Origin of the sequence: Promicromonospora sp. NPDC050262 (assembly GCF_040655935.1) — a bacterium.
GTDB lineage: Bacteria > Actinomycetota > Actinomycetes > Actinomycetales > Cellulomonadaceae > Promicromonospora.
Genome location: NZ_JBFAKX010000012.1, coordinates 1 through 114103 on the forward strand (window position 1 = coordinate 1; position 114103 = coordinate 114103).

Sequence of the window (114103 nt, forward strand, 5' to 3'; positions counted from 1 at the left end):
CGCGTCATGCCATCAACATATGGCACACCCGTTCGCACCGCTCGCTGAACCAGCCCACTCTGCCAACAGCAGAATCGGCTGCGAATCTCGTGGACTGAACGTCAGCCCCGAACGGGCAGTCGTCTCGTCGATGCGAGCAGACGCTCGTCGCAGGCCCGGAACATCAGGAGCGCCCGGAGCCGTCAGCCGCGCGACGCGAGCACCTCCGCCCGGCCCTCCGCGCGGGCCCGCTCGATGAGCCGGTCCAGCCGCGACCGGCGCGCGCGGAGCGCCCGGCGCACCGCCCAGCCGACCAGCACCAGCGCGAGCAGCACCAGGGCGTGCAGCAGCGGCAGCGCCCAGGCGGTGTCCGTCAGGACGACATCGGCGGGCGCGGGCACGTCGCCGCCGACGGCACCCTCGGCCACGGTGGCGCCGACGACGGCCTCGACGCCGAACGGCCCGAGCGGCCAGACCCCCGGCACCTCGACGCTGATCTCACGCCGTCCGCCGGGCAGCACCTCCAGCGCCTCGCCGCGCGGCGCGGACGCGTGGGGCCCGCCCAGCGCGCTGTCCGCGCCGACCAGCGCTGTGGTGTTCAGCGCGACCGTCCCGTCGTTCACGACGGCGTACCGCACCACGAGCGACCCGGGCTCGAACAGGCTCGGCTCGTGCATGAAGGAGACCCCGAGCAGGTCGGCGTCCAGGGCGGCGACCGCGTCCCCCGGTACCCGCAGGTTCACGCGGACGCCGACCCTCGACTCCACCTGCATCTCCCCGCCCGAGCGCACCGACGCCGCGACGCCGGCCGGGTGGTCGCCGGGCAGCGCGTCGGCCGGCGCCGCCACCTCGACGGGCACCACCTCGGTCTCCCCCGGCCCCACCACGACCTCGTCGGGGACGGCGATCCACGCGCCGCCGTCGACCGGCTCGACCGCGGAGGGCCGCATGTCGAAGCTCCCGCGCTCGGTCAGGTAGCCGTCGTTGGCCGACAGCGCGAACGTCACCTCCTCCGCCGAGTGGTTGCTCACGGCCACATGCTCGGTCGCCCGCTCCCCGGGGGCGAGCTCCAGGTCGAGAACGCGGCGCCCGTCCGGCCCCGCGGCGTCGGCGGGCACGACGGACCAGGTGACCCGGCCGTCATCGGCGGCGGGGAGAACGGGCGCGGCCGTGGCAGGGGCCGGCCAGGCGGCGAGCGCGAGCGTGGTGAGGGTGACGATCGCCGCGACCTTCGTGGGGATGCGCATGCACGGATCTTCCTGGCTCGGTCGGTTCGGGCGACGTGCCGGACGCACAGATCACCCGGGTGACCTGCGCGTCCGACACGTCGGGGATCAGCCCTCGAAGAGGGACAGGGTCAGCACGGAGGAGTAGTCGCCCGGGGCCACGTCCGCCGGGGTGCGCAGCGTGAGGTCCGCCGTGACGTCCCAGGGGCCGGCCTCGGAGCCCGCGGCCCACGTGGACAGCAGCAGCTCCTGCCCCTCCAGGCCGACGGCGGCGCCGCCCGACCCGTCCGGGAGCACGCTGGACACGGGCTCGCCCGCGGCCACGTCCCCCGACGGCGACGGCGTCAGCAGGCGCGGCGCCCACCCGAGGTACTCGGGCCCGATCGGGTCCCGGCCCTCCGCGGTGAACTCGCTCGCCTGGCCCACGACGGCCCAGTACGAGCCCTCGGGCACGTCCTCGGCGTCCCGGGTGTCGGCGACCGTGACCGTGGGCAGGGTGCCCAGGAACTGGCGCGCCTCGGCGTCGGAGCCCTCCTCGGCCAGGACGACGCCGTCGTTCGGCGCCACCGAGAGCGTCAGCGCGCCCGGGGTGTTGTCCACGATGGACACGGACAGGTCGACGCCGGCCTCGTCGCCGTCGGCGGCCGTGGCCGTGCCGGCGGTGGCCGCGAGCGCGCCGACCGTCGCGACGGCCAGGCCCGCGGCGGCCGCCGCGATCCGCTGGGTGGTGCGGTGGTTCTTCATGTCGTCTCTTCTCTTTCGTGGCGGTTCCAGGTCAGGTGCGGTCAGGAGCAGGAGATGGCCGGGACGGTGAGGTCGTGGCGCACGGTGACCTCCTCGCCGTCGACCGTGCCGGTGGCGGTCACCGAGGCGGTGCCCTCGGGCACCGACGCGGCACGCGTGGCGAACGACTGGTACGCGGCATCGCCGGGCTCGACGCCTGCCATGGACCGCGTGCCGTGCTCGGTGGTGAGCACGACGTCGACCGGGACGTCCGAGCCGTTGACGGCTCGGACGGCGACGTGCGCTTTGCCCGCCACGCAGCGGGCGGACGCCTCCGCCGTGACGGGCAGGTCCGCCCCGGCGGCCGGGAGCGTCAGCGAGCGGCGCTCCTCGGCGTTGCCCGCCGTGTCGGTGGCCGCGAACTCGATGACCTGCTCGGTCTCCGTCAGCGCGCGGGTGAACGGCCCGGTGTAGGTGCCCCAGAAGGTGCCGGGGCCCTCCCACTGGATGCGGTCGACGCCGGAGCCGGAGCCGTCGGTGGCTGCCAGCGTGATCTCGACGCTCGCGCCGAGGTTCTCCACGGACGCCGTGGTCACGGGCGCGGCCGAGTCGACGCGCAGCTCGCGCTCCGCCTCGCCGGTGTTGCCCGCCGCGTCGGTCGCCGTCGCGCGCACCGTGTGCGTGCCGTCCTCCAGCGTGAACGGCCCGGTGTACGGCTCCGGGTCGCCGCCGTCGAGCGCCACCTCGACGCGCGGGTCCGGGTCGCGGTTGTCGGTCGCCCGCACGGTGACCGTGACGGGCTCCAGGAACCAGCCCGACGGCGCGGCGGCCGGCGCGGTGGTCACCGTGACCGACGGCGGCGCCGTGTCCTCGGCCTCGTCGGGCTCCAGCACGAAGACCACGGCCTCGGCGGGCACGTCCGTGCCCTCGACCGCGCCCGCCACCAGGAACAGGCCGCCGGCCTCCGCGTAGTCGGCGGGGTCGACGTCGGCCCAGGCGACCGGGATGCGGCTGTCGCGCGACCCGTCCTCGTACTCCGCCGTGACGGCGGTCGGCAGCACGGGTGCGACGCCGGCAAGGGTCACCACGGCGACGTTGTCGACCCCGACCACGGCGCCGGGCGCGCCGTCGCGCACGTACACCGTGCCGGTCACGGGCTCCACCAGGTCGGGCGAGGTACCCGTGACCTCGAACGAGCCGGGCTCGGCCACGGCGTCGGCCGTCACGTCCGCCCAGGTCACCGGAACGCGGACGACCCGGCCGTCCTCGTAGACCGCGTCGAGCCGGTCCGGCAGCTCGGGCAGCTCGCCCACCTGCGTGGGGATGTGCACCGGGGTGTGGTCGATCGGGCCGAACGGGTCCTCCGGCTCCGGCTCGACGGTGCCGCCGGTACCCCAGACCTCCCACTCGGAGACACCGACGGCCGAGTAGGAGTTCTCGGCCCCGCCCCGCAGGGCCTGGAACGTCGCCCGCAGCCGGGTGGTCTCCACGGGTTCGAAGGTGGTCTCGTTGACGCCGAGGCGGTCGGTCGGGAACCCGCTGGGTGCGGGCAGGTCGGCGAACTCCCCGGCGTCCTCGTCCCAGTACTGGATGGTCCAGGAGGCGGGGACGCGCACGTTGTCACCGTTGGCGTCCGCGCCGTCGGACCAGAACCGCAGGGCCGACCGGTCGACGCGGACCGGTGCCTCCCACGTGTACTCGAGCCACTGGCTCGCCGGGCGCGGGTCCTCTCCCCAGGTCGCCCACGTGGCGTCGTGGGCGCCGCCCGTGCTGACACCCGCGCCGTCGTTCACCGCGGTGACGCGGTTCCAGGAGGCGGTGTAGCTGGCGGTGGGTACCGCCAGCGGTGCGACGTTGGCGGGTTCCGCGTCCGCGGCCGCGGCGGGCACCAGGCCCGCGGAGGCCGGTACGAGGCCCGCCAGGGCCAGGACGAGCACCCCGACGACGGCGGCGGCACGGCGCGCCCGTGCCCGGCGCCCCAGTGCCCAGCGCCCGGGGGCTGTGCGTGTGGTCGTCATGCCATGTCCGCCTTTCCCGCGGTGAGCAGGACGCGCTGGGCGTCCCGGCGGCTGAGCAGGCCGTCGGCGACGAACCGCTCCGTCGTGCGCTGCACCTGGGCGAGGAAGGCCGCCCGGGTGGCGAACCCGCCGTCGGCCCAGACCGCGTCGAGCAGGGTGGTGCCGTCGGGGCGCGCCGCGTTGGCGACCCCGCTGTCGAGGCCGGCGAACACGACGCGGGGCTCCGCGCGGCGCACGTACATGTGGTAGTTCGTGTGGTCGCCGGACCACGCGGGCTCGAGGACGCGGTCCCCGAGCCGGAAGTAGCCGTCGCCGGTCGCCTCGAACGCGCTGTCGAGCGTGCCGTCCAGGCCCATGTGCCCGTAGAGGGAGATGTCCAGGTAGCTCGTGGCGGGGTCGCGCACGAGCAGCACGGTGGGTCCCCACTCGATGCTCTGCACCGCCGGGTCGTCGACGGTCGGCACGGCCCGGACGCTGAACGGCATGTCGACGTCGACCACGTCGCCGGACGCCCAGGTGCGGGCGACGCTCACGTACGTGCCGGGGACGGCGTCCACGTCCTGGGCTACGCCGTTGACCTTGACGGCGAAGCCCTGGCGCACCCAGCCGGGCACGCGCAGGCGCAGGTCGAGCTCGCCCGTGCCCTCGATGGTCAGGCGGGTCGAACCCGCCTTCGGGTACTGCGTCTCCTGGACCACGCGCAGCCCGCGCTCGGGCCAGTCCAGCGTCGAGGCGAGGTAGAGGTTGACGTGCAGGGCGGCGCCGTCGGCGGACCGCAGGTACACGGTGTCGGCGTACTTGACGTGGTTCTCCAGCCCGGTGCCGCCGCAGCAGGTGCCGGTGTTCCCGTACTCGCGGCGGGTGCCGGGGTTCACGCCGTACATGTAGGTGACGTCGGGGCTGGTGTCCGACCGGGTGTTCCGCTTGGAGCCCACGATGTGGTTGAGCAGGCCGCGCTCGTAGAACTCCATGTACCTGGGGTCGAGCGTGTGCAGGTACAGCAGCCGCGACAGCTTGAGCATGTTGTACGTGCCGCACGTCTCGGCGTTGCGCGCGCCGATGTCGCCCGCGACGGTGCCGGGCGGGCCGAACAGCTCGCCCTCCCCGTGGCCGCCGTGGGCGTAGGTACGACCGGGCACGACCATGCCCCAGAAGCCCGTGACGGCGTCCAGGTACCGCTCCTCGCCGGTGTGCTCGTAGGCCTTGAGGTAGCCGGGGAACTGCGGGATGTGCTGGTTGGCGTGCTTGCCGTTGAGCGTGTCCCGCCCCTCGGCGCAGGCGTCGACGAGCGGGGTCAGGTCGAACTTCCTGGCCGTGGCGAGGTACTTGTCCTCCCCCGTGATCGACGTGAGGTCGCAGAGCACCTCGTTCATGCCGCCGTACTCGCCGGCGATGTAGATGCCCCACATCCGTTCGAGCTGGTCGGCGGGCAGCGGGTCGAGGCGGCCGGAGACCCAGTCCGCCATGGCGGCCCAGATCTCCAGCGCCTGGTCGCTGGCGGCGAGCTGGTAGGCGTCCCGCAGGCCCGCCATGATCTTGTGGCACGTGTAGTACGGCGCCCAGATCTCGCCGTACGGCGCGTAACCCTCCAGCCGGCTGAACTGCCACTCCCCGTACGCGGCGAGGAAGCCCGGGTGGGTGAACCGGCCCATGGCGGCGAGCGCGGCCTGGACCTCGCCCAGGCCGGCGACGACCTGGTCCACCTTGTCCTGGAACACCTGCTCCCCGGTGGACGCCCACGCGAGCGAGAGGGCGGACAGGAAGTGGCCGCCGTAGTGGCCCCGCAGCAGGTTGGCGGTCTGCACGTTGGCCCGGCCGGGGTAGTCGTCCGGACCCCAGGGCTGCTCGTTGGCGTGGCCGAAGCCCTCCCAGCCGCCCGGCGGGTTGGCGCCCCGGGTGTCCAGGCCCGCGTTGCGGCGGAAGACCGCCAGCACCCGGTCCACGGGATAGACCCGCAACAGGTGCAGCAGCTGGTCCTGCGACCGGGTGGCCACGCTGGGCGCGAGGCTCACGTCGGCCAGCGGGAACGGCGCGGCCAGCCAGCGGTCGGACGCCGGCGACCGATCCAGCAGGCGCAGGTACCGGCGCGGCAGCCGGGCGGCGGCCGCGGCCAGGCCGGTCCCGGCGGGGCCGGCCCCCAGCGGGGCGGCCGCGGCCGCCCCGCCGGCGAGCCCGAGGGCGGCGACGCCCCCGGCGAGGCCGGCCGCCCCGAGACGGAGCAGGGACCGGCGGGAGACGGCCGACGTGCCTGGTGCGGCCCCCGCCGTGCCCGGCGCGGCGTCCGGCGTGCTCTTCGGTTCGCTGTGCATGGTGCTCCCTTCCGTCAGCCGCACGTGAGCGCGGGGTACTCGACGCTGATCTCGGAGGTGCGGCCGGCGCCGTCCGACGCCGTGACCGTGACCGTGCCCGCCGTGACCGACCCGGCCCGCGTGGCGAGCGACTGGTAGGCCGCGGCGCCCGGGGCGACGCCGGAGAACGACTTGTCGCCGAACGCGGTGGCGAACGCGATGTCGAGCGGGCCGTCCTCGTCGTTCACCGCCCGGACCGCGAGCGTCGCGCGGCCCGCCAGGCAGCGCGGCTCGGCCGTGGCGGTGACCACGGGCCCCTCGGCGGGGTCGCCGAGCACGGTGAGCGTGAGCGTGGTCTGCGTGGTGCCGGCCTCGCTCACGTAGTCGGGCAGGATCAGCCGCCCGGTGACCACGTGCACGCCCGGCCGCTCGACGAGGGACTCGTCGAAGTCCCACTCGACGCCGATCGCCTGGTTGTCGCGCGAGCCGTCGTTGTAGGACACGGCCACGCGGGTGGGCAGGTGCGGCAGCTCGCCCACCTCCACGGTCCGCTCGAACTGCTCCGCGCCCTGGATGGCGATGCCGTCCTGCGCCGTCTCGGGCCGCACGTACACCTGCGCCTGGGCGATCAGCCCGTGCTCGGCGTTGGTGCCGTAGACGGTGAACGGCTCGACGTTGGTCTCGGCGACCATCGCCGGGGTGATCTCCTGCCAGGTGAACGGCAGGGTGCCGCGCGTGCCGCCCGAGTAGACGACGTCCAGCGCGCCGGGCAGGTCGGGCACGACGCCGACAGTGGTCCGCATGACCACCGGGCTCGCGACCGTGTCCACCGTGTCGCCGTTGACCCGCCAGCGCAGCACACCCGTGCCCGCGCCGCCGGACTGCACGCCCGAGATCCGGATGCGCAGCGCGCTGGCCTCCACCGGCTCGAAGGCCAGGTGGTTGTAGGCGTTCCGGGCCAGGGCGCCGGCGTAGGCGGAGCCGTCTGCGAGCGTGACCGGCGTCCACGTGGTGCCGTCCGTCGTGTACTCGACCACGTAGGTGTCGGCCCGCGGGGTGCGGGTGCCGCCGTTGTCGTCGTACCAGTAGATGTCCGTCGAGCTGACCAGCACCGGGGCGCTCCACGAGTACCGGATCCAGGCCGCCTGCGCGGGGCTGGTCCCGTTCTGCGCCTGGCCCCAGGTGCCCCAGCCGTTGCCCGCGCCGGGGTTGGAGCTCGCCGGCGTGGACTCCGTGTTGACCCGGGTCGGGTTCTCCCACGACGCCGAACCGCTCGTCGTGATGGTGGCCAGGCGCCCGAACTCGGCGGTCGTCTCGCGCTCGGCCAGCGTCACCGTGACGTCGCGCGACGTGCTGAGCGCCCCGTCGGTCGCGGTGAAGCGGAACACGTACTCGCCCTCGGCGGTGCCGGTCACCCGGGTGGTGAGGGCGGCGTCGTCGGCGAAGATCACGCCCGCGCCCTCGGGCGCCGACACGGTCTCCCAGCCGTAGGACAGCTCGCCGTCCTCCGGCACGCCGTCGTCGGTGGCGGTGGCCACCAGCACGGTGGACAGGTTGCCGTCCGCGCCCTCGTCCGACGTCGCGGTGACCGTCGGCGGGTCGTTCTCCACCGGCGGCACGGGCCGTCCGGAGTCGAACACCTGGATCTCCGAGATCGCCGTCCAGCGGCCGGGGGCGTTGGTGAACGCGACCCGGACCTTGTCGGTGGTCGTCTCCGGGAACAGCGCCTCGTTGGCCTTGGGGCCGGGCACCTTGGGTGCCTTGGCCTGCTCGGGCACCGCCGTCCAGCCGCCGTCGCCGTCCGGCACCTGGATCGAGTAGCGGCGCGGCGGGGCGTAGCCGCCGGTCTGCCGGTCGTCGACGAACCAGACCTTCACGTTGTCGACCGCCACCGGGTCGCCCAGGTCGAGCTCCACGTACCCGGTGTCACCGTCGGTGCCGTAGTTGCCCCAGTAGGGCTCGTTCACCGTGACGCCGTCGGTCACCGCGTCCAGGGACACGGGCCGCTCGGTGGTCGCGATGGCTCCCGGCGTGTAGTTCATCGAGCTGGTCGAGAACCCGGGGGTGTGGAAGGTGCGCCACGCGGCCGGGCGCGCGCCGTCCTGGGTCGCGGACGAGCTCAGGGTCGCGCCCTGGGCGAGGTTCTCGGCGTCCTGCGTGAGGTCGATGCCCGCGGTCCTCAGGTAGGAGACCACCCGCTCGTCCTCGATCGGGGTGTCGACGGCGGACGGCAGGTCGGTGCCCTCGTCGGCGACCACCGTGACGTCCAGGCCCTCGTCGGCCTCGACCACCTCGTTGGCGGCCGGGTCGTAGACGAAGCCGCCGATCCGGTCGGCCGCGGCCTTGCGCTCCCCGTCGACGAACAGCGAGTAGCCGGCGCCGAGCCCGTAGTGCGTGCCGTCCGGGTCCCAGACGATCGTGACGTCGTGCCCGTGGTAGCGCAGGTTGTTCACCATGAAGTGCTCGTAGCCGAGGTCGATCGGCGCGAGCTCGATCAGGTCGTCGGACCGGGGCTGGATGCCGCCCATGTCCTCGACGAAGATGTAGCTCATGTTGCCGAGCATCACGTGGTTCGGGTTGTTGCGGTTGAAGGTCTGCGTGGCCGGGTTCCAGCCCGAGTAGTACTCGGCCTGGTTGGCCACCCGCGCGTCACCGTTCGGGTAGATGCTCCATGCCATCCAGTCGAGCAGCTTGGCCGCGTACTCGGGCGTGACGTACCGCTGCTCCGGGTCGTAGTCGCGCAGCGCGGCGCGCACGCCGCGGTACTGCACCGTGAAGTTGATGTTCGAGAAGTTGTTGGAGCCGCCGATCGCGAACTTCGACCGGTCGTACTGGTTGGCCGTGTAGAACGGGAAGACCGGGAAGTTGTCGCCGTAGCGCAGGAACCGGAACCCGTCGACGTAGGTCTCCCACTCGTCCGCGGGGATCAGGTTCTCCGCGTAGACGTCGTACAGGTTGGACTCCTTGGCCGGGATCAGGTCCCGCTCGCCCGCGGGCAGCGGGTTGGCGCTGCCGCCGGACGACGCCGCCGACGTCGCACCGTGCGACGTGCCCGCGAGGAACATCTGCGTCTCCTCGCTCCACAGGCGGTCGAGCACGGCCTCCTGGATGCGGTCGGCCTCGGCGGCCGTGCTGCTCACTCGCTCGGGGTCCGCCCCGGCGATCTCGTAGAGCTTGCTCGCGGCGTCGAAGGCGCCCCAGACGTACGCCGACTCGGGCCGCTCGATGGTGCGTGCACCCGGCGCCCCGCCGTTCGCCTTCGGATAGCCGAAGCTGATCGCGTCGGCGTCGTTGCCCGGCATGTAGTTGGTGTCGTAGGCGATCAGCCCGTCGTCGTTGCCGTCGTAGTGCTCGAGCTGGCCCACGCCGTCCTGCTCGAAGTAGTAGGCGAACCGTTCGGCGACGTCGGCCCCGCCGCCGTGCACGTTGTAGGCCTCCAGCCCGGCCGTGCCGAGGTACTGGGAGTAGTGGTTGTTCCAGCTCGTGTGGCCCGGGCTGTCCAGGAACGCCGACGAGCCGGACAGCTCACCGACGTTCAGCACCTGGCCGTAGGCGAGGTACGGGTTGCGGATCCACTTGGTGTCCTGCAGGTGCATCGGCTGCGTGAGCACCACCGAGTTCTGGTAGAGGTTCACGCCCTCAATGGTGGTCGGGTACTGGTAGACGTACCCCGGCTCGTTCGCGTCCAGGCTGTTGTACCGCTCGCCCCACCAGCGGTACACGATCGCCTTCTCGATGGCCGGGTCCGGCACGTCGATGTACGGGATGTCGGCGGCCCAGCGCTCGTTGAACGCCGTCACGCCGGTCCGGAACGCCTCGTCCGGGGTCAGGGCCGCGTACTCGCGCAGCTGCTCCTGCCCTGCGGGCAGGCTCGCCGAGTACAGGGACCCGACGACGGAGAGGTCCACCGTGCCGCCGGCCGGCACCGTGACCTCGCGGTCCAGGTTGGTGCCGTTACGCGCGAAGCCGTCGGCCTTGAGGCCCACGGTCACGGACGACCACGGGGTGTCGACCAGCCCGTTGTTGGCGCCGCTGGTCAGGGTGCGCGTGCCGGTCAGCTCGTCGTCGGCGTCCGCGGCGCCCCGGGCGGTCGGGGAGGCGGCCCGCACCGTGAAGGTGACGTCGGTGGCGCCCGGGTTGGTGAAGGTGAGCGCGGAGAGCGCGGTGTTGTCGTAGGTGATCAGCTTGCGCAGGTCCGCCGTCACGCCCGTGGACCCGATCGTGTACCGGGCCTTCGCGTGGCTCGGCGCGTTGAACCGGGCGCTGCCCACCTCGGCGACGGTCTGCCCGGGCACGGTGATCGTGTAGAAGGCGCCCAGGTCGTTGGGGCCGCCCGCGAAGGCGTTGCCGCCGAAGCCTATCGTGCTCCAGCTCGCACCGCCGGCGCCGCGCAGGTAGAGGGTGCGCCCGCGGGTCTGGAGCACGTTGTTGCCCGACGCGCCGGTCACGCCCAGCACCCGGTCGAGGTAGAAGTCGGTGCCGCCGGCCGCCACGTCGGCGTCGAAGATCGAGCGGTACATGCTGTCCGCGGTGTACGGGACACCGGGTTCCAGCGCGTCCTGCACCGTGTCCAGGTTGCGGTAGACCGGGTCGCCGATGTCCAGGGAGTCCGTCAGGCCGTCGGTGTAGACGCCGACGTCGTCCTCGTTCCCGGGGAGCACCGGGGACGCCGCGTGGACGGGTCCTGCGTGCGCGGGCAGCGCCGCCACGCTCCCGCAGACGACCATCGCGGCCACGGCGGCGGCCGCGACCGCCCCTCTTCGTGTTCGTGCCGACATCACATGTCCTCTCCGTCGACTGCCAGGCACTCGGACGGACGAGGTGTGCCGCACGGGCGGAGGCCGCGCATCGCTGCGCTCCCCACCCTGGCTCGCGACGTGTCCGCCAGGTGGTGGTTCCCGCCGGCCCGCTCACCATCGAGGGGCCCGGCGCCGACCAGTGAAGCATCACCCCTCCGACTCCGGCAATGGTTTTCGGTGTTTTCGGTATGAGATCACCCATTGCGGCCTCATCCATACCGAAAAACACCGAAACCCATTGTTGGGCGCACGGCCGTGTGGCAGGGTCGGCGCGTCAGTGCGCCACGACGAAGTGCCACGACTGGAGGACGACATGAGACAGGTCCGAGCAGGACGGCCGGCCACGGCCGGCACGCTGGTGGCGGTGCTCGCCGCCGCGCTCTCCGTACCGGCGGCGCCGGCTTCCGCCGCCGACTCGTACGAGTTCACGAGCACGCAGAACCCGATCCTGGCCGACGGGAGCTACTACTCCGCCGACCCCGCCCCGCTGGTCGTCCCGGCCGGCGCCCCCGGCAACGACACCGGGGCCGACAAGCTCTACGTCTACACGGGCCACGACGAGGCCGGCGAGACGCGCAACGACTTCATCATGAACGAGTGGGGCGCCTTCGTGACGGCCGACCCCGACGCGGGGCGGTGGACGCACCACCCGTCCCTGATGCGCCCCGAGGACGTCTTCGACTGGGCGAGCCCCGGCCGCGCGTACGCGGGCGAGGTGCAGGAGGGTCTCGACGGCCGCTACTACTGGTACGTCCCGGTCCACGAGGCGGCCAGCCCGTCGAGCGACAAGTTCGGCATCGGCGTCGCCGTGTCCGACTCCCCCACCGGCCCCTGGACCGACCATGCGGGCGGGCCGATCGTCTCGCAGCGCCTGCCCACGCCCAACACCATCCACAACATCGACCCGACCGTGCTGGTGGACGGCGCCGGCGCCGACGCCCGCGTGCTCATGTACTGGGGCAGCTTCGGCAACCTGCGGCGGGTCGAGCTGGCGCAGGACATGAGGACCCCCGTGGGCGACGTCCGGACCGTCACGGGCCTGACCGGGTTCTTCGAGGCGCCCTGGCTCTTCGAGCGGAACGGCACCTACTACCTGGCCTACGCGGGCAACAACGCCGGACCCACCAGCGCGTGCACCCCGGCGAACTACCACGCCTGCATCGCGTACGCGACGGCGCCGTCGGCCGAGGGGCCGTGGACCTACCGGGGCACCATCCTGCGGCCGGTCTCGTCCACGACGAGCCACCCGGGCATCGTGGAGCTCGACGGCCAGTGGTGGATCGCGTACCACACGGCCGACGCCGAGGGCGGCAACCACTTCCGCCGGTCGGTCGCGATCGACGAGGTCGAGTGGGACGACACGCAGGACCCGCCGCGGATGCTCCCGGTGACGACCACGCCGGTGCGGCAGCCGGACCGCACGCCGCGGGCGAACATCGCGCAGGAGGCCCGCGTCACCGTGTCCAACGACCCCGTGCCGACGCAGTACTGGGTCAAGGCCCTCAACGACGAGATCGTGCGCCCCAACCCGCTGCCGCCGGACATGTGGGGCACGTGGACCGGCAACAACCCGCCGCAGCAGTGGGTGCAGTACACCTGGGACCAGCCGGTGCGCGTGTTCGGGTCGCGGATCGACTTCTGGAACGACCAGCCGCGGGGCTCGGGCGTCGGCGTGGCCGCGCCGGACGCGTGGCGCATCCAGTTCTGGGACGCCGACGACGGCTCCTGGGCGGACGTGTCCGGCGCCGACGGGTACCCGGCCGGCACCGCGGGCTTCCAGCCCACGTCGTTCGACCCGGTGACCACCACGCAGCTCCGGGCGGTGTTCGACGCGTCGACCAACGGTTCGACGTACTCCGCCGTCGCCGTCGAGGAGTGGGAGGTGCTCGCCGAGCAGGCCGAGACCGTGACGCCGCCGCGGCTGACCGTGGAGGTCGGCGAGACCGACCTGCCCGGCACGGTGCGCGCGGCCTACCCGGGTGGGGAGTTCCTGCAGGTTCCGGCCTACTGGGACGCGCTCACCGCCGACGACGTCGCCGAGCCCGGCTCGTTGACCGTCGAGGGTTCGGTGCTCGGTTACGCCGCGGGCCGCGTGACGGCGACCGTGACCGTCGTCGACCCCGGGGACACCTCGGGGGACGAGACCGCGCCCGAGGTGACCCTCACCCCGAGCGGCAGCGCGGGCACGGGCGGCTGGTTCCGCTCGGCGGTGCGCGTCCGGGTCGCGGGCACCGACGACGGCGGCGGCCGGGTCACGCTCGCGACCTCGGTCGACGACGGCGAGCCCGTCGTCACCGACCCCGTCCGGTACACCGACGTCGAGGTCGGGGGCGACGGCGAGCACACGGTCACCGCGACGGCCACGGACCGCGCGGGCAACACGTCGGCCGAGGCCGCGCTGGACGTGCGGATCGACGCGACCGCGCCGCGGAGCACGGCGACCGTCGACGAGCAGGCCCGTTCCGTGGCGGTCACCGCCGCGGACGCCACGTCCGCCGTCGCGCGGATCGAGGTGGCGGTGGACGGCGGCGGGTTCGAGCCGTACTCCGGCGCGGTATCCGCTCCGGACGGGGACCGGCACGACGTGCGGTACCGGGCCGTGGACCGGGCCGGCAACGTCGAGACCGCCCGGACGGTCACGATCCCCGCGGACCTCAGCGGCCCACTCACCGGCAACGTCGCGGCGCTGGCCACGCCGACGGCGTCGTACACGGCGGGCTGGAACTCGGTGCTCGCGCTCAACGACGGGCTCGACCCCGCGAGCCCGCCGCAGGCGCAGATCTGGGGCACGTGGTCGGGCGACCACCCGGCGACCCAGTGGGTGCAGTACACGTGGCCCCGGCCGATCCGGCTGACCGCCGCGGAGATCAAGTTCTGGGCCGACCAGCCGCAGGGCACCGGCGCGGGCGTGGGCGAGCCCGACTCCTGGGAGCTGTCCTACTGGGACGCGGCCGCACAGGACTGGGCGCCGGTGCCCGAACCGTCGGCGGCCGGCACGAGCACCGCGGCGTTCAACCGCATGACGTTCGGGCCGGTCACGACGTCACGCCTGCGGGCGACGGTCCACGCGAACGGCGACGGTACGCAGTACGCCGCCGTGGCCGCCACCGAGTGGCGGGTGCTCGCCGACGACCCGGGCACGGGCTCGCCCGCGTCTCCCGCCGTGACCGTCACGGCCGAGGTCCGCTGCCTCGCGGGTAGCGCGACCCTCGCCGTGCGCGCCGTGAACGACCACGACGGCCCGGTGGACGTCACGCTCACCACCCCGTACGGCACGCGCTCGTTCACGGACGTCGCGCCGGGGCGGGTCGCGTACCAGTCGTTCGCGGTCCGCGCGGCGCGAGCCGACGCGGGCGCCGCGGTGGTGCGGGTGACGGGCGAGGTCGACGGCGAGCGGGTGACCCGCGAGGTCGAGACGGAGTACCCGGCGGTGAGCTGCCTGCCCTGAGCGGCGCACAGGGCAGCACACGAGGCGGTGGGAACTTTGAGGGTTCCCACCGCCCTCGTGCCCGACACCGACTCGCCCAGGTCACCCGGAGCTTGCGTCCTGCAGATGCTGCCGGCAGAAGTCCGTGGTCCGCTGGTCGACGGTGGTGCAGAGCCGGATCGCCCATTGGACGTCGAACTCGCCGGTGCTTCCATCGGTTTCCCAATGGACGGTCAGGTGGTCTGCTCTCGCCGACCGGTCTTCCTGGGCGACCACCTCGATCAGCAGGGTGGCAACCTGCACCGAACCTGCTTCTCCGTCCTTGACGCACTCCCGTTCGATCGTGTGGCGCGTCGTGTCCGCGCCCAGGTCTTCGAGCGGCTCCCGGAAGCCGCCGATATCGCTGGGCCCGTTGGCCACGGAGTAGGCCACGACCTCGACTCCCGAGTCCGGCGGAGTCGTGACGGCCGTGACCTCACCTCCAGCGGCGCCCTCGACGCAGAGCGTCATCGTGCCTATCGAATTGTGCTCGCCGGGCGCAACATCGACGACACCTGACTCGACGCGAGACGTGTCCTCCGCCGCAGGTCTCACCTGGGCGTCGACATCGGCCGTACATCCTGACACCACCGTGAGCAGCACCAAGAGCGGTACTGCCCACCGCGCCACTGAGCCGTGCACCATCAAGGCTTCGTGATCCCCCGCGCTGACCCGTTGGGTCCGCCGGCCGCGCTGCTCCGACAGAGCTTCGCCGTCCCCGTCCACTCGCGCTGTTCCTCCAGCCAGGAGACTCGCTCCTTCGAAGCATTCGTGCGGTCCGGCCCAGGGTGACTGTAGTTCTCCGAGACGTGTTGCGCTGTGTCGACAACGTCTACGCAGCGCAACACAGTCAGCTCGCGAAGACGCTCCCCGCCGCGGTGCCGGACAGCAGCCGCGACGGGCGGGGCGCGGTCGGGTGCTGTCAGAGAGTCGGGAGCCAGACGCGCATCGTGGCTGGGCCGCGGTTGGCCCAGTCGTGGTACGCGACCAGCGGCACGTCGTGCAGCTCGGGGCGGGGCCGCGGTGCGACGTCGTCCGCCGCCGTGTAGGGCCAGCCGGCACCGTTGCTGTCACCAGCACCAGCACCAGCACCCAGCACGCCCGCGCGGACGTACACCGTGCCGTCCACCTCCCATGGCGGGACCGAGGTGTCGACCACGACGTCGTCCACGCCGCGACCGGCGCCGCCACCAGCACCAGCACCCAGCCCGACCGCCTCCAGGTCCACCGACTCCAGGCACAGCACCTCCGGGCCGCGCTGCACCGCGACGCAGCCGCGGACCGCGTCGATGTGCGGGTCGGGCACGACGAACCGCGGGGCGGCGTCGATGTCGAGCACCACCGCGCCGCCCGTCCGCGGGCCGGGCACCGCGACGAGCCCGGGACCCACCTCGCGGACGGGCCCGCCGTCCACCCGCACCCGGGCCGACGCCGACCACGCGGGCACCCGCAGGGTGAGCGTCCAGTCCCCCGCGGGCGCGGCCACGACGCGCACCTCGACGCGCCCGTCGGCCGGGTAGTCCGTGACGACGTCGAGCTCTACCCGCTCCCCCGACGGCAGCTCGGCCCGGATCTCGGCGGGGGCGTACTGGTGGAGCTGGACCCCACCGTCGTCCACCGTGGCGACGTACGCCGCGAGGCTCGCGAACGTGCGCGCCACGTTGGGCGGGCAGCACGAGACCTCGAACCACGGGGCGCGCAGCGACGCCTCGGCGCGCTTGCTCACCACGTCCGTGTCGACGTGCTCGGCCGGGACGCGCTGGTGCAGGGTGTTCGCGTAGAAGAACGACTGACCGTCGTGGGCCGGCGAGGTCGCGACCACGTTGGTCAGGGCACGCTCGATCGCGTCGGCGTACTCCACACCACCGCGGGCCAGCAGCAGGCGCCACGACACCATGACCGAGCCGACGCTCGCGCACGTCTCCGAGTACGCGCGGTCCGGGGGCAGCACCCAGTCGTCGCCGAACGCCTCGTCCTGGTGGTGCGAGCCCTGCCCGCCGGTCACGTACGTGCGGCGGGCCTGGGCGCGCGCCCACTGGCCGGCGACGGCGTCGAGCAGCTCGGTGTCGCCGGTCTCGACCGCCACGTCGACCGCGCCGGCGGCCAGGTAGTTGGCGCGGACGGCGTGCCCGTGCAGCACCTCGGACTGCCGCACCGGCACGACGTCCTGGTAGTAGGAGCGGCCGAACTCGATGTCGGCGAGCACGCCGTGCCCGTGCCGCTCGACGAACAGCGCCGCCTGCGCGAGGTACCGCGGCTCGCCGAGCGCCCGGCCGAGCTCGGCCAGGCCCACCTCGACCTCGGAGTGCCCGCAGATCCCCTGGCTGCCGTCCGCTCCGAACGTCGCGCACACGTGGTCGGCGCTTCGCCGGGCGACGTCGACCAGGAGGTCGTCGGCCCGGCCGGTGCGCGCCCGCGCGGCCGCAGCCTGGAAGAGGTGGCCCTGGCAGTAGAGCTCGTGGCCCCACTCCAGGTCCGTGTAGCGCGGCTGCTGCCCAGGGCGGCCGAACCGCGTGCCGAGGTAGCCGTCCGGCTCCTGGGCGGCGGACACCCGGAGCACGATCGCGTCGAACCGGCTCTGCAGGTCCTCGTCCGGCCGTCGCCCGAGCTCCCAGGCCATGGCCTCCAGCAGCTTGTACACCTCGGAGTCGCTGAACTCCCGGCCGCGCCGCTTCTCGGCCAGGCCGCCGGAGACCGCCAGGTCGAAGTTGCCCAGCCAGCCCTCGCGCTCGAGCCAGTGCTCGATGTGCGCCAGGGTGGCGGTCGCGTTCACCTCCTGGCGGCGGGCCCAGGGACCCCCGGTGATGCGCACCTGGTCGAGGCCGAGGGGGGTCAGGCGCCCGGTCGAGGGCACGACGGGCGCGGGCGTGGCGGCGCCACGGTGTCCGGTCGGGAAGAGCATGCGGAGACCTCCGGGAAGTGGTGGACGGGCTGAGCGGCGCACGGGCGGTCAGCCCTTGAGCGCGCCGGACATGAACCCGCGGACGTAGTGCCGCTGGAGCAGGAGGAACAGGACGACGCACGGCAGGGCCATGACGACGACGCCGGCCTCGGTGGCGCCGTAGTCGACAATGCCCATGACCTGCGCCCGGAGGTTCGCCACGGCGAGCGGGAGCGGGATCTTGGTGGAGTCCGAGATGAGGATGAGCGGCGCCACGAAGTCGTTCCACGCCGCCAGGAAGGCGAACAGGCCGACCGTGATGATCCCGGGCTTGACCGCCGGGAGCAGCACGGTGCGCAGCGCGCGGAACGACGAGCAGCCGTCCACGAGCGCGGCCTCGTCCAGCTCGCGTGGGACGGCGTCGAACGAGATGCGCATCATGAACGTCGCGAACGGGAGCTGGAACACCGTGAGCACGAGTGCCAGGCCGACCAGCGTGTTCTGCAGCCCGATCGCGTTGAGCATCACGTACAGCGGGATGAGCAGCGTGGCGTACGGGACCATGAGGATCGCGAGGGTGAGCAGGAACAGCACGTCGCGGCCCGGGAACTTGAACCGGGAGAACGCGTAGCCGCCCAGCACGGACGAGACGAGCGTGAACAGCACCGTCATCCCGGACACCAGCGTGGAGTTGAGGAGGTACTGGGGCAGCCCGGCCTGGTACTCCATGAGGGTGGCGTAGTTGCCCAGCCCCCAGCCGTCGACCTGGCTGCTGCCGGGCTGGGGCGCGACGGACGCGACCCCGGCCCAGATCAGCGGGAAGACGAAGACGAGCGCGAGGGCGCCGGTCAGCACCCAGTACGGGGTGCGCATGGCGATCCCCGCGAGCCGGGCCCGGGGCGCGCGCGGCCGGCGCCGCACCTGCGGCCGGGGCGGGCTGGCGGGGAGTGCGGTCGTTGTCATGTCAGTCCTCCTGGCCTGCGCGCATGGCGCGCATCTGGGCCACGTTCACGACGACGAGCACGACCAGGACGACGATCGACAGCGCGGCGGCGACGCCGAGGTCGTTCTGGCCCTGGAAGGCCACGTTGTAGATGAGCTGGACGACCGTGAGCGTGCTGTTGTCCGGCCCGCCCTTGGTCAGGATGTAGAACTGGTCGAACGCCAGCAGCGAGCCGGTGACGCACAGCACCGTGCACAGCGCCAGCGACGGGCGCAGCAGCGGCAGGGTCACGCTCACGAAGGTCTGCCAGCGGTTGGCGCCGTCCATGCGAGCGGCCTCGATCACGTCGTGCGGGATGCCCTGCAGCCCCACCATGAGCAGCAGCATGTAGAAGCCGGCGAACCGCCAGACCACCAGGAACACGGTGGACCAGAGCGCGCTCTCGGGGGTGCCGAGGAACGACACCGGCCCGTCGGCCAGCCCCAGGCGCTGCAGCAGCGGGGACAACGGGCCCACCTGGGGCGAGTACAGCGCGTAGAAGAGCAGCGACGCGGACGCGAGGCCGAGGGCGCTGGGCACCAGGATCGACGTGCGCAGCACCGCGGACCAGCGGCTCGACTCCTGCACCAGGAGCGCGAGCCCCAGGCCGAGCCCGATGAGCAGCACCGTGGCGATCACCGTGTACTTCAGCGTGAAGACCACCGAGTCCCAGAAGAACCGGTGCGTCAGCGCGTCCACGTAGTTCTGCGGGGCGTTGATCCCCTGGTTGCCGGCCAGGAGCGGCCAGTCGGAGAGCGACATCTGACCCACCAGCAGCACGGGCAGCACGAACAGTCCCACCACGAGCAGGGCGGTTGGCGCGGCGTAGGCCCAGCCGTGCAGGGCACGGCGGCGCGCGACGGCGACGACGGCGGGCCGGGTAGGCGGACGGGTGGAGGTTTTCGCGGGCACGGGAGGCTCCTTGTTCACACGGCGAGTTCACGGGCCGCGTGGTCCCGCCGCCCGGTGCGGCGGCGGGACCACGCTGACGTCGGCGGGGCGGCTACTGCCCCAGCACGGCGGTGATCTCCTCGTTGTCCGGCTCCACGGTGCCGCCGGGCCCGAACACCTCGTTGCGGATCATGGTCATCCACGGGCTGCCGGGGGCGTTGAACGCCTGCTGGAAGTTGATCGCCAGCGGGGTGCGGCCCTGCGCCGCGACCTCGTTGACGGCCAGGACCCGCGGGTCCTTCGACGAGTACTCGTTCTCCGCCAGGTCGGCGCGCGAGACCACGTCACCGTTCTTGGCGAGCACCTCGACCTGTGCCTCCTCCGACATCAGCCAGGACATGAAGTTCCAGGCCTGGTCGGCGTTCTCCGAGTCCTTGGAGATGCCGATGCCGTCGCCGCCCACGAAGGTGGACGCCCCGCCGTCGGGCCCCGGGATGGGGGCGACGCCCACCTCGCCCAGCGCCTCGTCCGCGGTGGCGAGCATGGTGGCCGGGAACGGCATCACACCCACCTCGCCCTCCAGGAACGGCCCGGTCCAGGTGGCGCCGGTCTCCTCCTTGGAGCCCTCGCCCACGGCGTCGGAGTCCACGAGGTCCTTCCAGACGCCGTACACCTCCTGGGCCGTCTCGCCCGCGAGGAGCGACTCCGTGCCCTCGGCGTTCATCACGTCCTCTCCCCCGGCCCAGATCTGGGGGAACCACGTGAACACGAGGCAGCCGCCGCAGTTGCCGCCGAAGTAGGTGCCGTTGACGTTGCCGCCCAGCTCGTCGACGGCCTTGGCCTGCTCGGAGAACTCGGCCAGCGTCGTCGGCCCCTGCTCGGGGTCCAGGCCGGCCTGCTCGTAGAGGTCCTTGTTGTAGAACATGACCGAGACGTCGAGCACGAACGGCAGCACGTGCTGCCGGCCGTCCAGCGTGCCCCCGGCCAGGTGCCCCTGGTTGATCTGGTCGGCGTGGTCGAGCTCTGCGATCGCGTCGGTCACGTCGGCGAACAGGCCCTGCTGCACCCAGTTGGGCACGTACACGATGTCGGCGGCGAACAGGTCGGGCAGGCCCCCGCTGCCCGCGGCGGCGCCGACCTTGGCCACGTAGTCGTCGTTCGGCACGACCGTGAGCTCGACCTGGTTCTCGTGCGACGCGTTGTACGCCTCGACCAGCAGGTTCGCCTGCTGCTCCAGCGGGGCGCGGGTCCAGAGCGTGAGCTCGGTGCCGTCGTCGACGCCCTCGGCCGAGACCTGCGCCTCCTGCGTGCCTCCGTCGCCGTCCGACGCGCTGCAGGCGGCGAGCGCCGTGCTCGCCAGGCCGGCCGCGAGGAACGAGGCCACGAGCCTCGCGCTCGCCCTGCGGTGGGTAGCCATCATCCGTCTCCTTGACTTCGTCGTCACTCGGCCGTTCGACGAGGATGGGATACCCGTTGCCGAAACCGTCCGAAAAGGCTTTCTGCGACTGTAGGGTGGGCGTGCCACCGCGTCAAGGACGAACCTTCGTCACGTTTGTGTTACACCTTTTCGGTACTGTTCGACATCGACACTCCAGGAGGAAGCCATGGCCTCGGGCGAAACGCCGCGCAACGCCACGCTGACCGACGTCGCCCGCCTCGCGGGCGTCTCGATCGCCACCGCGTCCAAGGCGATCAACGGTCGCGCCCAGGTGCGCGCCGAGACCCGCACCCGGGTGCTCGAGGCCGCCGAGCAGCTCTCGTTCGCGCCCAACGCGCTGGCGCGCGGGCTGCTCCAGGGCCGCACGGGGACGGTCGGCCTGCTCACGTCCGACCTGGAGGGCCGCTTCTCGATCCCCGTGCTGATGGGCGCGGAGGACGCCTTCGGCGCCGGCCAGGTGTCGGTCTTCCTGTGCGACGCGCGGGGGGACGCGATCCGCGAGCAGCACCACATCCGCGCACTGCTGTCCCGCCGCGTCGAGGGGCTGATCGTCGTGGGCTCGCGCACCGACCCGCGCCCGCCGCTGGCCGGCGACCTGCCGGTGCCCGTGGTCTACGCGTACGCGCCGTCCGAGAACCCGGAGGACATCTCCATCACGGCCAACAACGTGGAGGCCGGCGGACTGGCGATCGACCACCTGATGGCGTGCGGACGCCGGAGGATCGCCCACGTGACGGGCGACGCCTCCTACGCGGCGGCGCAGGACCGCAGCCGCGGCGCGGAGCGCGCCATGGCGGAGGCCGGGCTGGAGCTCGTGGGCGGCCGCACGTTCTTCGGGTCGTGGAGCGAGGGCTGGGGCCGTGGGGTGGCGGCCATGATCCTGGACCAGTACCCGGACGTCGACGGCTTCTTCTGCGGCAGCGACCAGATCGCCCGGGGCGTCCTCGACACGCTGCGCGAGTCGGGCCGCGACGTGCCCCGGGACATCTCCGTGATCGGGTTCGACAACTGGGCCGTGCTCACCACGAACACCCGGCCGCAGCTGACGAGCGTCGACATGAACCTGGAGCAGGTGGGCCGCGTGGCCGCGCGGCGGCTGTTCGAGGCGATCGAGGGACAGGCCGCCTCGGGCATCGAGGAGCTACCGTGCCGCATAGTGACCCGGGAGTCGTCGGTCCCGGTCCCGTGACCTCGCCGCCGCCGGAAGGAACCTGACGTGGAGTGGACGCAGCTCGCCGGGGACCTCCTGGGCGTCTTCTTCTTCGCCGTGTCAGGCTCGCTGCTCGCCGCCCAGCGGCAGTTCGACATCGTCGGGTCGCTGCTGCTCGGCACCTGCGTGGGCCTGGGCGGCGGCATCCTGCGCGACGTGATCCTCGACGTCGGCGTGCCCCGGGCCTTCGACTCGCCCGTCTACCTGGTCCCGCCCGTGGTCGCCGCGGTGGTCGTGTACTTCTTCGCACACGTCGTGCGGCGCTTCCACGACCTGCTGATCACCTTCGACGCCGCCGGCATGGCCCTCTTCGCGGTCACCGGCACGCTCGTCTCGCTCGCCGCGGGGATGAACCCGGTGGCGTCCGCGATCCTCGGCCTGGTGACGGCGGTGGGCGGCGGCGTCATCCGCGACGTCATCGCCAACGACGTGCCGCAGATCTTCCGCGCCCGGGGCCTGTACGCCATCCCGGCGCTGCTCGGGGCCGCGCTGACCAGCGCGCTGGTGTGGGCGGGCTGGTTCAACCTCGGCACGGGCTCGGCCGTCGCCGCGCTGGTGTTCGCGCTGCGGATGGTCTCCCTGCGCTACCGCTGGCAGGCGCCGCCGGCGGGCAGCCCCGGCACCGCCTGAGCCCGGCCGGCCTCTGCCCACCGGCCCGCACCGTACGGAAGGATGCACCGTGACGACGGCGCGACCCGTGCCGGGTCGAGGGGAGACGGCATGACGAACGATCGCACGACCGGGACGGGCGGCCTGGCGGGCCGCGGCCACCTGCTGCGGCTCGGGGCGCCGCGCGACACGGCGGCGGTGCGGCACCTGGTGACGTTCCTCGTGGCGAGCGTCGTGACCGTGCTCGCCACCCGGGCGTACCTGGCGGCGACGGGCTACCCGCAGATCGGCGGGGGCGGGCTGCACCTCGCCCACGTGCTGTGGGGCGGGCTCCTCATGGCCCTGGCGATGATGCTCCTGCTGTCGTACGTCGGCCCGGTGCCGCGCTCGCTCGGCGCCCTGCTCGGCGGCGTGGGCTTCGGGCTGTTCATCGACGAGGTCGGCAAGTTCGTCACCTCCGACAACGACTACTTCTACGCCCCCACGGCCGCGATCATCTACTTCGTCACGGTGGTGCTCGTGCTGGTCGTCGAGGGCCTGCACGGCCGCCGGGCGCACCACCCGGCCGAGTACCTCGCCGTGGCCGCCGACCGGCTCGCCGCCGGCCTGGCCGGCGGGTTCACGCCCGCGGCCCGGGAGGAGGCGCGCGGGCTCGCCGCGAAGGGCGCCGGGGAGCCCGGCGCCCGCCTGGTCGCCGACCTGGTCGAGACCGTGCCCGCCGACGACGCCGATGTGCCCGACCCGGTCCGCGCCGGGGTGCGGGGCGTGGTCCGGTGGCTGGACGCGCTCGTGGACCGGGCGTGGGCCGCGTGGCTGGTCATCGTGCTGCTCCTGCTGGTCGGCGCGGCGGAGGCGACCGTCGGCGTGCGCGTCCTGGCCGGGCAGGTGCCCGGCGTGCCGGCATGGACGGGCGCCGCGATCCTCGCGGCCGTGGGCGTGTCGGTCGTGCTGCTGGGCGTCGGCGTGGTGGTGGGCCGCCGCAACCACCTCCAGGGCGCCGTCTGGGTGCGCCGCGCAGTGCTCGTGAGCCTGTTGTTCACGCAGCTCCTGGTGTTCCGGGCCGTGCGGTGGACGGCGGCGTTCGGCCTGGTCCTGGACGTGCTGGCGTTCGTTGCGCTGGAGGTCCTGCTCCGCGAGGAGCGCGGGGTGCGGGCCCGCACGGCGTGACCCGCACCCCCCGCTCACGTCACTGCCCGGCGGGCCGCACCACGCGGGCCGAGCCGCCGCCGAGCCGCACCGGCTCCGCCACGGCGGTCAGCAGCCCGTCCGGGCCGATCTCGATGGCGGTCGCCGCCCCGATGGCGTTCGCGGTCGGCACGAGCGTGTGCCCGTACGCGGTCAGGGCGGTGCCGTAGGCGTCGACGAACGCCTGCTCGGCCGTCGTCCGCGTGCCGTTCTGCGGCGCCGCCCGTGGCGCGGCGATCGCCTCCTGGACGGTCATGCCGAGGTCGATCCGGTTGACCAGCATCTGGGAGACCGCCGAGATGATGTTCGACCCGCCCGGCGACCCCAGTGCGAGCACGGGGCTCCCGTCCTGCAGCACGATCGTGGGCGCCATGGACGAGCGCGGGCGCTTGCCGGCCTCGATCCGGTTCGGGTCGTCGGCGTCGTACTCGATGCTGAAGTCGGTGAGCTCGTTGTTCAGCAGGAACCCGCGCCCGGGCACCACGACGCCCGACCCGCCGATCTGCTCGATCGTCAGGGTGTACTCGACCACGTCGCCCCACTTGTCCACGGCCGTCAGGTTCGTGGTCGACGTGCTCTCGGTGTCCTCGGGCACGGTGCCGGGCGAGGCCGTCCCGTCGCACACGCCGTCGTACGAGCGGGCGTCACCCGGGGCGACCGGCTTGGGCGCCGCGGCCCGGGGGTCGAGCAGGCAGGCGCGCTCCCGCGCGAACGTGTCGTCGAGCAGCCCGGCGACCGGCACGTCGACGAAATCGCCGTCGCCCAGGTACGCGGCCCGGTCGGCGAACGCCAGCGCGCTCGCCTCGAAGAAGTGGTGCCGTACGGCGGTGTCGTCCAGTGGCGCCAGGTCGAACTGCTCCAGGATGTTCAGCGCCTCGCCCACGGTGGTCCCGCCCGACGCCGGCGGCGCCATCCCGTAGACGTCGTACCCGCGGTAGGAGAAGACGGTCGGGTCACGGTCCACGACCTCGTAGGCCGCGAGGTCCTCCGCCGTCATCGAGCCGGCGGGCACCGGGAGGTCGGTGCCCTCGGCGACCGGCGGGGCCTGCACGGCGCCGGCGATCTCCTGCGCAAGCGCCCCCTCGTAGAACGCGTCGACGCCCCCGGCGGCGATCGTCCGGTAGGTCGCGGCGAGGTCCGGGTTGCGGAACACCGAGCCCACGGCCGGCGCCGAGCCGTCCGGCAGGAACAGGTCGCTCGTGGAGGTGATCGCCTCGAACCGCTCCTGGTTGGCCACGGTCTGGTCGTGGAACAGCTTGTCCACGACGAAGCCCTGCTCCGCGACCGCCGTCGCCGGGCGCAGCGCCTGGGTCAGCGTCGTGGTGCCCCACCGCTCCAGCGCACGGTCCCAGGTGGCGGGCGTCCCGGGGACGCCGACGCTGACGCCGCCGGTGACCAGGTCCGGGTAGAACGGGTACGGCTCCCCCGTGGCCGGGTCCACGAAGACGTCGGGCCCGACGCCGGCCGGCGCCGTCTCGCGCCCGTCGATGGTCTCGACCTCGCCGGTGCCGGCGTCGTAGTGCACAAAAAAACCACCGCCGCCGATCCCCGCGCTGTACGGGTCGGTCACGCCGATCGCCGCGGCCATCGCGACCGCGGCGTCGGTGGCGTTGCCGCCCTGGCGCAGCACCTTCAGGCCCACCTCGGAGACGACCGGGTCCAGCGAGCTGACCGCGCCGCCGTAGCCGACCGACGTCGGCACGCGGGGTGGTTCCTGCTGCCCGCCCGCGGCCGCGAGCCCTGCCGGGCCCGCGAGCCCGCCAGGGTCCGCGGCACCGGCCGGGCTCGCGGCGAGCGCGCCGGACAGCGCGAGGGCGAGCGCCCCCGTGACCGCTGAGGAACGAACGACGAGTCTCTTGCGCATAGGGATACGTCCTCCTGAGGAACCCACGTGGCCCGCAACGGGATGGCACAACTCAGACGCACGAACCATCCACAACGGTGCATACCGGAAGGACCATATTTCACCTCAGGGTGCTCAGGACCGCCACCACGCCGTGCTCCTCGATCGGTCCGGTGACCTCGTCCGCGGCATCGATGACGGCGGCCGGCGCGTGCCCCATCGCGACGCCGCGCGCGGCCCAGGTGATCATCTCCAGGTCGTTGACCCCGTCCCCCACCGCGAGGGTCGAGGCCGGATCCACCCCGACCCGCTCGCGGATGCGTTCCAGCGCCGTCGCCTTGCTCAGGGACCGCGGCGTGACGTCGACCCAGTCGGGTCCGGCGGGGGTCGCCGTGACCCCCAGCTCGCGCAGCGGCTCCAGCAGGGTCAGCACACCGTCCCCGCGCAGGATCACGCGGGCGGACGGCACGTTCCACAGCTCCGTGTCCGCGACCCGGCGCTGCTCGCCGTTGACCAGGCCCCGCTCGAAGACGCGGTTGACCCGGTACCCCCAGCCCACCTCCTCCACCCCGACCTGCACCGCGGGCAGGGCGGCGCGCGCGAGGCGGACCACCGGCCCGACGTCGAACGAGTGCATCGTCTCGATCCGGTAGCCGCTGGGCAGGGTGGTGTCGACACGCGCGACCACCGCCCCGTTGGACGCGACGGCCCAGCCCTGGTCGATGCCGAGCTGGCCCGCGACGGGGAGGACCCCCACCAGCGACCGGCCCGAGGCGAGGACCACGTGGTGGCCCGACCTCCGCACCTCCCGGACGGCCCCGACCGTCACGGCCGGGACGATCCCGTCGGGCCCCAGGAGCGTTCCGTCGATGTCGAGAGCGACCAGGGTGCGGGTCACGGTGCTCTCGTGGGGAGCGGCCACAGGGGCCGTCCGCAGGTCGGTGATGGAGGACGACGTCACGGTGCCGGTCGGGTGTGTCATGTACCTCAGACGCGCGCCGCGCCGGGATGTCACAGCACTTCTGTGACCAGTTGTTGGCAGAGTGAAGAGATGACGACACGGAGACCTTCTCTCGCCCTCACCATGCTCGCCCTCGTCGTGCTGACCGTCGCGGCCTGGTGGATCTTCCTGGGCCGGGACACCGTCCGGGACGTCGACCCCGCGACGGGGGCCGTCACCGGACCCTACGAGGCTCCCCAGGTGGTCGCCTGCGCGCTCGTGCTCGTCGCACTGGTGGTGGTCGGCGCGCTGACCGTCCCCGCGTGGGTCGCGGTGCTCGCCGTGGCCCTGCCGTTCACGGTCGCGTGGACGGTGCAGGCGGCGTCGGACGACGACTCCGGGCTCTGGGCCGTCGGCGCGCTGCTGGTGCTGGTGGGCACCCTCGCCGGCGGCGCGGTCGTCGCCGCCGTCACGCGGGCCGTGGCACGCGGCCGGGCGTCCCGGGGCGCGACCGCGCCCTAGGCCGGTCGCGCGCCGCGCCTGCGTCAGACGACGGCCGCGGCGCCCACCGTCCGCAGCCCGGCCATGCTCCCGTACAGCTCCTGCAGCCGAGCCACCTCGTCGGCGTCGGCGAACTGCGCGATCCCGCGCCCGAAGTCCTTGGCGGTCTCGATCGCGAAGCGGACGGCGGTCTCGACGTCGTGCAGGTCGGTGGCGCCCGTGGCGGAGCCCGCCACGGCCGTCTCGGTGACGATCGCCAGGCCGACGACCGGCACCGCGGTGGCCGTGGCGGGCTGCACGATCGAGTTCACGTGGAACAGGCCGTTCCCGTAGGGCGTGATGTCCTGCATCGTGATCGGCATGACGGCCGGTGCACGGCCGGTGGTGCGGCTCGCGACGTCGAGCAGCGTCTCGGAGACCCGCACGATCCAGCCGTCGACGATCGTGGGCGTGATCGCGATGCCCTTGTGGTTGCAGACGCGGTTGCCCTTGGTGGTGTCGACGGACAGGATCGCGTCCATCTCGTCCAGCACCTCGTGCCGGTTGCTCGTCTCCTGGTCCACGGCCGAGCTCATGAACGGCACCGGGTCGTGCGGCTGGGTGGGCGCGTCCGGGTCCACGTGCGTCGCGACGATCACGTCGCCGGGCAGGTGCTCGCCGCGGGTCCGCATCGCGGTCAGCTTGGCGGCGACGGTGAGCGCGGTCAGGGCGCCGTCGCCGTCGCTCACGAACCCGATCTGCTCAGGACGCGCGCCCAGGCCGCCGAGGCGGCCGAGCACGCCGAGCGTCGGGGCGCCGCCGCCGGCGCGCTTGCCGTCGGTCCCCGGGATCACGACGCGGACGAAGTCGGTGGTGCCACCGGGCCCGTCCACGACCTCGACCTCGATGGTGTCGGGCGCCGCCCCGAGGCTCGCGAGGTGCTCGGCCACGGCGGCGCCGCGCACGGCAGGGTCGTCGAGCAGGTCGAAGACGGCGATGAGATGGCTCCAGGACATGGGTGTGCCTCCTAGTGGGGTGGTTGGTCCGGGTGTGGGGGGTGGGTGCGCGGGGCCGGGTCAGTCCGGCACGGGCCGGCCGAGCGCCGCGCCCGCCGCGGCGAGGACCGCGTCGACCACGGGGACATCGAGCCTCATGCGCCGAGCACCTCCGCGGCCAGCCGCGCGGCGACCGACCGGGCGACCACGACGGGCAGGCCGCTCGCCTCGGCCACGACGTCGCGCATCGCGGCGGTGTAGCCGAAGCAGTCCAGGGCGATCACCTCCGCGCCGTCGTCGGCCAGCCGTACGGCGGCCGCGCGCAGCGCGGGCTCGCCCTCGGTGTACGGCGAGCTCGCCGCCACGGTGACGCGGGTACCCGCTCCCAGGACCCGGGAGAACTTGCGGACGGTGTCCTGCGCCTGCTCCGCGAGAGGCGCGACGACGCCCACCGTGCCGCCGTCGCCCGCGAACGCCGCGACGGCGTGCGCGATGATGCGGTCCGGCACGAACAGCGGCTTGCTGTGCGCGAGGGCCGGGAACGGCCCGGTGCAGGCCAGGAGCACCGCGTCGACCTCGCGCTCCAGGTCGGCGATCAGGGCGGGCAGCCGCCGCAGCACGGCGGCCTCGCCGATGACGGCGGACCCTCCGCCGGCGAGCCGGGTGGTCAGCACGTGGTCGCCGGGCTCGGGCGCGAAGGACGCGACCTGCTCCGGGGAGCATCCGTCGAGCACGCCGCGCTCGACGAGCGTGACGCCGGGCAGCAGCGGGGCGAGCTCGGGTGTCAGGTCGACGCGGGGCGTCTGCCCGATGGTGACGACGCCGAGCCGGGTCGGCCGTGCGGGGCGCGCCGTCATCGCCAGATCATCCTTCCGACCGAGTACAGGGAGTCGCCGGCGATCAGGCCCGCCCCGACCAGCGCGGTCTCGCGCTCGCCCTCCTCGCCGCGCACGCGGCGCCACACCAGGCGGGCGACGAGGGCGACGAGCACGAGCCAGCCGGCGTTCGGCGTGGCCACCAGCAGGCCGGTGGCCAGGAGCACCCCGAGCTGGCGGCTTGGTCCGCCGACGAGCTGCACGACGGCGCCGGGAACGGCCCAGACGAGCAGGTTGACCAGCACGGCGGGGTCGGTGATCCCGGCCTGGATGGTGTCCACGTAGACCTTCGCGGTGGGCGGCACCTGGCCGCTCTCGAACAGGCTGGGCCAGACCAGCGCGACGATGCCGATGGCCACGACGAAGCCGAGGATCGACGCCTTGAGCTGCTCGCGGCGGCCGTCCAGCTCGAACGCCGTGTACGGGCGGCGGTCGCGGCGCAGCAGCCAGCCCGCCTTGAAGTCGTAGCCCATGTCGGCGAACGCGGGGCCCGTCGAGGCGCAGTAACCCACCAGGAGGGCGAGCGGGACCGTCGGGAACTGCAGCACCAGGCCGAGGATCAGGAAGATCAGCGTCACGGCGAAGGCCGGGAACCAGCCGGCGTGCATGGCGGCCAGGCCCACGATGAGCTCGTGCACGATGGCGGCCACGGCCGCGAAGAGCGCGAACCCGAGGATGCCCCACCACGGCAGCTCGACCCAGACGCCACCGGCGATCGCCAGCACGACGGCGCCCAGGAGGAACATCACGAACCCGGACCCGAGCGCGCTGCGCAGCGTGCGCTCGCTCACCGTCGGCACCAGCGACGGGTCGTCCTTGGCGGCCTCCTGGAGCGCGGCCTCCTTCTCCACGGCCCGTCGGGACGGCCGGCCGAAGAGCATGACGCCGATCTGGGCGAGCGCCACGAGGCCCGCGCCGATCATCACTCCGTGCGGCACGTAGAAGGCGTTGAGGTCCAGGCCGGTCAGCGCCGGCACGTACTGCGCCACCAGCAGGCCGACGGCGAACATCAGCAGCGCCCAGACGTTGCCGATCATCGCGATGCCGGCCGCGGACATCGGCAGGCCGAGGAACGACGCGCCGAACCCGACGATCCCGCCGCCCACGAGCAGGGCCGCCTGCTTGCCGCCCCTGTCCCCGGCGCGGATCGTCTCCGCTGCGGCAACACCCGGCGGCCAGGCCGCGTCGGCGGGCAGGAACCGCGAGCCGTACGCGCGGTAGAGCACGTACACGTCGATCGCCAGGCCGAGGCTCGCGCCGAGCAGCATCGGCCACACGAGGTCGGGCCGCCCGAACAGGAACGGGATGGCCATCGGCGTCAGCAGCGAGTTGGCCGCGGCGAAGGTCGCACCCGAGATCGCCGACTGCACCAGGTTCTGGCGGTTCACGTCGCGCATCCGGTGCAGCCCGGCGAACCCGATGCGGCCGATCAGCATCGCGACGACGGCGCCGATGACGCTGGTGTTCGGGGAGACGCCGAGCGTCGTGATCATGTGGATGCCGATGACCGCGCCGACGACGCTCATCGCGAGGGTGATGATCGCCGTGCGCGGCTCGAACGCCCGCGGGTGCCGCGCAGTCGCCACGGCCTGCGCGGGATCGCTGACGGGTGAAGCTGCCATGGGGTGAGCCCCTTCGAGGAGTGGTGCTGCGGACGGCGCGGTGGCCGCCCGGTGGAGGACGTTGCCGAGCACCGTGCGCCACGACGGCCCCCACCGACAACCAGGTCCCACTATCTGGGAGTTACATTCATATTTCGGGCCGTCGGTTACGATGCGGTCGACCGAGAGGAGCGACCGTGCCACCAGCAGAGACACCCGATCCCGCGACGTCCGGACCGACACCACCGGCGCCGGAGAGCAGCTCCCCGCTGCAGACCGTCGACCGCGCTCTCCAGGTGCTGCTCTCGTACAGCGAGACGCGCACGGAATGGGGCGTCTTCGAGCTGGCGGAGGAGTTCGGCATCACCAAGTCGACCAGCCAGCGCCTGCTCGCCGCGCTGGCGGCGCAGGGCTTCCTGGCCGCCGACCCCTACACGCGCCGCTACCGGCTCGGCCCCGCGATGTGGCGCATGGCCGCGCTCTGGGAGCGCGGCGGCGGGCTCGCCCGGCTCGCCGAGCAGGTCCTGGCGGAGCTCGCCGCGACGACCGGCCGCACGGCCTCCTTCACGATCCCGGACGGGTTCCACGTGCGCTGCATCGCCGCCGTCGACGGCGAGCACGGGCCCGTCCGCTCGCACCCCCTGGTCGGCGACCTCTACCCGGCCCACGCGGGCGCGACGTCGCGCGCCTACTTCGCGTTCCTCGACCCGCTCGCGCGGCGGAACATGCTCAGCGGGCGGCCGTTCGCCCGATACACCGAGCTCACCGAGGTGGACGAGGCCGGCCTGGACCGCCTCTTCGACGAGACCTACCGCGCCGGCTGGGCCTGGTCGGACGGCGAGTACGACTCGACGACCCGCGCCATCGCGGCGCCCGTGCTGATCGGCTCCAACCCGGTCGGATCGATCTCCGTGGTCGAGCCCAAGGTGTTCGAGTACGACGACGACCTGCGCGAGCAGGTGCCCGCGCTGCTCGACGCCGCGAAGCAGCTCGCCGGCCTGCTGCACCGCCCGCCCACCCCGGCCCAGCGCGACTGGCGGCGCGGCCGGTCGCGCACCGCGCGCCCCTGAGCCCGACGACTGCCAGAGAACCCCACCACCACGAGGTAGGACACCCATGCGACTGCTGCTCCTGTCGAACTCCACGAACCACTCCGCCGGCTACCTCGAGCACGCGCTCGACACCGTGCTGACCTTTCTCGACGGCGCCGCCCTCACGTTCGTCCCCTACGCCCTGGCGGACCACGACGCCTACACCGCGAAGGTCGCGGCGGCGCTGACGCCGCACGGCACGCGCGTGACCGGGCTGCACGAGGCCGCCGACCCGCGGGCCGAGATCGAGCGGGCCGAGGCCGTGTTCGTGGGCGGCGGCAACACGTTCCGCCTGCTCGACACCCTGCAGCGCCTCCACGTGCTGGCCCCGCTCGCGGCCCGGGTCCGCGCGGGCCTGCCCTACATGGGCACGAGCGCGGGCACCAACATCGCCGGGCCGACCATCCGCACCACGAACGACATGCCGATCACGCAGCCTGCGTCGTTCGAGGCCCTGGGCCTCGTGCCGTTCCAGCTCAACCCGCACTTCCTCGACGCCGACCCGGGCAGCACGCACCGCGGCGAGACCCGCGAGCAGCGGCTGGCGGAGTTCCTGGAGGTCAACGACGTACCCGTGCTCGGCCTGCGGGAGGGCACCTGGCTCTCGGTCCAGGACGATGCCGCCCGCATCGGCGGGACCGCCGTCGGCGCCGCGGCGCCGGGCCCCGCCGTGGTGTTCACGCGCGGCGCCGCACCCCGCGAGGTGAGCGGGGACGTGAGCGAGCTGCTCGGCACCACGCCCCGGTTCGACGCGCCCACGGCGGCCTGACCGAGGCGCGGGCCGCGGCGCGGGCCGGCAGCCCTCAAGTGGCGTAGACCGCGATCTCGGTCGCCTTGACCACGAAGTAGGCCGCTGACCCCGGGGCGAGGTCGAGCTCGGCGGCCGCCTGGGGCGTGACGTCGGCGCTGAGCTCCTCGGTGCGCACCCGGATCTGGCCGCCCTGCGGCTCCAGGTGCGTGATCGTCACCCGGAGCGCGTTGCGCGGGCTGCCGCCGGGGTCGTCGAGGAACACCGACACGGCGCGGGGCGGGAACACCGCCACCGCGGGGTCGCCCGTACGGGGCACGGGACCGTCGGGCTGCCCCTCGATCCGGAGGCCGGCCGGGGTCAGCACGGCGCCGTCCCGCCAGGTCCCGGTGATCATGTTCAGCCCGGCGATCTGCGCGGTGAACCGGCTGCGGGGCTGGGCGAGCACCTGGGCGGTCTCCCCCTGGTCGACGATCCTGCCGTCCTCGATGACGGCGACCTCGTCGGCGAGCAGCAGGGCGTCCAGGGCGTCGTGGGTGACCAGCAGGACGGTGCGGTCGGCCAGCACCCGGCGCAGGGTCTGGCGCAGGGCCGGGGTCACGGCGACGTCGAGGGCGGCCATCGGCTCGTCCAGCAGCAGCAGCCGCGGGTCGGCGGCCAGGGCCCGGGCCACGGCCGCGCGCTGCGCCTGCCCGCCGGACACCTGGGCGGGGCGCCGGTCGGCCAGCTCGGCGATGCCGACCTCGCCCAGCCAGTGGCGGGCGACCGTCCGGGACCCGGCCCGGCCCGCGCCGCGGCTGCGCGGTCCGAACGCGACGTTGTCCAGCAGGCTCAGGTGCGGGAAGAGCAGGGGCTCCTGCGCCAGCAGCGAGACCTGCCGGTCGTGCGGGGCGACCAGGACGTCCCGCTCGTCGTGACCGGTGACGGTCAGGGGACGCCCGTCCAGCACGACCCGGCCGGTGTCGGGGCGCAGCAGCCCGGCGGCCACGGCCAGGGCGGTGGACTTCCCGGCGCCGTTCGGGCCCAGCAGCGCGAGGGTCCGGCCGGGGGCGATGTCGAAGGTGAGGTCGACGCCCCGGTCGGCCACGGCGGCGTCGTAGTGGAACGTCACAGGCTGCTCCTGCCCTGCCGGGCGAACCCGATGACCAGGATCGCGACCACCACGAGGACCAGCGAGAGGGCCACGGCCGCCTGGGCGTCGGTCTCCCGGCGCAGGTAGATCTCCAGCGGGAGGGTGCGGGTGACGCCTTGCAGGCTGCCGGCGAAGGTGATGGTGGCCCCGAACTCGCCCAGCGACCGGGCGAACGCCAGCACGGCGCCCGAGACCAGGCCGGGCAGCACGAGCGGCAGCGTGACGCGCCGGAACACGGTGGTCGGACGGGCGCCCAGCGTGGCGGCCACGACCTCGTACCTCTGCCCGGCGGTGCGCAGCGCACCCTCGAGGCTGACCACGAGAAAGGGTAGGGCGACGAACGTCTGCGCCAGCACGACCGCGGTGGTGGAGAACGCGACCTGGATACCGAGCACCTCGAACGTCTCGCCGAGCAGCCCGCGCCGCCCGAACGTGTACAGCAGCGCGATGCCGCCGACCACGGGCGGCAGCACCAGGGGCAGCAGCACGAGGGACCGCAGCACGCCCTGCCCGCGAAAGGTCGTGCGGGCCAGGACCAGCGCCATGGGAACGCCGAACAGGACGCACAGCAGGGTGCTGGTGCCGGAGGTGCGCAGGCTCAGCAGCAACGCCTCGACGGAGGCCGGCGAGACGAGCAGGTCGAGGAACCGGCTCCACGGCGTGCGCAGCACGATCGCCGCCAGCGGGAGCAGCACGAAGGCCGCTCCCGCCGCGGCGGGGACGAAGATCCAGGCCGGGACGCCGACCCGGCCGGACGGGGCCGCCATGTCACGGGGCCGGCGCGAACCCGGCGTCCCGCAGGACGGTCTGCCCGCCCTCGGCCAGGACGAGGTCGACGAACTCCTGGGCCAGGTCGGCGTTCGCACTGTCCGCGACGGGCGCGATCGGGTAGACGTTCACCGCGGCGGCCGCCTCGGGGAACTCGATGCCCTCGACCTCGTCGCCCGCGCCGATCACGTCGGTCACGTACACCAGCCCGGCGTCGGCCTCACCGGTGGTGACCTTGGCGAGCACGTCGGTCACCGACTGCTCCTCGCTCACCGGGGCGAGCTCCACGCCCGCCGACTCGGTGACCTTCTGGGTGGCGGCGCCGCACGGCACCTCCGGGGCGCAGACGACGAGGTTGAGGTCACCGGCCAGGTCGTCGAGGTCCGCGACCCCGGCGGGGTTGCCCGGGGGCACCGCGATCTCCAGGGTGTTGGACGCGAACGCGACCGGCTCGGCGCCCTCCAGCCCGTCCGCGGTCAGCTTCTCCATGTTGGCCTCGTCCGCCGAGGCGAACACGTCGGCCGGGGCACCCTCCTGGATCTGCGCCACCAGGTCCGAGGAGCCCGCGAAGCTGAACTCGACCTGCACACCTGCGTGCGCCTGCTCGAACTCGTCGCCGATCTGCTCGAACGTCGCGGTCAGCGACGCCGCCGCGTACACGGTCAGGGTCGTCTCCTCGGCAGCGGCAGCGGCACCGTCCGTCGCGCCGGTGTCACCCGACCCGCCGGACCCGCAGCCGGCCACCGCGGCGGCCAGCAGCAGTGCGGCGGTCGTGATCGAGAGCGTTCGCCTCATGACTCTCCCTTGGCTGCCTCCACGATCACCGTCGTGGACTTGATGACGGCCACCGCGACCGAGCCCAGCTCCAGGCCCAGGTCGCGTACCGCCTCGCTGCTCATGAGGGACACCACGCGGAACGGCCCGCACTGGAGCTCGACCTGGGCCATCACCGCATCCGTCCGGATGTCGGTGACCAGGCCCACGAACCGGTTGCGCGCCGAGCTCGCGGTCCCGCCGGGCGGGCCGGGCAGGGTGGCCTGCTGGCGCGCGACCAGGGCCACCTCGTACCCGTCCACGACCTTGCGGCCCGACTCGTCGTTGGTCGCGGTCAGCAGGCCCTTGTCGACCCACCGGCGCACGGTGTCGTCGCTCACCCCCAGGTAGGTGGCGGCATCCCGGATCCTCATGTGCGGCACGCCGACGATCCTAGTGCCGAGAAGTCGGACGCGGGAACACCTTCCGGTCACGATCTGCGGAGGACAGCCGGGCCTGCCAACCCTACTGCTCGGCGACGCGCGTGCGCTGGTAGTGGCGCCGAGCCTTGAACCGGTTGCCACAGAGGGCCATCGAGCACCAGCGAGCGGTGTTCGCGTTGCTGCGGTCGAGCAGGAAACGGCGGCACTCGGGATTCGCGCACGGCCGCAGCCGGCCCGGGTCGCGCTCTCCGATCGCCACCCAGGCGAGCAGCGCGCGTGCCGCGAGCCGCTCCTCCGCGGACGCCTGCAGCTCCCAGCGGACCGCGCCGTCGCGCACCCGGGGACGCAGCACGATCCGCTCGACGTCGTCCGCCAGCGCCTGCGGCCCGGAGCCGTCGCGGACGGCGCGCTCGATCACGTCCCGGACGCGCCGGAGCGCCACGGTCTCCTCGGCGGACCCAGCCCCGTCGCGCGCCGTGGCCCAGCTCATCGCGGCCCGTCGGTCCGCGAGCTCGTCGACCCGCTCGCCGTCGACCACGGGTGTCGTGTTCAGCAGGTCCAGCAGCAGGTTCTCGTCGTCCCGGGTGACCAGGTCCATCCCTAACCTCCTTAGTCGGTGTTGACAGGTTAGCACCCGCGGTGCTGTCATAACCAGACAACACCAACTGAGAGGGTTAGCATCATGGCGGCCATCCACCACCGGTTCACCGACGTCGACGGTCACCGGATCTTCTACCGCGAGGCCGGACCGGCGGACGCACCCACGGTCGTCCTGCTGCACGGGTACCCGACGAGCTCGCACATGTTCCGCGCCCTGATCCCCCGGCTCGCCGAGGACTACCACGTCGTGGCGCCCGACCACCTCGGCTTCGGACTGTCGGACGCACCTGGCGCCGACGAGTTCGACTACACGTTCGACGCGCTAGCGCGGATCACGGCCGGGCTGCTGTCGAACCTGGGTGTCACCCGGTACGCGATCTACGTCCAGGACTACGGCGCGCCGATCGGCTGGCGTCTCGCACTGGCCGACCCGACCGCGATCACGGCGATCATCAGCCAGAACGGCAACGCCTACGAGGAGGGGTTCGTCGAGAGCTTCTGGACGGACGTGTGGGCGTGGGGGCAGGAGCAGAACGAGCGGACGGAGCCCGGCGTGCGCTTCGCGCTCAGCCGGGAGGCGATCCGGTGGCAGTACCTGCACGGCGTGCCCGACCCCACGCTGGTGGATCCCGGCACCTGGGAGCACGACCTCGCGCTGGTGTCCCGCCCGGGCAACGACCTGGTCCAGCTCCAGCTCTTCCGCGACTACACCACGAACCGGCCCCTGTACCCCGAGGTGCAGAAGTACTTCCGCGACTCCCAGGTCCCGCTGCTGGCCGTGTGGGGACGGAACGACGAGATCTTCGGCCCCGCCGGCGCCCAGGCCTTCGCCAGGGACCTGCCCGGCGCACGGATCGCCCTGCTGGACGGCGGGCACTTCCTGCTCGAGTCCGCCCTCGACGAGACCTCCGCCCTGATCCGCGAGTTCCTCGGGACGGCTCTGGCCCGGTAACGCCCGGCCGGCCGGGGTCGGGCGAGCGGCTCACGCCATGGCCGCTCGCGCGCTGCTCCACAGGGCGCCGGGATTCGCACGGCGCGGATGGAGCGAGAGCATGCGGTCGTACACGTCCTCCGGGGTGCGGGACACCTCGACGACGGCGTCGAAGGCGCGCAGGTACTCCGCGGTCTGCGCCAGGACCGCCGGACGGTCCGGTGCGTCCGGCTTCTTGTGGCCCGCGACGACCGCCACCGGATCGAGCCCGGCCAGTCGTTCCGCGGCCCGGGCCCACTGCTCGCGCGTGGCGGCGGTGGTCTCGGCGGTGTGCAGGTGCGTGTCGTTGTAGGCCACGTCCCCGGCCACGACGAGGCGGAGGTCGGGCACCCACAGCGCGGTCGTGTCCCGGGTGTCCGTGAAGCCCGTCTCGACGACCTCCAGCCGGTGCCCCTCGAGCGTGAGGTGGTCGCCGTCGAGAGCAGTCGGGTAGGCGATCTGCGGGATCTGGCCCGGGAAGAGCCTCCCCCAGGCTCCGTCGCGCGCCTCCGCCCGGCCTCGGCCGAGCGCCTCCCTGGCCGTCCCCGCGGAGGCGACCGCCCGGGCGCCCGGGAAGGCGTCCAGGAGCTGCCGGAGCCCGAAGAAGTGGTCACCGTGCCCGTGGGTGACGAAGACATGGGTCAGGTCACGGCCGAAGGACCTGACCCACTCGACCAGCTCGGCGTTCTGGTCGACGGAGAGATACGTGTCGACCAGGACGGCGTCGTGGTCGCCGAGGATCAGCGTGGCGGAGTTCGCGACCCACCGGAGGTCCTCGGGACCGTGCGGCAGGTCCCGCGTGAGCCCCGGCCGCGTCGCGGTGCGCACGGCGTAGTCGAGGCCGGTTCCACCTGACATCCCGGTTCCCTCCGTCGGGTGCGGACGACCGATACCCCCAGCATCGGCGCACGGGTCCGACGGCGCATCCCCGCCGCCTTCCCACCCGAGGTGGGCCGGGCGAGAGCGCCCGGTCCCACGGGCGGTGCGGTCCAGCCGGCCGCACCGCCCCGTGGCTCAGGTCGCCGGGGTTCGCCGGTCAGACGTCCGGCCACCGGATGCCGGTGATCTCCTCGGAGCGCTCCCAGAGCCGCTGCCCGAGGGCAGGGTCCTGTGCGTCGGGCGAGAGCGTCGCACGGTGCGGGTATCCGGAGCGTCCGCCCCTGCCGTCCGGGCCGACGTAGGCGCCGGCCTCCAGACCGGTCTCGGTCGCGGCGAAGAGCTGCGGGAGCGCCCCCATCTCCGCGCCCTGCCCGAAGAGGTTGCCGGACAGACGCATGGCCACACCCGCCGGCCCGCTTCCCTTCCGCTGCATGGGCGTGTTGCTGTACCCCGGGTGGGCGAGAACGCTCGTGATCGGCCGCGGCGACGTGCGCTCGCGTCGAGCAAGCTCTACTCCGAAGACGGCGTTGGCCAGCTTGGATGCCGAGTAGGCGGCGAGCGGCGTGTAGGGCCGACGCACCCAGGCAAGGTCGTCCAGGTCGAGCGTGCCCCGCTCGTGCATGTACGAGGTCACGGTGACGACCCTGGGCGCGGACGCGCGCCGCAACGCCGGCTCCAGCAGCGCCGTCAGTGCGAAGTGGCCGAAGTGGTTGGCCATCAGGTGCGTCTCCGAGCCCTGCGGCGTGACGGCGTGCCCGGCCGACGCGATCCCTGCGTTGTTGATGAGGACGTCGACGGCGGCCTCCTCGGCGATCCGGTCGGCGGCCCGTCGGATCGAGCCCAGGTCCAGGAGATCGACCTGGCGCACCTCGACCTGCGCGCCGGGATGCGCGTGACGCAACGACGACGCGACCGCCTCTCCACGCGCGACGTCGCGCACCGCCAGCAGCACCCGGCCTCCGCGCGCGGCCAGCTCCTGCGCCGTGACCAGACCCAGTCCGCTGGTGGCCCCGGTGACCACGAACGTCCGCCCTTCCTGGCTCGGCATCCGGTCAGCCGTCCAGCCGGGTACTTCCGACCTGCTGCATCTCGTCATAGGACTCATGACGTCGTCATCCTCATCGTCGTCGTGACATGCGGCCGGGATCGACCGACCGCTCAGGAACTGGAAAACCGTAAACATTCTCATTAATGTCAGGGTCAAGCAGCAGGGGGCGGCACGATCGTCCAGGTCATGACAGAACAGGCGAGGTGCTGGTGAAGATCGGAGAACTGGCTGCCCGGACAGGGGTGACCCCACGGCTGCTGCGCTACTACGAGCAGGTCGGCATCCTGCACCCGTTCAGGTCGAGCAACGGGTACAGGACGTACGGGGAACCCGCCGTCGAACGCGTGCTGCAGATCCGCGAGCTCCTGGAAGCCGGGTTCACGACCGAGATGATCCGGGAGGTCCTGCCGTGCCTGGCGGACTCGGATCACCGGGCCCTCGGCGACTGCCCGGTCGTCGCGGACCTGGACGGACTCCGGCACCAGCTGGGCAGCATCGAACGGCGCATCGACACGCTGCAGCGCAACCGTCAGGCGATCAAGGCCTACCTGCGCGCGTGGGAAGACGCCGGCGCCTAGCCCCGGAGGAGATCTCCGAGGAGGGTCGCGACCCGCTCGGCGGTGCCCCACGACAGCGTCACGCCGGCCCCGCCGTGGCCGTACGCGGCCACCACCGGGACCGCGTGGCCCGGCACCGCCTCGATGCGGAGCGTCGGCCGCGCGGGCCGGAGCCCGGCGGCGTGCCCGAGGACCGGCAGCCCCGCGAGCTCGGGGACCAGCCGCGTCGCCCGGGCGAGCATCGCGGCCGCCACGTCGGCGTGGACGGTGGCGTCGGACGAGCCCTCGACGGCGACCCCGCCGACCACGACGTCGGCGTTCCGGGGAAAGACGTACGTGAGCCCGTCCGGGTTGTCGTCGTCGGTGATCCAGTCGGTGAGGCCCGGGTTCGCCAGCCGCACGACCTGCCCGCGCACCGGGACCACGGAGCTGTCGTCGCCCAGGAGCTCGCCGGAGCGGAGCCCGGCGGCGACCACCACCGCGTCGGCGGAACCGGTCAGCTCCGCGACGGCGGTGACCGTCCGGCGCTCGAACGCGACCCCGAGACTCTCGAGCCGCCGCACGAGCCAGGGCAGGTACTCCGGGACCGTGATGAACGGGACGGCGACCCGGACACCGGACAGGACCCCTGGAGGGAGCAGGTCCGGCGGCACCGCGGCCGCGTCGGGGAACAGGCGCGCCCAGGACCGGTCCGGGTCCGCCGTCCGCTCCAGGACGGTTCCCGGGCGCCGCGCCACCCCGGCCTCCGGCACGGCGAGCAGCTCCTCGAACCGGGCGAGGGAGCGTTCGAGCAGCAGGTCCGCGGCAGCAGACTGCTCGCTCCGGTACGGGAACCACAGCGCGGCGGACACCGCGGAGACGGTGTCGGCCGTGTCCGCGTCGGCCACGACCCGCACCTGGTGACCCGCCCGCGCGAGCTCGTGCGCGGCCGAGAGCCCGACGACTCCCGCGCCGACGACGATCACCTGAGGCATTCCCGTCTCCTTCTCTTCCCGCGAGCCATCCCCGCAGGGCGACGAGGGCCGCCGACCAGGTCTGACAACCGGTCGGCGGCCTCGGTCGAGCAGGCTCAGCCGGACTGCGGCGGAACGTCTCCTGTAACGGAGGAGTTCGCTTCGCGAACCCGCGCAGCGCGGTCTGTTGTTGTTGCTTGCTGGCCCGGCGACCTGCAGAAACCGCAATGTTCCGCGGTTTCTCGCCTGGACGAGGCAACTGTCGCATGCCCACCGATCGAGGGCAACCATGGGCACCGGCGGGCAGCGCCGGCCGCTGCGCTCATCGCTGTCGCAGCACTGTTCCGCCGTGGGCTGCTCGTCGTCAGTCGGCGATGTGGGCGGTGTTCTCGAGCCAGTGCCGGATGAGGTCGGCGTCGCCGTCGACCCTGACGCCGGTGGTCTCGACGTCGGTGAGCGGGATCCGCCGCGTCAGGGTGAGCAGCAGCGATCCCGCGGTGCCGGTCACCGTCACGTCGGCCCGCCCGGTTCCGGCCCTCCAGGCCGCCCCGTCGGGGCGCCGCTCCACGAACCAGGCACCCGCGCCGTCGGCGGTGTCGGTGGCCAGCCACTGCAGGGTCTGCCCGGTGCCCCGGATCGCGTGGGCAGACCCGGGCCGCTGCGTCTCCCACGTGGGCGAGGTGAGCATCGCGAGGTGATGGCTGACGAGCTCGGCCGCGACGTCGGCGTCGATGTCGTCCGCCTGTCCCGCCGCGTTCGCCGCGTCGAAGCCGTGGACGACCGTCTCGTTGAGGACGTTGGACAACCAGAACCGCGCTCCGGACCGGTCGTCGCCCGCGGCGTTGAGCACCGGCACGTCCAGCGCGCCGTCCGAGAACGCGTTCGCCACCCGGTCCGCCGATCCCGACAGCCACGTCACCCACTGGCCGGGGTCGGCGGGAGCGGCGGCTGTCCCGGTGGGCAGCTGCGCGAAGTCGGTGACGCGGTCCTCGATGATCTGCGCGGTCCAGTGCTGGGTCTGGCCCACGTGCTCGACCAGGTCGGCGATCGTCCACTCCGGGGTGGTCGGCACGACGGCGACGGGCCCGGCCGCGGCAGCGGACTCCCCCAGGCGTCGCGTGTGCTCGATGATCGCTCGCCGGGCGTGCTCCGCGTTCAGCTCGGACACTGGACTTCCTTCCCACGGGTTCGTCGTGCAGTCCCACGACAATGACCGCGCCCGGGCACTCCCACCACCAGATTCGGCCTGAACCGAACGTACGCTGCGCCGGTGGCAGCGGGCGCGCGCGACGGTCGGACGAACGAAGTAACCCACGGGCCATCTGAGGCCACGCTGAACGCCCGCTGACGCACCGGCCGCACGAGCCCGACACATGGATCATCCGGCAGCGGATGGAGCGATCCCGATGGCTCCTGGAGCCCTCGGACATCCCCGTGAAGCACGTGGCCACGCCCACGCGGCGTCCCTCAATGTCGCCGCAGCCCGTCGACGACGAGGGCGAGCAGACGGCCGAGCTGGACGCGCTGGGTGGGCGCACCGGCGACCGAGAACGCTCCGGCGAGCAGCGCACTGACATCGAGCGGTTCGACATCGCTGCGCAGCACCCCGGCATCGGCGCCGGACTCGAGGAGCATGGCGAGAATCCTCAGGACCTCGTCGCAGACCGGCCCGGTCCCGAACCTGCCCGAGGCGCTCATCACGACGAGCGTCTCGAAGACACCGTGGCGCTCCGCGGCCCACTCGGCGAAGTACATCATCCAGTCGCAGAGGGCTCGCGCCGGGTCCAGCTCGCCCTGGAGACGCTTCGCCTCGTCCCGCAGGGGGCGCACCTGATCGCGGTAAACCTCTTCGACAAGGTCCTCACGCGTCGGGAAGTGCCGGTACAGGGTCGCACTGCCGACACCGGCCCGCTTGGCGACCTGCTCCAGGGAGATCGGCCCGTCGGTCGCAAAGACCTCGGTAGCGGTCGCGATGATGCGCTCCCGGTTGCGGCGCGCATCGGCCCGGAGCGCGCTCGATCGATCCTGCATGCGATCCCTCTCACCCATGACGGCGGCACCAAACGGGAGCCACTCTCACTTAGCGTACAGTGAGCCTAAACGGAGGACCCCCCGTTTACAGCGATCAGGCTTGCTTCAGAAGGAGAGTCATGCCCTCAGCACTCATCACTGGTGGCACGTCCGGCATCGGGCGCGCCACAGCCCTGGTACTTCACGACCTGGGCCATCGGGTGGCCGTGACCGGAGTGAACCCGGCCTCGCTCGCCCGTGCGCGGGAGGAGCTGCCCCGCGGCGTCACCGTGATCCACGCCGACGCCGGCGATGTCTCGGCAGTCGACGAGATCCGAGGGGTGGTCGCAGAGCGGCTCGGCGCACTCGACCTCCTGTTCCTCAACGCGGGAACCTTTCAGCCCGCCCTCCTGCCCGAGGTGACCGAGGCGTCGTTCGACCGCCAGGTCGCCGTGAACCTCAAGGGCCCGTACTTCACGCTCCAGGGTCTCCTGCCACAGATCGCCGACGGCGGGTCCGTCGTGCTCACCGTCGGCGTCGGGGCACGCCGCGGCAGCATGGGGGCGTCGGTCGGCGCGGCGACCCGCGGCGCACTGCTCGCCATGGTTCCGTCGCTCGCCCTCGAGCTGGCCCCTCGCCAGATCACGGTCAACTCCGTCAGCCCTGGCCCGATCGACACACCCCTGTTCTCGAAGCTCGGCCTGCCGGACGACGCCCGCGAGGCGATGCGCGAGCGCGTCCCGCTCGGCCGGTTCGGGTCCCCCCGGGACGTAGCCGAGACCGTCGCCTTCCTCGCGTCAGACCGTGCTCGGTACATCACCGGACAGGACATCACTGTCGCCGGCGGCTACGGGCTCGGCGCGTGAACACCATCGCTCGTGGCACTCCGACGAGCTCCACACGCGCCGGCGTCGGCACCATCGAAGGAGAATGACATGCCACTGACACTCGACACCTACCGTCAGCTGGGCCGCTCCGGCCTGCGGGTCTCTCCCCTGGCTCTCGGGACGGCCACCTTCGGGAACGACTGGGGCTGGGGAGCCGACGAGCACGAGGCCCGCCACCTGTTCGACGAGTACGTGGACCGTGGTGGCAACTTCGTCGACACCGCCGTCACCTACACCGACGGCACCTCCGAGAGGCTGCTCGGCGAGTTCGCGCGCGGCAGGCGTGACGCCCTGGTGATCGCGACGAAGTACACGACGCTCCGTGACACGAGAGATCCGAACTCCGGCGAAGCGAGCCGCAAGAACCTGTTCACATCGGTCGAGACGAGCCTCCGCCAGATCGGCACGGACTACATCGACCTGCTGTACCTGCACGTCTGGGACCCTGGCACACCGGTGGAGGAGATCCTGCGCGGACTGGACGACCTGGTCCGCCAGGGGAAGGTCCGCTACATCGCGATCTCGAACACGCCGGCCTGGCAGGTCTCCCGCCTGCAGACCATCGCGGACCTCCGCGGCTGGACCCCGCTGGTCGCCATGCAGCTTGAGTACAACCTCGTCGAGCGCACCGGCGAACGAGACCTGCTTCCGATGGCTCAGGAGCTGGGACTCGGTGGCGTGCTCTGGTCCCCTCTCGCCGGCGGGGTGCTGACGGGGAAGTACTCACGTCAGGACCTGGCCGGGGCCTCGCCGGGCGACGGCGGGAGCGCGCGGAAGCAGTTCAACGTCGCGCTCGGCGGCGTGAACGAGCGCAGCCTCGCGATCGTGGACACCGTCAAGGAGATCGCCGCCGCGATCGGCCGGACGCCCGCCCAGGTCAGCCTGGCCTGGGTGCTCGGGCGCCCGGGCGTCACCGCTCCAGTTGTCGGCGCCCGCACGCCGGCGCAGCTCGCCGAGAACCTCGAAGCGCTCGACGTCGACCTCAGCACTGCCCAGCTCGAGAAGCTCGACGACGTGAGCGCCGTCGACCTCGGCTTCCCGCACGCGATGCTGGCCAGCGACCACATCCGCGCCCAGGTGCAGGGCGATCTCACGATCGAGAGGCGCCGCTGACGCAGGCCGCTGCTGGGCGCCGCCGTCAGGGTGGCGCCCGGCGCGTGCCGTGACGGAGACCGCGTTCGGCAACCGCGGCCCCCACATCATGCTGGGGCCGGGCGAAGCGACCCAGATCGCGTAGGCCGACGGCGTCGAACACCGAGCGGCTGCTCGCGGCCGTGCGCCGCTTCGACCCGGAGAACGTCTTCCGCGCGATCGCCCTGCCGGAGCCGTCGACGCCGCTCCCGACCGGGACGGATCGCTGAGCTCTTCTTCGGGCACCGGTTCCTCTCGGTGCCGCAACATCTTCTGGACCGCGCAAAGGCGCTGGGACCGCTCGCGAGGCGCGTTTCGATCCGCACCGCCCGACGATAAGGGGCGGCCAGAACGGTCATATTCCGCCGCTCCCGGACTGTGTGCCCCACCATGACACGGGGACAAGACGCTGGGCAACCGTAGGCATCCGTGGGTCCTGCAACAGTGTCATGACGCGTGTCAGAGGGCCCTCCAGCCGGGCAACTGTGTCACGAACCGTGTCAGCCAACGGCTCTGAGCATCACAGTTTCCAAAGGTCCTTGAGTGTCACACGCACATGATGGAGGTGCTGCCGGACAATGCCCCCGATGCCGAAGCAGCATCCGGCGCGTGAAATCTTAGTTCTCGTGAACGGCGAACCAGGGCTCGCGTAGGTCTTGCTCTGTCGTGACCCCGTCCCAGGTTTCGAACATCGAAAGCAACTGCCGGGTTCCGCTCTTCACGACTGCCCAGTCCGGATCCATCCGGTAGAGGGCCTCAGCCGCGCTTGGTTCCCAGGCCGCGCGCCAATGCCACTTATCGATTCGCGTGTAGCCAGCCTCGCTGGCCGTCTCAAAGTCCAACGTTGTGAGCGACACGACAACGACATTGGCTCCTTCGTGAGAGAGCCAGGAAACAAGGTCCCGCCACCACCGATCCCGCAGCTGCTCCTGTGTCTCCTCGCCCAATGCCGCGAACCACGACGGTTCCTGTGCCTCGACCAGCGGTAGCGGTCCTGGAGCCTCGGCAATGTAGACGACGCCCCAGGCCGGGTGTGAATACCGCGAGCAAGGGTCCGGCTCGTTCATCGCCACCTCCGGTTTGGCGAGACACGCCAATGGTTGAGCGCCTTGTGCTTTCCCTTGCCGATGCTCCGTGACCACGATGGCGCCAGCGGCGAGCAACTCTCTCCCGAGCCGGCGATTGACGCGCTGAGGTGTGCGGCGGTAAGCGACATCGTCCGGCCCACGTAGCGACCCATCAGGCAGCTCCTCGAGCTCCGTCGGCCCCCGACTCTCCATTTCCGAAGACTATGACGAGGTCCGGCCAGGTCTGAGACCCGGAGGCCGTCGCCCACGCCGCGAAACACTGCATATCGGGCGAGCTGATACTCGTACTTATCGATCGTCTGCGTCCTCAAGGGTGGCCGTGGCCACGCAGAACGCACCTGCAATTCGGTGATCCACTGGCGACATGCGAGTCCGACTTTCGAATCCGGCTTGAGTTCGTCCGAGCCACGTCCAGCCGCGAGGAGCTTGACGACCGCGGCCTGTACTGCGAGACGCGCCTTGTCCTCATGGGATGCGTTTCGAGAGACGGGCACAATCTCTCCAGCAGGAGCTTCAGCTAGTTCTTGCCCGCCACGTCTTGGGTCCGGTCTGCTTGACGGAGATACAGCCGTGTTCGCCCGGCTTGAGTTCGGTCCCGCCCATGACTCACCACCCCGACCCGGTGGTGCGATGCTCCGGCGCAGCCCCGTCGTCATCGCCGTCAGTGCCCGCGACACGGGACTTGAGCCAGGCGCGCACGTCCGCGTCAGCGAACAGCAGATGGCGCCCGACCTTGTCGGCGCGGGGTCCCTGCCCGTGCTTGCGCCACGCATGGACCGTCGCTGGCGTCGTGCGCAGGTACGCGCAAAGTTCCTCGAGAGTCCACATCGGCGTGCGGTCCCCGGGCTTGCTAAGCGGGTCTGTCATGTACCTGAGGTGTGCCACCGGGACCGCCAACGTCGCGTGTCGACTGGTATTGACGGGCACCCCTGGGTACTCGAACTGTGTCATCAACCGTGTCATCACGGGTCGCCTCTTCCTTCTCTAGGCGCCTCGCGAGAACGGCAAAGGCCGCTGACCAGCTCAGATACCTGGTCAGCGGCCTCGGTCGAGCAGGCTCAGCCGGACTTGCGGCGGAACATCTTCTGCACGGGGCCGGTCGTCTCCGAACCGTGCACCGAGCCCGTGTTCACGTCGCCTGCGGCGGAACGGCCGCGTGCGGCGTTCTTCCGGTCCAGCGCTTCCTTGAACCGTGCCTTCGCGTCCACGCTCGGCGCGGTCGCGGCCTTGGGCGCCTCAGCGTCCTGAGCCACTGCCTCCTCGGCACCAGGCTTCTCGTCCGTCACACCGATCACCTCCTCCTGTTTCGGGGGTCCCTCGATCGGGTCCGTCGTCGGCCCCAGCCTGCCCCACCGCGCGCCGGGGTGCCAATCGCTTTTCGTACCCTCGCCTGCGAGCGGCCCGTCCGGGCCGCTACGCCTGCGCGGCGGCGCGCTCCGCCGCGCGCTCGGCGCGCTCCGCGCGCAGGGAGGTGATGGCGCTCTCGAAGTCCTCGAGCGAGTCGAACGACTGGTAGACGCTCGCGAACCGGAGGTACGCCACCTCGTCGAGCTCGCGCAGGGGGCCCAGGATCGCGAGGCCCACCTCGTACGCGTCAATCTCCGCGCTGCCGTTGCTGCGCAGGGTCTCCTCGACCCGCTGGGCCAGGATCGCCAGGTCGTCGTCGCTGACGGGTCGGCCCTGGCACGCCTTGCGCACGCCCGCGGCGACCTTGTCGCGGCTGAACGGCTCGGTGGCGCCGGACCGCTTGACCACCGACAGGCTGGCCGTCTCGACGGTGGTGAACCGCCGGTTGCAGTTCGGGCACTGCCGCCTGCGCCGGATCGACAGGCCGTCGTCGGCGGTCCGTGAGTCCACCACGCGCGAGTCGGCGTGGCGACAGAACGGGCAGTGCATGCTCACTCCTGCGTGGTCGGCCACGGACCGGAGACATCCGGTCGCGCCCCGACCGTAAGCGGGCAAACCACCCCCATGCAACATCGCCGCAACATTTGACGGCGAATCGTGGCCTCCGTCCACTTCTGCGGCCCGTCCGGCCCCTTCCGCGGGGCCCTCCGGTCACTCCTTCGGGAGGAGCAGCAGCTCGCCGACCCGCACGGTGCCCGACGTCATCTCGTTGAGGTCCTGCAGCCGCGCGACCGCCTGCCGCACGTCCTCCCCGGGCCTCACGACCTGCTCGGCGAAGCCCCAGAGCGTCTCCCCCGGCTGCACCGCGTGCACCCGGACCTCCGTGGGCTCGCCCGGCGAGCTGGCGACGGCGGTCGCTCCCCACGTCGCCATCGGCGCGACCACGAGCATCACCAGCAGCACCAGCACGACCCGGCCGCGCCGCGTGAGCCGCAGCCCCGCGAGCCCGAGCCGGTCGGCGAACGTGCGCGGCCCGCGCACCGGGTACGAGTGGCCGGCCGGACGGGGCCGGGGCGGTGCGGACGCCCGGCTCGGCGGGTACGTCGGGCGCGGCTGATACGCCCGCGCCGCGCTCGACCCGGGCACCGACGCGTACGCCGGTCCGTACGCCGGGGTGTACTGCCGCAGCGGGATCACGTCCCCCATGGCCCCTCCTCGAAAGGTGACTCGAACTCTTGTCCGTCATACACACGTTCGTCGAACGCTCGTACCATTGTGTAGCACGGGACACCGTAGAAGTCGAGACACGCTCGAACATTCGTTTGAGCCGAGCACATTTGTGATCTAGAGTGGGCAGCGCACAGGAGAACATTTGTCGGAACGGGAGGGGCACGGGCATGACGGGACGGGACGGGACCAGCGACACGAGAGCCGTCGACACGGCACTCTCGGGCGTCGCCACGTTGGACGCGCCGGGCGACGGGGCGGTCGCCGACGTGCACGCGATCTCGCCGGCGGACCGCCTCACCGAGCGGCAGCGCCTTGTGCTGGACACGATTCGGCAGTCGTTCGAGACACGCGGCTACCCGCCGTCGATGCGCGAGATCGGCGAGGCCGTCGGGCTGGCCAGCCCGTCGAGCGTCAAGCACCAGCTCCAGATGCTGGAGAAGAAGGGCTTCCTGCGCCGCGACCCGAACCGGCCGCGCGCCATGGAGCTCGTCGAGCCCCTGGCCGAGCAGGTCGAGAAGCCGACGCGCGGCGAGATCCACTGGCCCGAGCCGCGGCGTAGCGGCCAGGTGCACTGGGGCGGCTCGGTTCCGGACGACGCGAGCACGCCGCCGCCGTCGTACGTGCCGCTCGTCGGCCGCATCGCGGCCGGTGGCCCGATCCTCGCCGAGCAGGTCGTCGAGGACGTGTTCCCGCTCCCCCGCCAGCTCGTCGGTGACGGCGAGCTGTTCCTTCTCAAGGTCGCGGGCGACTCCATGGTCGACGCCGCGATCTGCGACGGGGACTGGGTCGTCGTGCGCCGCCAGAACGTGGCCGAGCAGGGCGAGATCGTCGCCGCCATGATCGACGGCGAGGCCACGGTCAAGACGTTCAAGCAGACCGACGGGCACGTGCTGCTGCTGCCGCAGAACCCCGCCTACGAGCCCATCCCGGGTGACGAGGCGCAGATCCTGGGCCGCGTCGTCGCGGTGCTGCGCAGCCTCTGAGGTCTCGACAGGCTCGACCGACGGGAACGGGCTCGACCGGCAGTCGCTGGTCGAGCCCGTTCCCGTCGGTCGGGACCTAGAACCCGAACCTTCGCTGTACCGCCCGCACGCTCTCCGCCGACGCGCGCAGCCCGGCCAGCTCGTCGTCCGACATCGGCACCCGGACGGTGTCCGTGACGCCCCGCCGGTCCACCAGGGACGGCACGGACAGGCACACGTCGCTGATGCCGTGGTAGTCGTCCAGCAGCGAGGACACAGGCATGATCCGGCGCTCGTCCTTCAGCACCGCCTCGATGATGCGGGTCGCGGCCAGGCCCACGGCGTAGTTGGTGGCGCCCTTGCCCGCGATGATCCGGTAGGCGGAGTCGACCACCTCGTGGTGCACCTCCGCGCGCACCGCGGCGTCCAGGGGCGCGGCGCCGCCGACCGGCACCCAGTCGAGCAGCGGCACGCCGCCGATCGAGGCGGAGCTCCACAGCGCGATCTCCGAGTCGCCGTGCTCCCCGGCGATGTAGGCGTGCACGTTCCCGACGGCCACCCCGCACCGTTCCGCGAGCACCACGCGGAGCCGCGACGAGTCGAGCACGGTGCCGCTGCCGAAGAGCCGCTCGCGCGGCAGGCCCGAGATCTTGAGGGCCGCGTACGTCACCACGTCCACGGGGTTGGTCACCATCAGGTAGGTCGCGTCCGGCGCCACCTCGACCAGGCCGGGCAGGATCGTGCGCATCAGCCCGATCGTCGCCTCGGCGAGGTCGACGCGGCTCTGGCCGGGCTTCTGCTTGGCGCCCGCCGTGACCACCACGACGTCGGCCCCCTCGCACACCGCCGGGTCGTCCGAGCCGATGACGTGCGCCTGGGACGTGAACATCAGCCCGTGCTGCAGGTCCAGCACCTCGGCGTCGACCTTCTGCCGGTCGATGTCGAGCAGGGCGATGGTGCGGGCCGAGCCGCGGGTCAGCGCCGCGAAGGCGAGCGTCGATCCCACGGCCCCCGCACCCACGACGGCGATCTTGGTGGTGCGGGATCCGGCGGGCTGGGCTGCGGAGACGTCCGAGGGGGCTGCCATGCCCTCAGGCTATGTGTCGAGCCTGGCGAGCGCGGCGCGGACCAGCTTCGGGTCGGTGGTCGGCCAGAACCCTGGCATCGACCGGGTGAGGAACGACGCGTACCGCGCCGTCGCGAGCCGGGGGTCGAGGACCGCCACCACGCCTCGGTCGTCCATGCTGCGCACCAGGCGGCCCGCGCCCTGCGCGAGCAGCAGCGCCGCGTGCTGCGCGGACACCGCCATGAACCCGTTGCCGCCCGCCTGCTCGACGGCGCGGGCGCGCGCCGCCTTGACCGGGTCGTCCGGGCGCGGGAACGGGATGCGGTCGATCAGCACGAGCTGGTTGGACGGCCCCGGCACGTCGACGCCCTGCCACAGGGACAGCGTGCCGAACAGGCACGTGGCCGGGTCCTCGGCGAACTCCCGCACGAGGGTGGGAAGCTGGTCGTCGCCCTGCGCCAGGATCGGGAAGTCCAGCCGCTCCCGCATCGCCTCCGCCGCCGCGTTCGCCGCGCGCCGGGACGAGAACAGCCCGAGCGTGCGGCCACCGGCGGCCGTGATGAGCTCGGCGATCTCGTCGAGCTGTGCCTCCGTGGTCGGCTCGCGGCCGGGGGCGGGCAGGTGCCGCGCGATGTAGAGGATGCCCTGGCGCGGGTAGTCGAACGGGCTGCCGGCGTCGAGGCCCTGCCACGGCGGGGCGTCCTCGCCCTTGAGCCCGAGCGTGCCGGCGACGGCGTCGAACGTGCCGCCGAGCGCCAGGGTCGCCGAGGTGAACACGCCCGTCGACTCGCCCAGCAGGTGCGTGCGGATCAGGCCGGCCACGTGCAGCGGCGCGGCGTGCAGCCGCGTCACGTTGTCGCCGAACCCGCCCCAGCCGTTGTCCGGGCGCGAGCACCACAGCACGTCCGCCGTCGTGTCCTGCGCCGCCATGCGCTCGGCCGTCTCGAAGAGCTGGAGCATGGCGCCCTGCGCCATCTTGAGCCCCGGGTCGGGCTGACCTGCGTCCTTGCCCTTGGCGCCCTTGCCGCCGGCGTCGGGCTTGAGGGTGCTCAGTACCTCGCGCGCGGCGTCGCGCACCGCGCCGACCGCCACGCGCAGCTCGTCCGGCAACCCGCTCGGGAACCGCTCGGCCGGCGCGGTGACCAGCAGGGTGCCGAGGCTCTGCGCCGCCGCGTCGAGGGTGTCGGTGTTGGTGCCCGCGTGCCGCCGGGCCAGTCGGGCCGCACTCTCCACCGACGCCATGGACAGGTCCACGGTGGCCGACGACGTCACGCGGTCGGTGAGCTCGTGCGCCTCGTCGACCACCACGACGTCGTGCTCCGGGAGCACGCCCGGGCTGCCCGTGGCCGCGATGCCGAGCATCGCGTGGTTGGTCACGACGACGTCGGCCTCGCGGGCGGCGGCCCGCGCCTTGTCCGGGAAGCACTCGGCGAGCATGGGGCACTTGCCGCCCAGGCACTCCATCGCCGTGACGGACACCTGGCGCCAGGCTCGCTCCGGCACGCCGGGCACGAGGTCGTCGCGGTCGCCCGTCTCGGTCTCGCCCGCCCACTCGTGCAGGCGCCGGACATGGTCGGCGAGCGAGGCGCCGTCGTCCCGCCTGCGGCTGCGGGCGGCACCCCCGGCCGCCTCCTCCGTCTTGGGGTGGTCCTCCCCGCCGGGCAGATCGAAGAGCGTGGTCTCGTCCTCCGGGTAGCCGCCGCCCACCTTGTGCACGCACAGGTAGTTGTGCCAGCCCTTGAGCAGCGCGACGCGCGGCTCGCGCGGCAGCCGCGGCGCCACGGCCTTCGCCACGAGCGGCAGGTCACGCGTGATGACCTGGCGCTGCAGGGCCAGCGTCGCGGTCGAGATGATGACCTTGCTCTGGGCGGCCACCGCGTGCCGGACGGCGGGCACCAGGTACCCGAGCGACTTGCCCGTACCCGTGCCCGCCTGCACCAGCAGGTGCTCGCCCTTGTCGATCGCCTCGCCGACCGCGACGGCCATGCGGTGCTGGCCCTCTCTGCGCCCGCCACCGAGCTGTCCGACGGCGAGGTCGAGCAGCTCCTCCACCTCGGGAATCTCGGCGGAATCGGTGCTTGCGGCGGGTGCGTCGGGAAGGCTGGTCACACGCTCGATCCTAGGCCGGACCACCGACATCCACCCTGCCTCGTCCACAGGCCCGGGCACCCGCCGGACGCCGTCCCCAGCTACCCCTTCACGGCCCCGCCCAGACCCGCGCCGCTGAGGAACAGCCGCTGGAAAGCGAGGAACAGCGCGATGGGCAGCACCGTCGAGATCGCGAGCGCCGCAAGGAACACGTCGAGCTCCAGGTAGGGCGCGATCGCGGGCAGGCGGACGGACAGCGGCTGGTTGTCCGGGTCGGGCAGCACCAGCAGCGGCCAGAGGTAGTCCTTCCAGGCGGCGATCACGGCGAAGACCGAGACGACGCCGAGGATGGGCTTGGACATCGGCAGCACGACGGACCAGAGCAGCCGGAAGGGCCCGGCGCCGTCGACCCGTGCGGCCTCGAAGACCTCGCGGGGCAGGCCGTCGAAGAACCGCTTGACGAGCAGCACGTTGAACGCGCTGGCGCCCATCGGCAGCCAGACCGCCCAGAAGGTGTTGAGCAGGCTGATGTGCAGCAGCGGTACGTCGAGGATCGTCAGGTAGAGCGGGACGAGCAGCACGACCGCCGGCACGAAGAGCGTCGCCAGCACGAGGCCGAAGATCAGGTTGCCGTACCGCGGACGCAACACGGACAGCACGTAGCCGCCCGTGGTCGCGACCAGGAGCTGGAAGAACCAGGCCCCCACCGCGAGGATCAGAGTGTTGACGAAGTAGTGGTCGATCTCGGCGCGGCCCCACGCGGTGGTGAGGTTGGCCCAGTCGATGCCGTTGGGGAAGAGGCCGAGCGGCTGGCGCAGGGTGTCCTGCGTGGGGGTGACGGCGGCCTTGGCGAGCCAGAGGATCGGCCCGAGCCCGGCGAGGACAAGGGTGACCAGGAGGCCGCCCTGGAGCACGCCGAGCGAGCCGCGTACGCTCGCCCGGCGCCGGTCGTGGGACGAGACGATGCCCCGCTCGGCGACGGCGGGTCCGGCGCCCGGCCGGTTGTTTCCTGCCATGTCAGCTGCTCCAGGGTCGGGTCACGCGGAAGTAGATCGCGGACAGGACGGCCAGGACGCCGGCGAGCATGAGGCTCAGGGCGGTCGCGGCCCCGTAGTTGCCGCCGAGGCTGCTGCCGAACGCGTAGTCGTAGATCAGCATGAGGATGGTGAGGGTCGCGTTGTTGGGGCCGCCGCCGGTGAACAGGAACGGCTCCAGGAAAACCTGGGAGGTGCCGATGACCTGCAGGATCAGCGTGATGAACAGGACGCCGCGCAGCTGCGGCAGGGTCACGTGCCAGATCTTGCGCCACACGCCCGCGCCGTCCACCTCGGCCGCCTCGTAGAGCTCGGTCCGTACCCCGACCAGGGCGGCGAGATAGATGATGACGGTCCCGCCGGCCGCGGCCCAGGTGGCCTCCAGCACCAGGGACGGCATGGCGCTGGACGCGTCCTGCAACCAGGGGAACGGCCCGAGGCCCACCCAGCCGGCGATGGTGTTGAACACGCCGGTGGGCGAGGCGTCGTAGAAGAACTTCCACAGCAGCACGGCCACGACGGGCGGCACGACCACGGGCAGGTACGCGAGCGCCGAGAACAGGCCGCGCATGCGCCGCACCTCGCTCATCAGCACGGCGGCGGCCAGCGGCAGCGGGTAGCCGAACACCAGCGCGAGCACCGCGAACCACAGGGTGTTCGCCACGGCCTTGCCCAGGAGGGGGTCCTGCAGCACGAACACGAAGTTGTCGAGCCCCACGAACTCCGGGGTCGAGATGAGGTTGGTCTGCTGGACGCTCATGACGAGCGCCCGGCCGATCGGGAACCAGGAGAAGACCCCGAACACGAGGATCATCGGCAGTGCGATGACCAGGGTGCTCAGGCCGCCGTCGCGCAGCCAGTCCCGGGGCGTGCGGCGGGCACGCCGGCGGGGTCCGGACGACGACGGCGGGGCTGCCGCCGTCGTCGTCCGGAGCGGGCTGGACAGTGTGGTCATCGGCAGGTCAGCTGCGGTCGAGCAGTCCCTGGACCTGGGTCTGGGCGTCGGCGAGGAGTGCGTCGATGTCCGCGTTCTCGTCCGTCAGCACCGCCTGGACCACCGGGTCGAGCGCCGCGTACACGTCCTGGGTGGCGACGGCGGGCTCGGGGATGACGGGCTGGTCGAACATCTGGTCCGTCATCGGCGCGAAGTTCTCCAGCGGGACGTTGACCAGGTCCTTGATCCACGCCTGCTGCTGCTCGTAGGTCTCGCGGTCGAAGATCGGCAGTGCCGGCGCGCCCACGGGCTGGTCGGTCTCGGCAGCGACCTCGGCCTCGGCGACGGCCTGCTCCTGGTCGGTCAGCTTGGAGATGTAGTAGAAGTCGATCCACTTCACGGCCGCCGCCTGCTCGGCCTCGGACGCCGCGGAGCTCACCGCGGCGAGCGTGCCGCCGCCGAGCGTGCCGGCGTCGTCGCCCTCCAGGGGCAGCACCGTGACGCCGTACTCGTCCGGGTTCATCTGGTTCTGGGTGAACAGGTTGGGGTAGTTGGCGCCGCCCGAGACGTACATGCCGATCTTGCCGGCGGCGAAGTCCTGGTTGATGGTGCCCCAGTCGTACAGGAAGCTGGAGCCCATGGAGTTGTCCTCCCAGCGCATCTCGCGGAGCATCTCCAGCGCCGCGACCGTGGCGTCGTTGTCGACGGTCGCGGTGGTCTCCTCGCCCTCGCCCTCGGTCATGCGGCCGCCCAGCGCGTAGGTCTCCGTGGTGAGGATCCAGCCGCCGGTGTTGCTCTGCGTCATGTGGGCGTAGCCGGCCTGGCCGGTCTTGTCCGAGATCGCCTTGGCGGCCTCGCGGACCTCGTCCCAGGTGGCCGGGGGGTTGTCCGGGTCGAGGCCGGCCTCCTCGAAGAGCGCCCGGTTGTAGTGCAGGCCCTGGTTGTAGGCGGCGATCGGCACGGCCCACATGTTGCCCTCGGCGTCCTGGCCCGCAGCGGCGATGGTGGGGTTGAACTGGTCCGCGTACGGGAGCTCGGCCACGAGCTCGCTGACGTCGGCGATCTGTCCGCGCTCGATAAGGGCCCGGCCGTCCGTGAACGGGATCGGGAAGACGTCGGGCAGCGTGCCGCCCGCGAGCTCGGCGGCGAACGTGGTGCCGGACCAGGTGAACTCCTTGGTCTCCACCTGGATGTCCGGGTTGGCCTCCTCGAACTGCGCGATGCGCTCGTCGAACGCGTCGATCGCGGCCTGCTCGAGGCCCGCGTCGATGGAGACCTCGATGGTCACGGGGCCCTCGGGCTCGTCCGCGGCGTCCGAGGACGAACCGCAGGCGGTGAGGGTTCCCGCGAGCGACAGGACACCCACCAGGGCGAACGCCGCGCGCTTCTGTGCTGACTTCATTGTCACTCCTTGGTCGTGTGCCGCTGGGTCGGCACGTCTGGGGGTAGAGGTGGTTCTCGGCCGGTCGCCGAGGATCAGGACGGCAGGCCGAGCCAGACAGCGATGTCCGGTCCGACGACGCCGTCGACGGGGCCGCTCGCCAGGAGCACCGTGGCCCCGGCGGGCAGGGGGACGGGGTTGTTCCCGAGGTTGGCGACGCAGGCGAAGCCGGCGCCGCGGGTGAAGGCGAGGACGTCGTCCCCGCCGAGGTCGAGCCACGCGAACTCGTCGGCGTGCAGTGCGGGGAGGCCACGGCGCAGGTGCAGCGCCTGGCGGTACAGGCTCAGCATCGAGCTCGGGTCGGCGTCCTGCGCCTCGACCGAGAGGTCGGCCCAGCCGGCCGGCTGGGGCAGCCAGGGCGCCGAGCCGCCGTCGGGCCCGAAGCCCAGGCTTGCGCCCGTGCGCGTCCACGGCAGGGGGACGCGGCAGCCGTCGCGGCCCGGGTCCACCCCCTCGGAGCGGAAGTGCATGGGGTCCTGGATCAGCTCGCGCGGCACCTCGGCCTCGGGCAGGCCGAGCTCGTCGCCCTGGTAGACGTACAGGGCGCCCGGCAGCGCGGCGACCAGCAGGGACGCGGCCCGCGCGCGGCGGGTGCCGAGGTCCGGGTCGGACGGCGTGCCGAACCGCTTGGCGGCGAAGTCGAAGGACGAGTCCTCGCGGCCGTACCGGGTCACGGGCCGCGTGACGTCGTGGTTGGAGAGCACCCACGTGGCCGGCGCGCCGACCGGGGCGTGCGCCTCGAGCGTGGTCCGGATCGACTCACGCAGCTCCTTGGCGTCCCAGGGACGCGCCATGAAGTCGAAGTTGAACGCCGTGTGCATCTCGTCCGGGCGCAGGTACTGCGCGAACCGCCCCTGGTCCGCGAGCCACACCTCGCCGACCAGCACGCGCGGCTCCGCGTAGTCGTCCGCGACGCTGCGCCAGCCGCGGTAGACGTCGTGGATCTCGTCGCGGTCCAGGTGCGGGTGCTCCCCCGGGCCGGGGGTCGCGGGCACCTCGCGCAGCTCCGGGTCCTTGATGATGAGCGCCGCCGAGTCGATCCGGATGCCGGCCGCGCCGCGGTCGAACCAGAACCGCAGCACGTCCTCGTGCTCCTGCCGCACGTCGGGGTGGTTCCAGTTGACGTCCGGCTGCTCGGGGGTGAACAGGTGCAGGTACCACTGGCCGGGCGTGCCGTCCGGGTTCGTGGTGCGGGTCCAGGTGTCGCCCTGGAAGCTGGAGACCCAGCCGGTGGGCATCTGCTCGCCGCCCGGGCCCTTGCCGTCGTGGAACCAGAACCGCTCGCGCTCCGGCGACCCTGGCCCGGCGGCGAGCGCCGCCTGGAACCACTCGTGCTCCGACGAGATGTGGTTGGGCACCACGTCGACGATCGTCCGGATGCCCAGCTCGCGGGCCTCGGCGATCAGCGCCTCGGCGTCCGCCAGCGTGCCGAACGCCGGGTCGATCGTGCGGTAGTCGCGCACGTCGTAGCCGCCGTCCGCCAGGGGCGAGGCGTACCAGGGCGTGTACCAGATCGCGTCGACGCCGAGGTCGCGCAGGTACCCGAGCCGGGAGCGGACGCCGGCGAGGTCCCCGGTGCCGTCACCGTTCCCGTCCGCGAAGCTGCGGGGGTAGATCTGGTAGATCACGGCGCTGCGCCACCACTCGCTGGAGGCTGGGCGCGGTTCGAGGGGCGCGTCGGACGTCGTCGTCATGCCGTGAACCGTAATTCACGTGACAACGACCGCGCAAGAACTCGACAAGAAGTTTATCGTTTCGCGACAACCTTCGTCGCGGCGGTGGAGGCGCGCACCACGAGCTCCGGCTCGAAGAGCAGCTCGTCGCGCGGCACGTCGTTGCCGGCGATGAGCCCGGCCAGCAGGTCGACGGCGGCCCGGCCCATCGGCTCGATGGGCTGGCGCACGGTGGTCAGCGCCGGGTCGGTGGAGTTCATCAGCGCGGAGTCGTCGAAGCCCACGACCGACACGTCGGCCGGGCAGGACAGCCCGGCCCGGCGCACCGCCCGGATCGCGCCGAGGGCCAGCGGGTCGCTGGCGCAGACGATCGCCGTGGCACCGGCCTCGATGAGCCGGTTGGCCGCGGCCTGGCCGCTCTCCAGGGAGTACTGCGAGTGCACGACCAGGCCCGGGTCGAGCTCCAGGCCCTGCCGCTGCGCGAACCGCTGGGCGGCGGCGAGCTTGCGCTCCGACGGCACGTGGTCGGCCGGGCCGAGCAGCAGGCCCACGCGCCGGTGCCCCAGCGAGGTGACGTGACCCATCGCCTGCTCCATCGCCACGAGGTCGTCGCAGGCCACACGGGGGAACGCCAGGTCCTCGATCGAGGCGTTCATCAGCACCACCGGCAGCCCCAGGTCCTCCAGCCGCCGGTAGTGCGCGTGGTCGGCCTCCCGCTCGGCGTAGAAGCCCCCCGCGAAGATCACGCCCGAGACCTGCTGCTGGAGCAGCAGGTCGATGTACTCGGCCTCGGTGACGCCGCCTGCCGTCCGGGTGCACAGCACCGGGGTGAACCCCTGCTGGGCGAGCGCCCCGCCGATCACCTCGGCGAACGCGGGGAAGATCGGGTTGACGAGCTCCGGCAGGACCAGCCCGACGAGCTTGCCGCGGCTGCCCCGCAGCTTGGTGGGCCGCTCGTAGCCCAGCACGTCGAGGGCCGTGAGCACGGCGTCCCGCGTGCCCTGGGACACCCCCGGCTTCCCGTTGAGCACGCGACTGACCGTCGCCTCGCTCACGCCTACCTTCTTCGCAACATCCGCCAGCCGTCTCGACATGACATCGATCCTAGCCACGACGAACGCAAATCGCTTGCAGTGGTTGCGCGGCACTGCAAGCCGCTTGCGTAGTCCGTCACGTGCCGGGACCAGGTCCCGGAAACGTGTCAGACGCCCAGGTCCCCGGAGGGAACTGGGCGTCTGACAGGTGCGGCGGGACGGGTCAGTGCGCCACGGCGACCTGACGCAGCTCGGTGGCGAGCTGCTCGTCCACCCGGCCGCGCAGGTGCGTGCCGGCGGCGACGTGCTCGGTGAGCTCGATGTCGCCGTGCTCGTGCACCCGGTGCACCAGGTCGCCCCGCTCGTACGGGACCACCAGGTCGACGTGCACACCCGGGCGCGGCAGCTCGGCCGCGATCCGGGCACGCAGCTCGGCGATCCCCTCGCCGGAGTGCGCGGACACGACGGCGGTGTGCCGCTCGCGCCGCTGGATCCGGCCGACGACCGTCGGGTCGGCGACGTCGGCCTTGTTCAGCACCACGATCTCGTGGACGTCCTCGAAGGCCGGGATCTCGGACAGCACCTCGCGGACCGCCGCGATCTGTCCCTCCGGGTCCGGGTGGGACGCGTCGACCACGTGCAGCAGGATGTCGGCGTCGCCGACCTCCTCCAGCGTGGACCGGAACGCCTCGACGAGCTGGTGCGGCAGGTGCCGCACGAACCCGACGGTGTCGGTGAACGTGTAGACGCGGCCGTCCTCGGTCTTCGTGCGCCGGACCGTCGGGTCCAGCGTGGCGAACAGCGCGTTCTGGACCAGCACGCCCGCGCCGGTCAGCGCGTTGAGCAGCGACGACTTGCCGGCGTTGGTGTAGCCCGCGATCGCGACCGCGGGGATCGCGTTGCGCTTGCGGCTCAGCCGCTTGGTCTCGCGGGCCGGCTTCATCGCGGCGATCTCGCGCCGCAGCTTGGCCATCCGGTCGCGGATGCGCCGCCGGTCCAGCTCGATCTTGGTCTCACCGGGACCGCGCGAGCCCATGCCGGCGCCCGCGCCGCCCACCTGGCCACCGGCCTGGCGGGACATCGACTCGCCCCAGCCGCGCAGGCGCGGCAGGAGGTACTCGAGCTGGGCGAGCTCGACCTGGGCCTTTCCCTCACGGGACTTCGCGTGCTGCGCGAAGATGTCCAGGATCAGGGCCGTACGGTCGACGACCTTGACCTTCACCACGTCCTCCAGCGCACGGCGCTGGGACGGGGCGAGCTCGCTGTCGACGATCACCGTGTCGGCGCCGGTCGCCAGGACCACCTGGGCCAGCTCCAGCGCCTTGCCGGAGCCGAGGTACGTGCCGGGGTCGGGCTTCTGCCGGCGCTGCAGCAGGCCGTCCAGCACCTGCGAGCCGGCCGTCTCGGCCAGCGCGGCTAGCTCGCGCAGCGAGATCTCCGCGTCGCGGGCCGCGTGCTCGCCGCCCGAGAACAGGCCGACGAGCACCACCTTCTCCAGGCGCAGCTGCCGGTACTCGACCTCGGTGACGTCCTCGAGCTCGGTCGACAGGCCGGCCACGCGGCGCAGCGCGGTGCGCTCCTCGAGGTCCAGCTGGTCGCCGTCGGCCACGGTGTGCACCGTTCCGCCGTCGGCACGTGCGGTCCCCGCCCGAGCGAGAACCCGTGCCACGACATCGTTCGCGATCGCCTGGGCGTCTGCCTGGGCCGCGCGGAGTTCGGGCGTCTCCTCTGCGGGGAGCTCGGGCTCTGTCGGGGTGTGGGTCATGTACTACCTAACTCTCGATGGATCTTGCTCTCGTAGAACAAGGATCCCACGCCCGAAAGTCCCGCGGCCATGTCTTTCCACAGGGACTTCCCACAGGGACTTCCCGCGCGATCGTCCGGCGGGTCCTCCGCGGGATCGTGGCGCGGGACGCCGCCGGGCGCCGTCAGAAGTCCCGGCGCATCACGCGGCGCCGCTTGGTCGGCCGGCTGACCTCCGTCAGCCCCGCCGCCCCGAACGGACCGGGTGTGCCCACGTTGACCTCGCCCCAGGAGATCTCCTGTCCCGGGTCCGGGGCGATCGGGTAGCCCTCGACCGCCCGCGCGCCCCGCTCCCGCGCGTGCTCGACGGCGGCGGCCGCGAGCTCGTACATCAGGCCCTGCTTGCGGTACCCCACGCGCACGGCGAAGCATGTGACGGCCCACACGCCGGCGTCGTCCTTGTCCTCGTGCCGGCCCGCCCACGGGACCTGGCTGCCGCGGTACCGGACGAACTCCGTGCGGGGCGCCACCGCGACCCAGCCTGCCGGCTCGCCGTCGACGTAGGCGAGCAGGGCGCCCGACGTCGGCGCCCCCGGCGGCGGGTCGAGCTGCTCGCGCAGCGTGTGGGCGCGCTCCTCGACGGGCATGTACCACCAGGCGCGGTCACCCAGCCGGATGCGCTGGCACTGGCAGTGGTGGGCGCCGCCGCGCGTTCCGAACACGATCTGCACGTCGTCCCACCGCTCCACGGTGGCCTCGGCGATCTCCATGCCCGCAGGCTGGCACCGGTCGCCACGGGCGGCAACCGCCTAGGATCGTCCGGTGTCCAGCGACCACTACTTCACCGCACAGCCCGCCTCGGACGACGAGCGCCGCACCCGGACCGTCCGCCTCGCCGGGCGCGAGCTGGAGGTCGAGGTGGCGGCCGGCGTCTTCTCCCCCGGCGGGCTCGACAAGGGGACGGCCGTGCTGCTGGACCACGTGCCCGCGCCCCCGGCCACGGGCGACCTGCTCGACCTCGGCTGCGGGTGGGGCCCCATCACGATCGGCCTGGCGCTGGCGGCGCCGGAGGCCACGGTCTGGGCGGTCGACGTCAACGAGCGGGCGCTCGACCTGGTGCGGCGCAACGCCGAGCGGCTCGGCCTGGAGAACGTCCGGGCGGCCCTGCCCGACGAGGTGCCCGACGACGTCCGGTTCGCCGCCTGCTGGTCCAACCCGCCCATCCGCGTGGGCAAGCAGGCGCTGCACGACCTCCTGACGCGCTGGCTGCCCCGGCTGGAGCCGGGCGCGGCGGCCTGGCTCGTGGTGCAGAAGAACCTCGGCTCCGACTCGCTCGCCCGCTGGATCACCGAGGCGCTCGGTCTCCCGGTCGAGCGGACGACGTCGTCCAAGGGCTTCCGCGTGCTGCGGGTGACCCGCTGACCTGTCAGAGCGTGACCCGGCCCGAGTAGACCAGCTCGGCCGGGCCCGCGAGCTCGACGTTGCCGCCCGGCAGCACGCGCACGCGCACCTCGCCGCCCGGCACCTCGACGAACCACGTGTCGGGGGCGCCGTCGCCGGACGAGCCGCCCTGCCAGGTCCGCACCGCGAGCGCCGCGGCGCAGGCGCCCGTGCCGCACGACGGTGTCTCCCCCACCCCGCGCTCGTGCACCCGCATGCGCAGGCGCCCGACGACGCCGTCGGGCCCCTCCTCCTCGCCGAGCGGCACGACGAGCTCGACGTTGGTGCCGTGCGGCGGCACGGGCGCGACCTCGGGGGCGTGGAAGAGCTCGAGCGCGGCGAGCTCCTCGACGCTCGCGAGGGCGACGACGGTGTGGGGGTTGCCGAGGTCGACGCTCAGCGCGGGCCGGGGCGCGGTCCAGCCGCGCACCGCGACCGCGGCGTCGTAGCCGTCGGCCGCCGCGGACTCGCCGCCGGGCAGGAACCAGCGGCCCATGTCGACGGCGTACCAGCCGTTCGCCTCCTTGGTCACGCGCTTGACGCCGGCGCGCGTGCCGAGGCTGAGCGGGCCGGCGGACAGGTCGGCGAGCCCCTCCTGCTCGGCGAACGCGGCGAAGACGCGCACGCCGTTGCCGCACATCTCGGCCACGGAGCCGTCGGCGTTGCGGTAGTCCATGAACCACTCCGCCGTCGGGTCCTGCGCCAGGGCCGCCTGGGCGGCCTCCTCGCCCGCGCTCGCCAGGGCCGCGGTCGGCGCGAGCCGGATCACGCCGTCGCCGCCGATCCCGGCGCGGCGGTCGGCGAGCCGGCGGACGTCGGCCGGCGTCAGGTCGAGCAGGCCCTGGGGGTCCGCGATCAGCACGAAGTCGTTCTGCGTGCCGTGGCCCTTGGTGAAGGCGAGGGTCCCGGGGGTCGGGGTGGAGGGCACGGGGCTGGTCGCGGGCTGCGTCATGACCCCAGGCTACGGCGCACCGGCTCGGTCCCGGCAACCGCTAAGGTCCCGGCGTCGGCGGCGGCCACGACCGCGAGCGCGTCGTCCAGCAGGTGGGGCGAGGCGGCATCGAGCCAGTGCACGCGCGGGTCGCGGCCGAACCAGCCCATCTGCTTGCGCGCGAGGCGCCGTGTGTTCGCGATGACGGCCTCCCTGGCCTCGGCCTCGGTGGACTCGCCGCGCCACCAGGCGAGCACCTCGGAGTAGCCGACGGCGCGCGCTGCGGTGACGCCGAGCCCGCTCCCGGTGCCGCCCTGCTCGGGGCTCGCCAGGCCGCGCACCTCGTCGACGAGACCGCCGTCCCACATCCGGTCCACGCGGCTCCCGACCCGCGCGTCGAGCACCTCCCGCGGGCAGTCCAGCCCGATCTGCACCGCGGGGCGCACGTACTCCTGGCGCGGCAGGTTGGCCGTGTACGGCAGGCCGGTGATCTCGATGACCTCCAGCGCGCGCACGATGCGGCGGGTGTTGTGCGGCCCGATGCTCTCGGCGGCCTGCGGGTCCAGCCGCGCGAGCTCCGCGTGCAGGGCGCGACGGCCCTCGGTCTCGGCCCGTGCCTCCAGCCGTTCCCGGACGGCCGGGTCCGTCCCCGGGAAGTCCATGTGGTCCAGCAGCGCCCGCACGTACAGGCCCGACCCGCCGACGACGAGGGCGCGCGCGCCCCGGCCGGCGATCGCGTCCAGGTCGGCACGCGCGGCCTCCTGGTAGCGCGCCACGGACGCGTCCTGCGTGGGGTCCAGCACGTCGAGCTGGTGGTGCACGATGCCGCGCCGCTCGGCCGGCGGGACCTTGGCCGTGCCGACGTCCATGCCGCGGTAGAGCTGGTAGGCGTCGGCGTTGACGATCTCGCTCGCCACGGCGCCCGGCGCGTCGCCCAGCGCCTGGGCCAGGTCGAGCGCGAGGTCCGACTTCCCGGTGGCGGTAGGCCCCACGACGGCGACGACGATCACCCCGACACCTTAGGCCAGGACGGTCACGCGGTACTCGGGCGGCAGGTGGTCGTGCGACTGCGCGAAGACCTGGACCTGCGGCGTCCACCCGTCGGCGCCCGCCGCGCGCAGGGCAGCCCGGACGCCGTCGGTCAGCGTCCCGGGGTCGCTGTCGAGGCCGCCCGGCACTCCCCCGCCCGCGACGACCAGGCCGGCGGCGTCCCGCAGCAGCGGGTCGGGTCCGGCGACCGGTCCGGGCCAGGACGGCGGGACCTCCAGCACCTCGACCTCCGCGACCCGGTCGCCCAGCACGTCCGCGAGCGCCAGCAGCGCCACCGAGGCACCGGTCCCCGCGGCCGGACGGATCTCGTCCCTCCAGGACCAGGCCGCGCCGGAGCGCCGTCCCGCACCGGGCGGGGAGCCGGGCAGCCAGCGGTCATCGATGCCGGAGCCCGCCAGGGACGGGCGCATGCGGCCGTGCCGCAGGGCGCGGCCGTGCGCCAGGACCAGCGGCACGCGGCCGCCGTCGGTGAGCCCGGCCAGCGCGGCCGCCACGGCGGCGCGGACGCCCGCGAGCGGGTCCGTGCGCAGGCCAGGGGCCATCCCCGGGACGAGCAGCGGGGTGGCGGGCAGGATCACGGCGTGCACGATGGATGAAAGTAGCACCGGGCGCGGCGCCTGGCCGTTCCTGGGCGATTCCACCCGGCTTTCCGGACGAAGGGCGCAGCGGGAGGAGGGGTCTGGCAGGTACTGTGGTCAGGTGAGGTTCTTCGGGTCACGACGCCGGAACACGGCGGGCGACGGCGACCGTGCGGCCACCGGCCCGCAACAGCCCGAGCCCAGGGAACTCGACGACGACGAGCTGCGGGCGCAGGTGGAGGGTGTGCTGCTCCGCGAGCTGACGGGCGGCCTCGACGATCCTTCCTCCGTTCCCGAGCCGCTCACGCGCGACCGCGTGGTGGAGTGGCTGGGCGAGAACGGGTTCAGCTATTTCGTGGACTCGGAGGGCGACGTCGGCGGGCTGTGGCACGGCTGGCTGTTCTACTTCCTGATGGTCGGCGAGAGCTCCGAGGTGCTCCAGGTGCGCGGGCAGTGGCACCGCGACCTGACCATCGAGCGGCTCGAGGAGATCCTCGAGCTCTGCAACGAGTGGAACGCCGAGCGCATCTGGCCCAAGACGTACGTCCGCGTGCGCGACAACGGGGCCGTGCTGGTCTACACCGAGGTGACGGTCGACCTGGAGCACGGCGTCACCGAGGACCAGCTCGACCAGCTGCTGCAGTGCGGGCTGACCACCGGCTCCATGTTCTTCGAGCATCTCGACGAGACGTTCCCCGACCCCCTCAGGTCCGCGCCATGAGCCCGGCCCGGAACGGCGGCGGCGCAGGGCGCTGGCTCGCGCGCCTGCTCAACCCGCGCCCTCCGGCGGCCCGCCGCCCCGCGGGAGCGCAGGTCCGCACGCTCGCGAACGCCCCGGTCGAGAAGCCGCGGCCGCTCACCACGCAGCGCGTCGGCGACGACCTGTCGCGCCGCGGCTACCGCTTCCGCATCGACGACGACGGCGACGTGACCGGCACCTGGGACGGCAACCGGTTCTGGTTCCTGCTGCTCGGTGAGCACGACGAGATCCTGCAGGTGCGGGGCCGCTGGGCGGGCGCTCTGCCGGCGGCCGCGCGGCTCGCCGTGCTCCAGGCCGCGAACGACTGGAACCGCGAGCGCATCTGGCCCAAGGTCTACACCCGGGAGGAGGGCGCGGGGCTCGCCCTGTACGCCGAGGTCTCGGTGGACTTCGAGCACGGCGCCACCGAGGAGCAGCTCGCCCAGACGGTGTCGTGCGGGCTGGTCACCGCGAGCCAGTTCTTCTCGACGGTGGCCTCGCTCGCCCCGCCGCCCGATGCCGAGCCGGACGAGGCCGGCCCGGACAGCGCGGCGGGCTAGGAACCGACCCGCCGCACCGCGTCAGCGGCGCAGGGTGGGCAGGCCCAGCGCGACCGGGCCCGACGGCGCCGGCGTGCCGTGCGAGTGCTCGTCCTCGCCTCCGCCGAGCCGCGCCTTCTCCCGCGCGGCCCAGGCCTCGCCCGACCGCGTGCGGCGCACCACGAGGCCCGCGGCGTCGGCGGGCTCGGCGATCAGGTGGTGCGGCGCCGCCTTCGTGACGGTCACGGTCACCGTGTCGCCGGGGCGCGGCACACCCGCGGGCACGACGTCGGCCAGGCGCGGGTCGTCGAGGTCGGCCGGCGCCCGGGTGAGGTCCACGCCGGGCAGGGGCACGGCGTCGGGCACCGGGGTGAGGCCGAAGTGGACCAGGCGGTTGTCCGCCGCACGGCCCGACAGGCGGTGCGTGGCGCCGTCCTTGCGGCCGGATCCCTCGGCGACGAGCACCTCGAGGGTGCGTCCCACCTGCTTGTCGGCCTCCTCGGCCCCGATGCGCTCCTGCAGGGCGAGCAGGCGCTCGAACCGCTCCTGCACGACCGCCTTGGGGAGCTGGTCCTCCATCGTCGCGGCGGGCGTGCCCGGGCGCGGCGAGTACTGGAAGATGAAGGCCGAGCTGAACCGGGACGCCTCGACCACGCGCATGGTCTCGGCGAAGTCCTCCTCGGTCTCGCCCGGGAAGCCCACGATGATGTCGGTGGTGATCGACGCGTCGGGCATCGCGGCGCGGACCCGGTCGAGGATGCCGAGGAACTTCTCCGAGCGGTACGAGCGGCGCATCGCGCGCAGGATCCGGTCGGAGCCGGACTGCAGCGGCATGTGCAGCTGCGGCATGACGTTCGGGGTCTCGGCCATGGCGGCGATCACGTCGTCGGTGAACGCAGCCGGGTGCGGGGACGTGAACCGCACCCGCTCCAGGCCCTCGATCCGACCGCAGGCGCGCAGCAGCTTGGCGAACGCGCCGCGGTCGCCGAACTCGACGCCGTAGCTGTTCACGTTCTGGCCCAGCAGCGTCACCTCGATGGCCCCGGCGGCCACGAGCGCCTCGACCTCCGCGAGGATCTCCCCCGGCCGGCGGTCGCGCTCCTTGCCGCGCAGGTGCGGCACGATGCAGAAGGTGCAGGTGTTGTTGCAGCCCACCGAGATGCTGACCCAGCCTGCGTAGACCGACTCGCGCTTGGTCGGCAGCGTGGACGGGAAGACCTGCAGCGACTCGGCGATCTCGACCTGGGCCGCCTCGTTGTGCCGGGCGCGCTCCAGCAGCACCGGCAGGGCGTCGAGGTTGTGCGTGCCGAACACGACGTCGACCCACGGGGCCTTGGCGACGATGTCACCGCGGTCCTTCTGGGCCAGGCAGCCGCCGACGGCGATCTGCATGCCCGGGCGCGTGGCCTTGATGCCCGCGAGCTGGCCGAGGTTCCCGTACAGTTTGTTGGCGGCGTTCTCGCGCACGGCGCACGTGTTGATCACGACGACGTCGGCGGCGTTCGCGGCCTCGTCCTGGCTGGACGCGCGCGTGTAGCCGGCCTGTTCGAGCATGCCGGCCATGTGCTCGGAGTCGTGCACGTTCATCTGGCACCCGAGCGTGCGGACCAGGTAGGTGCGGGGCTGCTCGGACGCGGCGTCACCGACGGCGGTATCGGCCGAGGCGGCGTGGAGCGGGGCTGTGGGCAGGGCGGTCGTGGACATCGCCTCGATTTTACGACCCCTTTCGAGCCGCGCCGAACGGTGAGTTCGGGCGCAATGCGGGCATCTGTTACCGAAACGTTGTGCCGGGATGACCCGTCGACTTGGTCCTTGAAACATCGGATCGTTAGGTTCAAGGGATGGACCAGACCACCTCGACCACCGGCCAACCGGCGGCCGACAGCACCGCGGACGCTCCGACGTCGGACCGTGCCCTCGGAGCGCCCCTCGTCGAGCTGAAGCGCGTGAACAAGCACTTCGGCGCGCTGCACGTGCTGCAGGACATCGACCTCACCGTCCGCAAGGGCGAGGTGCTGGTCGTGATCGGCCCGTCCGGCTCCGGCAAGTCCACGCTGTGCCGGGCGATCAACCGCCTGGAGACCATCGACGACGGCACCATCACCGTCGACGGCAAGGAGCTGCCCGAGGAGGGCAAGGCCCTGGCACAGCTGCGTGCCGAGGTCGGCATGGTCTTCCAGTCGTTCAACCTGTTCGCGCACAAGACCGTGCTCGACAACGTCACGCTCGGGCCGCGCAAGGTCCGCGGGCTGTCCAAGAAGGCCGCGGAGGAGCAGGCCCGTGCCCTGCTCGACCGCGTGGGCGTCGGCAACCAGGCGGGCAAGATGCCCGCCCAGCTGTCGGGCGGCCAGCAGCAGCGCGTCGCGATCGCACGCGCCCTGGCGATGCAGCCGAAGGTGATGCTGTTCGACGAGCCGACCTCGGCCCTCGACCCCGAGATGATCAACGAGGTGCTCGACGCCATGGTGGCGCTCGCCCGGGACGGGATGACGATGATCGTCGTCACGCACGAGATGGGCTTCGCCCGCACGGCGGCCGACCGGGTCGTCTTCATGGCGGACGGCCAGATCGTCGAGGAGGCCGCCCCCGAGGAGTTCTTCACCGCGCCCAAGAGCGAGCGCGCACGGGACTTCCTCTCCAAGATCCTGACCCACTGATCTTCCGACCGATCCCACCCCCTCGGGGCCCCGACCGGGTCCCGGACTACCGAAGGGCAATCATGCGCAAGCACACCATGGGCCTCCTGGCGATGGCGGCTGCCTCGACACTCGCGCTTTCCGCGTGTGGCGGCGGCGAGGTCGGCGAGCCGACCGACGGCGACGACACCGCCGCGGGCGGCGGCGACACCATCCGCATCGGTATCAAGTACGACCAGCCGGGACTCGGCCTGCAGGAAGGCGACACGTTCACGGGCTTCGACACCGACGTCGCCCGCTACGTCGCCGACAAGCTGGGCTACTCCGAGGACCAGATCGAGTTCGTCGAGACCATCTCGGCCAACCGCGAGACGGCGCTGCAGAACGGCGACGTCGACATGATCTTCGCGACCTACTCGATCAACGACGACCGCAAGGAGCTCATCGACTTCGCGGGCCCGTACTTCGTCGCCGGTCAGGACCTGCTGGTCGCGGCCGACAACACCGACATCACCGGCCCGGAGACCCTCGAGGGCAAGAAGCTCTGCTCGGTCACCGGATCGACCTCCGCCGAGAACATCAAGACCCAGTACTCCGAGGGCGTGCAGCTCGTGGAGCGCGGCGGCTACGCCGAGTGCGCCACCGCTCTCGCGTCGGGCGCCGTCGATGCCGTGACCACGGACGACATCATCCTCGCCGGCCTGGCCGCGACCGAGGAGAACGCCGGCAAGTTCAAGGTCGTCGGCGCGCCCTTCTCCGAGGAGCGCTACGGCGTCGGCCTCCCGAAGGGCTCCGACCAGTGCGAGGACATCAACGCCGCGATCACCGAGATGATCGAGGACGGCACCTGGGACGAGCTGGTGGCCGCCAACACCGAGGGCGCCGACTACACGCCGAACGCGGACCTGAACCCGCCGACGCCGGACGCCTGCGCGTGACCCCGCGGTACCCCGCCTGACCACAGTGCCTGACGCCGGACCGACTGCCTCCCTCGGGGCGCGGTCGGGCCGGCGTCAGCCACGTCCGGCGTCGTCGACAGGTGTCGCACGACGCCCCTGACCTATCCCTGAAAGGTGACCGTGGACGACTTCTTCTCCGGGTTCGCCGAGCTCTTCGCTCAGTACGACGTCCTGGCTGCGTTCTGGGTCAACATCCAGCTCACGTTCTGGGCCGCGCTGCTGTCCCTGGTCCTCGGTACCGTGCTCGCCCTGATGCGCATCTCCCCGATCGCATCGCTCCAGTGGGCAGGCACCGCCTACGTGACGATCTTCCGGAACACACCGCTGACGATCATCCTCACGTTCATGTACCTCGTGGTGTTCTCGCAGCTCGGGATCACGCTCACCGACGACCTGAACTCCACGTTCTTCTGGTTCGCGGTGATCGGCCTCTCCGTCTACCACGCGGCCTTTGTCTGCGAGGCCATCCGCTCCGGTGTCAACACGGTCCCGGTGGGACAGGCCGAGGCCGCCCGGGCGATCGGGCTCTCGTTCCTGCCGGCAGCACGCCTGGTGATCCTGCCGCAGGCGTTCCGCGGAGCCATCGCACCGCTGGGCAACACGCTCATCGCGCTGCTGAAGAACTCGACCGTCGCCGTGGCGGCCTCGGTCGCCACCGAGACGTCGTCACTGATGAGGACCATGATCGAGTTCCGGCCCGACCTGATGGTCGCCATCTTCCTGCTCTTCGCCGTCGGCTACGTGATCCTGGTGATCCCGATCGGCCTGGGCACCACCTGGCTGTCCCAGCGACTGGCGGTGAAGCGATGAGCGCCTCCGTCCTGTTCGACGCCCAGGGACCCCGGGGCCGGGCGCTGTCCGTGGCCGGCAACATCGCGGCGGCCGTGGCGATCGTCGCCGGGCTCGGCTGGGTAGCCGTGGCCCTGTACGACAAGGGCCAGTTCGAGTCGACGCTCTGGGAGAACGCCGTCTCCGCGGAGGCCTGGCAGTACTACTACCTGCCCGGCCTGCAGAACACCCTGCGCTCGGCAGCGTTCGCCACCGTGGGCGCGGTCCTGTTCGGCCTCGTCCTCGGCGTCGGCCGGCTGGCGCACAACCGAGTCGTCCGGTGGGTGTCCGGCGTGGTCGTGGAGTTCTTCCGCGCCGTGCCGGTGCTGCTGATGATGATCTTCTTCTACATGTTCTTCTCGGCACAGGCGCAGTGGATCGCCGACCGGCCGTTCGCCGCGGTGGTCCTGGCGCTCGTCCTGTACAACGGCTCGGTCATCGCGGAGCTGGTCCGGGCCGGGGTCGGGAACCTTCCGAAGGGCCAGGGCGAGGCCGGTCTGGCGATCGGTCTGACGCCCTCGCAGACGCTCCGCTCGATCCAGCTGCCGCAGGCGCTCGTCGCCATGCTCCCCGCGATGGTCTCGCAGCTCGTCGTGGTGCTCAAGGACTCGGCGCTCGGGCAGATCATCCTGTACTCCGAGCTGCTCCGGTCCGCGCAGATCCTGTCGTCGAAGGAGCAGAACCCCCTGCAGACGCTGGCCGTGGTGGCGGTCGTGTTCATCGTGATCAACTGGATGCTGACCACCGTGGCGCACCGTCTCGCGAAGCTGCTCTCCGGTCGTACCGCGGGGTCCACGGCCGAGGGGCCAGGGATCGGCAACCCCACGATCGTGCCTGGCGGTCCCGTGGGCGGCGGAGCGGGCCCCGGCGCGGGTGCGGGTGCTGCCGTCTAGCGCGCTGCCATCCCTCAGGTCGCCAGAGGCGCCCCAGCACCTGCTGGGGCGCCTCTGGCGTTGCCGGCCCGGACGTCGTTGCGGCACCGGACCGGGCATCGCTGCTTCAGTCCTCGGCGTGGCCCAGGTCGTCCGTCTCCTCGCCCTCGGCGGCCAGCGCGTCCCGGACCAGCTCGAAGGCCAGGCCGGGGGCGTAGCCCTTGCGCGCGAGCGAGCCGACGGCACGGCGCACCCGCACCTGCCGGTCGAGGCCGCGCGTGCGGGTGACGAGCTTGCCGGCGAGCCGCGCGCCCGCCGCCCGCTCGTCGTCCGGGTCGAGCTGGTCGAGGGCCTCGACGGCCGTGTCCTCGTCGATGCCGCGCCGGCGCAGCTCCGCGACGATGCCGCGCCTCGCCAGGCCCCGCTCGGCGTGCCGGGTGCGCACGATCGTCTCCGCGTAGGTCGCGTCGTCCACCAGGCCCACCTCGCCGAACCGGTCGAGCACCTGCACGACGACGTCCTCCGGGTACCCCTTGCGGGCCAGGGACTGCTCGAGCTCACGACGCGACTTCTGCGCCGCCGTCAGGATCCGGAGGACCACCTCACGAGCCTTCTCCACGGCGTCGTCCCGGCTGATCTCGCCGGCCTCCAGGCGCTCCGCGACGGTCTTCCGGGGGGCCCGCTCGCCGCCGCCGCGCCCGGCGCCGCGGCGCCCGCGACCGCCCGCCCGACGCTCGTCCCGGTCACCCTCCGAAAAGGCCGGATGGCCCCGACGCTTCCCCACGCCGGGACCATCCGCTGGATCACCGTACTGCACGTCAGAACGGAGCCTTCTCGGCGGCCGCCTCCGCCTTGGCCGCGGTCTTCGAAGACGTCGTCTTGACGGCGGTCTTCGCGCGCGTCGCCGTCGTCTTCGTGGCCTTGGCCGTGGTGGTCGTCCGCGAGGACGAGCTGGCCGCCGCGACCGTGCCCGTGGGCGGAGCGGCCTCGGTCGCCGAGGGGGCGGGAGCACCCGCGGCCGGGTCCGCCGGGGCGTCGACCTTCGGTCCCACGCCCAGCTTCTCCTTGACCCGCTTCTCGATGTCGTTGGCGAGGTCGGGGTTGTCGCGCAGGAAGGACCGCGCGTTCTCCTTGCCCTGGCCGAGCTGGTCGCCCTCGTAGGTGAACCACGAGCCGGACTTGCGCACGAAACCGTGCTCCACGCCCATGTCGATGAGCCCACCCTCGCGGGAGATGCCGTGGCCGTACAGGATGTCGAACTCCGCCTGCTTGAAGGGCGGCGCCATCTTGTTCTTGACGACCTTCACGCGGGTGCGGTTACCGACCGCGTCCGTACCCTCCTTGAGGGTCTCGATGCGGCGGATGTCGAGCCGGACCGACGCGTAGAACTTCAGCGCCTTTCCACCGGTGGTGGTCTCGGGCGAGCCGAAGAACACGCCGATCTTCTCGCGCAGCTGGTTGATGAAGATCGCGGTGGTGCCGGACGCGCTGAGCGCGCCGGTGATCTTGCGCAGGGCCTGCGACATGAGGCGGGCCTGGAGACCCACGTGGCTGTCGCCCATCTCGCCCTCGATCTCGGCCTTCGGCGTCAGGGCCGCGACGGAGTCGATGACGATGATGTCGAGCGCACCGGAGCGGATCAGCATGTCCGTGATCTCCAGCGCCTGCTCGCCGGTGTCCGGCTGCGAGACCAGGAGGGCGTCGGTGTCGACACCGAGCTTCTTGGCGTACTCCGGGTCCAGCGCGTGCTCGGCGTCGATGAACGCCGCGATGCCGCCCAGTCGCTGGGCGTTGGCCACCGCGTGCAGCGCGATGGTCGTCTTGCCCGAGGACTCGGGGCCGTACACCTCGACGATGCGGCCGCGCGGGAGGCCGCCGATGCCGAGCGCCACGTCGAGGGCGATCGAACCGGTGGGAACCACCTCGATGGGCGCGCGGGTCTCGTCGCCGAGGCGCATGACCGAGCCCTTGCCGAAACTACGGTCGATCTGTGCGAGGGCGGCCTCGAGGGCCTTGTCGCGGTCTGCTGGTGCGGGCATGTGCAACACCTTCGGTCTCTGGGCGCTCTGTGCGCCGACATGGATGGCTCGGTACGTCGTTGCCGACCGTACGCGGAGCCACTGACACGGACGCCTGCTCCGGCCGCCGCCTGTGGACGACGTTCCGAAATCCGTGCCTGTGGTCAAAGTCTAGCCGAACGCGTGTTCGAGGCAAGGCAGGACACACCGGTGTGTCGCAGGACATCTCGCCGAGGCGGGCACGGCGGTCGGAAACGTCGCTCGGCGCGGTCGGGACGCCCTCAGCGACGGGGCGGCGGGGCCTGCCGGTACTTGTCGGTGCCCCACCGGTCGGCGTCGGGCACGTCCAGCGCGTCGCACAGCGCGTGCCACACGTCGCGCGGCTCGTCGCCGTCCGCCAGGGCGACCGCCGGGGTGCGCCCGTCGAGCGCGGGCAGCACCTGCTCGCGCGCCAGCGCACGTCCGTAGGCGGGGCCGAACACCTCGTCGACCAGCTGCCAGAAGTCCCGTTCACGCACCCGTCAACCCTACGACGCCCCGGCACCTCCCCCGGCCCGTGTCAGTGGTCGGGGACAGAATGGGGACCATGCCCTCGCCCGACGACCCGCTCTCCCGGTTCGGCCCGGCCACCCGTACCTGGTTCACGGGTGCGTTCGCCCAGCCCACCGCCGCCCAGGCCGGCGCGTGGGACGCCGTGGCGCGCGACCAGCACGCCCTCGTGGTCGCGCCGACCGGGTCGGGCAAGACGCTCGCGGCGTTCCTCTGGTCGATCGACCGGATCATGTCCGCACCGCTGCCCCAGGAGCGGGCGCGCCGCTGCCGCGTGCTGTACGTGTCGCCCCTCAAGGCCCTGGCCGCGGACGTGCAGCGCAACCTGCGCTCCCCGCTGACGGGCATCCGGCAGGCCGCGGCGCGCGACGGCATCGACGTGCCCGACGTCACCGTCGGCATGCGCACGGGTGACACGCCCCCGAGCGAACGGCGCTCGTTCGCCACGCGCCCCCCGGACATCCTGGTCACCACGCCGGAGTCCCTCTTCCTCATCCTCACCTCGTCGGCCCGCGCCGGGCTCGCGGGCGTCGAGACCGTGGTGCTCGACGAGATCCACGCCGTCGCGGGGACCAAGCGCGGCGCCCACCTGGCCCTGAGCCTGGAGCGCCTCGACGCCCTGCTCGACCGGCCCGCCCAGCGGATCGGCCTGTCCGCCACGGTGCGCCCGGTCGAGGCCGTCTCCCGGTTCCTCGGCGGCGGCCGCTCCGACGAGTCGGCGCGCGAGGTCGTCGTCGTGCAGCCGCCGTCGCACAAGGAGTGGGCCATCGACGTCGTCGTGCCCGTCCCGGACCTCACGGACCTGGGCAGCGCGCCCAGCGCCGGCGTGCCGGACCCGGGCCGCACCGACGGGGCCGGCCCCGGCACGGGCGACGACGAGATCGACCTCTCGGGCGAGGCGACCCAGCCCCTGCGCAGGGCCTCGGTCTGGCCGCACGTCGAGGAGCGCGTGGTCGACCTCGTGGCCGACCACACCTCCACCATCGTCTTCACCAACAACCGGCGCGGCGCCGAGCGGCTGACCGCGCGGATGAACGAGGTCTGGGCCCAGCGCCAGGGCCTCGACGTCGCCGACCCGGCCGGCACATGGGCCGCGCTCGTGCCGGGCCAGTCGGGCACGGCCGCGGGGATCCCCCGGCCCGTGCCCGGGGAGCGCGGCATGCCCGAGGCGGTCCCCGGACAGCCGGCCGGACCGGACGGGACCGGACGGGCCGAGACGGTGCTCGCGCGCGCCCACCACGGGTCGATGAGCCGGGCGGAACGCACCCGCACCGAGACCGAGCTCAAGGAGGGCCGCCTGCCCGCCGTGGTCGCGACGTCCTCCCTGGAGCTCGGTATCGACATGGGCGCCGTGGACCTCGTGGTGCAGGTGGGCGCGCCGCCGTCGGTCGCGAGCGGGCTGCAGCGCATCGGCCGCGCGGGCCACCAGGTGGGCGCCGTCTCCAAGGGCGTGGTGTTCCCGATGTTCCGGGGCGACCTGGTGCCGGCCACCGTCATCGCGCAGCGCATGCGCACGGGCGCCATCGAGCACATGCACGTGCCGGCCAACCCGCTCGACGTCCTGGCGCAGCAGGTGGTCGCGGCGCTGGCCGTGGACGACTGGGACGAGGCCGAGCTGCTCGCCCTCGTGCGCCGGGCCGCGCCGTTCGCGCACCTCGGCGACGCCACCTGGCGCGCCGTGCTCGACATGCTCGCCGGGCGTTACCCCAGCGAGGACTTCGCCGAGCTGCGGGCCCGCATCACCTGGGACCGCGCCACCGGTTTGCTGCGCGGCAGGCCCGGCGCGCTGCGCCTGGCCGCCACGAGCGGCGGCACCATCCCCGACAAGGGCGCCTACGGCGTCTTCCTCGCCACCGACGCGGCGGACGGCGGCGTGCTGGCCGACGGCACCACCGGCGGCGCGAGCGGCGCCAGGGCCCGCGGGGGCCGGCGCGTCGGCGAGCTCGACGAAGAGATGGTCTACGAGTCCCGGGTGGGCGACACGTTCACGCTGGGGTCGAGCACCTGGCGCATCGAGGAGATCACCACCGACCGGGTGCTGGTCACACCGGCGCCCGGCCTGCCGGGTCGCCTCCCCTTCTGGAAGGGCGACGCCCCCGGCCGCCCGGCCGAGCTCGGGCGCGCGGTGGGCGCGTTCGTCCGCGAGGCCGACGCCGCCCTGGCCGCCGACGTCGACGCCGGCCGCAAGCACCTGCGCGAGGCCGGGCTCGACGACTGGGCCGCGGACAACCTCGCCGCCTACCTCACCGAGCAGCGGCTGGGCACGGGCCGCGTGCCCGACGACCGGACGGTCGTGGTCGAGCGGTTCCGGGACGAGCTGGGCGACTGGCGCGTCGTGATCCACTCGCCGCTCGGGGCGCGCGTGCACGCGCCGTGGGCCCTCGTGATCAGCGCGCGGCTGAGGGCCCGGTTCGGCCTGGACGTCGCCGCCATGCACTCGGACGACGGGATCGTGCTGCGGCTGCCCGACTCGGGCGGCGGCTGGGACGGCGACCCGTGGGACGCGGGCGCGGACGGCGGCGCGCCAGGCACGACCCTCGACGGGACCGACGCCCAGGCCGGCTACGGGGCACTCGACGGCGAGGCGCACCCGCAGCACGTCCCGGGCCGGGTCACCCTCGAGGACCTGCTGCTGGACCCGGACGAGGTGCTGGGCGCCGTCCGGGACGAGCTGGGCTCCTCGGTCATGTTCGCCGCGCGGTTCCGGGAGGCGGCCGCACGCGCCCTCCTGCTGCCGCGACGCCGGCCGGACAAGCGCCAGCCCCTGTGGCAGCAGCGCCAGCGGTCGGCCCAGCTCCTGGAGGTGGCCAGCCAGTTCCCGGACTTCCCGATCGTGCTGGAGGCCGCCCGCGAGTGCCTCCAGGACGACTTCGACGTGGCAGCCCTGGCCGACCTCATGCGCGAGATCGGCCAGGGCGGCGTCCGGGTCGTCGAGGTCACGACCCCCACGCCGTCGCCGTTCGCCCAGTCGCTCCTGTTCGGCTACACGGCGCAGTTCCTGTACGACGGCGACGCGCCCCTGGCCGAGCGCCGCGCGGCGGCCCTGTCGCTGGACCCGGAGCTGCTCGCCGAGCTGCTCGGGGAGCAGGGCTCGGCCGACCTCGCGGACCTGCTCGACCCCGGGGCCGTGGAGCGCACCGAGGCCGAGCTCGCCGGGCTCGCCCCCGACCGGCAGGCTCTCGACGCCGAAGGGCTGTGGGACCTGCTGCGGCGCACGGGGCCGCACCCGCTGGACGCCCTGGAGGCGCGCACCCGCGAGGACGCCCGCCACGCCGTGGGCCGCTGGCTCGAGGAGCTGGAGTCCACACGCCGCGTGATCCGGGTCCGGTTCGCCGGCCTGGAGCAGTGGGCGGTCGCGGAGGACGCCGGCCGCCTTCGGGACGCGCTCGGCGTGGCGCTCCCGGTGGGCATCCCCGAGACGTTCACCGAGCTGGTGCCCGACCCGCTCGGCGACCTGCTGCGCCGCCACGCGCGCACGCACGGGCCGTTCGGCGCGCAGGCCCCGGCCCAGCGGTTCGGGCTGGGCGTCGCGGTCGTCGCCCAGGGCCTGGCCCGGCTGGAGGCGGACGGCGCGCTCGCCCGTGGGCGGCTGCGGCCGGGCGCGCTCGGCGGCACGGGCGACGAGTGGTGCGACCCCGGCGTGCTGCGCCTGCTGCGCCGGCGCTCCCTGGCGGTCCTGCGGGCCGAGGTGGAGCCCGTGGAGCAGGAGGCCCTCGGCGCCTTCCTGCCGCGCTGGCAGAACGTCTCCACGGGCCTGCTGCGCGGGGCCGACGGGCTGGTGCAGGCGATCGAGCAGCTCGCGGGCGCGGCGGTCCCGGCGTCGGCCCTGGAGACCCTGGTGCTGCCCGCCCGGGTGACCGACTACTCCCCCGCCCTGCTCGACGAGCTGACGGTGACGGGCGAGGTGCTGTGGGCGGGACACTCCCGCCTGCCCGGGTCGGGCGGCGGGGACGGGCTGGTCTCCCTCCACCTGGCCGACGGAGCCCCGCTCACGCTGTCCCCGCTCGCACCGGTCGAGGAGGAGAGCCCGCTCGACTCCGACCTGCACCGCGCGGTGCTGGACCTGCTGACGGGCTCGGGCGGGTTCTTCCTGCCCCGCGTCGCCGAGCTCACCTCCGCCGAGCCGGACGCCGTGCTGGAGGTGCTCTGGGACCTGGTCTGGGCCGGCCAGGTCACCAACGACGGGCTGGGCGCGCTGCGCGAGCGGGTCAGCGGCGGCGGCGCCCACCGCGCGCCCCGCACCGCCGCCCGCGCCCGTCCGGTGCGGCGGTCCCGGTTCGCCGTGTCCCCCGGCCGCCCCGCCTCGGCCCTCCGGTCCGGCGCCTCGGCCGTGGGCGGTGGCGGCCGCTGGGCGGCCCTGCCGATGCGCGAGGCGGACCCCACGCTGCACGCCCACGCCCTGACCCAGGTGCTGCTCGAACGGCACGGGGTGCTGACCCGGTCCGCCGCGGCCGCGGAGGGGGTCGGGACGGGCTACCGCGACGTGTATCGCGTGCTGTCCGGCCTGGAGGAGCGCGGTGCGGTGCGCCGCGGGTACTTCGTGGAGCACCTCGGCGGGTCGCAGTTCGCCCTGCCCGGCGCCGTCGACCGGCTGCGGGTGGACGCGGCCGACCGCACGCGGATCGTCGAGGCGGAGCGGGAGGACGCGGAGCGGACGGCGGCGGTCGCGGCCCCCACCGGCGCGGCCAGCACCAGCGGCGTCGTCGTGCTGGCCGCGATGGACCCCGCCAACCCGTACGGCGCGGCGCTCGCCTGGCCGGCCGGCCCGGCGGCGGACGCCGGAGCGGCGTCCGACGGCACACCCGGCAGCAGGTCCGCCCACCGGCCCGGCCGCAAGGCCGGGGCCGTCGTGGTGCTCACCCACGGCGACCTGGCCCTGTTCGTGGAGCGGGGCGGGCGCACGGTGCTGTCGTTCACCGAGAATCCCGCCCGGCTCGCGACCGCGGCCGCCGCACTGGCCAGGACGGTCCGGGAGGGCCGGCTCGGGCGGCTGGTGGTCCAGCGGGTCGACGGCGTGCCCGCGCTGGAGGCCGCACGGCACCATCCGACGGCGCGCGCGCTGGTCGAGGCGGGCTTCGCGATCACTCCGCGCGGTCTGCGGATCTCGGTCCGCTGAACGCCAGGGCCGGGCCGGCGCCGTCGAGCGGCCCGATGGCGTCGAGCGGCCCGGTCTCGTCCAGCGCCGCGTCCGGGCCCTCGCGGTCGATCGTCGCGCCCAGCAGGAACAGGTAGCCGATCATGATCACGAACCCCACCCGCTCGATGAGGCCGAAGGCGGCGATGCCGGAGTCGGCGAAGAAGACGAGCGACAGGTGGATCACAAGGAACAGCCCGACCATCACGCCGAGCGCACCGGCCGCCGACCGCAGGGTCCGCGGGAAGGTCGAGCGCGGCCGCGTGATCGACCGCTCCAGGCTCAGCCCGACCACCGGGAGCACGCAGAAGGCCGTGGCGGCGCTCACCCGGTGGATCACGGCGGACAGCGACGCGTCCGTCCCGGGCGGGTCCGTGGGGAACGCTCCGACCAGGACCATCGCGACGGCGTAGACGATCATCGCGCCCGCGGGCACCAGGCCGGCGGCGAGGCCGGTGCGGTACATCCGCACGGTGAGGATGAGGCCGAGGACGGCGAGCACCACCCCGCCGGCGAGGATCATCTCGCCGCCGCCGGGCACGAAGGCGTACCAGCTGATCGGGTCGAGCACCGGGTCGACGACCGACGCGCCCAGCACGTGGGCGGCGATCATCGGCAGCAGAGCGGTCGCGCCGAACCAGCTCACGGTACGGGTGTTGCGGGGGTCTGGGGAGGCCATCGACTGGTCTGGGCGTTCGCCCAGGTCAGCGGTTACAACGGTCATGGGACAAGAGTTGCCGAGCGAGCGCCGGAAAGCCATCGGGTTTACCCCCGGTCACGCCCTGACCCGCACTCGGGGCCATCCCTGACCGGCCCTCGGCGGCCCGGCGGCTGGGTTCCGGCGCAACCCAGATCACATGGGTGATATGCCGGTTGTGCCGCCTTCCCCGGCCGACCGCGCACTACGCTGAAGCCCCACGACGAGGGGAGCGTCCGTGCCCGAGGGGGATGTCCTGCGCCTCACCGCCGAGCGCCTCACCGCGGCGCTGCGAGGTCTGCCGCTCGTCCGCGCGGAGCTGCGCTGGCCCAGCGCGGGCGCCGCCAACCTGACCGGAGCCACCGCGCTGGAGACCAGCGCGTACGGCAAGCACCTGCTCACCCGGCTCGACGACGGCCGCACCCTGCACACGCACCTGCGCATGGAGGGGCTCTGGAAGGTGCACCGGACGGGCTCGCGTGACGCCTCGGCCCGCAACCCCGCCATCCGCGCCGTGCTCGCCACGGACGCCTGGACCGCCACCGGCTGGCACCTCGGCATGCTCGACCTGCTGCGCACGCACGACGAGAGCCGCATCCTCAACGGCCTGGGCCCGGACGTGCTCGGCGCCGACTTTCCCACCACCGGGCTGGCGGACGGCGTGGCGCGGCTCGCCCGCGAGCCCGAGAGGCCGCTGTGCGCCGCCCTGCTGGACCAGCGCACGGTCGCGGGCATCGGCACCATCTGGATGGCCGAGTCGCTCTTCGCGCGGCGGCTGTGGCCGTGGCGGCCGGCCGGCACGCTGCCCGACGGCGAACGCGCGGTGCTGCTGCGCACGGCGCGCCGGCTCATGGAGCGCAGCGTCACCGTCGGACGGGCGCGCGGCCTGGGGGCCGTCGAGATGCACGTGCACGGACGGGCGGGCCGGCCGTGCCACCGGTGCGGCACGCCGGTGGCCGTCGGCACGGCGAACGAGAAGCCCTACGAGCGCCCGGTCTTCTGGTGCCCCACGTGCCAGGCCGGTCCGATCTAGGACGACCCCCGCACGGCCGACCCCCGCACGGCCGGGCCGGCGCGGCCGGCGTGGCCCAGGGTGCGAACGCACCGGAGCGGGGCACCACCTGGGTGGTGCCCCGCTCCGGTTCTGCCCTGCTGCGACTCTCGCCCAGCCGGCCTGTCAGCCGACCGGTGCCAGGTCGGACGGGTCGACCTCCCGCCGCGCTGCGGTCCGGTCGCCTCCCCTGGCCAGCAGCCCGGCGACGAAGTCCGCCGGGATCGTGTCGGGAATCTGGAATCCTTCGGCCACCGCGACGCGGTCGCTCACCTCACGCAGCACCAAGGACAGCGGCACGTCGAGCGCCTCGCAGATGGAACCGAGAAGCTCGGACGACGCCTCCTTCTGCCCGCGCTCCACCTCACTGAGGTAACCCAGCGACACCCGCGCCGCCGACGACACCTCGCGGAGGGTGCGCCCCTGACGCTGCCGCGTGTCTCGCAGCACGTCTCCGATTTCTCGCCGTAGTACGACCATCTCGCGCCCCCTTTCAGTGCCTGTCCCTGACCTCACGCCCTGCCCTGCCTGGACCGGACGCGCCTTGCGTGTGGTACGGCCTCCGTGCGCGGAGGTCGTTCTACCGTACCCCGCGCTCGAAGAGTTCTTACGCCGGCCCCGAGTGGTCGGCCTGTTCGTGATCACACCGGGACCAACGCCGTGGGTATGAGCCTTGTTCCCGAAGTGTTCCCGCGTCAAGCCCTGTGCAAGATTAAGCCAAGAAGTTTCACTTGTCTGTAACTTCAGGGAACGGATCTGGGTACGAGTCGGTTTTTTCACCCGACGCCTCGCTGACGAGCAGCGACGCGAGCTCGATGACCCCGCGCGCCGCGTCGCCGATGATCTGCGGCCGGTCGCCCGTCAGCTCCAGCCGGTGCACCTCGGACGCGACCGGGGTGCTCACTGCGACGAAGACCACACCCGGCGGCTGGCCGTCCTGCGGGTCCGGGCCCGCGACCCCGGTCGTGGCGAGGCCCACGTCGGCCCCCGTCGCCCGGCGCACGCCGTCCGCCATCTGGGCGGCGACGGCCTCGTCCACGGCGCCGCGCTCGGCGAGCAGGTCCGCGTCCACGCCGAGCAGCCCGGCCTTCAGGTCGGTGGCGTAGGCGACGATGCCGCCGCGCAGCACCTTCGACGCACCCGGCACCGACACGAGCGTCGCCGTGACCAGCCCGCCCGTCAGCGACTCGGCCACCCCGATGGTCCAGCCGCGGGCGGCAGCCGCCTCCAGCAGGCGCGGCGCCGTCATGCCTGCGGCGTCCGGGCCCGGGCGTCGCGTCGGATCTTCCAGCCCTGGTACACGTACTCGACGCCGGTCACGACCGTCACGACGAACGCCGCCATGAGCACGACCCAGGCGATCACCGTGAGCCAGTCGAGGCCCTCGCGCGGCAGCAGGAACAGCGAGATCGCCACGGTCTGCAGCACGGTCTTGAGCTTGCCGCCGCGCGACGCGGGCATGACCTCGTACTTGAGCATGCCCATCCGCATGAACGTGATGCCCAGCTCACGCACCAGGATCACCACCGGGATCCACCAGGGCAGCTCGCCGAGCGGGATCCAGAGCAGGATCAGGGCGGCGCCCACGAGCAGCTTGTCCGCGATCGGGTCGAGCAGCTTGCCCAGGTCGGTGATGAGGCCGCGCGACCGCGCGAGGTAGCCGTCGACCTTGTCCGACACCGCCGCGACCACGAAGATCGCCGTGGCCACGAGCCGCCACGTCGTGTCGTCCCCGCCCTCGACGAGAAGTGCCCAGGCGAAGAACGGGACCATGGCGATGCGAATCATCGTGACGATGTTCGCAATGTTCCAGGGCGACGGAGCGTCGTTGACCATTGCTCAAGCCTAGCCGCGGTTCACCCGCACCCCGGACCGACCGCCGGCGGCGTCCGGTCGCTCCCCTTCCCGGCCTGCCATAACATCCGGGAGTGGTCAACGTCCGCCCGCTGCGGTTCCTCGCGTCCGCCGCGGTGACCTGCGCCCTCGCGGCCACGTCGGCGGGCTGCACGCCCGCCCCCGGTGTGCCGGTGCCCACCAGTGGCACGCCGGCGTCGTCCTCCCCGGCCGCACCTCCGACCTCCGCCGCGCCGCCCTCCCCGTCGCCCACGCCGCAGGACGTCGAGCTCACGCTGCTCGCCGGGGGCGACGTCCTGACCCACGAACCGGTCAACGACTCGGCGACCGGGCCGGACGGGTTCGACTACACGCCGCTGCTGGCGGGCATCGACCCGTGGGTCGCCCGCGCCGACCTGGCCCTGTGCCACCTGGAGGTGCCGGTCGCGCCACCGGGCACGCAGCCGGCCGGCTACCCCGTGTTCCGCGCGCCCCAGGAGATCGTCCGCGACCTGGGCGAGCAGGGCTGGGACGGCTGCTCGACGGCGTCCAACCACGCGGCCGACTCCGGGTACGACGGCATCGCCGCTACGCTCGGGGCGCTCGACCGGGCCGGGATGGGCCACGCCGGGACGGCGCGCAACAAGCGCGAGTCCCGCAGCCCCCAGCTCTACGAGCTGCGACGGGAGGGCCGGACCGTCACGGTCGCCCACCTGTCGGCGGCCTACGGGCTGAACGGGCTGGAGCCGCCCCACGGCTCCTGGTCGGTGGACCTCATCGACGCCGGGCGGATCGTCGAGCAGGCCAGGGCGGCGCGTGCCGCGGGAGCGGACCTGGTGGTGGTCAGCCTGCACGACGGCACGGAGTACGTCACCGAGCCCACCGACCACCAGAAGGAGACCGCCAAGGCCCTGGCCAGGTCCCGCCAGGTGGACCTCGTGATCGGGCATCACGCCCACGTGCCGCAGCCGCTGGAGCACCTGCGCGGCGGCCCGGGCGGCGACGGCATGTGGGTGGCCTACGGCCTCGGCAACCTCCTGTCCAACCAGGGGACTCAGTGCTGCGTGGCGGCGTCCGCCGTCGGCCTGCTGCTGGTCGCGGACGTCGTCCAGCCGCCTGGCGGGCCCGCCCGGGTCACGGACGCGCGCTGGGCGGCGACCACCGTGGACCGCGCCGCCGGGCACCGGCTGCACTGGACCCGCGACGCGCTGGCGCACCCGGAGCGCGGGCAGCTCGGCACGGGCGAGCTCACCGACCGCCTCCGGATCGCCCAGGACGCCGCCGGGGACGCGGCGGACGAGCAGCGCCGGCCGCCCCGGGGGCACGCGGGCAAGCCGCCCGTGGTGGTCCGGCGCACCGGCTGAGAGGTCAGCGCACAGGCCGAGTCAGCGCACCGGCTCGGCGTCGTCGTGGTAGTCCCGGGCGACCGGCGGCATGTGCCCGTCCGTCCCGTCGGCGTACTGGTCGGCGGAACCGTACGACCCGCCGTCGTCCGGCTCGGCGTCGTCGGAGGACGCCTGGTCGAAGACCTGGGCCGGCTGCTCGCCGCGGATCAGCGCGAGCGCGGAGGGCAGGTCGTCGGCGGCCACGAGCACGTCGCGCGCCTTGGAGCCCTCCGAGGGCCCCACGATCTCCCGCGACTCCAGCAGGTCCATGAGGCGCCCCGCCTTGGCGAAGCCCACGCGGAGCTTGCGCTGGAGCATGGACGTGGACCCGAACTGGGTGGTGACGACGAGCTCGGTGGCCTGCAGCAGCAGGTCGAGGTCGTCGCCGATGTCCTCGTCGACCTGCTTCTTGGCCGCGGCGGGCGCGGCCACGTCCTCGCGGTAGATCGGCTTGAGCTGACCCTTGACGTGCTCGACGACCTGGTGCACCTCGGACTCGGTGACCCAGGCGCCCTGGACGCGCATCGGCTTGGCCGCGCCCATGGGCAGGAACAGGGCGTCACCCTGGCCGATGAGCTTCTCGGCGCCGGGCTGGTCCAGGACCACGCGCGAGTCGGCGAGCGACGACGTGGCGAAGGCGAGCCGCGAGGGCACGTTCGCCTTGATCAGGCCGGTCACGACGTCGACGGACGGGCGCTGCGTGGCCAGCACGAGGTGGATGCCCGCCGCGCGGGCGAGCTGCGTGATGCGCTGGATCGAGGCCTCGACGTCGCGCGGGGCGACCATCATGAGGTCCGCGAGCTCGTCGACCACCACGAGCAGGTACGGGTACGGCGCGATCTTGCGCTCGGAGCCCGGCAGGGGCTTGACCTTGCCGGCGCGGACGGCGACGTTGAAGTCGTCGACGTGCTTGTAGCCGAAGGTCGCCAGGTCGTCGTACCGGGCGTCCATCTCGCGCACCACCCAGTCGAGGGCCTCGGCGGCCTTCTTGGGGCTGGTGATGATCGGCGTGATCAGGTGCGGGATGCCCTCGTAGATCGTGAGCTCGACGCGCTTGGGGTCCACGAGGATCAGGCGCACCTGCTCGGGCGTGGACCGCATGAGGATCGAGGTGATCATCGAGTTGATGAAGCTCGACTTGCCGGCGCCGGTGGCGCCCGCCACGAGGATGTGCGGCATCTTGGCGAGGTTGGCCACCACGTAGCCGCCCTCGACGTCCTTGCCCACGCCCATGACCATCGGGTGCTCGGTGCGCCGCGCCGCGCCGGAGCGCAGCACGTCGCCCAGCACGACGGTCTCGCGGTCGGAGTTCGGGATCTCGATGCCGATGGCGGACTTGCCCGGGATGGGCGACAGGATGCGCACGTCCGCGCTCGCCACCGCGTACGCGATGTTGTTGGACAGCGACGTGATGCGCTCGACCTTGGTCTTGGCGCCCACCTCGACCTCGTACCGCGTGACCGTCGGGCCGCGGCTGAAGCCGGTGACCTTCGCGTCCACGCCGAACTGCTCGAACACGCCCGTCAGCGACTCGACGACCCGGTCGTTCGCGGCCGAGCGCGCCTTGTGCGGCGGACCCTGCACGAGGACGTCCTCGTCCGGCAGCAGGTAGACGGTGTCGCCCTCCAGCATGGGCTGCACGCCCCGGGGCATCGGCTCGGCGTCGCGCGGCGGCCTGGGTCCGTCCTTCTTCGCCGACGCCGGCTCGCCGTCCGGCCCGAGGACACCCGGGCCGATGGCGGGGGCGCCGGTGACCTTGCCGGCGGACTGGCCGGTCGGGATGCGCTGGGTCGTGGCCTTGCCGGCCTTGCCGGCACGCTGCTCGACCTCGGCGGCCTTCTCGAAGGCCTCGTCGCCGACGAAGCCGGCCAGGCGCTCCTTCTCCGCGGCGATCTCCTGCTTGGTGCGGCGCTTGCGGCGCTTGGGCTCCGGCGTGCCGTCGTGGGCGGAGACGCCGTCGGCCAGGGCGAGCCCGTCCTCGCCCGTGTCGTCCGCCTCGCGGTGGTTGCCCGTGAGGCGGTCGTACAGGCCGCGCAGGCGGGCGGGGATCCGGTGCACCGGCGTGGCGGTGACGATGAGGATGCCGAAGAACCCGGCTAGCACGTAGAGCGGGATGGCGAACCACTGGGTCAGCCCGGTGACGACCGGGGTGGCGAAAAGGAACCCGATCACACCACCGGCGTCCTGCACCGGGGTGAAGCCGTCCGCGGGCGACGGCAGGCCGGCGCTGATGTGCACCAGCGAGCACGTGGCGACGACCAGGAAGCTGAGCCCGATCGCCACCCGGCCGTTCTGCTGGGTGCGCTCCGGATGGCGCATGACGCGGAAGGCGAGCCACATGAGCAGCACGGGGAGGGCCACGCCCGCGACGCCGAGCGTGCCCGCGACCACCGCGTGCACGCCGTCGCCGAAGGGGCCGTCGATCCCCCACCACTCACGCGCCGCGACGATGACCGCCACGGCGAGAAGTGCGAAGCCGACGCCGTCGCGCCGGTGGTCCGGTTCCAGTTCCTGCCCTCCCTGCCCTTCCGCGTTCTGCGAGCCCGTGCCGGACCCCTCCGGCGCCGTCCGCGGTCCGGCGGCGCGGGTAGCGCCACCGACCGCGTGCGCCATGCCCATCCAGAGGCCGCGGACCGCCCGGACCGGCCACGGCGGGCGGGACGGTGCGGGCGCAGCCTTGGCCGCCGGGCGGGTAGCCCCCCGGCGCTGTGTCGATCGCCTCGACGCTGCGGCCCGGGGCTTGGCGCTCTTCGCGCCCTGCCCGGAGCTCTTCCCGGAACCTCGCCGGGCCGACGTGCGGGTCGCCATGATGCCGCCACCGTAACCGGCGGCGGCGGCCCGGCCCGGGAACCCTCGCGGTGTGTCCTGGACCCCGCTCAGGCCAGGAGCAGGCCGATCGCGAGCATCACCACGCCCGCGCCCAGGGCCACCGCGCCGACAGGCAGGAGCACGACGGCGCGGTTGGGCGAGGTGCGCCCCTGCCCGATCGCGGAGAGGAAGAACCCCGCGGGCAGGAGGATCGCGGCGCACAGCACCCCGGTGGCGGCGAGCCAGCGCGCGAACCCGGTCAGGTCCGTCGCCTCCGTGAGCAGCAGGCAGAGCAGACCGAGGATCACCAGCACGCCCGCGTGCGCGTGGCCGGCCCGGAAGAAGCTCTTCTGCAGGTCGGTGGTGGGGAGCCGGCCGCCGAAGACCTTGAGCAGGAAGAAGCCGCCGGACTCGATCCCGACGACGGTCAGCAGCACGATGCCCGCGGTGATGCGGGCCGGGTCCGAGAGCTCGAGCACGACGTCCTCCTGGGGTGCGAATGTTTTGTAACAGTGTTATCAAACATCGTTCGCAAACTGGCGTCAAGGCTTCTAGACTCGCGACATGGCCCGACCCCGACTGCACGACGACGCCCTGCGCACCCGGCTCCTGGAGGTCACCTCCCGGGTGGTCTCGTCCGACGGCGAGAACGCGGTCACCGTGCGCAAGGTCGCCGCCGAGGCCGGGACCAGCGCGTCGGCGGTCTACGCCCTGCTCGGCTCGCGTGAGGCGCTGGTCGGGGCGGTCTCCGAGGAGGGGTTCCGGCGGTTCGCCGAGCGCCTGGCCGCCGTCGGGCAGGGCGACGACCCGGCGGCGGACCTGCGCGCCCTCGGCCGCACCTACCGGCGGTTCGCCCTGGCGGACCCGCACTTCTACCGTGTCATGTTCTACCGCGGGGTGACGCCGGCCGACAGTGAACCGGAGGCCGCCGTCGACAGCCCGACGTTCTGCGTGCTGCACGACGCCGTCGCCCGGGTCCTGCGCGGGGCGCCGCCCGAGCACGTGCTGAGCGCCGCCGTGGGGCTGTGGGGTCTGGTGCACGGGCTGGTGTCGCTCGAGCTCGCCGGGCTGCTGCCGGGCGACGAGGCGGCACGGGAGGCCGCGTTCGACCGGGCTGCAGGGACGGTCGGGTCAGCACTGCTGCGGGGCTGACGGCGGACTACGTGCCGGACTTTCGTGGGGAGTGTCAGAGTGCGCCACTAGCATCGCGCCCACCATGACGACGCAAGAGACCCCGACGGATTCACCGCACACGTTCCAGGTCGACCTTCGTGGGTTGGTGGACCTGTTGTCCCAGCACCTGTACGCCAGCCCCCGCGTCTACGTGCGCGAGCTGCTCCAGAACGGCGTCGACGCGATCACCGCGCGGCGCGCCCTCGACCCCGCCGCCCCCGGCACGGTGCGCATCCGGGCGACCGGCACCGACCTGCGGGTCACCGACTCCGGGATCGGCCTGACCGAGCCGGAGGTGCACCAGCTCCTGGCCACGATCGGGCGCAGCTCCAAGCGCGACGGCCTCCAGGAGGCCCGCAAGGAGTTCCTCGGCCAGTTCGGCATCGGCCTGCTGGCCTGCTTCGTGGTGGCGGAGACCATCCGGGTGGTCAGCCGCTCCGCCCGGACGCCCGACGCCCTGCCGGTCGAGTGGGTGGCGCGCGGCGACGGCTCGTACACGGTGCGCACCCTCGACGTCGCCGAGCACCCGGAGCCCGGCACGACGGTCCACCTCGTGGCCCGGCACGGCAGCGAGCAGTGGTTCGAGGCCGACACCGTGGCCGACCTCGCCGCCGACTTCGGCGCGCTCCTGCCGTACGACGTCCGCGTGGGCGACGAGCCGATCACCGGGCAGCGGCCGCCGTGGGAGTCCGAGCACCCCAGCCCGACGGCACGGGCCGCCGCGCTGTCCGCCTACTGCCAGGACACGTTCGGCTTCGCGCCGCTCGACTCGGTCGAGCTCGACCTGCCGCTGGTCGGCATCCGCGGGGTCGCCTACGTGCTGCCCGGCGTCGTCAGCCCCGCGCAGCGCGGCGGGCACCGCGTGCACCTCAAGGGCATGCTGCTCACCGACCGCGCCGAGACCCTGCTGCCCGACTGGGCGTTCTTCGTGCGGTGCGTGCTGGACACCGACACGCTGCGCCCCACGGCCAGCCGCGAGCAGCTCTACGAGGACGAGACGCTGGCCGCCGTCCGCGACGCGCTGGGCGACCGGGTCCGTGGCTGGCTCGCGCAGCTCGCGACCACCTCGCCGGAGCGCCTGCGGCGCTTCCTGTCGGTGCACCACCTGGGGGTCAAGGCGCTCGCCCTGCACGACGACGACGTGCTGCGCACCATGCTCCCCTGGCTGCCCTTCGAGACGTCGGAGGGCGAGCTGACGCTCGACGACCTCGCCCGCCGGCACCGGACCGTGCACTTCACGCGCACGGTCGACGAGTTCCGGCAGGTCTCGGCCATCGCCGCGGCGCAGGGCATGGCCGTGGTCAACGGCGGGTACACCTACGACGCCGCGCTGGTCGAGGCGCTCCCGCTGGCCCGGCCCGACGTCACCGTCGAGGAGCTGGACGCGTCGGTCGTGACGGCGCATCTCGACCACGTGGACCCGGCCGCCGAGCTCGCGCTGGCCCCGTTCCTCGCCACCGCCCGGGTGCGCCTGGACCCGCTGGACTGCGACGTCGCCGTGCGGGCGTTCCACCCGGCGTCCCTGGCCGCGATCCACCTGGACGACCGGTCCGCCCGGCACGAGCGCGCCCGCGCCGAGGCCGAGAGCCAGGCCGACGACCTGTGGGCCGGCATCCTGGGCTCCCTGCGGGACGAGGCGCCCCGCGCCCGGCTCGTGCTGAACCACCTCAACCCGCTGGTGCGCCGCATCGCGGGCCTGCCCGACCCCGACCTGGCCGGCGTGGCCGTCGAGGCCCTCTACGGGCAGTCGCTGCTCCAGGCCCGCCGCCCCCTGCGTCCGGTGGACCAGGCGCTCGTCAACCGCGCGTTCGGGGAGCTGCTGGAGTGGGCCGCGCCCGCCGTGCCACCAGCCCGCGACGACCGGCCGGAGCGCCGGCCCGACACCCAGGAGACCGACCGATGACCGAGATCACCGACCTCGCGACGCTCCAGGAGGCGATCTGGGAGAACAACCAGCGTCCCCACGGCACGTCGCAGGCCGCGGCGGCGGAGAACATCCTCGCCCAGGCCGAGCTCCTCGGGCCCGAGGCCGAGATCAAGGCGGTCTTCCACCTGATCAGCGCCTACGAGTTCAGCGCGGACCGGCACAAGGTGCTGGTCCCGTTCGCCCGCGCCCTGCGGCTGTGGGACCAGGACCCGAGCGTGTTCGACCACGCCGGCACCCACGCGCTGTTCTGGGACTTCAAGTGGGTGACGACGGGCATGCTCGACCTGCCCCGGGTGCCGCTCGCCGCCATCGAGAACTGGCTCACGGAGATGGACCGACGCTACCGGCTGGCCGGGCACACCGACCGGGCCGTGCGGATGTCCGAGTTCTACATCGCCGACCACGTGGGCGACACCGAGCGGGCGCGGCGGGCGTTCGACGGCTGGCTCGCCGCCGAGCGCGGCGAGATGGCCGACTGCCACGCCTGCGAGACCGCACGGCAGGGCGAGTTCTACTGCGACGAGGGCGACGACGCCAAGGCGGTCCAGCACTGGCAGCCCGTGCTCGACGGCCGGCTGACCTGCGCCGAGGAGCCGCACCGTGCGCTGGCACGCTCGCTGCTGCCCCTGGTCCGGCTGGGCCGCCTCGACGAGGCCCGGGCCAACCACATGCGCGGCTACCCCATGGTCAAGGGCTCGGAGAGCCTGATGCACTCGGTGGCCAAGCACATCGAGTTCTGCGCGCTGACCGGCAACGAGGCGCGCGCGCTCGAGCTCCTCGCCGACACGCCCGGCTACTTCCAGGCCGACGGCGAGCCCGAGCCCCGCATGGGCTTCTACGCCGTGACCGCGCTGCTCATGGACCGTCTGGTCGCCCTCGGCCGCGGCGACCTGCGGGTCACCGGTCCCGCCGGCCGCGCATGGACCGCCGCCGAGCTGGCCGGGCACGCCCGGACGGAGGCGCTGACGCTGGCCGGCCAGTTCGACGCCCGCAACGGCACGACGGCGGTGAGCGGGCGCGTGCGGGCCGGCCTGGACGCGCAGCCGCTGCTGGACCGGCTGCCGCTGGGCCTGCGCGCGGTGCTCCCGGCGGCCGGCGCCGGCGCGTCCCTGGCCGGCGTGGTGCCGGAGCCCGGCGTGGCGCAGGGCAGCGTCGGCACGCCGGAAGGCCCGACCGGCGCCGCGCCGGCGGATGCCGACGACGTGGCGGAGACCGAAGGTGACGGTGGTGCCGGCGAGATGCCCGCCGCCGTCCGCGCGGCGCTCGACCGGTACGACAAGGCCCGGGAGAACGAGGACCTGGCCGGCATGCGAGCGGGCATGTCGGAGGCGATCGACCAGGCCGGCGACGCCGCGGCGCCGGGGTGGCGCGCGGGCGCGCACCTGCAGCTCTCGGAGGTGCTGGCCGCCGAGGAGGACCTGCCCGGCGCCGTGCACCACGCCTACGAGGCCGTGGCCTGGGCCGACCTCGCCGACCGGGACGTCGCGGTCGTGGCCAGGACCCGGCTCGGCGCCCACCTGATGGCCGGGCACCGGCTCGACGAGGCGGCACCGGTGCTGGAGCAGGCCCTGACCGACCTGGACCCCTCCCCCGAGGTGCACGGCGAGGGCACCCTCGTGCAGGTCCGCTGGTGGCTCGGCGACTGCGCTGCCGCCCGTCACGAACCCGCAGAGGCCGCCAAGCACTGGCTCGCCGCCGCGCAGGTGGCGCAGCACTGGCCGGAGCAGGACGACCACGCGATGCTCGCCACCCTCGCCGCCGAGGCCCTGGAACGGGCCGGGGAGAACCTGTCGGCGGAGCTGGCGTACGAGCGGGCGGCGGACCTGTGGGCCGAGACCGGCGACGCGCTGCGCCAGGTGCGCACCACCCGCGCGTGGGCGTGGGCCGTCCGCGGCCGCGACGTCGCCGAGGCAGGCCGGATCATGACCGGCGCGACCCGGGTGTGCGAGGCCGCGCTCGCCGACTCGACCGACCCCGACGAGCTCGCCGAGCTGCGGCTTCAGCTGCCCGAGACGCTCGAGCAGCACGCCCGGATCATCGCCGACGAGGACGTGGAGACCGGCCGCTTCGGCGGGCTCTACGACGGCGCCCTGGCGGAGGCGTACGCGCTGGCCAGCCGCGCCGAGTCCCTCCTGCGGGAGTCCGACGACGTCGCCCGCTGGTGCCGCGGCGCCCTCCTGGCCGCTGAGCTCGCGGTCGAGTCCGGCAGCACCGCGAGCGGCCTGGAGCTGGTCGCGGCCGTGGAGGCGAGGATCGAGGGCGACGAGGAGCTGCGCGGCTTCGGCGGCCACGCGAGCTGGATCCGCGACCAGGTCACCAGCTGACCTGCTCATGTCGTGACCGGCCGGGCCCACCGGGCCGGCCGGTCACGACGGTCGGCACTGCCGGTGGACCCAGCTGCCGGTCAGCGACGCGCCACGTCCGGGTGGGGCACCGTCCGGTACAGCCGCACGGAGGCCAGCAGGAGCCAGGCGAACCCGGCCACCACGGCCAGCCACAGCCCGCCCATGCCCGCGGTACCCAGCGCGACGCCGCCCGCGAAGCCCACGAGGACCACGACGCCCGCCACCCGGGACCAGACCGCGGCCCGTCCCTCGCCCCGCCGGGCGAACCACCCGCCGAGCAGCAGCGCCGCCACCCCGAGCGAGACGAACCCGACGCCGCCGAACGCGAGGTGCAGGATGCCGGAGGTGCCCGGCGTCGTGGCGCCGTCCTGGCCGGGCGGGAACCCGGGCATCGGATCCGGCGGGAAGACTGCGCTCGCGATCATCGCGGCGCCGTAGATCCCCACGGCGATCCCCGTGCCACGGGCGTGCGCCCGCACCATGCCCACGCCCGCGACCAGCACCATGAGGCCGCTCAGCGCCAGGTTGGTGACCTGCATCCAGCCGAGCTCGCCCAGCATGAGCGCGCTGAGCGGGTGCCGTGTGAAGTCGAAGCCGTCCCGGGTCAGCGCCAGGGTCAGCCCGACCACCAGGTAGAACGGCCCCGCCACCACGCCCCAGCCGAGCATCGACCGCGTCACCGCGGCCGCCGTGTCGAACTCCGTCTCCTGTGCCATCTCGTCCTCGCAGGATCACCGCGCCGGCCCGATGCCGACGTCCTTCCCAGGTAGACGGCCGGCGCGCCAAGACTGAGCGCCCCGCCCGAACCCGAAGCGCTATACGTGTCCCTGCGCCGCCGCGACGTGCGCCCGCTGAGCCACGGTGAGCTCCCGGACGATCCGGAGCCAGCAGACGAAGGCGATCAGCAGCGTGACCGCCGTGATCACCTCGAATCCGGGCAGCAGCGCGCCGTCATCACCACGGAGCGTCACCTGCGTGCTCTGGTAGCTGAAGAAGTTCGCGATCAGCCAGGTCGACCACCAACCAGCGAGGCCGGACGACTCGCGAATGGTGCTCCGTCGGATATCTCGGACCACCTGGTAGGGGAACCACAAAGACACGATCGGGACCACCCAGCCGAGCCACACCCACACGGGGCCGCGCTGGTGGTGGTAATAGGGCTTCACGACGACCGCGAACTTGCGGCTCTCGTTGAGCCACAGGCAGGAGACGATGAAGGCCGCGAGCATCACCGCCGCGAGCAGTCCCGATACGGCGTCGTACGCCGTGTAGACGTCCATCGGGTCGGCGGCGCCCGTGTATGCCTCCGCTGCGTCGAACGAAAGCACGGTCGCGAGGAGCTGGCCGGCCAGGAAGACCGACGAGAGCACGACCACCGCGGTGGCGAGGCCCTCGGGAACCCGCAGCCTCCGCGCCTGGTTCAGGCTCTGGTAGGCGTCGTACAACGGTGTGGCACTCGGCATCACCGCGCCGTGCGGCATGGCGTCCTCGGGAGGTGGGGCGTACGGGTCGAAGGACTGCGTCATGGGTGGTGCCTCTCGGATGCGTCACGAAACACCCGAACGCTAGCTGCGTACCACCAAGGCGCTGAGCGAAAAAGCGGGTGATCTTCGGGCATCTCGCCCTGGCCCGCAGACAAGAGAACGGGCGGGGTAACGCTGAGCTCGCATAGCTAGCTCAGCGTTACCCCGCCCGAGGAGTGCTGCCCACCCGGCCGGCCCGAGGGCCGACCGGGTCCCGATCACGCTTCGACGACCACCGGGACGATCATCGGCTTGCGGCGCAGCCGCGTCGCCACATAGCGCCCGATGGTGCGGCGCATGATCTGCTGCAGCTGGTGCGTGTCCGTGGCCCCGCCCGCGATCGCGTTCTCCAGCGCCGCGGTGACCTCCGGCATCACCTTGTCGAACACCGAGGCATCCTCGGCCATACCTCGCGCCAGCACCTGCGGCGGTGCCAGCACCTTACCCGTCGCCGTGTCGATCACGGCGAAGACTGAGACGAAACCCTCCTCGCCCAGGATCACGCGGTCCTTGAGCTCGGCGTCGGTGATCTCGCCGACCGAGGAGCCGTCGACGTACACGTACCCGCAGGGCACGGCGCCGACCACGGAGGCCTTGCCGTCCACGAGGTCCACGACCACGCCGTCCTCGGCGAGCACCACACGGTCGGCCGGCACGCCGGTCCGGACCGCGAGCGCCCCGTTGGCCACGAGGTGGCGCACCTCGCCGTGCACCGGCATGACGTTCTTGGGCTTGAGGATGTTGTAGCAGTACATGAGCTCGCCGGCCGAGGCGTGCCCGGAGACGTGCACCTTGGCGTTGCCGCCGTGCACGACACGCGCGCCGAGGCGGGTCAGCCCGTTGATGATGCGGAACACGGCGTTCTCGTTGCCCGGGATCAGCGACGAGGCCAGGATCACGGTGTCGCCGTACTCGACCTGCACCTTGTGGTCGCCGTTGGCCATGCGCGATAGCGCCGCCATCGGCTCGCCCTGCGAACCGGTGGACATGTAGACGATCTGGTCGTCGGGCACCGAGTCGGCCTTCTTCAGGTCGATCAGCACGCCCGGCGGCACGTCGAGGTAGCCCAGGTCGGCGGCGATGCCCATGTTGCGCACCATGGAGCGCCCCACGAGGGCGACGCGGCGGCCGTGGGCGTGCGCGGCGCGCAGCACCTGCTGCACGCGGTGCACGTGGGAGGAGAACGACGCGACGATGATGCGCTTGTCGGCGTGCGCGAACACGTTGTCGAGCACGGGGCCGATCTCGGCCTCGGGCGTCACGAAGCCCGGCACCTCGGCGTTGGTGGAGTCCACCATGAAGAGGTCCACGCCCTTCTCGCCGAGGCGGGCGAAGGCGCGCAGGTCCGTGATGCGACCGTCGAGCGGCAGCTGGTCCATCTTGAAGTCACCGGTGTGCAGCACGGTGCCGGCGGCGGTGGTGACCGCCACGGCGAGCGCGTCCGGGATGGAGTGGTTGACCGCGACGAACTCGCAGTCGAAGACGCCGAGCTTCTCGCGCTGCCCTTCCTTCACCTCGAGGGTGTAGGGCTTGATGCGGTGCTCCTTGAGCTTCGCCTCGATGAACGCGAGCGTCAGGCGCGACCCCACCAGCGGGATGTCCTTGCGCAGGCGCAGCAGGTACGGCACGGCACCGATGTGGTCCTCGTGGCCGTGCGTCAGCACGATCGCCTCGATGTCGTCGAGACGGTCCTTGATGTAGTCGAAGTCCGGCAGGATCAGGTCCACGCCGGGCTGGTTGTCCTCGGGGAACAACACTCCGCAGTCGATGATCAGCAGCCGTCCGGCATGCTCCAGGACCGCCATGTTGCGTCCCACCTCGCCCAGGCCGCCGAGGGCGACCACACGCAGACCGCCTTCGGGCAGTGCTGGGGGCAGGGACAGTTCGGGGTGAGGATGACTCACGTGGCCTCCAAGGCCTCGTTCCAACAGAAAGTTTCAGTGCCCGGCGGAGCTCGCCTGAGCGAGCTCGTTCACCTCGGGCTGGTGTGCGGTGTCGCCGGCGCGCAGCAGGCCGGCCTCGGCCAGCACCGCGCGCAGTGCGGCGACCTCGTCGTCCGTCGCGGCGACGTTCGGCAGACGCAGGAAGCGGTTGTCCGTGACGCCGAGGATCTCGACCGCCGCCTTGGCCATCACGGCCTGGGCGCCCGCGCCGTTCAGCGCGTCGATCACACCGGTCGTGGTGCGGAAGACCTCGATCGCCCCGGCGATGTCGCCGGCGTCGAACCGGCGGACCGTCTCCGCGAAGTGAGCGCCGACCACGTGGGCCGACACGGACACGATACCCGCACCGCCGACACTCAGGAACGGCAGCAGCAGGCCGTCGTCGCCGGAGTACCACGCCAGGCCGGTCTCACCGATGAGCTTGCTCGCCGCGTAGACGTCGCCGGTGGCGTCCTTGTTCGCGACGATCCGGGGGTGCCGGGCCAGGCGCCGGTAGGTCTCGGGCGCGATGCGCACCACGGTGCGGCCGGGCACGTCGTACAGCATCACGGGCAGGTCGGTCGCGTCGGCGACGGCCACGAAGTGCTGGTAGAGCCCCTCCTGGCTGGGCCGCGAGTAGTACGGCGAGACGACGAGCAGGCCGTCCGCACCCGACTCCGCGGCCTGCTCGGCCATGCGGATCGCGTGCACGGTGTCGTTCGAGCCGGCGCCCGCCACGACCGCGGCACGGTCGCCCACGGCCTCCACGACGGCGGCGACGAGCTCCTCCTTCTCGGGGGTGTGCGTCACGGGCGACTCGCCGGTGGTGCCGGACAGGACGATGCCGTCGTTGCCGTCGTCCACGAGCTTCTTCGCCAGCTTGACCGCTGCCTTCAGGTCCACGGCGCCCTCGGGCGTCATCGGGGTGACCATGGCAGTCAGGACCGCGCCGAACGGGCGCGCGGGATCAGTGGGAAGAACCATGGCCCTACCGTACCGTTCTCCGCCCCGTCACCGGGCTTGTGGCCGCCGACCCGCCGGGCCGTTCCACGCGGGGTCCCGACGCGCTTGCGCCGACATGGATACTCGGAATATGACGGCGACGACGCTCTCCCCCGCCCTCGTGGCGCACCTGCCCACCGGACTGCTCATCGACGGGCACTGGGGCCCCGCGTCCGGCCGCGCCACGTTCGAGGTCACCGACCCGGCGACGGCCCAGCCCATCTTCGACGTCTCCGACGCCACCCCCGAGGACGCCGTGCGCGCCCTCGACGCCGCCCACGCCGCGGCCCCCGCCTGGCGCGCCGTGGCCCCGCGCGAACGCTCCGAGCTGCTGCGCGCCGTCTTCGAGCGCCTGGTGGCCCGCGCCGACGACATCGCCGCGCTCATCACCGCCGAGGCGGGCAAGCCGCTGGCCGAGGCGCGCGCCGAGGTGGTCTACGGCGCCGAGTTCCTGCGCTGGTTCGCCGAGCAGGCGGTGCGCGCCGACGGCCTGGTGCGCACGGCACCGTCGGGCGGCAACAAGCAGTACGTGAGCCGCCGGCCCGTGGGGCCGTCGCTGCTCATCACGCCCTGGAACTTCCCCATCGCCATGGCGACCCGCAAGATCGCGCCCGCGCTCGCGGCGGGCTGCACCGTGGTGGTCAAGCCGTCCGAGCTCACCCCGATGACGACCCTGCTGGTGGCGGAGATCATCCGCTCCGAGGCCGAGCGGCGCGGGCTGCCGACGGGCATCGTCAACGTGGTGCCGACCACGCAGGCCGGCGCGGTCACCGCGCCCCTGTTCGACGACCCCCGCCTGCGCAAGGTCTCGTTCACCGGCTCCACCCGCGTGGGGCAGGTCCTGCTGGCCCAGGCCTCGAAGAACGTGCTGCGCAGCTCCATGGAGCTGGGCGGCAACGCACCCTTCGTCGTGTTCGAGGACGCCGACCTCGACGCCGCCGTGCAGGGCGCGCTGATCGCCAAGCTGCGCAACGCCGGCCAGTCCTGCGTCGCGGCCAACCGGTTCCTGGTGCACGACGCCGTCGCGCGCACCTTCGCGGACAAGCTCGCCACCGCGGTGGGCGAGCTCGTGACCGCCCCGGGCACGCAGCCCGGCGCCCAGGTGGGCCCGCTCATCAACGAGGCCGCCGTCGAGAAGGTCTCGGGCCTCGTGGACGACGCCGCCGCGCACGGCGCCCAGGTGCTCACCGGCGGCTCCCGCCTGGAACGCCCCGGCCACTTCTTCGAGCCGACGGTGCTCACCGGCGTCAGCGGCGACGCGCGGGTCGTCACCGAGGAGATCTTCGGCCCGGTGGCCCCGATCGTGGCCTTCGGGTCCGACGACGAGGCGTACGAGCTGGCCAACGGCACCCCGTTCGGCCTGGCCGCCTACGCGTACACGACGTCGCTCGCGCGGGCCCAGCGCGCCATGGACGAGATCGAGGCCGGGATGATCGGCATCAACCGCGGCCTGGTGTCCGACGCGAGCGCCCCGTTCGGCGGCGTCAAGGCCTCCGGCCTGGGCCGCGAGGGCGCCGAGGCGGGCATGGAGGAGTACCAGGAGACGGTGTACGTGGCGCTGTAGCGGGCAGCGCACGGCCCGCGCGGCCGGCGTCGCGGCCCGGGCGGCGGCGTCCGGCCCGCGGGCGCCGTGCCGGGCCGGTCCGGTGACCACGTAGCCTCACCACGTGAAGGTCCTTCCCACCGACCCGGCGGCCCGGGCCGCCGTCCGCCAGGGAGTGAGCGTCTCCGTGGCGACCGGCCTGTACGGCATCTCGTTCGGCGCCCTGTCCGTCGCGGCAGGCGTCGGCCTCGGCCCGACCATGGCCCTGAGCCTGCTCATGTTCTCCGGCGGCTCGCAGTTCGCCCTCGTCGGCGTGATCGGCGCGGCGGGCACGCCCGTGGCCGCGATCGCCACCGCCACGCTGCTCGGCCTGCGCAACACCCTGTACGGCGCGGTGGTCTCGCCGCTGCTCCAGGTGCGCGGCTGGCGCCGGCTCGCGGCCGCGCAGGTCACCATCGACGAGTCGACGGCGGTCGCTGTGGCCCAGCCGGACCACGCCACGTCCCGGATCGGTTTCTGGGTCACGGGCATCGGCGTCTACGTGCTCTGGAACGCGTTCGTGCTGCTCGGTGCGCTGGCCGGCGACGCCCTGGGCGACCCGCGGGCCTGGGGGCTGGACGCCGCGGCTGCCGCCGCGTTCCTCGCCCTGGTCTGGCCCCGGCTGGCGCCGCGCCGCGCACAGCTCGTGGCCGGGCTCGCCGTCGTCGCCACCACGGCGCTCATCCCGTTCGTGCCGCCGGGCATCCCCGTGCTGGCGGCGGCCGCCGTCGCGATCGTCGTGGGGCTGGTCGCACCGGCGGCGCCGACGTCGGTGGCGCCGCAGGCCGACGGTGCGCCGTCGGCCGTGCCCGGCGACGCGTTCGCCGACGACGTGCCCGCCGACGAGGCGTCGACCGACAGCCCCGAGAACGAGACCGACCGGGAGCCCGCCCGATGACCACCGCCGCCCTCTGGACCACCGTGCTCGTGGCCTCGCTGGCCTGCTTCGCGCTCAAGCTCGGCGGGCACCTCGTGCCGCGCTCCTGGCTCGCCTCGGAACGCGTCTCCCGCGTCACCACGCTCGTCACGGTGGCGCTGCTGGTCTCGCTCGTCGTGGTCCAGGGCTTCGCCGACGGCCGCACGCTCGTCGTCGACGCCCGGGTGCCCGCGCTCGCGGTCGCAGCCCTGGCCCTCGCCCTGCGCGCCCCGTTCATCCTGGTGGTGGTCCTGGCGGCGGCCACGGCCGCGGGCCTCCGCGCCCTCGGCTGGGGCTGACCGCCCCGGGCCACGGCCCGGCCCACCGGTGTTGACCACAGTGGTTCCTGCCACGGGCAGGCCGGCTCCGGCAACAGCTGCTGTGGTCGACGCCGCCCCCACGGCGGGCGCTAGGGTTCTGTGATGGCCCTGTTCCGCGAGACCGCAGACGTGTCCGTCCGCCCCGCCGTCGCCGGTGACGAGTCGGCGGTGACCGACGTGCAGGTCGCGTCCTGGCGTGCGACCGGCGTGCTGGGCGAGGGGGTGCTCGAGGCGCTCGACGTGCCCGCCATGCGCGAGCGCTGGGCCTCGGCGATCACCGCGCCCCCCGGGCCGGGGTTCGCCGTGCTCGTGGCGCTCGCCGGGCCCAAGGTGGTCGGGTTCGCCGCCGTCTCCCCCGGCCAGGTGCTCTCGCTCGAGGTGCTGCCCGAGGCACAGCGCGGCGGGCACGGCTCGCGGCTGCTGGCCGCCGCCGTCGACCGGCTCCGCGCGGACGATTCCGAGACCGTCACCACGTGGGCACTGGTCGACGACACGGCTCGCGCCGCCTTCCTGAAGGCCAGCGGCCTCGGCGAGGACGGCCGCAGCCGTACGCTCGCGACGGGCGTGCGCGAGGTCGTCGAGCACCGCTGGTCCGCCCAGATCTGACGTCGTCCCGGCACGCGGCGCATCCTGCCGTGTTCAGCAGGCGAACTCCAGGTTTCACGCCCGCGTGACAGTCCCGTGACACGGCCTTGCGACCATCGGCGGCATGGGGATTCGCACGGAGTACTTCGCAGCTCCCACCGACGAGGTGGCGGCGACGGCGCTCCACGCGCCCGGCGGGCCGTCCGAGCCCGACCTGCGCACCGACCAGCCGCGGTTCGACTCCGTCGCGGTGCCGGCCGTGGACCCGTTTGTGATGCTCGGCGGGCTGGCCGGTGTGCTGTCCGGCCGCCCGTACGCGGAGGTCACGGCGCACCCGCGCCACGGTGCACTCGTCGGCAGCGGCGGCGAGGAGGGGCCGTGGATCGTGACGGTCGCCCAGACCCTCGTGGACGACCTCGCCTCCGCCGGCCCGACCCGGCTCGCCGAGGCCGCCCGTGAGTGGTCCGGCACGACGACGCCCGCCGTGTCCCCGCAGGCCCTCGTCACGGCGCTGCTCTCCCTCGGGGCGCTCGCCGCCCGCGCGGCCGACGAGCGGCTCGGGATGTACTGCTGGACGAGCCTCACCGACTGACCGACTGACCGAAGGAGCACCGCCGCGCCGGGTACCGTCGCACCGTGACCGACTCCCTCGACACCCGCCCCGTCGTCGTCCGGCGGGTCGAGCCTGACTCCCCTACCGCCGGACTGGTCGCCCTGCTGACCGCCTACCACCTGCGCACGGAGGAGGAGAAGGGCGTGCCCGTCACGGACAAGGCAGCCCTGCCCGCCCGCTACCGGGCGGAGATCGACGACCCCCGCTCCGCTTTCGCCGACGACGTCGTGCTGCTGGCGCACAGCGGCGACGCCGCCGTCGGATGTCTCGTGGTCACCACGTCCGCCGACGGGCGCGCCGAGCTGAAGCGGGTCTGGACCGACCCCGGGCTGCGCGGCCGCGGTGTGGCCTCGCGGCTCGTCGGCGCGGCGCTGGACCACGCGGCCGACGCCGGCCTCGGCACGGTCGCGCTCTCCGTCTGGCGGTGGCGGGTCGGCGCCATCGGCCTGTACGAGAGGCTGGGCTTCACCGTCGTCGAGCCGTGGGACGAGCGGGAGGATCTCGTCTGCATGGAACGCAGCGTGGAAACATGGCGCGACCCGGGCCGCCGAGGTGCTTCACTTTCCCGGTGAACCGCACCCGCAACCCGCTCTGGCGGACCTTCGTCGAGCTCCGTGGCAACCCTCGCGCCTGTGTGTGGACCGAGCCGCTGTGGGGGCTGTCCATGGCCCTGGTGCTGCCCTACGCGTCGGTGTTCATGCTGGCCCTGGGCCTGCACGACGAGCAGATCGGCCTGCTCGCGACCATCGCCATGATCTCCCAGGTCGGCTTCGGGCTGGCGGGCGGCATCATCACCGACCGGCTCGGGCGGCGCGCCACGACGGCGTGGTTCGACGTGATCGCCTGGGTGATCCCGTGCCTGCTGTGGGCGTTCGCCGAGAACTTCTGGTTCTTCCTCGCGGCGTCGCTGGTGAACGGCGCCCTGCAGGTGACGCAGAACTCGTGGGACTGCCTCATGGTCGAGGACGCCGAGCGGGGCCAGATCACCCGGATCTACTCGCTGGTCAAGGTCGCGGCCGACTGCTCGGCGCTGTTCGCGCCGCTGGCCGCCCTGCTGGTCGCCCAGCTCGGCCTCGAGCCCGCCGTCCGCATCCTGTACATCAACGCCGCGATCGTGATGACGGTGAAGATCGTCTGGCTCTACCTGTGGTCGAAGGAGACCCGGCAGGGCGAGGTCCGCAGGGCCGCCACCCGCGGGCACAGCGTGTGGCGCCTCCTGGCCGGTTACCGCGGGGTGCTCGGGCTGCTGCTGCGCTCGCGCGGGTCGCTCCTGGCGCTGGCCGTGGCCGCGCTGACGGCGGCGGTCACGCTCGTCAACGGCACGTTCTGGCAGGTGGTGGCGAGCCAGCACCTGAACGTGCCGGACGCGCTGCTGCCCTTCTTCCCGATGGTCCGCTCGGTGCTGTCGGTGGTCTTCTTCTTCACGCTCATCCCGCTGCTGACCACCGCCGTGGACCTCCGGCGCGCCACGCTGCTGGGGTTCGGGGTGCACCTCGCCGGGCAGGTCGTGCTGGTCGCGATCCCCGCGTCCGGTGGGGCGGCGACGGCGTCGACGTACGCGTTCCTCGGCCTGTGCCTCCTGCTGGACAGCTTCGGCGCGGGCATGCTGTTCATGCTCTCGGAGTCCCTCGTGGCGCTGCACGTGGACGAGGCCGAGCGGTCACGCGTGATGGCGATCCAGCGCACGTGCATCATGCTCGCCGCGGCGCCGTTCGGCTGGATCTCCGGCTGGCTGTCCGGGATCGACCGCACCTACCCGTTCATGCTCACGTCGGTGCTGCTCGTCGCCGGGCTCGTGCTCGTGGCGGTGCGCTGGGTGCCGACGCACCCGGGGGTGGAGGCCGCACCGGCGTCCGAGGCCGCCTGACGCCGGACGTCAGGCGGTGCGGAACAGGCGCGACGCGCGCCGCAGCGCCTCACGGGCGCGGCGGCGGTCGCCCGACGCGTCGTAGGCGAAGGCCAGGTGGTACCAGGCGCGCCAGCTCTCGGGCGACGCCTCGACGGCCGCGCGGTACGGCCCGAAGGCCTCGTCGGCCGCGGACCGGTCGATGCGCCCGCCGGGCGAGCGCGGGAGGTCGTCCACGGGGAGGTCGCCCTCGGCGAACAGCGTGTCCGCCATGCGCTGGACGGTCGCCGCGAGCCAGTACTCGCGCGCGATCAGCCCGATGACCAGCAGCGGGATGATCAGTACGCCCAGGCCGATGGCGATCAGGACCGGCTCGCCCGTGCGCATCATCGAGACGCCGCGGCCCGCGATCTGCCACACGTACAGCGCGAGCAGCGCCGTCACGGCGATGGCCCCGGGCAGTCCCCGGGGCAGCCTCCGGCGCGAGGGCGGCGGCGTCGGCTGCGACGACGACGGCGTCGGCTGCGACGACGACGGCGTCGGCTCGCCCGAGCGCTCCGGCACGGGCTCGCTCACGACAGGTCCAGCACGTTCTCGAGGCCCACGGTCAGCCCGGGGCGGGACACCACGGAACGGATCGCGAGCAGCACGCCCGGCATGAACGAGGCCCGGTCGAACGAGTCCTGCCGGATCACGAGCTGCTCCCCCTCGTTGCCGAACAGGATCTCCTCGTGCGCCACGAGCCCGCGCAGCCGCACGGCGTGCACGCGCACCCCGTCGATATCGGCGCCCCGGGCCTCCCAGCCCGTCTCGGTCGCGTCCGGCGACGGGCCGCGGCCGGCCTCGGCACGCGCCCGGGCGATCGCGGCGGCGGTGTGCCGGGCGGTGCCCGACGGCGCATCCACCTTGTTCGGGTGGTGCAGCTCGACGACCTCGGCCGACTCGAAGTAGCGCGCCGCCTTCGCGGCGAACGTCATGGCCAGCACCGCAGAGAGGCCGAAGTTCGGGGCGATGAGCACGCCGAGCGCGCTCGTGCTGCCCCGGCCCCCGGGCGACAGCTCCGCGAGGTGCGCCGAGACCCGCGCGCGGGCGGCGTCGTCCCATCCCGTGGTGCCGACCACGGCGTGCGCGCCGGCGTCGAGCACCGCGTGCACGTTGGCCTCGGTGACCGCCGGCACGGTGAAGTCCACCGCGACGTCGGCCCCGGCGAGGGTCTCGGCAGAGACGGTGTCGCCGCGCCCGAGCCGGGCGACGAGCTGGAGCCCGTCGGCAGCCTCGACCGCGGCGCAGGCCTGCGTGCCCATGCGCCCGGTCGCCCCGAGCACGGCCACCTTGATGTCACTCACGATCTACACCCTAGTTCCTCGGTGAGTGCTGGATCTTCGCCCTTTTTCGTGTGCCAGAAGGGCGAAGATCCCGCACTCAGCGGTGCGGTTCAGTTGTCGAACGGGCCCACGCGGACCACCGAGCGCGGCCGCGCCGCGAGGTCCTGCGCCAGGTCCTGCACGTCGGCGGCCGTGACCGCCTGGATGCGGTCGAGCGACTCGGCCAGCGACAGCAGGTCGCCGTACACGAGCTCGGCCTTGCCCAGGCGGCTCATCCGCGACCCGGAGTCCTCCAGGCCGAGCACCGTGCCGCCGGAGAGCTGCCCCACGGACCGCTTGAGCTCGGCCTCGGTGATGCCGTCGTGCGCGAGCTTCTCGAGCTCCTCGACCAGCAGCTCGGTGACCTGGTCCGCCTTGGCGGACGCGCAGCCCGCGTACAGGCCGAACGTGCCGAGGCCGCCGTGCGCCGAGGCGAACGAGTACGTCGAGTACGCCAGGCCCCGCTTCTCGCGGATCTCCTGGAACAGCCGCGACGACATGCCGCCGCCGAGCACCGCGTTCAGCACGGACAGCGCGAACCGCCGGTCGTCCGTGGCCGAGATGCCGGTGGAGCCCACGATGATGTTGGCCTGCTCGACGGCGCGCTTCACGGTCAGCTCGGCGCCCATCTCGGGTACACCGGCCCGGTCCTCCGTGGAAGGGCGGCGGTCGCGCGGCCGCGTCGCGGCGTCGAGCTCCCAGCCGCCGTCGGTCAGGGCCTGGGTCACCTGCTGCACGAGCTTGTCGTGGTCGATGCCGCCCGCCGCCGTGACGACCAGGGTCTCCGGCCGGTAGTTCCAGCGGTAGTGGTCCCAGACGGCGTCACGCGGGACGGCGTTGATCGTCTCCGGCGTGCCGCCGATCGGGCGGCCCAGCGCGTGGTCGCCCAGGACGACGGCGGAGAACTGCTCGTGCACGACGTCGGTCGGGTCGTCGTCGTTCATCGCGAGCTCTTCGAGGATGACGCCGCGCTCGGTCTCGAGCTCGTCGGTGTCCAGCCGCGCGGAGGTGACCATGTCGGAGATGACGTCGACCGCCATCGGCAGGTCGGAGTCCAGCACCCGCGCGTAGTAGCAGGTGTGCTCCTTGCCGGTGGCCGCGTTGGCCTCACCGCCGACGGCGTCGAACGCCTCGGCGATGTCCATCGCGGACCGGCGTGCCGTGCCCTTGAAGAGCAGGTGCTCCAGGAAGTGCGTCGAGCCGAAGTGGCCGTCGGTCTCGTCCCGCGAGCCGACGCCGATCCAGGCGCCCACCGTGGCCGAGCGCTGGCCCGGCATGTTCTCGGTGAGCACACGGACACCGCCGGGCAGGACGGAGCGACGGATCGTCGCGCCGTCCTGCCCGGCGGTCAGCTCGGCACCGGGCTCGCCCGTGGGTACGAGCGGCAGGTGCCACGTCATGTCAGGCTTCCGCGGGTGCAGCAGCCTCGGCGGCCGGCTCGGCGGCGTCGGCCTTGGCCGACTCCTCCTCGTCGGTGACGGCGACCAGCGAGAGCTTGCCGCGCGGGTCGATCTCGCCGATCTCGACCTGGACCTTCTGGCCGATGGACAGCACGTCGTCGACGTTCTCGACGCGCTTGCCACCCACGAGCTTGCGGATCTGGCTGATGTGCAGCAGTCCGTCCTTGCCCGGGGACAGCGAGATGAAGGCGCCGAACGACGTCGTCTTGACGACGGTGCCGACGAACCGCTCGCCCACCTCGGGGACGTGCGGGTTGGCGATCGCGTTGATCGCCGCGCGGGCGGCCTCGGCCGAGGGGCCGTCGGTGGCACCGATGTACACGGTGCCGTCGTCCTCGATGGAGATGTCCGCGCCCGTCTCCTCCTGGATCTGGTTGATCATCTTGCCCTTGGGCCCGATGACCTCGCCGATCTTGTCGGTCGGGACCTTCACCGTGATGACGCGCGGGGCGTTCGGGGACATCTCGTCCGGGACGTCGATCGCCTCGGCGAGGACCTCCAGGATCGTGAGGCGGGCGTCGCGCGCCTGGCCCAGGGCGGCCGCGAGGACCGACGCCGGGATGCCGTCGAGCTTGGTGTCGAGCTGGATGGCGGTGACGAACTCCTTGGTGCCGGCGACCTTGAAGTCCATGTCGCCGAACGCGTCCTCGGCGCCCAGGATGTCCGTCATCGCGGCGTAGCGGGTCTCGCCGTCCACGGTGTCGGACACGAGGCCCATGGCGATGCCGGCGACCGGGGCGCGCAGCGGCACACCGGCGTTCAGCAGCGACAGCGTGCTCGCGCACACCGAGCCCATGGAGGTCGAACCGTTCGAGCCGAGCGCCTCGGACACCTGGCGGATCGCGTAGGGGAACTCCTCGCGGCTCGGCAGGACCGGCACCAGGGCACGCTCGGCGAGCGCGCCGTGGCCGATCTCGCGGCGCTTCGGGCTGCCCACGCGGCCCGTCTCACCGGTCGAGTACGGCGGGAAGTTGTAGTTGTGCATGTAGCGCTTGCGCGTCTCCGGACCGAGCGAGTCGATCTGCTGCTCCATGCGGAGCATGTTCAGCGTGGTGACACCCAGGATCTGGGTCTCGCCGCGCTCGAAGATGGCGGAGCCGTGCACGCGGGGCAGCACCTCGACCTCGGCCGAGAGGGTGCGGATGTCCGCGAGGCCACGGCCGTCGATGCGCACGCCGTCGGTCAGCACGCGCTGGCGCACGAGCTGCTTCTGGAGCGAGCGGAACGCGGCCGACAGCTCCTTCTCGCGGCCCTCGAACTGGCCGTCGAGCTGCTCGTGGACGGTCGCCTTGATGCCGTCGAGCGTGTTCTCACGCTGCTGCTTGTCGGCGATGGTCAGCGCGTCGCGCGTCGGCGCGGCCACGGCCGCCTCGACGGCGGAGTACGCGTCGGCCTGGTAGTCCGGGAAGAGCGGGAACTCCTGCGTCTCCTTGGCGGACTGGCCGGCGAGCGCGGCCTGCGCGTCGCACAGGGCCTTGATGAACGGCTTGGCCGCCTCGATGCCCTCGGCGACGACCTCCTCGGTCGGCGCGGCGACGCCCTCGTTCTTGATGAGGGTCCACGCGTCGTCCGTGGCCTCGGCCTCGATCATGGCGATCGCGACGTCGTCACCGACGACGCGACCGGCCACGACCATGTCGAAGACCGCGCGCTCCTTGTCGGAGTACTTGGGGAACGCGACCCACTGGCCGTCGATCAGCGCGATGCGGACGGCGCCGACCGGGCCGTCGAACGGCAGGCCGGAGATCTGGGTCGACGCCGACGCGGCGTTGATGGCCAGCGTGTCGTAGGCGTCGTCCGGGTGGATCGCCATGACGGTGATGACCACCTGGACCTCGTTGCGCAGGCCCTTGACGAACAGGGGGCGCAGCGGGCGGTCGATCAGGCGGCAGGCCAGGATGGCCTCGGTCGAGGGACGGCCCTCGCGGCGGAAGAACGAGCCGGGGATACGGCCCGCGGCGTACATCCGCTCCTCGACGTCCACCGTCAGCGGGAAGAAGTCGAACTGGTCCTTGGGGTGCTTGCCGGCCGCGGTGGTCGACAGCAGCATGGTCTCGCCGTCGAGGTACGCGGCGACGGAGCCGGCGGCCTGCTTGGCGAGGCGTCCGGTCTCGAACCGGACGGTGCGGGTGCCGAAGCGACCGTTGTCGATCACGGCCTCGGCGAACTGGATCTCGGGACCCTCCACGGGTGCCCTCCTTCTCTCGGTGTTCTCTTGGAACGCCCCCGTGCCCGACGGTCATCGATCGAGGCCCACCGAGCCGCCGCTCGCGTAGAGCGGAAGAGACTCGGGAAGCCACTACCGAGGACCGGACGAGGTCACGGGCGGCGCGGTTGAGTTGTCGTACTACAGCATCTCACCAGACCAGCCCGGCCCCCGCGACGGGGGCCGGGCTGGTGGGAAGCATGATCAGCGACGCAGGCCGAGCTTGTCGACCAGGGCGCGGTAGCGCTCGATGTCGATCCCCTTGAGGTAACCCTGGAGACGACGGCGCTGACCCACGAGGAGCAGCAGACCACGACGGCTGTGGTGGTCGTGCTTGTGCTCCTTCAGGTGCTCGGTGAGGTCCTTGATGCGCTGCGTGAGGAGCGCGATCTGCACCTCCGGCGAACCCGAGTCGCCCGGCTTGGTTCCGTACTCGGAAATGATCTGCTGCTTGGTGGCAGTGTCGAGCGGCATGGCTCTCCTTCGGTGTTGTTGCGCGGTGCTCCGGGACTCATTCACCGGGGCGCTCTGGATCCGCGGCCGTTCTGACGGCGGTACCACATTACCAGTGCTGAGCGCCCCCGCCCGACTCGGGCCCCGAGACCTCCACCACGTGTCAGACGTCCAGGTCACCCGGGTGACCTGGACGTCTGACACGGACGAGCTCACGCGCCGTCGTGGCCCGCGTAGCCGTCGCCGTTGCGGCGGAAGAGCGGGAGCCCCGCGTCGTCCTGCCCGATCGGGAAGACCCCCGCAAAGGCCAGGAGGTCCGAGATCGTCGTGATGAGGCGACGGTCCTCGAACCGGACCCCGTACGCCGGCGTCCAGTCGCGACCGGGGCGCCGCAGGAACGACTCGTCGTCCAGCCGCAGCAGGTAGACGAACGTCTCCGCCAGGATCCGGCTGCCCACCTCGCCCAGGAAGTTGCCGTTGCCCTGGACCTCGGCCTCCTTGAGCACGTAGTACCAGAGCGGCGTGCCGTCCAGGGCGTCGAGCGCCGCCACCACCTCGGGTGACGCGTTCTGCCGCAGCTGCGTGGGCGTGAGCGGGCGGGCGCGCAGCTCCTTGGCCACGGCCTCCCCCGTCGGGATCGCCAGCATGTAGCCACGCAGCAGGTTGCGCTGCGCGAGCTGCTTGAGGAGCGCCTTGATCGGCTCGGCGGCCGTGTTGCCCTCGTTCAGCAGGTGGCCCAGCCCGTCCGCGAGGAACGGGTCGATCTTGCGGGCCATGCGGAACGCCAGGGGGTCACCCTTGTCGGTCAGCCGGGGCCACTCGACGGGCCAGTTCGACGGCAGCACCGGCGACGGGTTCGCGGGGTTCGGCGACAGCCCGCCGTTGCCGGTGAACTGGAACAGCTGGTCCAGCCTGGCCACCCCGCCCGGGCCGTTCCCCGTGAAGTTGACGTTGAAGTCGTAGGCGCCGCGCACCATCGAGTGCCCGAACCGGAACGCCGCAACCGCGAACTCCAGCGGCATCGACACCCGTCGCGCGGGACGGAACAGCGTGGGCCCCGTGGCCAGGACCGAGTCCAGCACACCGGGCTTGGTCAGCGTGCGCAGGTAGTCGTTCACCACCAGCCACTGGTAGTGGAACCGGACGAGCTGTTGCGCCCGGTCGAACAGCTCGCGCTGGGTCGTGGCAGACCACGGCTCGTGCTCTGCCACCCAGTCCACGACGGCGTTGTGGAACCGGATCATGGCCACGTGGAACTGCGCCACGATCAGGTTCTCGTCGTTCCGGCTGTCCGGGATGAGCGGCATGCGCTCGCTGCCCACCTCGGTGCTCCGCGGCAGGTCGCGCTGCGGGTCGTCGCCAGGGGCCACGAGCGAGAACGGTCCGAACGGCTCGGTGCCGATCCGGCCGAGCCGCAGCTTGGCCGACTCCGGTACGTAGGCCGCCTCGCTGCGCGTCGTGCCGCGGTCCTTCTCGCCCGCGAACCGCGGCCCCGAGCCGTACAGGCTGTCCAGGTCGAGCAGCGGGACGCGCCCGTTGTGCAGGCTGCGGCGCACCACGTCCGGCGTGAACACGCGGAAGGGGTCGTTCACGATGTCACCCAGCGCCTGGTCGCCGCGCGGGCCGCTGTCGTCGTCCGGACCGTTCGTGTTGAGCGTGATGTCGTGGTCGATGAACTGGCCCCAGTACGTGTAGATGCTGGGGATCGTGGAGTCGCGCGGCGGCGCGGCCGGCGCCGGCGGCGCTCCCGGGGCCGGGGCCGGCGCCGGAGCCGGCGCCTCGATCATGCCGGCGCCGAGCCGCATGAGGGCGTCCCGGGTGCCGGCCACGCGGTCGCCCACGGGCAGGTGCGCGTCCGGGAACTCGCGGGCGAGGTCGCGCAGCAGGTAGTCGAACGACGTCGTCGCGTCGAACCGGTGCTCCCGCAGGTCGCGACGCACTGCCGCCTCCGTGCGCGGCATGAGGGTGGCCGTGCTGTCTCGCGGGTCCTCCGGAGCGTCCGGGTCGGCGGGTACGAACACGCCGCCGTGGCCGATCCGTCGGACCGTGCGGCCGGCCGGCGTCTGCGCCAGGTCGACCGCCTCGTGCGGTGAGTGGTTCGGGTCGCCCTGCGGCGGCGCCTGGGTGGGCTGGACCATGGGTCTCTCCTTGCTGGGGGTGACGGCCTTCCACCAGAGACGGAGTGACGCGGGTCACAGCCACGTACACCCCGGCACGTGAATGCTCGCTGGCCTGGGCGAACGGCCGGCGCGATGTCAGCGCGCCGCGCGCCAGACCGCCGCGGCGGCCGCCACCACCTGCGCGACGACGAGCGCCGGCGTCACGCCCGTCACGACGGACAGCGCGAGCGGGAGGGTGCCCAGCAGCGCCACGTCCGGCCCCTTGAGCTGGTGCAGCACCAGCCCTGTGGGGAGGGCGCCCGCCGCGGTGGCGATCATCGGCACGTCCCAGGGCACCGGCCCACGGTAGGCCGCCCGGACGGCGGCGGCCCCTAGCACGACGGCGGCGGGCGCGACCACCGCCAGCCACGCCCCGCCCCCGCTCACGACCGCCACGAGCAGCAGCACGGCGGCCGCGGCGAGCACCGGCCACACCGTGCGGACGGCGCGGGTGGCCCGGGCGCCCAGCGGCACCAGGGCGTCCAGCCGCGGGTTCTCCCCGGCCGCGCGCGGCCCGCCGGCGCCCGCGAGCGCTCCCGCGTACCCCACGCCGGCCAGCACGGCCCAGAGCCCGATCCCGTCGGCGAGCGCGGGTACCTGCACGGCCACGGCACCGGCGGATGCCAGCGCGAGCAGCGCGGCGAGGGCGGCCGGCGAGCGCAGCAGGAGCGTGGCGTCCGCCGCGAGCAGGGCGCCCGCCGGGCCGCGCGCGGTGCCGGGCAGCCAGGCGAAGGTGCGCGCCGCCGTCGGCCCGCTGCCCAGGGCGCGGCTCACGCCGCCGCCGTCGAGCGACAGGAGGGCGGCGGAGGCCTGCATCGCCGCCGACGCGCGGGCGCGCAGCTCGCCGGCCCGGAGCCGGTCCAGGCCGCGCACCCAGACCACGAGGGTGCCGACGCCGGCGGCGGCCAGCGCCGCGGGCACGCCCCACGGCACGGTCCAGGCGCCCCATGCGGGCGCCCAGAGCGCGAGGCCGAGGCCGGCCACCGGTACGGCGGCGAGCAGCAGGTCGAGCACCCGTCCCGGCAGGCGGCCCGACGTCGCCCCGCTCACCTGGAGCGCGCCGGTACCCGCGACGACGAGCAGCCCGAGGGCTGCGCCGAACGCCGCGTCCAGGCCGATCCCCGCGAGGCCGACACCGGCCAGCACCGCGGGCGCGCCGCCCACGACGAGGCCCGCGCCGACCCCGGCGAGCAGCGCGCGGACCACCGAGGGTGAGGTGAGCCCCGCCCGGTCGGCGGGCGTCGGCGCCCACCAGCGCACGCCGGCCGCGGGCAGGCCCGCCGGGCCGAGCCGCAGCGCCACGGCCGTCCCGGCCACCGCCGCGAGCGCGAGCACGAGGGCCTGGATCAGGCCGGGCCCGAGTCCGAACGCGGTCGCGTCGGAGCCGAGCAGCTCCCGCACCGGGCCGCCGAACCCCCACAGGTACAGGACGACCAGGGCGAGCGAGATCGCCACCTCGGCGACGTCCAGCGCCACCCGGCCCGGTTCGGCCGGGAGGTTGTGCGCCCGCACCCGCGCGGTCAGCCGGCGCAGCTCGGCGCCGGTGAGGCTCTCCTCGTCGGTCGCGGCGAGCCGCGGGAGCCCATCCGCGCGCGCGGCAGTCACGGACCGCGCGGCCGTCCCGGAGGAGGCGGCGGTGCCGGCGTCGGGCGCCTCGCCCGTCACCGGAAGCCCGCCAGCACGCCCGGCGCCTCGGCGGGCTCCAGCAGCACGGCGTCGTCGTCGGACAGGAGCACCGCGCTCGCGCCGGTCGCGGCCAGGAGCCGGTCGTCGTGCGTCGCGAACAGGACCGCCGTTCCGGCCTCCGCCTCGGCGCGCAGCGTGTCGCCCAGCCGGGCCCGCATCGCGGTGTCGAGGCGCTGCTCCGGCTCGTCGAGCACGAGCAGGTCACGCGGTCGCACCAAGGCGCTCGCCAGCAGGAACCGGCGCCGCTGCCCGGACGAGAGGGTGTGCGGCATGGCGCTCGCGCGCTCCGTGATGCCCACGTGGTCGAGCACCCGGTCGGTGACGGCGCCGGCGTCCGGCACGCCGTGGCCGCGCGCGGTGAGCACGAGGTGCTCGCGGACGGTCACGCCGGGAAAGAACGCGTCGTCGTCCAGCACGCCCGCGACGCGGGCGCGGAACCGCCGCTCCCGCTCGTCCACGGCCCGGCCGAACGCGCCCACCGTCCCGGACAGCGGCTCCTGCAGGCCGAGCACGGTGCGCAGCAGGGTGGACTTGCCGGTGCCGTTGGCGCCGATCACGGCGACGATGTCGCCGGCCCCCAGCGTGAGGCTCACGGGCGCGCAGACGGCGTTGCCGCCGTACCCGACCACCAGGTCGGACAGCTCGAGGTACGTCATGTCCACCTCAACGCGCGAGCGGCCGGAAGATCTCCCGCCGTCGGGCCTCACCTCCAGGCCGCGACGATCTCCTCCGGTCCCCAGTGCGCCGCCAGCGGAAGACCGGCGTCGAAGCCGCTCCGGGCGACGGCGACCAGGGGCGTGTCCTCGTCGGTTCCCGGCACGACACCACGTGCGCGGGCGAGCTCGTCCAGCTCGTGCCGTCCGAATGTGTCGGCCTCGTACCACTTCACGGAGCCGATGAACTCGACCCGTCGTGCTGTCGGAGCACGGTCGGCACCGACCAGGTCCACCTCCGGGTTGTTCTGCCTGTTCCACCATCCGCCGACAGCCTCGACGTCCGGCCATCCGGAGCCGAGCAGGATCCGCATCAGCGACTCCCGGACGAGCGGCTCCACCGCCCTGCCACGCCACGTGCTCCACGATCGCTCGATGCGGTCGAGGGCCAGGTCCCCACGCCCCCGCTCGACGAGCGGGATGGCGCGGCGCAGGAAGGCGAGCCAGAAACGCAGGTAGGGATCCCCGAGGCGGTACCGCTTGTTCTTCGTGTCCGACGACGTCGACAGCGGGAGGTCGGTCTCGACGATCCGCTTGGCCTCCAGCGTTCTGAGCAGGGGGTTCAGGGTGCCGGCCGGCAAGGTTCCCGAGCTCCCTGCCGCGGCGGCGATGGCCGAGAACGTCCGCTCGCCGTCGCCCACGGCCTCCAGGATCGCCCTGCTGCGCGAGGACTCCGGGAACTCGCCGAGCAGCGAGAGCTCGCCGGCGACGAGAAGCGGCGAGAGCGGGTCGCCGAGCGCGCCGCGGAGGAACTCGACCCGTGGCTGGCCGGATGCCCAGGTCCGGACGATCTCGGGGAATCCACCGGTGATCAGGTGCGCGTCGATCGCGTCGGCGGCGCTCAGGCCTGCCATCGCCTGGACGTCTGCCGGATTCAGTGGCGCGATGTCGATCTTGGTCGCACGTCCGAAGAACGGTCGGCCGTAGGTCTGCAGCGCCTCCATGACCGACAGGTCGCTGCCGATGAGGAGGAGCAGCACGGGCTTCTGCGACAAGTGCTGGTCCCAGACCGTCTGGAGTGCCCCCTCGAACTCCGAGTCCTGCTCGACCAGCCAGGGCACCTCGTCGAGGACGACGACTGTCGGCCTGTCGCCCGGCAGTACCTCGGCGAGCGCGCGGAGCGTGCCGTTCCAGTCCGGTGGGCTCAGGTGCGCGAAGATCTCAGGCACGTGCAGGCTCGACTGGGTGAGCGTGGCGAGGAACTCTCGCCGCTCGGCCATCGCGTTGCGCCCCCGCGTCGCCTGGAACACGAGATAGTCACGTCCGCTGCGATCACAGAACTCCTGCGCCAGACGCGACTTACCGACGCGCCGCCGGCCGGTCATGATCAGCGCCTTGCCTCGCGTCGTGCCCGTCCCTGCCTCGACACCGTCCAGCAGACCCGCGAGCTGGCGCAGGTCCGAGTCGCGTCCGCGAAACTCCATGCCGCCTCCGCAAACTAAGATCGGATCTTACTAAGATTGAATCTTAGTTTACGGAGACCGCATCCGCCCTACGGCCGCAGGATCTTGCGGGCCCGCGCCACGTCGTCGTTCATCTGGGCGATCAGCGGCTCCATGCCGTCGAACCGCAGCGTGGGACGCAGGTGCGCCACGAACTCGAGCACGACCGTCTGGTCGTACAGGTCGAGGTCGGTCCGGTCGAGCACATAGGCCTCGACGCGGCGCTCCACGCCGTCGAACGTCGGGTTGGTGCCGACGGAGATCGCGGCGGGCAGGATCTCCTCCTGCCCGAGGCCCGCGCCGGAGGCAGTCGCCCGGTCGTGCTCGGGCCCGGCGAGGCTCGCGCACGTCGCGGCCGTGCCGCGGCGCAGCCAGCCCGCGTAGACGCCGTCCGCCGGGACCAGGCCGGTGATGTCGCCGAGGTTGGCGGTCGGGAAGCCCATCTCGCGGCCCCGCGCGTCGCCGTGCACCACAGTGCCGCGCACGAGGTGCGGGCGGCCGAGCACGTCGGCGGCCTGGTCGACGTCGCCCTCGGCGAGCAGCGCGCGCACCGCCGTCGACGACCACCGCTGGTGCCCGTCACCCTCGCCGGCCGAGTCACCCACGTCCTCGATGGCCACGACCTCGAACCCGTGCTGCCCGCCGAGCTCCACCATGGTGGCCAGCGTGCCCGCGTTCTGCTTGCCGAAGCGCACGTCGTGCCCCACCACCACGGTGCGGGCGCGCAGGCCGTCGACCAGATAGCGGGACACGAACTCCTCGGGCGTCTGGGCGGCGAAG

General features: G+C 73.0%; 98 protein-coding genes (1 of these 98 cut by a window edge). 32 read left to right on the plus strand and 66 right to left on the minus strand.

Features of this window, described 5'->3' with window-relative positions:
• Nucleotides 1–182: 182 nt before the first annotated feature.
• The 5 genes from AB0I29_RS18075 to AB0I29_RS18095 all read right to left on the minus strand — a co-directional run bounded on the left by AB0I29_RS18075 (nucleotide 183) and on the right by AB0I29_RS18095 (nucleotide 11012).
• Complete coding sequence (locus AB0I29_RS18075; protein ID WP_357483937.1) at nucleotides 183–1226, minus strand: DUF916 domain-containing protein; 1044 nt, start codon at nucleotides 1224–1226, stop codon at nucleotides 183–185.
• 87 nt (nucleotides 1227–1313) lie between these two features.
• Nucleotides 1314–1949: a hypothetical protein gene (locus AB0I29_RS18080; protein WP_357483940.1), complete on the minus strand. Its 636-nt coding sequence runs from the start codon at nucleotides 1947–1949 to the stop codon at nucleotides 1314–1316.
• A gap of 41 nt (nucleotides 1950–1990) precedes the next feature.
• Nucleotides 1991–3946 (minus strand): Ig-like domain-containing protein, encoded by a 1956-nt coding sequence (locus AB0I29_RS18085; protein WP_357483943.1) that lies wholly within the window; start codon nucleotides 3944–3946, stop codon nucleotides 1991–1993.
• Entirely contained in the window at nucleotides 3943–6255 is a 2313-nt protein-coding gene (locus AB0I29_RS18090; protein WP_357483946.1) for a beta-L-arabinofuranosidase domain-containing protein, read from the minus strand. Before AB0I29_RS18090 ends, AB0I29_RS18085 begins: the two co-directional genes overlap by 4 nt.
• Before the next feature lie 14 nt (nucleotides 6256–6269).
• The gene (locus tag AB0I29_RS18095; RefSeq protein WP_357483949.1) at nucleotides 6270–11012 is read right to left on the minus strand and encodes a discoidin domain-containing protein; all 4743 of its coding nucleotides are present in this window, start codon (nucleotides 11010–11012) and stop codon (nucleotides 6270–6272) included.
• A 334-nt stretch (nucleotides 11013–11346) separates the two neighbouring features.
• Here AB0I29_RS18095 and AB0I29_RS18100 point away from each other — a divergent pair, with 334 nt between their 5' ends.
• Nucleotides 11347–14481: a family 43 glycosylhydrolase gene (locus tag AB0I29_RS18100; RefSeq protein ID WP_357483952.1), complete on the plus strand. Its 3135-nt coding sequence runs from the start codon at nucleotides 11347–11349 to the stop codon at nucleotides 14479–14481.
• An 81-nt stretch (nucleotides 14482–14562) separates the two neighbouring features.
• Here AB0I29_RS18100 and AB0I29_RS18105 read toward each other — a convergent pair whose 3' ends face one another.
• From AB0I29_RS18105 to AB0I29_RS18125, 5 genes are all read right to left on the minus strand, one after another.
• Nucleotides 14563–15225, minus strand: a complete 663-nt coding sequence (locus AB0I29_RS18105; RefSeq protein ID WP_357483955.1) for a hypothetical protein — start codon at nucleotides 15223–15225, stop codon at nucleotides 14563–14565.
• A 196-nt stretch (nucleotides 15226–15421) separates the two neighbouring features.
• Nucleotides 15422–17401 carry a beta-L-arabinofuranosidase domain-containing protein gene (locus AB0I29_RS18110; protein ID WP_357483958.1) on the minus strand — a complete coding sequence of 660 codons (1980 nt, stop codon included), beginning with the start codon at nucleotides 17399–17401 and terminating at the stop codon, nucleotides 15422–15424.
• Nucleotides 17402–17449: 48 nt separating this feature from the next.
• A complete protein-coding gene (locus AB0I29_RS18115) occupies nucleotides 17450–18343 on the minus strand; it encodes a carbohydrate ABC transporter permease (RefSeq protein ID WP_357483961.1) in 894 nt (297 codons plus the stop codon).
• 1 nt (nucleotide 18344) lies between these two features.
• Complete coding sequence (locus AB0I29_RS18120; protein ID WP_285104889.1) at nucleotides 18345–19274, minus strand: sugar ABC transporter permease; 930 nt, start codon at nucleotides 19272–19274, stop codon at nucleotides 18345–18347.
• A 91-nt stretch (nucleotides 19275–19365) separates the two neighbouring features.
• Entirely contained in the window at nucleotides 19366–20670 is a 1305-nt protein-coding gene (locus AB0I29_RS18125) for a sugar ABC transporter substrate-binding protein (protein ID WP_285104891.1), read from the minus strand.
• 187 nt (nucleotides 20671–20857) lie between these two features.
• Here AB0I29_RS18125 and AB0I29_RS18130 point away from each other — a divergent pair, with 187 nt between their 5' ends.
• The 3 genes from AB0I29_RS18130 to AB0I29_RS18140 all read left to right on the plus strand — a co-directional run bounded on the left by AB0I29_RS18130 (nucleotide 20858) and on the right by AB0I29_RS18140 (nucleotide 23677).
• On the plus strand, nucleotides 20858–21880 hold the full coding sequence (locus AB0I29_RS18130; RefSeq protein ID WP_285104893.1) for a LacI family DNA-binding transcriptional regulator: 1023 nt from the start codon (nucleotides 20858–20860) through the stop codon (nucleotides 21878–21880).
• A 27-nt stretch (nucleotides 21881–21907) separates the two neighbouring features.
• The gene (locus AB0I29_RS18135) at nucleotides 21908–22531 is read left to right on the plus strand and encodes a trimeric intracellular cation channel family protein (RefSeq protein ID WP_285104894.1); all 624 of its coding nucleotides are present in this window, start codon (nucleotides 21908–21910) and stop codon (nucleotides 22529–22531) included.
• A gap of 90 nt (nucleotides 22532–22621) precedes the next feature.
• Nucleotides 22622–23677 carry a hypothetical protein gene (locus AB0I29_RS18140; RefSeq protein WP_357483968.1) on the plus strand — a complete coding sequence of 352 codons (1056 nt, stop codon included), beginning with the start codon at nucleotides 22622–22624 and terminating at the stop codon, nucleotides 23675–23677.
• A 19-nt stretch (nucleotides 23678–23696) separates the two neighbouring features.
• On the opposite strand, the gene ggt is transcribed toward AB0I29_RS18140, so the two are convergent.
• Together ggt and AB0I29_RS18150 are read right to left on the minus strand one after the other, a co-directional pair.
• Nucleotides 23697–25559: a gamma-glutamyltransferase gene (ggt, locus tag AB0I29_RS18145; protein WP_357483971.1), complete on the minus strand. Its 1863-nt coding sequence runs from the start codon at nucleotides 25557–25559 to the stop codon at nucleotides 23697–23699.
• Nucleotides 25560–25659: 100 nt separating this feature from the next.
• On the minus strand, nucleotides 25660–26520 hold the full coding sequence (locus tag AB0I29_RS18150) for an HAD family hydrolase (protein ID WP_285104900.1): 861 nt from the start codon (nucleotides 26518–26520) through the stop codon (nucleotides 25660–25662).
• Between the two features lie 69 nt (nucleotides 26521–26589).
• Between AB0I29_RS18150 and AB0I29_RS18155 the strand changes: the two genes are divergently transcribed.
• The gene (locus tag AB0I29_RS18155) at nucleotides 26590–27000 is read left to right on the plus strand and encodes a hypothetical protein (protein ID WP_357483974.1); all 411 of its coding nucleotides are present in this window, start codon (nucleotides 26590–26592) and stop codon (nucleotides 26998–27000) included.
• A 23-nt stretch (nucleotides 27001–27023) separates the two neighbouring features.
• Here the strand turns inward: AB0I29_RS18155 and AB0I29_RS18160 are convergent, their stop codons facing one another.
• The 3 genes from AB0I29_RS18160 to AB0I29_RS18170 form a co-directional block, all read right to left on the minus strand.
• The gene (locus AB0I29_RS18160; RefSeq protein WP_357483977.1) at nucleotides 27024–27974 is read right to left on the minus strand and encodes a DUF1177 domain-containing protein; all 951 of its coding nucleotides are present in this window, start codon (nucleotides 27972–27974) and stop codon (nucleotides 27024–27026) included.
• A gap of 134 nt (nucleotides 27975–28108) precedes the next feature.
• A complete protein-coding gene (locus AB0I29_RS18165; RefSeq protein ID WP_285104904.1) occupies nucleotides 28109–28810 on the minus strand; it encodes an AroM family protein in 702 nt (233 codons plus the stop codon).
• Nucleotides 28807–30450: an OPT/YSL family transporter gene (locus AB0I29_RS18170; RefSeq protein ID WP_357483981.1), complete on the minus strand. Its 1644-nt coding sequence runs from the start codon at nucleotides 30448–30450 to the stop codon at nucleotides 28807–28809. Before AB0I29_RS18170 ends, AB0I29_RS18165 begins: the two co-directional genes overlap by 4 nt.
• Nucleotides 30451–30626: 176 nt before the next feature.
• Between AB0I29_RS18170 and AB0I29_RS18175 the strand changes: the two genes are divergently transcribed.
• Both AB0I29_RS18175 and pepE read left to right on the plus strand, forming a co-directional pair.
• Entirely contained in the window at nucleotides 30627–31499 is an 873-nt protein-coding gene (locus AB0I29_RS18175; protein WP_285104907.1) for an IclR family transcriptional regulator, read from the plus strand.
• A gap of 46 nt (nucleotides 31500–31545) precedes the next feature.
• Nucleotides 31546–32289: a dipeptidase PepE gene (gene pepE / locus AB0I29_RS18180; protein WP_357483985.1), complete on the plus strand. Its 744-nt coding sequence runs from the start codon at nucleotides 31546–31548 to the stop codon at nucleotides 32287–32289.
• Between the two features lie 34 nt (nucleotides 32290–32323).
• On the opposite strand, the gene AB0I29_RS18185 is transcribed toward pepE, so the two are convergent.
• The 5 genes from AB0I29_RS18185 to AB0I29_RS18205 all read right to left on the minus strand — a co-directional run bounded on the left by AB0I29_RS18185 (nucleotide 32324) and on the right by AB0I29_RS18205 (nucleotide 35962).
• Nucleotides 32324–33379, minus strand: a complete 1056-nt coding sequence (locus AB0I29_RS18185; protein WP_357483988.1) for an ATP-binding cassette domain-containing protein — start codon at nucleotides 33377–33379, stop codon at nucleotides 32324–32326.
• Nucleotides 33376–34167, minus strand: a complete 792-nt coding sequence (locus AB0I29_RS18190) for an ABC transporter permease (protein ID WP_285104911.1) — start codon at nucleotides 34165–34167, stop codon at nucleotides 33376–33378. The genes AB0I29_RS18185 and AB0I29_RS18190 overlap by 4 nt, the downstream gene beginning before the upstream one ends.
• A gap of 1 nt (nucleotide 34168) precedes the next feature.
• A complete protein-coding gene (gene modA, locus AB0I29_RS18195) occupies nucleotides 34169–34963 on the minus strand; it encodes a molybdate ABC transporter substrate-binding protein (protein ID WP_357483992.1) in 795 nt (264 codons plus the stop codon).
• Nucleotides 34960–35364 carry a TOBE domain-containing protein gene (locus AB0I29_RS18200; protein WP_357483995.1) on the minus strand — a complete coding sequence of 135 codons (405 nt, stop codon included), beginning with the start codon at nucleotides 35362–35364 and terminating at the stop codon, nucleotides 34960–34962. Before AB0I29_RS18200 ends, modA begins: the two co-directional genes overlap by 4 nt.
• Before the next feature lie 82 nt (nucleotides 35365–35446).
• Nucleotides 35447–35962, minus strand: coding sequence for a CGNR zinc finger domain-containing protein (locus AB0I29_RS18205; protein ID WP_357483998.1), 516 nt, complete (start codon nucleotides 35960–35962; stop codon nucleotides 35447–35449).
• Nucleotides 35963–36046: 84 nt separating this feature from the next.
• Between AB0I29_RS18205 and AB0I29_RS18210 the strand changes: the two genes are divergently transcribed.
• Nucleotides 36047–36916 carry an alpha/beta hydrolase gene (locus AB0I29_RS18210; protein WP_357484000.1) on the plus strand — a complete coding sequence of 290 codons (870 nt, stop codon included), beginning with the start codon at nucleotides 36047–36049 and terminating at the stop codon, nucleotides 36914–36916.
• A 30-nt stretch (nucleotides 36917–36946) separates the two neighbouring features.
• On the opposite strand, the gene AB0I29_RS18215 is transcribed toward AB0I29_RS18210, so the two are convergent.
• Complete coding sequence (locus AB0I29_RS18215) at nucleotides 36947–37792, minus strand: MBL fold metallo-hydrolase (RefSeq protein ID WP_285104919.1); 846 nt, start codon at nucleotides 37790–37792, stop codon at nucleotides 36947–36949.
• Between the two features lie 178 nt (nucleotides 37793–37970).
• The gene (locus AB0I29_RS18220; RefSeq protein WP_357484004.1) at nucleotides 37971–39002 is read right to left on the minus strand and encodes an oxidoreductase; all 1032 of its coding nucleotides are present in this window, start codon (nucleotides 39000–39002) and stop codon (nucleotides 37971–37973) included.
• 68 nt (nucleotides 39003–39070) lie between these two features.
• On the opposite strand from AB0I29_RS18220, the gene AB0I29_RS18225 reads away from it, so the two are divergent.
• Nucleotides 39071–39439 (plus strand): MerR family transcriptional regulator, encoded by a 369-nt coding sequence (locus tag AB0I29_RS18225; protein WP_285104920.1) that lies wholly within the window; start codon nucleotides 39071–39073, stop codon nucleotides 39437–39439.
• Here the strand turns inward: AB0I29_RS18225 and AB0I29_RS18230 are convergent.
• The 3 genes from AB0I29_RS18230 to AB0I29_RS18240 form a co-directional block, all read right to left on the minus strand.
• On the minus strand, nucleotides 39436–40392 hold the full coding sequence (locus tag AB0I29_RS18230; protein ID WP_357484007.1) for an FAD-dependent oxidoreductase: 957 nt from the start codon (nucleotides 40390–40392) through the stop codon (nucleotides 39436–39438). The genes AB0I29_RS18225 and AB0I29_RS18230 overlap by 4 nt on opposite strands.
• A gap of 343 nt (nucleotides 40393–40735) precedes the next feature.
• Nucleotides 40736–41539 (minus strand): maleylpyruvate isomerase family mycothiol-dependent enzyme, encoded by an 804-nt coding sequence (locus AB0I29_RS18235; protein ID WP_357484010.1) that lies wholly within the window; start codon nucleotides 41537–41539, stop codon nucleotides 40736–40738.
• 299 nt (nucleotides 41540–41838) lie between these two features.
• Entirely contained in the window at nucleotides 41839–42402 is a 564-nt protein-coding gene (locus AB0I29_RS18240; RefSeq protein ID WP_357484013.1) for a TetR/AcrR family transcriptional regulator, read from the minus strand.
• Nucleotides 42403–42521: 119 nt separating this feature from the next.
• Here AB0I29_RS18240 and AB0I29_RS18245 point away from each other — a divergent pair, with 119 nt between their 5' ends.
• Complete coding sequence (locus AB0I29_RS18245; RefSeq protein ID WP_357484016.1) at nucleotides 42522–43247, plus strand: SDR family oxidoreductase; 726 nt, start codon at nucleotides 42522–42524, stop codon at nucleotides 43245–43247.
• A 69-nt stretch (nucleotides 43248–43316) separates the two neighbouring features.
• Nucleotides 43317–44381 carry an aldo/keto reductase gene (locus tag AB0I29_RS18250; protein ID WP_357484019.1) on the plus strand — a complete coding sequence of 355 codons (1065 nt, stop codon included), beginning with the start codon at nucleotides 43317–43319 and terminating at the stop codon, nucleotides 44379–44381.
• Nucleotides 44382–45016: 635 nt separating this feature from the next.
• Here the strand turns inward: AB0I29_RS18250 and AB0I29_RS18255 are convergent.
• The 5 genes from AB0I29_RS18255 to AB0I29_RS18275 all read right to left on the minus strand — a co-directional run bounded on the left by AB0I29_RS18255 (nucleotide 45017) and on the right by AB0I29_RS18275 (nucleotide 48040).
• Nucleotides 45017–45466, minus strand: coding sequence for a hypothetical protein (locus AB0I29_RS18255; RefSeq protein WP_357484022.1), 450 nt, complete (start codon nucleotides 45464–45466; stop codon nucleotides 45017–45019).
• Between the two features lie 627 nt (nucleotides 45467–46093).
• Nucleotides 46094–46450, minus strand: coding sequence for a helix-turn-helix domain-containing protein (locus AB0I29_RS18260; RefSeq protein ID WP_357484025.1), 357 nt, complete (start codon nucleotides 46448–46450; stop codon nucleotides 46094–46096).
• 95 nt (nucleotides 46451–46545) lie between these two features.
• Nucleotides 46546–46773 (minus strand): DUF5302 domain-containing protein, encoded by a 228-nt coding sequence (locus tag AB0I29_RS18265; protein ID WP_350224579.1) that lies wholly within the window; start codon nucleotides 46771–46773, stop codon nucleotides 46546–46548.
• A 127-nt stretch (nucleotides 46774–46900) separates the two neighbouring features.
• Nucleotides 46901–47383, minus strand: a complete 483-nt coding sequence (nrdR, locus tag AB0I29_RS18270; protein ID WP_285104929.1) for a transcriptional regulator NrdR — start codon at nucleotides 47381–47383, stop codon at nucleotides 46901–46903.
• Nucleotides 47384–47545: 162 nt separating this feature from the next.
• Nucleotides 47546–48040: a hypothetical protein gene (locus AB0I29_RS18275; RefSeq protein ID WP_357484029.1), complete on the minus strand. Its 495-nt coding sequence runs from the start codon at nucleotides 48038–48040 to the stop codon at nucleotides 47546–47548.
• Between the two features lie 257 nt (nucleotides 48041–48297).
• On the opposite strand from AB0I29_RS18275, the gene lexA reads away from it, so the two are divergent.
• Nucleotides 48298–49047 (plus strand): transcriptional repressor LexA, encoded by a 750-nt coding sequence (lexA, locus tag AB0I29_RS18280; protein ID WP_182618466.1) that lies wholly within the window; start codon nucleotides 48298–48300, stop codon nucleotides 49045–49047.
• Between the two features lie 76 nt (nucleotides 49048–49123).
• On the opposite strand, the gene AB0I29_RS18285 is transcribed toward lexA, so the two are convergent.
• The 9 genes from AB0I29_RS18285 to AB0I29_RS18325 all read right to left on the minus strand — a co-directional run bounded on the left by AB0I29_RS18285 (nucleotide 49124) and on the right by AB0I29_RS18325 (nucleotide 60809).
• Nucleotides 49124–50113, minus strand: coding sequence for an L-lactate dehydrogenase (locus tag AB0I29_RS18285; RefSeq protein WP_357484032.1), 990 nt, complete (start codon nucleotides 50111–50113; stop codon nucleotides 49124–49126).
• 9 nt (nucleotides 50114–50122) lie between these two features.
• Nucleotides 50123–52201, minus strand: coding sequence for an ATP-dependent DNA helicase (locus AB0I29_RS18290; RefSeq protein ID WP_357484035.1), 2079 nt, complete (start codon nucleotides 52199–52201; stop codon nucleotides 50123–50125).
• Between the two features lie 80 nt (nucleotides 52202–52281).
• The gene (locus tag AB0I29_RS18295) at nucleotides 52282–53196 is read right to left on the minus strand and encodes a carbohydrate ABC transporter permease (RefSeq protein WP_285104933.1); all 915 of its coding nucleotides are present in this window, start codon (nucleotides 53194–53196) and stop codon (nucleotides 52282–52284) included.
• Nucleotide 53197: 1 nt separating this feature from the next.
• Nucleotides 53198–54169, minus strand: coding sequence for a sugar ABC transporter permease (locus AB0I29_RS18300; RefSeq protein ID WP_285104934.1), 972 nt, complete (start codon nucleotides 54167–54169; stop codon nucleotides 53198–53200).
• A 7-nt stretch (nucleotides 54170–54176) separates the two neighbouring features.
• Nucleotides 54177–55550, minus strand: coding sequence for an extracellular solute-binding protein (locus tag AB0I29_RS18305; protein WP_357484040.1), 1374 nt, complete (start codon nucleotides 55548–55550; stop codon nucleotides 54177–54179).
• A gap of 74 nt (nucleotides 55551–55624) precedes the next feature.
• On the minus strand, nucleotides 55625–57283 hold the full coding sequence (locus AB0I29_RS18310) for a glycoside hydrolase family 13 protein (protein ID WP_357484043.1): 1659 nt from the start codon (nucleotides 57281–57283) through the stop codon (nucleotides 55625–55627).
• Nucleotides 57284–57336: 53 nt separating this feature from the next.
• A complete protein-coding gene (locus tag AB0I29_RS18315; protein WP_285104940.1) occupies nucleotides 57337–58356 on the minus strand; it encodes a LacI family DNA-binding transcriptional regulator in 1020 nt (339 codons plus the stop codon).
• A gap of 163 nt (nucleotides 58357–58519) precedes the next feature.
• Nucleotides 58520–60061, minus strand: coding sequence for a GTPase HflX (gene hflX / locus AB0I29_RS18320; protein WP_357484046.1), 1542 nt, complete (start codon nucleotides 60059–60061; stop codon nucleotides 58520–58522).
• A gap of 163 nt (nucleotides 60062–60224) precedes the next feature.
• Complete coding sequence (locus AB0I29_RS18325; protein WP_357484049.1) at nucleotides 60225–60809, minus strand: GNAT family N-acetyltransferase; 585 nt, start codon at nucleotides 60807–60809, stop codon at nucleotides 60225–60227.
• A 52-nt stretch (nucleotides 60810–60861) separates the two neighbouring features.
• On the opposite strand from AB0I29_RS18325, the gene AB0I29_RS18330 reads away from it, so the two are divergent.
• Entirely contained in the window at nucleotides 60862–61461 is a 600-nt protein-coding gene (locus AB0I29_RS18330; RefSeq protein WP_357484052.1) for a methyltransferase, read from the plus strand.
• Between the two features lie 4 nt (nucleotides 61462–61465).
• Here the strand turns inward: AB0I29_RS18330 and dapF are convergent, their stop codons facing one another.
• The 3 genes from dapF to AB0I29_RS18345 are packed head-to-tail and all read right to left on the minus strand — an operon-like array spanning nucleotide 61466 to nucleotide 64047.
• Complete coding sequence (gene dapF / locus AB0I29_RS18335; RefSeq protein ID WP_285104948.1) at nucleotides 61466–62431, minus strand: diaminopimelate epimerase; 966 nt, start codon at nucleotides 62429–62431, stop codon at nucleotides 61466–61468.
• Complete coding sequence (gene miaA / locus AB0I29_RS18340; protein ID WP_357484055.1) at nucleotides 62428–63420, minus strand: tRNA (adenosine(37)-N6)-dimethylallyltransferase MiaA; 993 nt, start codon at nucleotides 63418–63420, stop codon at nucleotides 62428–62430. Before miaA ends, dapF begins: the two co-directional genes overlap by 4 nt.
• A 9-nt stretch (nucleotides 63421–63429) precedes the next feature.
• The gene (locus tag AB0I29_RS18345; protein WP_357484058.1) at nucleotides 63430–64047 is read right to left on the minus strand and encodes a hypothetical protein; all 618 of its coding nucleotides are present in this window, start codon (nucleotides 64045–64047) and stop codon (nucleotides 63430–63432) included.
• A 112-nt stretch (nucleotides 64048–64159) separates the two neighbouring features.
• Between AB0I29_RS18345 and AB0I29_RS18350 the strand changes: the two genes are divergently transcribed.
• A complete protein-coding gene (locus AB0I29_RS18350; protein ID WP_285104952.1) occupies nucleotides 64160–64759 on the plus strand; it encodes a YbjN domain-containing protein in 600 nt (199 codons plus the stop codon).
• The gene (locus tag AB0I29_RS18355; RefSeq protein ID WP_285104954.1) at nucleotides 64756–65337 is read left to right on the plus strand and encodes a YbjN domain-containing protein; all 582 of its coding nucleotides are present in this window, start codon (nucleotides 64756–64758) and stop codon (nucleotides 65335–65337) included. Before AB0I29_RS18350 ends, AB0I29_RS18355 begins: the two co-directional genes overlap by 4 nt.
• Before the next feature lie 21 nt (nucleotides 65338–65358).
• On the opposite strand, the gene miaB is transcribed toward AB0I29_RS18355, so the two are convergent.
• Entirely contained in the window at nucleotides 65359–67020 is a 1662-nt protein-coding gene (miaB, locus tag AB0I29_RS18360) for a tRNA (N6-isopentenyl adenosine(37)-C2)-methylthiotransferase MiaB (protein ID WP_357484063.1), read from the minus strand.
• A 137-nt stretch (nucleotides 67021–67157) separates the two neighbouring features.
• On the opposite strand from miaB, the gene AB0I29_RS18365 reads away from it, so the two are divergent.
• From AB0I29_RS18365 to AB0I29_RS18380, 4 genes are all read left to right on the plus strand, one after another.
• On the plus strand, nucleotides 67158–67973 hold the full coding sequence (locus AB0I29_RS18365) for an amino acid ABC transporter ATP-binding protein (protein ID WP_357484066.1): 816 nt from the start codon (nucleotides 67158–67160) through the stop codon (nucleotides 67971–67973).
• Nucleotides 67974–68035: 62 nt separating this feature from the next.
• Complete coding sequence (locus AB0I29_RS18370; RefSeq protein WP_357484069.1) at nucleotides 68036–68890, plus strand: glutamate ABC transporter substrate-binding protein; 855 nt, start codon at nucleotides 68036–68038, stop codon at nucleotides 68888–68890.
• 141 nt (nucleotides 68891–69031) lie between these two features.
• Nucleotides 69032–69721 carry an amino acid ABC transporter permease gene (locus AB0I29_RS18375; protein ID WP_285105303.1) on the plus strand — a complete coding sequence of 230 codons (690 nt, stop codon included), beginning with the start codon at nucleotides 69032–69034 and terminating at the stop codon, nucleotides 69719–69721.
• Nucleotides 69718–70632: an amino acid ABC transporter permease gene (locus AB0I29_RS18380; RefSeq protein ID WP_285104961.1), complete on the plus strand. Its 915-nt coding sequence runs from the start codon at nucleotides 69718–69720 to the stop codon at nucleotides 70630–70632. Before AB0I29_RS18375 ends, AB0I29_RS18380 begins: the two co-directional genes overlap by 4 nt.
• Before the next feature lie 106 nt (nucleotides 70633–70738).
• Here AB0I29_RS18380 and AB0I29_RS18385 read toward each other — a convergent pair whose 3' ends face one another.
• The 3 genes from AB0I29_RS18385 to AB0I29_RS18395 form a co-directional block, all read right to left on the minus strand.
• On the minus strand, nucleotides 70739–71395 hold the full coding sequence (locus AB0I29_RS18385; protein WP_357484072.1) for a regulatory protein RecX: 657 nt from the start codon (nucleotides 71393–71395) through the stop codon (nucleotides 70739–70741).
• Between the two features lie 34 nt (nucleotides 71396–71429).
• On the minus strand, nucleotides 71430–72650 hold the full coding sequence (gene recA, locus AB0I29_RS18390) for a recombinase RecA (RefSeq protein ID WP_357484075.1): 1221 nt from the start codon (nucleotides 72648–72650) through the stop codon (nucleotides 71430–71432).
• A gap of 260 nt (nucleotides 72651–72910) precedes the next feature.
• The gene (locus tag AB0I29_RS18395) at nucleotides 72911–73147 is read right to left on the minus strand and encodes a DUF3046 domain-containing protein (RefSeq protein ID WP_285104967.1); all 237 of its coding nucleotides are present in this window, start codon (nucleotides 73145–73147) and stop codon (nucleotides 72911–72913) included.
• A 59-nt stretch (nucleotides 73148–73206) separates the two neighbouring features.
• Here AB0I29_RS18395 and AB0I29_RS18400 point away from each other — a divergent pair, with 59 nt between their 5' ends.
• Entirely contained in the window at nucleotides 73207–78294 is a 5088-nt protein-coding gene (locus tag AB0I29_RS18400) for a DEAD/DEAH box helicase (protein WP_357484079.1), read from the plus strand.
• On the opposite strand, the gene AB0I29_RS18405 is transcribed toward AB0I29_RS18400, so the two are convergent.
• The gene (locus AB0I29_RS18405) at nucleotides 78260–79036 is read right to left on the minus strand and encodes a DUF998 domain-containing protein (protein ID WP_285104972.1); all 777 of its coding nucleotides are present in this window, start codon (nucleotides 79034–79036) and stop codon (nucleotides 78260–78262) included. The genes AB0I29_RS18400 and AB0I29_RS18405 overlap by 35 nt on opposite strands.
• 211 nt (nucleotides 79037–79247) lie before the next feature.
• Between AB0I29_RS18405 and AB0I29_RS18410 the strand changes: the two genes are divergently transcribed.
• Nucleotides 79248–80042: a DNA-formamidopyrimidine glycosylase family protein gene (locus AB0I29_RS18410; RefSeq protein WP_357484082.1), complete on the plus strand. Its 795-nt coding sequence runs from the start codon at nucleotides 79248–79250 to the stop codon at nucleotides 80040–80042.
• A 144-nt stretch (nucleotides 80043–80186) separates the two neighbouring features.
• On the opposite strand, the gene AB0I29_RS18415 is transcribed toward AB0I29_RS18410, so the two are convergent.
• The 3 genes from AB0I29_RS18415 to pgsA all read right to left on the minus strand — a co-directional run bounded on the left by AB0I29_RS18415 (nucleotide 80187) and on the right by pgsA (nucleotide 81896).
• Nucleotides 80187–80540, minus strand: coding sequence for a helix-turn-helix transcriptional regulator (locus AB0I29_RS18415; RefSeq protein WP_182614568.1), 354 nt, complete (start codon nucleotides 80538–80540; stop codon nucleotides 80187–80189).
• Nucleotides 80541–80787: 247 nt separating this feature from the next.
• A complete protein-coding gene (locus AB0I29_RS18420; protein WP_357484087.1) occupies nucleotides 80788–81309 on the minus strand; it encodes a CinA family protein in 522 nt (173 codons plus the stop codon).
• Nucleotides 81306–81896 (minus strand): CDP-diacylglycerol--glycerol-3-phosphate 3-phosphatidyltransferase, encoded by a 591-nt coding sequence (gene pgsA, locus AB0I29_RS18425; protein WP_285104978.1) that lies wholly within the window; start codon nucleotides 81894–81896, stop codon nucleotides 81306–81308. Before pgsA ends, AB0I29_RS18420 begins: the two co-directional genes overlap by 4 nt.
• A 92-nt stretch (nucleotides 81897–81988) precedes the next feature.
• Here pgsA and AB0I29_RS18430 point away from each other — a divergent pair, with 92 nt between their 5' ends.
• The gene (locus AB0I29_RS18430) at nucleotides 81989–83257 is read left to right on the plus strand and encodes a CapA family protein (protein ID WP_357484090.1); all 1269 of its coding nucleotides are present in this window, start codon (nucleotides 81989–81991) and stop codon (nucleotides 83255–83257) included.
• A 21-nt stretch (nucleotides 83258–83278) separates the two neighbouring features.
• Here the strand turns inward: AB0I29_RS18430 and AB0I29_RS18435 are convergent, their stop codons facing one another.
• Together AB0I29_RS18435 and AB0I29_RS18440 are read right to left on the minus strand one after the other, a co-directional pair.
• A complete protein-coding gene (locus AB0I29_RS18435) occupies nucleotides 83279–85891 on the minus strand; it encodes a DNA translocase FtsK (protein ID WP_285104983.1) in 2613 nt (870 codons plus the stop codon).
• A 263-nt stretch (nucleotides 85892–86154) separates the two neighbouring features.
• Nucleotides 86155–86565: a hypothetical protein gene (locus AB0I29_RS18440; protein WP_285104985.1), complete on the minus strand. Its 411-nt coding sequence runs from the start codon at nucleotides 86563–86565 to the stop codon at nucleotides 86155–86157.
• An 85-nt stretch (nucleotides 86566–86650) separates the two neighbouring features.
• Here AB0I29_RS18440 and AB0I29_RS18445 point away from each other — a divergent pair, with 85 nt between their 5' ends.
• From AB0I29_RS18445 to AB0I29_RS18455, 3 genes are all read left to right on the plus strand, one after another.
• Nucleotides 86651–87238 carry a TetR/AcrR family transcriptional regulator gene (locus AB0I29_RS18445; protein WP_357484095.1) on the plus strand — a complete coding sequence of 196 codons (588 nt, stop codon included), beginning with the start codon at nucleotides 86651–86653 and terminating at the stop codon, nucleotides 87236–87238.
• 64 nt (nucleotides 87239–87302) lie between these two features.
• A complete protein-coding gene (locus tag AB0I29_RS18450) occupies nucleotides 87303–89162 on the plus strand; it encodes an HSP90 family protein (RefSeq protein WP_357484098.1) in 1860 nt (619 codons plus the stop codon).
• Nucleotides 89159–91510 (plus strand): hypothetical protein, encoded by a 2352-nt coding sequence (locus AB0I29_RS18455; RefSeq protein ID WP_357484100.1) that lies wholly within the window; start codon nucleotides 89159–89161, stop codon nucleotides 91508–91510. Before AB0I29_RS18450 ends, AB0I29_RS18455 begins: the two co-directional genes overlap by 4 nt.
• Before the next feature lie 80 nt (nucleotides 91511–91590).
• On the opposite strand, the gene AB0I29_RS18460 is transcribed toward AB0I29_RS18455, so the two are convergent.
• The 4 genes from AB0I29_RS18460 to dapA form a co-directional block, all read right to left on the minus strand.
• Nucleotides 91591–92247, minus strand: a complete 657-nt coding sequence (locus AB0I29_RS18460; protein WP_357484102.1) for a DUF998 domain-containing protein — start codon at nucleotides 92245–92247, stop codon at nucleotides 91591–91593.
• Nucleotides 92248–92346: 99 nt separating this feature from the next.
• The gene (locus tag AB0I29_RS18465) at nucleotides 92347–93057 is read right to left on the minus strand and encodes a DUF4328 domain-containing protein (RefSeq protein ID WP_357484104.1); all 711 of its coding nucleotides are present in this window, start codon (nucleotides 93055–93057) and stop codon (nucleotides 92347–92349) included.
• Nucleotides 93058–93272: 215 nt separating this feature from the next.
• The gene (locus tag AB0I29_RS18470; protein WP_285104997.1) at nucleotides 93273–94958 is read right to left on the minus strand and encodes a ribonuclease J; all 1686 of its coding nucleotides are present in this window, start codon (nucleotides 94956–94958) and stop codon (nucleotides 93273–93275) included.
• A gap of 33 nt (nucleotides 94959–94991) precedes the next feature.
• Nucleotides 94992–95960 carry a 4-hydroxy-tetrahydrodipicolinate synthase gene (gene dapA / locus AB0I29_RS18475; RefSeq protein ID WP_357484107.1) on the minus strand — a complete coding sequence of 323 codons (969 nt, stop codon included), beginning with the start codon at nucleotides 95958–95960 and terminating at the stop codon, nucleotides 94992–94994.
• Between the two features lie 109 nt (nucleotides 95961–96069).
• Here dapA and AB0I29_RS18480 point away from each other — a divergent pair, with 109 nt between their 5' ends.
• The 7 genes from AB0I29_RS18480 (at nucleotide 96070) to AB0I29_RS18510 (ending at nucleotide 101861) form a co-directional block, all read left to right on the plus strand.
• Nucleotides 96070–97542 (plus strand): NAD-dependent succinate-semialdehyde dehydrogenase, encoded by a 1473-nt coding sequence (locus AB0I29_RS18480; RefSeq protein WP_357484109.1) that lies wholly within the window; start codon nucleotides 96070–96072, stop codon nucleotides 97540–97542.
• Between the two features lie 103 nt (nucleotides 97543–97645).
• Nucleotides 97646–98458 (plus strand): AzlC family ABC transporter permease, encoded by an 813-nt coding sequence (locus AB0I29_RS18485; RefSeq protein WP_285105003.1) that lies wholly within the window; start codon nucleotides 97646–97648, stop codon nucleotides 98456–98458.
• Nucleotides 98455–98775 carry an AzlD domain-containing protein gene (locus AB0I29_RS18490; protein ID WP_020016801.1) on the plus strand — a complete coding sequence of 107 codons (321 nt, stop codon included), beginning with the start codon at nucleotides 98455–98457 and terminating at the stop codon, nucleotides 98773–98775. The genes AB0I29_RS18485 and AB0I29_RS18490 overlap by 4 nt, the downstream gene beginning before the upstream one ends.
• Nucleotides 98776–98898: 123 nt before the next feature.
• Entirely contained in the window at nucleotides 98899–99402 is a 504-nt protein-coding gene (locus AB0I29_RS18495) for a GNAT family N-acetyltransferase (RefSeq protein ID WP_357484113.1), read from the plus strand.
• 103 nt (nucleotides 99403–99505) lie between these two features.
• Complete coding sequence (locus AB0I29_RS18500) at nucleotides 99506–99973, plus strand: hypothetical protein (RefSeq protein WP_357484115.1); 468 nt, start codon at nucleotides 99506–99508, stop codon at nucleotides 99971–99973.
• 44 nt (nucleotides 99974–100017) lie between these two features.
• Nucleotides 100018–100566, plus strand: coding sequence for a GNAT family N-acetyltransferase (locus AB0I29_RS18505; RefSeq protein ID WP_357484117.1), 549 nt, complete (start codon nucleotides 100018–100020; stop codon nucleotides 100564–100566).
• Nucleotides 100563–101861, plus strand: a complete 1299-nt coding sequence (locus tag AB0I29_RS18510) for an MFS transporter (protein WP_285105010.1) — start codon at nucleotides 100563–100565, stop codon at nucleotides 101859–101861. The genes AB0I29_RS18505 and AB0I29_RS18510 overlap by 4 nt, the downstream gene beginning before the upstream one ends.
• Before the next feature lie 9 nt (nucleotides 101862–101870).
• On the opposite strand, the gene AB0I29_RS18515 is transcribed toward AB0I29_RS18510, so the two are convergent.
• From AB0I29_RS18515 to AB0I29_RS18560, 10 genes are all read right to left on the minus strand, one after another.
• Nucleotides 101871–102314, minus strand: coding sequence for a tetratricopeptide repeat protein (locus tag AB0I29_RS18515; RefSeq protein ID WP_285105305.1), 444 nt, complete (start codon nucleotides 102312–102314; stop codon nucleotides 101871–101873).
• Between the two features lie 98 nt (nucleotides 102315–102412).
• Entirely contained in the window at nucleotides 102413–103186 is a 774-nt protein-coding gene (gene dapB, locus AB0I29_RS18520) for a 4-hydroxy-tetrahydrodipicolinate reductase (RefSeq protein ID WP_285105011.1), read from the minus strand.
• 89 nt (nucleotides 103187–103275) lie between these two features.
• The gene (locus tag AB0I29_RS18525; protein ID WP_357484122.1) at nucleotides 103276–104604 is read right to left on the minus strand and encodes a pitrilysin family protein; all 1329 of its coding nucleotides are present in this window, start codon (nucleotides 104602–104604) and stop codon (nucleotides 103276–103278) included.
• A gap of 1 nt (nucleotide 104605) precedes the next feature.
• Complete coding sequence (locus AB0I29_RS18530) at nucleotides 104606–106852, minus strand: polyribonucleotide nucleotidyltransferase (RefSeq protein ID WP_285105015.1); 2247 nt, start codon at nucleotides 106850–106852, stop codon at nucleotides 104606–104608.
• Between the two features lie 222 nt (nucleotides 106853–107074).
• Entirely contained in the window at nucleotides 107075–107344 is a 270-nt protein-coding gene (gene rpsO / locus AB0I29_RS18535) for a 30S ribosomal protein S15 (protein WP_020016810.1), read from the minus strand.
• Between the two features lie 191 nt (nucleotides 107345–107535).
• Nucleotides 107536–109461, minus strand: a complete 1926-nt coding sequence (locus AB0I29_RS18540) for a heme peroxidase family protein (RefSeq protein ID WP_357484126.1) — start codon at nucleotides 109459–109461, stop codon at nucleotides 107536–107538.
• A gap of 117 nt (nucleotides 109462–109578) precedes the next feature.
• Entirely contained in the window at nucleotides 109579–111147 is a 1569-nt protein-coding gene (locus AB0I29_RS18545; RefSeq protein ID WP_357484129.1) for a DUF6297 family protein, read from the minus strand.
• Nucleotides 111144–111824, minus strand: a complete 681-nt coding sequence (locus tag AB0I29_RS18550) for an ABC transporter ATP-binding protein (protein WP_357484132.1) — start codon at nucleotides 111822–111824, stop codon at nucleotides 111144–111146. Before AB0I29_RS18550 ends, AB0I29_RS18545 begins: the two co-directional genes overlap by 4 nt.
• A 47-nt stretch (nucleotides 111825–111871) precedes the next feature.
• A complete protein-coding gene (locus AB0I29_RS18555) occupies nucleotides 111872–113305 on the minus strand; it encodes an ATP-binding protein (RefSeq protein ID WP_357484135.1) in 1434 nt (477 codons plus the stop codon).
• 68 nt (nucleotides 113306–113373) lie between these two features.
• A protein-coding gene (locus AB0I29_RS18560; RefSeq protein WP_285105025.1) for a bifunctional riboflavin kinase/FAD synthetase crosses the window boundary here: on the minus strand, nucleotides 113374–114103 show its 3' portion. 290 nt of this gene lie beyond the right edge of the window; only the last 730 of its 1020 coding nucleotides appear in the window; the start codon falls outside the window, past its right edge; it ends in the stop codon at nucleotides 113374–113376.

What these genes read in the sequence shown, in the direction of transcription:
- AB0I29_RS18090 (WP_357483946.1), bottom strand. Translation starts at nt 6,255, where the DNA reads ATGCACAGCGAACCGAAGAGCACGCCGGACGCCGCGCCGGGCACGGCG.
- AB0I29_RS18450 (WP_357484098.1), top strand. Translation starts at nt 87,303, where the DNA reads ATGACGACGCAAGAGACCCCGACGGATTCACCGCACACGTTCCAGGTC.
- hflX (WP_357484046.1), bottom strand. Translation starts at nt 60,061, where the DNA reads ATGACCCACACCCCGACAGAGCCCGAGCTCCCCGCAGAGGAGACGCCC.
- AB0I29_RS18355 (WP_285104954.1), top strand. Translation starts at nt 64,756, where the DNA reads ATGAGCCCGGCCCGGAACGGCGGCGGCGCAGGGCGCTGGCTCGCGCGC.
- AB0I29_RS18325 (WP_357484049.1), bottom strand. Translation starts at nt 60,809, where the DNA reads ATGGAGATCGCCGAGGCCACCGTGGAGCGGTGGGACGACGTGCAGATC.
- pepE (WP_357483985.1), top strand. Translation starts at nt 31,546, where the DNA reads ATGCGACTGCTGCTCCTGTCGAACTCCACGAACCACTCCGCCGGCTAC.
- AB0I29_RS18155 (WP_357483974.1), top strand. Translation starts at nt 26,590, where the DNA reads ATGACGACACGGAGACCTTCTCTCGCCCTCACCATGCTCGCCCTCGTC.
- AB0I29_RS18240 (WP_357484013.1), bottom strand. Translation starts at nt 42,402, where the DNA reads ATGCAGGATCGATCGAGCGCGCTCCGGGCCGATGCGCGCCGCAACCGG.
- AB0I29_RS18210 (WP_357484000.1), top strand. Translation starts at nt 36,047, where the DNA reads ATGGCGGCCATCCACCACCGGTTCACCGACGTCGACGGTCACCGGATC.
- AB0I29_RS18095 (WP_357483949.1), bottom strand. Translation starts at nt 11,012, where the DNA reads ATGTCGGCACGAACACGAAGAGGGGCGGTCGCGGCCGCCGCCGTGGCC.
- nrdR (WP_285104929.1), bottom strand. Translation starts at nt 47,383, where the DNA reads ATGCACTGCCCGTTCTGTCGCCACGCCGACTCGCGCGTGGTGGACTCA.
- AB0I29_RS18260 (WP_357484025.1), bottom strand. Translation starts at nt 46,450, where the DNA reads ATGACACGGTTGATGACACAGTTCGAGTACCCAGGGGTGCCCGTCAAT.
- AB0I29_RS18220 (WP_357484004.1), bottom strand. Translation starts at nt 39,002, where the DNA reads ATGAGAATGTTTACGGTTTTCCAGTTCCTGAGCGGTCGGTCGATCCCG.
- pgsA (WP_285104978.1), bottom strand. Translation starts at nt 81,896, where the DNA reads ATGGTCAACGACGCTCCGTCGCCCTGGAACATTGCGAACATCGTCACG.
- AB0I29_RS18365 (WP_357484066.1), top strand. Translation starts at nt 67,158, where the DNA reads ATGGACCAGACCACCTCGACCACCGGCCAACCGGCGGCCGACAGCACC.
- AB0I29_RS18250 (WP_357484019.1), top strand. Translation starts at nt 43,317, where the DNA reads ATGCCACTGACACTCGACACCTACCGTCAGCTGGGCCGCTCCGGCCTG.
- AB0I29_RS18115 (WP_357483961.1), bottom strand. Translation starts at nt 18,343, where the DNA reads ATGACAACGACCGCACTCCCCGCCAGCCCGCCCCGGCCGCAGGTGCGG.
- AB0I29_RS18480 (WP_357484109.1), top strand. Translation starts at nt 96,070, where the DNA reads ATGACGGCGACGACGCTCTCCCCCGCCCTCGTGGCGCACCTGCCCACC.
- AB0I29_RS18405 (WP_285104972.1), bottom strand. Translation starts at nt 79,036, where the DNA reads ATGACCGTTGTAACCGCTGACCTGGGCGAACGCCCAGACCAGTCGATG.
- AB0I29_RS18445 (WP_357484095.1), top strand. Translation starts at nt 86,651, where the DNA reads ATGGCCCGACCCCGACTGCACGACGACGCCCTGCGCACCCGGCTCCTG.
- AB0I29_RS18255 (WP_357484022.1), bottom strand. Translation starts at nt 45,466, where the DNA reads ATGAACGAGCCGGACCCTTGCTCGCGGTATTCACACCCGGCCTGGGGC.
- AB0I29_RS18415 (WP_182614568.1), bottom strand. Translation starts at nt 80,540, where the DNA reads ATGGTCGTACTACGGCGAGAAATCGGAGACGTGCTGCGAGACACGCGG.
- AB0I29_RS18310 (WP_357484043.1), bottom strand. Translation starts at nt 57,283, where the DNA reads ATGACGACGACGTCCGACGCGCCCCTCGAACCGCGCCCAGCCTCCAGC.
- AB0I29_RS18540 (WP_357484126.1), bottom strand. Translation starts at nt 109,461, where the DNA reads ATGGTCCAGCCCACCCAGGCGCCGCCGCAGGGCGACCCGAACCACTCA.
- AB0I29_RS18100 (WP_357483952.1), top strand. Translation starts at nt 11,347, where the DNA reads ATGAGACAGGTCCGAGCAGGACGGCCGGCCACGGCCGGCACGCTGGTG.
- AB0I29_RS18215 (WP_285104919.1), bottom strand. Translation starts at nt 37,792, where the DNA reads ATGTCAGGTGGAACCGGCCTCGACTACGCCGTGCGCACCGCGACGCGG.
- modA (WP_357483992.1), bottom strand. Translation starts at nt 34,963, where the DNA reads ATGAGGCGAACGCTCTCGATCACGACCGCCGCACTGCTGCTGGCCGCC.
- ggt (WP_357483971.1), bottom strand. Translation starts at nt 25,559, where the DNA reads ATGCGCAAGAGACTCGTCGTTCGTTCCTCAGCGGTCACGGGGGCGCTC.
- AB0I29_RS18190 (WP_285104911.1), bottom strand. Translation starts at nt 34,167, where the DNA reads ATGGCGGCCCCGTCCGGCCGGGTCGGCGTCCCGGCCTGGATCTTCGTC.
- AB0I29_RS18075 (WP_357483937.1), bottom strand. Translation starts at nt 1,226, where the DNA reads ATGCGCATCCCCACGAAGGTCGCGGCGATCGTCACCCTCACCACGCTC.
- AB0I29_RS18085 (WP_357483943.1), bottom strand. Translation starts at nt 3,946, where the DNA reads ATGACGACCACACGCACAGCCCCCGGGCGCTGGGCACTGGGGCGCCGG.
- AB0I29_RS18165 (WP_285104904.1), bottom strand. Translation starts at nt 28,810, where the DNA reads ATGACGGCGCGCCCCGCACGGCCGACCCGGCTCGGCGTCGTCACCATC.
- AB0I29_RS18370 (WP_357484069.1), top strand. Translation starts at nt 68,036, where the DNA reads ATGCGCAAGCACACCATGGGCCTCCTGGCGATGGCGGCTGCCTCGACA.
- AB0I29_RS18275 (WP_357484029.1), bottom strand. Translation starts at nt 48,040, where the DNA reads ATGGGGGACGTGATCCCGCTGCGGCAGTACACCCCGGCGTACGGACCG.
- AB0I29_RS18460 (WP_357484102.1), bottom strand. Translation starts at nt 92,247, where the DNA reads ATGGCACAGGAGACGGAGTTCGACACGGCGGCCGCGGTGACGCGGTCG.
- AB0I29_RS18400 (WP_357484079.1), top strand. Translation starts at nt 73,207, where the DNA reads ATGGGGACCATGCCCTCGCCCGACGACCCGCTCTCCCGGTTCGGCCCG.
- AB0I29_RS18550 (WP_357484132.1), bottom strand. Translation starts at nt 111,824, where the DNA reads ATGACGTACCTCGAGCTGTCCGACCTGGTGGTCGGGTACGGCGGCAAC.
- AB0I29_RS18380 (WP_285104961.1), top strand. Translation starts at nt 69,718, where the DNA reads ATGAGCGCCTCCGTCCTGTTCGACGCCCAGGGACCCCGGGGCCGGGCG.
- AB0I29_RS18130 (WP_285104893.1), top strand. Translation starts at nt 20,858, where the DNA reads ATGGCCTCGGGCGAAACGCCGCGCAACGCCACGCTGACCGACGTCGCC.
- recA (WP_357484075.1), bottom strand. Translation starts at nt 72,650, where the DNA reads ATGCCCGCACCAGCAGACCGCGACAAGGCCCTCGAGGCCGCCCTCGCA.
- AB0I29_RS18205 (WP_357483998.1), bottom strand. Translation starts at nt 35,962, where the DNA reads ATGGACCTGGTCACCCGGGACGACGAGAACCTGCTGCTGGACCTGCTG.
- rpsO (WP_020016810.1), bottom strand. Translation starts at nt 107,344, where the DNA reads ATGCCGCTCGACACTGCCACCAAGCAGCAGATCATTTCCGAGTACGGA.
- AB0I29_RS18305 (WP_357484040.1), bottom strand. Translation starts at nt 55,550, where the DNA reads ATGAAGTCAGCACAGAAGCGCGCGGCGTTCGCCCTGGTGGGTGTCCTG.
- dapA (WP_357484107.1), bottom strand. Translation starts at nt 95,960, where the DNA reads ATGGTTCTTCCCACTGATCCCGCGCGCCCGTTCGGCGCGGTCCTGACT.
- AB0I29_RS18455 (WP_357484100.1), top strand. Translation starts at nt 89,159, where the DNA reads ATGACCGAGATCACCGACCTCGCGACGCTCCAGGAGGCGATCTGGGAG.
- AB0I29_RS18295 (WP_285104933.1), bottom strand. Translation starts at nt 53,196, where the DNA reads ATGGCAGGAAACAACCGGCCGGGCGCCGGACCCGCCGTCGCCGAGCGG.
- AB0I29_RS18125 (WP_285104891.1), bottom strand. Translation starts at nt 20,670, where the DNA reads ATGGCTACCCACCGCAGGGCGAGCGCGAGGCTCGTGGCCTCGTTCCTC.
- AB0I29_RS18465 (WP_357484104.1), bottom strand. Translation starts at nt 93,057, where the DNA reads ATGACGCAGTCCTTCGACCCGTACGCCCCACCTCCCGAGGACGCCATG.
- AB0I29_RS18500 (WP_357484115.1), top strand. Translation starts at nt 99,506, where the DNA reads ATGGGGATTCGCACGGAGTACTTCGCAGCTCCCACCGACGAGGTGGCG.
- AB0I29_RS18150 (WP_285104900.1), bottom strand. Translation starts at nt 26,520, where the DNA reads ATGACACACCCGACCGGCACCGTGACGTCGTCCTCCATCACCGACCTG.
- dapF (WP_285104948.1), bottom strand. Translation starts at nt 62,431, where the DNA reads ATGACGCAGCCCGCGACCAGCCCCGTGCCCTCCACCCCGACCCCCGGG.
- AB0I29_RS18525 (WP_357484122.1), bottom strand. Translation starts at nt 104,604, where the DNA reads ATGACGTGGCACCTGCCGCTCGTACCCACGGGCGAGCCCGGTGCCGAG.
- AB0I29_RS18170 (WP_357483981.1), bottom strand. Translation starts at nt 30,450, where the DNA reads ATGGCAGCTTCACCCGTCAGCGATCCCGCGCAGGCCGTGGCGACTGCG.
- AB0I29_RS18285 (WP_357484032.1), bottom strand. Translation starts at nt 50,113, where the DNA reads ATGGCAGCCCCCTCGGACGTCTCCGCAGCCCAGCCCGCCGGATCCCGC.
- AB0I29_RS18245 (WP_357484016.1), top strand. Translation starts at nt 42,522, where the DNA reads ATGCCCTCAGCACTCATCACTGGTGGCACGTCCGGCATCGGGCGCGCC.
- AB0I29_RS18555 (WP_357484135.1), bottom strand. Translation starts at nt 113,305, where the DNA reads ATGGAGTTTCGCGGACGCGACTCGGACCTGCGCCAGCTCGCGGGTCTG.
- AB0I29_RS18315 (WP_285104940.1), bottom strand. Translation starts at nt 58,356, where the DNA reads ATGTCGAGACGGCTGGCGGATGTTGCGAAGAAGGTAGGCGTGAGCGAG.
- AB0I29_RS18420 (WP_357484087.1), bottom strand. Translation starts at nt 81,309, where the DNA reads ATGACGGCGCCGCGCCTGCTGGAGGCGGCTGCCGCCCGCGGCTGGACC.
- AB0I29_RS18080 (WP_357483940.1), bottom strand. Translation starts at nt 1,949, where the DNA reads ATGAAGAACCACCGCACCACCCAGCGGATCGCGGCGGCCGCCGCGGGC.
- AB0I29_RS18230 (WP_357484007.1), bottom strand. Translation starts at nt 40,392, where the DNA reads ATGCCTCAGGTGATCGTCGTCGGCGCGGGAGTCGTCGGGCTCTCGGCC.
- miaB (WP_357484063.1), bottom strand. Translation starts at nt 67,020, where the DNA reads ATGTCCACGACCGCCCTGCCCACAGCCCCGCTCCACGCCGCCTCGGCC.
- AB0I29_RS18495 (WP_357484113.1), top strand. Translation starts at nt 98,899, where the DNA reads ATGGCCCTGTTCCGCGAGACCGCAGACGTGTCCGTCCGCCCCGCCGTC.
- AB0I29_RS18140 (WP_357483968.1), top strand. Translation starts at nt 22,622, where the DNA reads ATGACGAACGATCGCACGACCGGGACGGGCGGCCTGGCGGGCCGCGGC.
- AB0I29_RS18435 (WP_285104983.1), bottom strand. Translation starts at nt 85,891, where the DNA reads ATGGCGCACGCGGTCGGTGGCGCTACCCGCGCCGCCGGACCGCGGACG.
- AB0I29_RS18490 (WP_020016801.1), top strand. Translation starts at nt 98,455, where the DNA reads ATGACCACCGCCGCCCTCTGGACCACCGTGCTCGTGGCCTCGCTGGCC.
- AB0I29_RS18110 (WP_357483958.1), bottom strand. Translation starts at nt 17,401, where the DNA reads ATGCTCTTCCCGACCGGACACCGTGGCGCCGCCACGCCCGCGCCCGTC.
- AB0I29_RS18160 (WP_357483977.1), bottom strand. Translation starts at nt 27,974, where the DNA reads ATGTCCTGGAGCCATCTCATCGCCGTCTTCGACCTGCTCGACGACCCT.
- AB0I29_RS18300 (WP_285104934.1), bottom strand. Translation starts at nt 54,169, where the DNA reads ATGACCACACTGTCCAGCCCGCTCCGGACGACGACGGCGGCAGCCCCG.